This is a genomic window from Comamonas sp. UBA7528, from assembly GCF_002479375.1.
In the GTDB taxonomy this organism is placed as follows: domain Bacteria; phylum Pseudomonadota; class Gammaproteobacteria; order Burkholderiales; family Burkholderiaceae_C; genus Comamonas.
In genome coordinates, this window is sequence record NZ_DLMU01000009.1 from 230,687 (window position 1) to 345,724 (window position 115,038).

Annotated in this window: 95 protein-coding genes and 1 pseudogene; 30 read left to right on the forward strand and 66 right to left on the reverse strand. The window is 67.7% G+C overall.

From position 1 onward, the window contains the following. Positions 1–44: 44 nt before the first annotated feature. The 4 genes from B3349_RS12140 to B3349_RS12155 are packed head-to-tail and all read right to left on the reverse strand — an operon-like array spanning position 45 to position 2,859. Entirely contained in the window at positions 45–521 is a 477-nt protein-coding gene (locus tag B3349_RS12140; RefSeq protein ID WP_066532503.1) for an Lrp/AsnC family transcriptional regulator, read from the reverse strand. A gap of 4 nt (positions 522–525) precedes the next feature. Beyond that, the gene (locus B3349_RS12145; RefSeq protein WP_291588933.1) at positions 526–1,335 is read right to left on the reverse strand and encodes an amino acid ABC transporter ATP-binding protein; all 810 of its coding nucleotides are present in this window, start codon (positions 1,333–1,335) and stop codon (positions 526–528) included. 3 nt (positions 1,336–1,338) lie between these two features. Then, the gene (locus tag B3349_RS12150) at positions 1,339–2,001 is read right to left on the reverse strand and encodes an amino acid ABC transporter permease (protein WP_066532510.1); all 663 of its coding nucleotides are present in this window, start codon (positions 1,999–2,001) and stop codon (positions 1,339–1,341) included. Positions 2,002–2,025: 24 nt separating this feature from the next. Further along, the gene (locus B3349_RS12155) at positions 2,026–2,859 is read right to left on the reverse strand and encodes a transporter substrate-binding domain-containing protein (protein ID WP_291588935.1); all 834 of its coding nucleotides are present in this window, start codon (positions 2,857–2,859) and stop codon (positions 2,026–2,028) included. Between the two features lie 453 nt (positions 2,860–3,312). On the opposite strand from B3349_RS12155, the gene B3349_RS12160 reads away from it, so the two are divergent. Further along, complete coding sequence (locus tag B3349_RS12160; RefSeq protein ID WP_291588938.1) at positions 3,313–4,044, forward strand: Crp/Fnr family transcriptional regulator; 732 nt, start codon at positions 3,313–3,315, stop codon at positions 4,042–4,044. Positions 4,045–4,174: 130 nt separating this feature from the next. On the opposite strand, the gene B3349_RS12165 is transcribed toward B3349_RS12160, so the two are convergent. The 4 genes from B3349_RS12165 to B3349_RS12180 form a co-directional block, all read right to left on the reverse strand. Continuing rightward, positions 4,175–5,560 (reverse strand): HD-GYP domain-containing protein, encoded by a 1,386-nt coding sequence (locus B3349_RS12165; RefSeq protein WP_291588940.1) that lies wholly within the window; start codon positions 5,558–5,560, stop codon positions 4,175–4,177. Between the two features lie 109 nt (positions 5,561–5,669). After that, positions 5,670–6,308 carry a 3-oxoacid CoA-transferase subunit B gene (locus B3349_RS12170; protein WP_291588942.1) on the reverse strand — a complete coding sequence of 213 codons (639 nt, stop codon included), beginning with the start codon at positions 6,306–6,308 and terminating at the stop codon, positions 5,670–5,672. Positions 6,309–6,338: 30 nt separating this feature from the next. Then, complete coding sequence (locus B3349_RS12175; RefSeq protein ID WP_291588945.1) at positions 6,339–6,824, reverse strand: DUF3806 domain-containing protein; 486 nt, start codon at positions 6,822–6,824, stop codon at positions 6,339–6,341. A gap of 3 nt (positions 6,825–6,827) precedes the next feature. Continuing rightward, on the reverse strand, positions 6,828–7,526 hold the full coding sequence (locus B3349_RS12180; RefSeq protein WP_192334004.1) for a CoA transferase subunit A: 699 nt from the start codon (positions 7,524–7,526) through the stop codon (positions 6,828–6,830). Between the two features lie 74 nt (positions 7,527–7,600). Here B3349_RS12180 and B3349_RS12185 point away from each other — a divergent pair, with 74 nt between their 5' ends. Continuing rightward, positions 7,601–8,143, forward strand: coding sequence for a PAS and helix-turn-helix domain-containing protein (locus tag B3349_RS12185; protein WP_066532531.1), 543 nt, complete (start codon positions 7,601–7,603; stop codon positions 8,141–8,143). A gap of 127 nt (positions 8,144–8,270) precedes the next feature. Here B3349_RS12185 and B3349_RS12190 read toward each other — a convergent pair whose 3' ends face one another. The 6 genes from B3349_RS12190 to B3349_RS12215 form a co-directional block, all read right to left on the reverse strand. Beyond that, positions 8,271–9,995, reverse strand: a complete 1,725-nt coding sequence (locus B3349_RS12190; protein WP_291588948.1) for a methyl-accepting chemotaxis protein — start codon at positions 9,993–9,995, stop codon at positions 8,271–8,273. Positions 9,996–10,304: 309 nt separating this feature from the next. Then, entirely contained in the window at positions 10,305–10,772 is a 468-nt protein-coding gene (gene rlmH / locus B3349_RS12195; RefSeq protein ID WP_066532532.1) for a 23S rRNA (pseudouridine(1915)-N(3))-methyltransferase RlmH, read from the reverse strand. After that, on the reverse strand, positions 10,769–11,461 hold the full coding sequence (rsfS, locus tag B3349_RS12200; protein ID WP_291588949.1) for a ribosome silencing factor: 693 nt from the start codon (positions 11,459–11,461) through the stop codon (positions 10,769–10,771). The genes rlmH and rsfS overlap by 4 nt, the downstream gene beginning before the upstream one ends. Before the next feature lie 180 nt (positions 11,462–11,641). After that, positions 11,642–12,580 (reverse strand): oxygen-dependent coproporphyrinogen oxidase, encoded by a 939-nt coding sequence (gene hemF, locus B3349_RS12205; RefSeq protein WP_291588951.1) that lies wholly within the window; start codon positions 12,578–12,580, stop codon positions 11,642–11,644. 11 nt (positions 12,581–12,591) lie between these two features. Further along, complete coding sequence (gene purD, locus B3349_RS12210) at positions 12,592–13,875, reverse strand: phosphoribosylamine--glycine ligase (protein ID WP_291588953.1); 1,284 nt, start codon at positions 13,873–13,875, stop codon at positions 12,592–12,594. Then, a complete protein-coding gene (locus tag B3349_RS12215) occupies positions 13,872–14,591 on the reverse strand; it encodes a YebC/PmpR family DNA-binding transcriptional regulator (RefSeq protein WP_291588956.1) in 720 nt (239 codons plus the stop codon). The genes purD and B3349_RS12215 overlap by 4 nt, the downstream gene beginning before the upstream one ends. Before the next feature lie 87 nt (positions 14,592–14,678). Here B3349_RS12215 and B3349_RS12220 point away from each other — a divergent pair, with 87 nt between their 5' ends. The 7 genes from B3349_RS12220 to B3349_RS12250 all read left to right on the forward strand — a co-directional run bounded on the left by B3349_RS12220 (position 14,679) and on the right by B3349_RS12250 (position 23,620). Next, positions 14,679–16,214, forward strand: a complete 1,536-nt coding sequence (locus B3349_RS12220) for a helicase HerA-like C-terminal domain-containing protein (RefSeq protein ID WP_291588957.1) — start codon at positions 14,679–14,681, stop codon at positions 16,212–16,214. A gap of 210 nt (positions 16,215–16,424) precedes the next feature. Continuing rightward, on the forward strand, positions 16,425–17,399 hold the full coding sequence (locus tag B3349_RS12225; protein WP_291588958.1) for a threo-3-hydroxy-L-aspartate ammonia-lyase: 975 nt from the start codon (positions 16,425–16,427) through the stop codon (positions 17,397–17,399). 370 nt (positions 17,400–17,769) lie between these two features. Next, positions 17,770–18,402: a uracil phosphoribosyltransferase gene (upp, locus tag B3349_RS12230; protein ID WP_066532548.1), complete on the forward strand. Its 633-nt coding sequence runs from the start codon at positions 17,770–17,772 to the stop codon at positions 18,400–18,402. Between the two features lie 200 nt (positions 18,403–18,602). Beyond that, positions 18,603–19,784 carry an imelysin family protein gene (locus B3349_RS12235; RefSeq protein ID WP_291588961.1) on the forward strand — a complete coding sequence of 394 codons (1,182 nt, stop codon included), beginning with the start codon at positions 18,603–18,605 and terminating at the stop codon, positions 19,782–19,784. Between the two features lie 67 nt (positions 19,785–19,851). Next, positions 19,852–21,321 (forward strand): di-heme oxidoreductase family protein, encoded by a 1,470-nt coding sequence (locus B3349_RS12240; protein WP_291588963.1) that lies wholly within the window; start codon positions 19,852–19,854, stop codon positions 21,319–21,321. After that, positions 21,321–22,391, forward strand: a complete 1,071-nt coding sequence (locus B3349_RS12245) for an imelysin family protein (protein ID WP_291588965.1) — start codon at positions 21,321–21,323, stop codon at positions 22,389–22,391. Before B3349_RS12240 ends, B3349_RS12245 begins: the two co-directional genes overlap by 1 nt. Before the next feature lie 2 nt (positions 22,392–22,393). Then, on the forward strand, positions 22,394–23,620 hold the full coding sequence (locus tag B3349_RS12250) for a DUF1513 domain-containing protein (RefSeq protein ID WP_291588967.1): 1,227 nt from the start codon (positions 22,394–22,396) through the stop codon (positions 23,618–23,620). A 259-nt stretch (positions 23,621–23,879) separates the two neighbouring features. Here the strand turns inward: B3349_RS12250 and B3349_RS12255 are convergent, their stop codons facing one another. From B3349_RS12255 to mltG, 8 genes are all read right to left on the reverse strand, one after another. Next, complete coding sequence (locus B3349_RS12255) at positions 23,880–24,428, reverse strand: cupin domain-containing protein (RefSeq protein WP_291588969.1); 549 nt, start codon at positions 24,426–24,428, stop codon at positions 23,880–23,882. A 302-nt stretch (positions 24,429–24,730) separates the two neighbouring features. Continuing rightward, the gene (locus B3349_RS12260; RefSeq protein WP_218332098.1) at positions 24,731–25,396 is read right to left on the reverse strand and encodes a methionine ABC transporter permease; all 666 of its coding nucleotides are present in this window, start codon (positions 25,394–25,396) and stop codon (positions 24,731–24,733) included. Positions 25,397–25,400: 4 nt separating this feature from the next. Beyond that, entirely contained in the window at positions 25,401–26,459 is a 1,059-nt protein-coding gene (locus tag B3349_RS12265; RefSeq protein WP_066532563.1) for a methionine ABC transporter ATP-binding protein, read from the reverse strand. Between the two features lie 826 nt (positions 26,460–27,285). Further along, entirely contained in the window at positions 27,286–27,978 is a 693-nt protein-coding gene (locus tag B3349_RS12270; RefSeq protein WP_524535973.1) for an ankyrin repeat domain-containing protein, read from the reverse strand. Next, complete coding sequence (locus tag B3349_RS12275; protein ID WP_291588975.1) at positions 27,978–28,784, reverse strand: TatD family hydrolase; 807 nt, start codon at positions 28,782–28,784, stop codon at positions 27,978–27,980. The genes B3349_RS12270 and B3349_RS12275 overlap by 1 nt, the downstream gene beginning before the upstream one ends. Before the next feature lie 450 nt (positions 28,785–29,234). After that, a complete protein-coding gene (locus B3349_RS12280) occupies positions 29,235–30,260 on the reverse strand; it encodes a DNA polymerase III delta subunit-related protein (RefSeq protein ID WP_291588977.1) in 1,026 nt (341 codons plus the stop codon). An 8-nt stretch (positions 30,261–30,268) separates the two neighbouring features. Then, positions 30,269–30,964: a dTMP kinase gene (gene tmk, locus B3349_RS12285; RefSeq protein WP_291588979.1), complete on the reverse strand. Its 696-nt coding sequence runs from the start codon at positions 30,962–30,964 to the stop codon at positions 30,269–30,271. A gap of 60 nt (positions 30,965–31,024) precedes the next feature. Then, positions 31,025–31,972: an endolytic transglycosylase MltG gene (mltG, locus tag B3349_RS12290; RefSeq protein WP_414646891.1), complete on the reverse strand. Its 948-nt coding sequence runs from the start codon at positions 31,970–31,972 to the stop codon at positions 31,025–31,027. A 96-nt stretch (positions 31,973–32,068) separates the two neighbouring features. On the opposite strand from mltG, the gene ygfZ reads away from it, so the two are divergent. Next, positions 32,069–32,971 carry a CAF17-like 4Fe-4S cluster assembly/insertion protein YgfZ gene (gene ygfZ, locus B3349_RS12295; protein ID WP_291588984.1) on the forward strand — a complete coding sequence of 301 codons (903 nt, stop codon included), beginning with the start codon at positions 32,069–32,071 and terminating at the stop codon, positions 32,969–32,971. 200 nt (positions 32,972–33,171) lie between these two features. Beyond that, positions 33,172–33,867, forward strand: a complete 696-nt coding sequence (locus B3349_RS12300; RefSeq protein ID WP_291588986.1) for a hypothetical protein — start codon at positions 33,172–33,174, stop codon at positions 33,865–33,867. A 92-nt stretch (positions 33,868–33,959) separates the two neighbouring features. Here B3349_RS12300 and B3349_RS12305 read toward each other — a convergent pair whose 3' ends face one another. Together B3349_RS12305 and B3349_RS12310 are read right to left on the reverse strand one after the other, a co-directional pair. Then, positions 33,960–34,814: a GNAT family N-acetyltransferase gene (locus tag B3349_RS12305; protein ID WP_066532582.1), complete on the reverse strand. Its 855-nt coding sequence runs from the start codon at positions 34,812–34,814 to the stop codon at positions 33,960–33,962. Positions 34,815–34,855: 41 nt separating this feature from the next. Then, a complete protein-coding gene (locus B3349_RS12310) occupies positions 34,856–35,797 on the reverse strand; it encodes an alpha/beta hydrolase (RefSeq protein WP_291589225.1) in 942 nt (313 codons plus the stop codon). Between the two features lie 325 nt (positions 35,798–36,122). On the opposite strand from B3349_RS12310, the gene gbd reads away from it, so the two are divergent. Next, positions 36,123–37,259: a 4-hydroxybutyrate dehydrogenase gene (gene gbd / locus B3349_RS12315; protein WP_291588989.1), complete on the forward strand. Its 1,137-nt coding sequence runs from the start codon at positions 36,123–36,125 to the stop codon at positions 37,257–37,259. Positions 37,260–37,346: 87 nt separating this feature from the next. Here gbd and B3349_RS12320 read toward each other — a convergent pair whose 3' ends face one another. From B3349_RS12320 to B3349_RS12335, 4 genes are all read right to left on the reverse strand, one after another. After that, positions 37,347–39,923, reverse strand: a complete 2,577-nt coding sequence (locus B3349_RS12320) for an AI-2E family transporter (protein ID WP_414646888.1) — start codon at positions 39,921–39,923, stop codon at positions 37,347–37,349. A gap of 289 nt (positions 39,924–40,212) precedes the next feature. After that, positions 40,213–41,010 (reverse strand): HDOD domain-containing protein, encoded by a 798-nt coding sequence (locus B3349_RS12325; protein WP_291588991.1) that lies wholly within the window; start codon positions 41,008–41,010, stop codon positions 40,213–40,215. Between the two features lie 81 nt (positions 41,011–41,091). Then, on the reverse strand, positions 41,092–41,958 hold the full coding sequence (locus tag B3349_RS12330; RefSeq protein ID WP_291588993.1) for a sensor histidine kinase: 867 nt from the start codon (positions 41,956–41,958) through the stop codon (positions 41,092–41,094). A 14-nt stretch (positions 41,959–41,972) separates the two neighbouring features. Continuing rightward, positions 41,973–42,734: a response regulator transcription factor gene (locus tag B3349_RS12335; RefSeq protein ID WP_414646889.1), complete on the reverse strand. Its 762-nt coding sequence runs from the start codon at positions 42,732–42,734 to the stop codon at positions 41,973–41,975. Between the two features lie 326 nt (positions 42,735–43,060). Between B3349_RS12335 and B3349_RS12340 the strand changes: the two genes are divergently transcribed. The 4 genes from B3349_RS12340 (at position 43,061) to B3349_RS12355 (ending at position 46,940) form a co-directional block, all read left to right on the forward strand. Next, positions 43,061–43,528, forward strand: a complete 468-nt coding sequence (locus B3349_RS12340) for a hypothetical protein (protein ID WP_291588995.1) — start codon at positions 43,061–43,063, stop codon at positions 43,526–43,528. Positions 43,529–43,635: 107 nt separating this feature from the next. Continuing rightward, a complete protein-coding gene (locus B3349_RS12345; RefSeq protein ID WP_127446217.1) occupies positions 43,636–44,049 on the forward strand; it encodes a hypothetical protein in 414 nt (137 codons plus the stop codon). Between the two features lie 56 nt (positions 44,050–44,105). Beyond that, complete coding sequence (locus B3349_RS12350) at positions 44,106–45,755, forward strand: DUF4384 domain-containing protein (RefSeq protein ID WP_291588999.1); 1,650 nt, start codon at positions 44,106–44,108, stop codon at positions 45,753–45,755. 9 nt (positions 45,756–45,764) lie between these two features. After that, the gene (locus B3349_RS12355) at positions 45,765–46,940 is read left to right on the forward strand and encodes a tetratricopeptide repeat protein (RefSeq protein ID WP_291589001.1); all 1,176 of its coding nucleotides are present in this window, start codon (positions 45,765–45,767) and stop codon (positions 46,938–46,940) included. A gap of 127 nt (positions 46,941–47,067) precedes the next feature. On the opposite strand, the gene B3349_RS12360 is transcribed toward B3349_RS12355, so the two are convergent. Continuing rightward, positions 47,068–49,446 (reverse strand): Tex family protein, encoded by a 2,379-nt coding sequence (locus B3349_RS12360; RefSeq protein WP_291589003.1) that lies wholly within the window; start codon positions 49,444–49,446, stop codon positions 47,068–47,070. A 146-nt stretch (positions 49,447–49,592) separates the two neighbouring features. Here B3349_RS12360 and B3349_RS12365 point away from each other — a divergent pair, with 146 nt between their 5' ends. The 4 genes from B3349_RS12365 to B3349_RS12380 all read left to right on the forward strand — a co-directional run bounded on the left by B3349_RS12365 (position 49,593) and on the right by B3349_RS12380 (position 52,892). Beyond that, complete coding sequence (locus B3349_RS12365; protein ID WP_291589005.1) at positions 49,593–50,021, forward strand: hypothetical protein; 429 nt, start codon at positions 49,593–49,595, stop codon at positions 50,019–50,021. A gap of 38 nt (positions 50,022–50,059) precedes the next feature. After that, positions 50,060–51,142, forward strand: coding sequence for a DUF72 domain-containing protein (locus B3349_RS12370; protein ID WP_291589006.1), 1,083 nt, complete (start codon positions 50,060–50,062; stop codon positions 51,140–51,142). A gap of 235 nt (positions 51,143–51,377) precedes the next feature. Beyond that, positions 51,378–51,755 carry a hypothetical protein gene (locus B3349_RS12375; protein ID WP_291589009.1) on the forward strand — a complete coding sequence of 126 codons (378 nt, stop codon included), beginning with the start codon at positions 51,378–51,380 and terminating at the stop codon, positions 51,753–51,755. A 405-nt stretch (positions 51,756–52,160) separates the two neighbouring features. Next, positions 52,161–52,892 (forward strand): TetR/AcrR family transcriptional regulator, encoded by a 732-nt coding sequence (locus tag B3349_RS12380; RefSeq protein ID WP_291589011.1) that lies wholly within the window; start codon positions 52,161–52,163, stop codon positions 52,890–52,892. A 172-nt stretch (positions 52,893–53,064) separates the two neighbouring features. On the opposite strand, the gene B3349_RS12385 is transcribed toward B3349_RS12380, so the two are convergent. The 8 genes from B3349_RS12385 to B3349_RS12420 all read right to left on the reverse strand — a co-directional run bounded on the left by B3349_RS12385 (position 53,065) and on the right by B3349_RS12420 (position 63,771). Then, positions 53,065–54,525, reverse strand: coding sequence for an efflux transporter outer membrane subunit (locus tag B3349_RS12385; protein WP_291589013.1), 1,461 nt, complete (start codon positions 54,523–54,525; stop codon positions 53,065–53,067). Then, positions 54,522–57,689 carry an efflux RND transporter permease subunit gene (locus tag B3349_RS12390; protein WP_291589015.1) on the reverse strand — a complete coding sequence of 1,056 codons (3,168 nt, stop codon included), beginning with the start codon at positions 57,687–57,689 and terminating at the stop codon, positions 54,522–54,524. The genes B3349_RS12385 and B3349_RS12390 overlap by 4 nt, the downstream gene beginning before the upstream one ends. 18 nt (positions 57,690–57,707) lie before the next feature. Beyond that, entirely contained in the window at positions 57,708–59,015 is a 1,308-nt protein-coding gene (locus B3349_RS12395; protein ID WP_291589017.1) for an efflux RND transporter periplasmic adaptor subunit, read from the reverse strand. A gap of 202 nt (positions 59,016–59,217) precedes the next feature. After that, positions 59,218–60,138, reverse strand: a complete 921-nt coding sequence (locus tag B3349_RS12400) for an SDR family oxidoreductase (RefSeq protein ID WP_291589018.1) — start codon at positions 60,136–60,138, stop codon at positions 59,218–59,220. 94 nt (positions 60,139–60,232) lie between these two features. Continuing rightward, the gene (locus tag B3349_RS12405; protein WP_283337876.1) at positions 60,233–61,249 is read right to left on the reverse strand and encodes an NADP-dependent oxidoreductase; all 1,017 of its coding nucleotides are present in this window, start codon (positions 61,247–61,249) and stop codon (positions 60,233–60,235) included. Between the two features lie 125 nt (positions 61,250–61,374). Further along, positions 61,375–61,812, reverse strand: a complete 438-nt coding sequence (locus tag B3349_RS12410) for a PaaI family thioesterase (protein ID WP_283337877.1) — start codon at positions 61,810–61,812, stop codon at positions 61,375–61,377. Between the two features lie 117 nt (positions 61,813–61,929). Beyond that, a complete protein-coding gene (locus B3349_RS12415) occupies positions 61,930–62,721 on the reverse strand; it encodes an SDR family oxidoreductase (RefSeq protein ID WP_291589023.1) in 792 nt (263 codons plus the stop codon). A gap of 273 nt (positions 62,722–62,994) precedes the next feature. After that, positions 62,995–63,771, reverse strand: a complete 777-nt coding sequence (locus B3349_RS12420) for a methylated-DNA--[protein]-cysteine S-methyltransferase (RefSeq protein ID WP_291589025.1) — start codon at positions 63,769–63,771, stop codon at positions 62,995–62,997. A gap of 131 nt (positions 63,772–63,902) precedes the next feature. Here B3349_RS12420 and B3349_RS12425 point away from each other — a divergent pair, with 131 nt between their 5' ends. The 3 genes from B3349_RS12425 (at position 63,903) to B3349_RS12435 (ending at position 66,382) form a co-directional block, all read left to right on the forward strand. After that, the gene (locus tag B3349_RS12425; RefSeq protein ID WP_066532642.1) at positions 63,903–64,208 is read left to right on the forward strand and encodes a hypothetical protein; all 306 of its coding nucleotides are present in this window, start codon (positions 63,903–63,905) and stop codon (positions 64,206–64,208) included. Between the two features lie 118 nt (positions 64,209–64,326). Further along, complete coding sequence (locus B3349_RS12430) at positions 64,327–65,313, forward strand: class I SAM-dependent methyltransferase (protein WP_291589027.1); 987 nt, start codon at positions 64,327–64,329, stop codon at positions 65,311–65,313. Between the two features lie 49 nt (positions 65,314–65,362). Next, entirely contained in the window at positions 65,363–66,382 is a 1,020-nt protein-coding gene (locus B3349_RS12435; RefSeq protein WP_291589029.1) for an alpha/beta hydrolase, read from the forward strand. A gap of 129 nt (positions 66,383–66,511) precedes the next feature. Here B3349_RS12435 and B3349_RS12440 read toward each other — a convergent pair whose 3' ends face one another. Beyond that, positions 66,512–68,134 carry a methyl-accepting chemotaxis protein gene (locus B3349_RS12440; protein ID WP_291589030.1) on the reverse strand — a complete coding sequence of 541 codons (1,623 nt, stop codon included), beginning with the start codon at positions 68,132–68,134 and terminating at the stop codon, positions 66,512–66,514. 410 nt (positions 68,135–68,544) lie between these two features. Here B3349_RS12440 and B3349_RS12445 point away from each other — a divergent pair, with 410 nt between their 5' ends. Then, positions 68,545–69,465 carry a transporter substrate-binding domain-containing protein gene (locus tag B3349_RS12445; RefSeq protein WP_291589031.1) on the forward strand — a complete coding sequence of 307 codons (921 nt, stop codon included), beginning with the start codon at positions 68,545–68,547 and terminating at the stop codon, positions 69,463–69,465. Positions 69,466–69,592: 127 nt separating this feature from the next. On the opposite strand, the gene B3349_RS12450 is transcribed toward B3349_RS12445, so the two are convergent. From B3349_RS12450 to B3349_RS12465, 4 genes are all read right to left on the reverse strand, one after another. Next, positions 69,593–70,597 carry a Bug family tripartite tricarboxylate transporter substrate binding protein gene (locus B3349_RS12450; protein WP_291589032.1) on the reverse strand — a complete coding sequence of 335 codons (1,005 nt, stop codon included), beginning with the start codon at positions 70,595–70,597 and terminating at the stop codon, positions 69,593–69,595. A 188-nt stretch (positions 70,598–70,785) separates the two neighbouring features. Further along, entirely contained in the window at positions 70,786–73,305 is a 2,520-nt protein-coding gene (locus B3349_RS12455) for a CaiB/BaiF CoA-transferase family protein (RefSeq protein WP_291589231.1), read from the reverse strand. 94 nt (positions 73,306–73,399) lie between these two features. After that, a complete protein-coding gene (locus B3349_RS12460) occupies positions 73,400–76,717 on the reverse strand; it encodes a carboxyl transferase domain-containing protein (protein ID WP_291589033.1) in 3,318 nt (1,105 codons plus the stop codon). 59 nt (positions 76,718–76,776) lie between these two features. Next, positions 76,777–77,814 (reverse strand): tripartite tricarboxylate transporter substrate binding protein, encoded by a 1,038-nt coding sequence (locus tag B3349_RS12465; protein ID WP_291589035.1) that lies wholly within the window; start codon positions 77,812–77,814, stop codon positions 76,777–76,779. A 334-nt stretch (positions 77,815–78,148) separates the two neighbouring features. On the opposite strand from B3349_RS12465, the gene B3349_RS12470 reads away from it, so the two are divergent. From B3349_RS12470 to B3349_RS12480, 3 genes are all read left to right on the forward strand, one after another. Continuing rightward, positions 78,149–79,390 (forward strand): cyanate transporter, encoded by a 1,242-nt coding sequence (locus tag B3349_RS12470; protein ID WP_291589036.1) that lies wholly within the window; start codon positions 78,149–78,151, stop codon positions 79,388–79,390. Positions 79,391–79,477: 87 nt separating this feature from the next. Then, the gene (locus tag B3349_RS12475; protein ID WP_192334140.1) at positions 79,478–80,512 is read left to right on the forward strand and encodes a patatin-like phospholipase family protein; all 1,035 of its coding nucleotides are present in this window, start codon (positions 79,478–79,480) and stop codon (positions 80,510–80,512) included. 308 nt (positions 80,513–80,820) lie between these two features. Next, positions 80,821–82,083, forward strand: a complete 1,263-nt coding sequence (locus tag B3349_RS12480; protein ID WP_291589037.1) for an MFS transporter — start codon at positions 80,821–80,823, stop codon at positions 82,081–82,083. Positions 82,084–82,660: 577 nt separating this feature from the next. Here B3349_RS12480 and B3349_RS12485 read toward each other — a convergent pair. The 16 genes from B3349_RS12485 to B3349_RS12560 all read right to left on the reverse strand — a co-directional run bounded on the left by B3349_RS12485 (position 82,661) and on the right by B3349_RS12560 (position 102,224). Further along, on the reverse strand, positions 82,661–83,935 hold the full coding sequence (locus tag B3349_RS12485; protein ID WP_291589038.1) for a multidrug effflux MFS transporter: 1,275 nt from the start codon (positions 83,933–83,935) through the stop codon (positions 82,661–82,663). 220 nt (positions 83,936–84,155) lie between these two features. Then, positions 84,156–84,686: a MarR family winged helix-turn-helix transcriptional regulator gene (locus B3349_RS12490; protein WP_291589040.1), complete on the reverse strand. Its 531-nt coding sequence runs from the start codon at positions 84,684–84,686 to the stop codon at positions 84,156–84,158. A 75-nt stretch (positions 84,687–84,761) separates the two neighbouring features. Further along, entirely contained in the window at positions 84,762–85,181 is a 420-nt protein-coding gene (locus B3349_RS12495) for a VOC family protein (protein ID WP_291589042.1), read from the reverse strand. Beyond that, entirely contained in the window at positions 85,178–86,185 is a 1,008-nt protein-coding gene (locus B3349_RS12500; protein ID WP_291589044.1) for an isopenicillin N synthase family dioxygenase, read from the reverse strand. The genes B3349_RS12495 and B3349_RS12500 overlap by 4 nt, the downstream gene beginning before the upstream one ends. 97 nt (positions 86,186–86,282) lie before the next feature. Next, complete coding sequence (locus tag B3349_RS12505; protein ID WP_291589046.1) at positions 86,283–87,305, reverse strand: ABC transporter substrate-binding protein; 1,023 nt, start codon at positions 87,303–87,305, stop codon at positions 86,283–86,285. Positions 87,306–87,702: 397 nt separating this feature from the next. Then, positions 87,703–88,644, reverse strand: a complete 942-nt coding sequence (locus B3349_RS12510; protein ID WP_291589048.1) for a LysR family transcriptional regulator — start codon at positions 88,642–88,644, stop codon at positions 87,703–87,705. 181 nt (positions 88,645–88,825) lie between these two features. Continuing rightward, positions 88,826–89,302 (reverse strand): nucleoside deaminase, encoded by a 477-nt coding sequence (locus tag B3349_RS12515; RefSeq protein ID WP_291589050.1) that lies wholly within the window; start codon positions 89,300–89,302, stop codon positions 88,826–88,828. A 145-nt stretch (positions 89,303–89,447) separates the two neighbouring features. Continuing rightward, positions 89,448–90,032, reverse strand: coding sequence for a peroxidase-related enzyme (locus tag B3349_RS12520; RefSeq protein ID WP_291589052.1), 585 nt, complete (start codon positions 90,030–90,032; stop codon positions 89,448–89,450). Positions 90,033–90,110: 78 nt separating this feature from the next. Then, positions 90,111–91,046 carry a DUF6999 family protein gene (locus B3349_RS12525; RefSeq protein ID WP_291589053.1) on the reverse strand — a complete coding sequence of 312 codons (936 nt, stop codon included), beginning with the start codon at positions 91,044–91,046 and terminating at the stop codon, positions 90,111–90,113. A 17-nt stretch (positions 91,047–91,063) separates the two neighbouring features. Continuing rightward, on the reverse strand, positions 91,064–93,001 hold the full coding sequence (locus B3349_RS12530) for an iron-containing redox enzyme family protein (RefSeq protein WP_291589056.1): 1,938 nt from the start codon (positions 92,999–93,001) through the stop codon (positions 91,064–91,066). A 17-nt stretch (positions 93,002–93,018) separates the two neighbouring features. After that, a complete protein-coding gene (locus tag B3349_RS12535; protein WP_291589058.1) occupies positions 93,019–93,954 on the reverse strand; it encodes a fatty acid desaturase in 936 nt (311 codons plus the stop codon). Further along, the gene (locus tag B3349_RS12540; RefSeq protein WP_291589060.1) at positions 93,955–94,722 is read right to left on the reverse strand and encodes a sterol desaturase family protein; all 768 of its coding nucleotides are present in this window, start codon (positions 94,720–94,722) and stop codon (positions 93,955–93,957) included. Between the two features lie 169 nt (positions 94,723–94,891). Continuing rightward, positions 94,892–96,754 (reverse strand): acyl-CoA dehydrogenase family protein, encoded by a 1,863-nt coding sequence (locus tag B3349_RS12545; RefSeq protein WP_291589061.1) that lies wholly within the window; start codon positions 96,752–96,754, stop codon positions 94,892–94,894. Between the two features lie 359 nt (positions 96,755–97,113). Then, positions 97,114–98,289, reverse strand: coding sequence for an acetyl-CoA C-acyltransferase (locus B3349_RS12550; RefSeq protein ID WP_291589063.1), 1,176 nt, complete (start codon positions 98,287–98,289; stop codon positions 97,114–97,116). Between the two features lie 102 nt (positions 98,290–98,391). Further along, positions 98,392–100,506, reverse strand: coding sequence for a 3-hydroxyacyl-CoA dehydrogenase NAD-binding domain-containing protein (locus B3349_RS12555; RefSeq protein WP_291589065.1), 2,115 nt, complete (start codon positions 100,504–100,506; stop codon positions 98,392–98,394). Between the two features lie 212 nt (positions 100,507–100,718). Beyond that, positions 100,719–102,224, reverse strand: a complete 1,506-nt coding sequence (locus B3349_RS12560; protein ID WP_291589067.1) for an aminotransferase-like domain-containing protein — start codon at positions 102,222–102,224, stop codon at positions 100,719–100,721. Between the two features lie 109 nt (positions 102,225–102,333). On the opposite strand from B3349_RS12560, the gene B3349_RS12565 reads away from it, so the two are divergent. Beyond that, positions 102,334–102,969 (forward strand): LysE family translocator, encoded by a 636-nt coding sequence (locus B3349_RS12565; protein WP_291589069.1) that lies wholly within the window; start codon positions 102,334–102,336, stop codon positions 102,967–102,969. Between the two features lie 80 nt (positions 102,970–103,049). On the opposite strand, the gene B3349_RS12570 is transcribed toward B3349_RS12565, so the two are convergent. From B3349_RS12570 to B3349_RS12605, 8 genes are all read right to left on the reverse strand, one after another. After that, positions 103,050–104,498, reverse strand: a complete 1,449-nt coding sequence (locus B3349_RS12570) for an MATE family efflux transporter (RefSeq protein WP_291589071.1) — start codon at positions 104,496–104,498, stop codon at positions 103,050–103,052. Next, the gene (locus B3349_RS12575; protein WP_291589073.1) at positions 104,495–105,121 is read right to left on the reverse strand and encodes a MarR family winged helix-turn-helix transcriptional regulator; all 627 of its coding nucleotides are present in this window, start codon (positions 105,119–105,121) and stop codon (positions 104,495–104,497) included. Before B3349_RS12575 ends, B3349_RS12570 begins: the two co-directional genes overlap by 4 nt. A 318-nt stretch (positions 105,122–105,439) precedes the next feature. Continuing rightward, on the reverse strand, positions 105,440–106,135 hold the full coding sequence (locus B3349_RS12580) for an ABC transporter ATP-binding protein (RefSeq protein WP_291589074.1): 696 nt from the start codon (positions 106,133–106,135) through the stop codon (positions 105,440–105,442). An 11-nt stretch (positions 106,136–106,146) separates the two neighbouring features. After that, positions 106,147–106,932, reverse strand: a complete 786-nt coding sequence (locus B3349_RS12585; protein WP_291589075.1) for an ABC transporter ATP-binding protein — start codon at positions 106,930–106,932, stop codon at positions 106,147–106,149. After that, positions 106,929–108,179, reverse strand: coding sequence for a branched-chain amino acid ABC transporter permease (locus B3349_RS12590; RefSeq protein WP_291589232.1), 1,251 nt, complete (start codon positions 108,177–108,179; stop codon positions 106,929–106,931). Before B3349_RS12590 ends, B3349_RS12585 begins: the two co-directional genes overlap by 4 nt. Before the next feature lie 166 nt (positions 108,180–108,345). Continuing rightward, positions 108,346–109,299, reverse strand: coding sequence for a branched-chain amino acid ABC transporter permease (locus tag B3349_RS12595; RefSeq protein WP_291589077.1), 954 nt, complete (start codon positions 109,297–109,299; stop codon positions 108,346–108,348). 242 nt (positions 109,300–109,541) lie between these two features. Further along, the gene (locus B3349_RS12600) at positions 109,542–110,792 is read right to left on the reverse strand and encodes a branched-chain amino acid ABC transporter substrate-binding protein (protein ID WP_291589079.1); all 1,251 of its coding nucleotides are present in this window, start codon (positions 110,790–110,792) and stop codon (positions 109,542–109,544) included. Between the two features lie 297 nt (positions 110,793–111,089). Further along, the gene (locus B3349_RS12605) at positions 111,090–112,727 is read right to left on the reverse strand and encodes a 3-(methylthio)propionyl-CoA ligase (RefSeq protein WP_291589081.1); all 1,638 of its coding nucleotides are present in this window, start codon (positions 112,725–112,727) and stop codon (positions 111,090–111,092) included. A 214-nt stretch (positions 112,728–112,941) separates the two neighbouring features. On the opposite strand from B3349_RS12605, the gene B3349_RS12610 reads away from it, so the two are divergent. Together B3349_RS12610 and msrB are read left to right on the forward strand one after the other, a co-directional pair. After that, positions 112,942–114,558, forward strand: a complete 1,617-nt coding sequence (locus tag B3349_RS12610; RefSeq protein WP_291589083.1) for a protein adenylyltransferase SelO — start codon at positions 112,942–112,944, stop codon at positions 114,556–114,558. Next, positions 114,555–114,959: pseudogene (gene msrB, locus B3349_RS12615) on the forward strand (peptide-methionine (R)-S-oxide reductase MsrB); the annotation flags it as partial. The gene B3349_RS12610 and the pseudogene msrB, both read left to right, overlap by 4 nt. Positions 114,960–115,038 lie beyond the last annotated feature (79 nt).

Here is a 115,038-nt window from a genome sequence, read left to right on the forward strand (position 1 = left end):
TGCGGTGGCGGCCTGGGGCCTGCAAAGCGCTCCGGCGCCGCGCCTCACTCCATTACCACCGGCGCCTGCAGCGGCGAGGTGGTGCGCCGGTCGATCTTGCGGTTCAGCACCACCGAGGTATAGGTCTGCTGGATACCGTCGATCATGCCGATGCGGTCCAGCAGCGCGTCCAGCTTCTCGTTGCTTTCGCAGCGCAGGAACACCATGTAGTCGTACTGCCCGCTGACGGCGGAGACCTCTTCCACCTCGGTCAGGCGGTTGAGCGCCTGCATCACCGACGTCGCGGTCTTGGGCTGCACCCGGATGCCGCAGTAGGCTCGCACCGAGGCCTGCTCCATGCGCGGGCCCAGGCGCACGCCATAACCGGCGATGATGCCTTCCTGCTCCAGCCGCGCGATGCGCGCCACCACCGTGGTGCGGGCCAGGTCCATCTGGCGTGCCAGATGGGCGGTCGAAGCACGCGCATTGGTCTGCAGCAGGCGCAGCAGCTGGCGGTCGGTTTCGTCGAGTCGGTAGTCCATAGGCTCAGAGCGTAGCACCACAGGCGCTGCAATGCGGGGCGGCGTGGCTGCCCACCATCTTGCCCAGGAAAGCGCGGGTGGCCTCCTGCTGCGGGTTGTCGATGACCTGCGCCGGCGCGCCGCACTCCACCACCACGCCGTCGCGCATGAAGACCACCTGGTCCGCCACTTCGCGGGCAAAGGCGATTTCGTGCGTGACCAGCACCATGGTCATCCCCTCTTTGGCCAGCGACTGGATCACGCCCAGCACCTCGGCCACCAGCTCGGGGTCCAGCGCGGAAGTCGCCTCGTCGAACAGCATCACGCTGGGCTCCATGGCCAGCGCGCGGGCAATCGCCACGCGCTGCTTCTGGCCGCCGGACATCTTCTCGGGCAGCATGTCGCAGCGCTCGGCTAGGCCCACCTTGGCCAACAGCTTGCGGGCCGTGGCTTCGGCTTCGGCCTTGGGCTTCTTCAGCACCGTGACCGGGCCTTCCATGACGTTCTGCAGCACCGTCATGTGCGGGAACAGGTTGAAGTGCTGGAACACCATGCCGGTGCGGGCGCGAAAGCCCGCCAGCACCTTGTCACCCGGCAGGCAGTCGGCGCCACCGGTGAACTGCAGCGCCTGTCCGCCCACGCGGATCTCGCCGCCATCGGGCACGGTCAGCAGGTTGATACAGCGCAGCAAGGTGGACTTGCCCGAGCCCGAAGGCCCGATCAGCGCCACCACGCTGCCGCGCGGCACATCCAGCGAGATGTTCTTGAGCACATTCAGCGTGCCGAAGGACTTGCGCAGCCCCCGGATGCTGATCGCAATATCGGAAGTGGACATGGCTCAGCCCCCCTTGGAATGGTGTTGTTCCAGGCGCTTGGCCCACAGCGTGGCCGGCAGCAGGATCACAAAGTACGCCACGGCGATCAGGGTGTAGACCTCCAGCGGGCGGTAGGTGTCGTGCGCAATCACCTGGCCCTGGTACAGCAGATCGGGCACCGCCAGCACCGACAGCAGCGAGGTGTTCTTCAGCTGCATGATGGACTGGCTCACCAGCGGCGGCACCATGCGCTTGAAGGCCTGGGGCAGCACCACGCGGCGCATCACCTGCCCGCGCGTCATGCCGATGGCCTGGCCGGCCTCGGTCTGGCCGATGTCGGTGGCGATCACGCCCCCGCGGATGATTTCCGCATAGAAGGCACCGCCATACAGCGACAGGCACAGCGCCGCCGCCATGGTGGCCGACATCTCGATGCCGGTCAGCACCGGCAGTGCATAGTAGAACCACACCAGCTGCACCAGTACCGGCGTGCAGCGGAACACTTCCACATAGGCGCGCAGCGGCGCGCTGATCCACACATGGCGCGACAGCCGTCCCAGCCCGGCGAGCACGCCGATGGCCAGGCCCGCCGCCACACAGATCGCGGTGAACAGCAGCGTGTAGCCGATGCCGGCGATCAGCAGGCTGCGGTACTGCCACAGCGAGGCAAAGTCCCATTCGTACATTGACCTACCCTCAGCCCTGCCCGCTTAGAACTTCACCTGCTTGGGGAAGCTCTCGGGCTTCACGCCGGCCAGCTTCTCCATGTTGTGCACGATGACCTTCTGCACGTCACCGGTGGCACGGGTTTCCTTGATCCAGGCATTCACCTTGTTTTCCAGGTCCTTGTTGGCGCTCTTGCGCAGACCAATGTGCACGGTGGACGTGCTGACCGGCTCGGGCACGAACATCTTGCCCATGTCGGGGCGCTTGGCCAGCAGCGGCTGGGCCAGCAGCACCATCAGTACCTGGCAGTCGGCACGGCCGGTCTGGATGGCCATGGTGGCCGCGCCCGAGCTTTCCAGGCGGGAGATGCTGGCCTTGGGCAGGGTCTTGGTAGCGAACTGATCCTGGTTGGAGCCCACGTCCACCACGATCTTCACCTTGGGATCGTTCAGCTGTTCCCAGGTCTTCACTTCCGGGTAGCCCTTCTTGCAGACCACGGTCAGCGTGTTGTTGAACAGCACGTCGGAGAAGTCGATCATCTCGCGGCGCGCCGGCGTGGGGCCCATGCCGAACATCACGTCGATCTTGTTGGCCTGCAGGTCCATCACGGCATTGCCCCAGGTGGTTTCCACGCGCTCTACCTTGGCACCCAGCTTGGTGGCCAGGCCTTCGGCGAAGTCGGGGCCGAAGCCCTGCCATTCATTGCGCACCAGATCCTTGTGGAAGTACGGCGTCGCGCCCGAGATCACGCCGATGCGCAGCACCTTGGTGCGCTCCACGCGCTGCAGCGTGGTTTCGTCCTGGGCCATGGCGGCCTGGGTGAGCAACAGGCTGCCAGCCACTGCCAGCGAGCGGAAAAGAGTGCGGGAGACGGTCATGGGAAATGCCTTGCACGGCCAGGCCGCGCGTCAAAACAATCGTAGAGGGGGGAGAGGTGGGTGCAGCACCACCGCCAGGGCGGCACACCCCGGGCCAGGGCCCCGGATGCGCGCAGTCCCACCGGTGGGTGCCAAGCAGCACGCTGCGCAGTGTAGGTCGCGGCTTTGTCACCACAAGTATAAAAAGTGACAATCCGGCCAACAAATGTCGTCACATCGTCATTTCACTGCTTTTATTTTCCCCAAACTGCTGAAATATCCGCGCATTTCTTCAATCTGCAGGGCCGCCACACTGAAACCCGAAGACATCAAAAACCATAGCATCAGATAATTGAGCAAAGCCGGATTCAAACCGTAAGTACGTCAAAGCACTGCGGCAATTGCGTATGCAACTCCGGTCCCGACAAAAGCCCGGCGGCCTACAATGAACGCCAAAAAGCGAGACAAGGCGCCATGCAACCCAGCCATAACGAACCCATCCTGAGCGTCACCGAGCGCGAGGCCATCAACGCCGGTCGGTGGTTTTCCACACTCTCCCCATCGCTGCGCCATGACATCCTGCGTCTGGCCACCGTCAAGCGCTTCAAGGACGGCGCGCAGATCTACGCCCGCGGCGATGCCCCGCACGACTGGTTTGCCTGCGCCAAGGGCGCGGTGCGCATGAGTTCCACCAGCCTGGCGGGCCGCCAGACCACCCTCACCTACCTGGAGCCGGGTGCCTGGTTCGGAGCCATGTCCACCTTCCTGGACGAGCCCCGCACCCGCGACGCCCATGCCCACGGCGACACCACGCTGGTGTGTGTGAGCAAGGAGAGCTTTCGCACCATCCTGTCCAACCACATCGAGTTCTACGATGCACTGCTGCGCCTGCAGGCCCAGCGCATCCGCCAGATCTACGGCCTGGTGGAAGACCTCAACACCCTGCCGCTGCGCGCGCGCCTGGCCAAGCAGCTGATGCACCTGACGCGCAGCTACGGCATGCGCACCCATGACGATCCGCAGGAAATCCGCATCGGCCTGCAGCTGGTGCAGGAAGAGCTGGCCCAGCTGCTGGGCGCCTCGCGCCAGCGCGTGAACCAGGAACTCAAGCGCATGGAACGCGAAGACTGCATCCGCGTGGAACCCTCGGGCCTGGTGGTGCGCGACAGCGAGGCGCTGCAAGCCATCGTCAACGAAGGCTGCTGAAGACCGGCACGCCATCAGCCGGTGTGCGGTGCAGAGCGGCGCGGCGCCATCCTGCGCCCCACGCCCTCCCCAGCCTCCACCCCTTTCACCCACTGCACGCCGGCCTTGCACCGGCCTGTGCAGCACCGCGTCAGCCGAAGAACGCCGGCCGGCCACCCGGGCGCTTGCCAGCCAGCACGGACTGGGCCTGGTTGATCCAGTCCATCACCGCCTGGGCCACCGCATCGCCCTGCTGCGCCACCTTGGGCCAGCGCCGCAGACAGGTGTGGATGAAGGTCTCCAGCTGCCACAGCGCCTCGCGGTTGATGACGGCCTGCTCGCTCAGCATGGTGGCGTCGCGCTTCATCAGGTGCAGCACGGCCATCTGCTGCTTGGGCAGCGATCCCGCCTCGGCCAGCGCCGCCTCCAGGCCGGCCATGCGCACATCCAGAAACAGCCCCGCCCGCCCGCTGGGCAGCAGCTGCCATTTCTCGGGCAACTGGGCACTGCGGCGCTTCCAGTGGTCGATCAGCATGGTCAGCATCACCAGACTGTGGCGCACGTCGGCCGCCAGAGGCAGCATCTCGCCCTCCGCCGCCATGCGCGGCTCCCGCTCCAGCGCCGGCTGCAGCACCAGGTGCACATGCTCGATGAGGCGGGTATCGAAGCGCTCGCGGTTCAGGCGCAGCATCAGCGACAGGCGCACCGCCGGCCGGTCGCTGGCATATTTCTCAAAGAAGGCCGCCACCACTTCGGCCACCATCAGGATGCGGCCCAGCGGCGAAATCTGCTCGCCCGTGATGTTGCGCGGGTAGCCGCTGCCGTCCATGCGCTCGTGGTGCTCCAGCACCGCCAGTTCCACGGCCGCAGGATAGGCGGCGGTGGAACGCACCACCAGCATGGCGGTGATGGAATGCACGGCCAGCTGGCGCCGTTCCTCGGGGGTCAGCTTGTGCTGCGGGTTGGCCCAGCTGGGCTCCATGAACAGCATGCCCACGTCGTGCAGCAAGGCGGCGGCAGCCAGTTGGGCCAGCTGGGCGTCATCCAGGCTCTCGCGAACGCCCAGGAACACGGCCACCAGCATCATGCACAGACTGTGTTCGTACAGCTGCGGCCGCTGGCTGCGCATCACCGTCAGCTTGAAGCAGGCCTGCGCCGGCCAGGCCATGTCGGCCAGCGGCGCCAGCAGGCGCCACTGCTGGCGCGGCCCCAGGGCCTGCATCAGCAGCCGGGGCAAGGCGGCGGATTCGCACAGCGTCATCGCCTCGGCCTCCAGCGTGGGCACATCCACCCGGTCGCGGATCTCCAGCAGATCGTCAATGGGATGGCGCAGGCGTTCGTTCACCAGCTTGTCGTACAGCGCCGCGTCGATGCGCACGCCCTTGTCGGCCAGGCGCACCCCGTTGGCGGTGTAGATGGCATCGCGCAGCACCAGGTTTTGCTGCTGGCCCAGGGCCTGGATGGCACGCAGGAAATGCGCAGTGCCCTGGAGGCTGTCGACCTCCAGTGGGGGTAAAGGATGCGATGGGAGGCTCATGCGGACCAGTACAGTTCTGTACGCCCATCATACGAAAGCCTGCACACGGCAGGCTTTCACGGCGTTACGGACGCACTACGGATGCATTACGGGCGGGTGGCGCGCCGCATCACGCCAGCAGCGTCACCCCGGTCTTGGACTGGATCTCCTCCAGCGTCACGCCCGGCGCCAGCTCCACCAGCTTCAGGCCCTCGGGCGTCACGTCCATCACGCCCAGGTCGGTGATGATGCGGTCCACCACGCCCACGCCGGTCAGCGGCAGGCTGCAGCGGGGCAGGATCTTCAGGTCGGTGGTGCCGTCCTTTTTCTTGGCCACATGCTCCATCAGCACGATCACGCGCTTGACGCCGGCCACCAGGTCCATGGCGCCGCCCATGCCCTTGACCATCTTGCCGGGAATCATCCAGTTGGCCAGATCGCCCTGCTCGGAGACCTGCATGGCCCCCAGGATGGACAGATTGATCTTGCCGCCGCGGATCATGGCAAACGACTGGTCCGAGCCAAAGATGGCCGAGCCGGGGATCGTGGTCACGGTCTGCTTGCCGGCGTTGATCAGGTCGGCGTCGACCTGCTCTTCCGTCGGAAAGGGGCCGATGCCCAGCATGCCGTTCTCCGATTGCAGCCACACCTCCTTGTCGCCCGTGTGGTTGGCCACCAGGGTGGGAATGCCGATACCGAGGTTGACGTAGAAGCCGTCTTCGAGTTCCTGGGCCGCACGTGCAGCCATCTGGTCTTGGGTCCAAGGCATAAGAGCCTCCTGAATAAATCGTGATTGACGTTATTGGTAGTCGCCGGAGTCGATCATGGGCTGCAGGTGGGAAACCACACCGTCGAGCAGCTGCACCAGATCGACCGTCTGACCGTCTTCAAGCCGTTTGAGGACCATGTCGCGCGCCCCGACCTGGATGCTGGATTCGCGAAAGCGCACCACGGGGTCGACTCCCCAGTCGTCGCTCACCATGTGCCAGTCCATATCGTCCAGCTCGCAGGTCAGCGCATCCCCCAGCACCACGCCCAGCCCGCGGGCCAGCAGCAGGTTGTCCGGCTGCACCAGGCCCCGGTCCAGCAGCGCCTGCAGCTGCACCAGGCCCGAGCGGTCCATGCTCCAGTCGTTCAGCCCCAGCTCACGGGCTGCGACCTGGCACACCAGCAGGCGTTCGCGGTCCAGCTGATCCTGCTCGTGCGCTGCCAGGGCGCGAAACACCGGCACACTGGCTGCGGCCACCGCCTCGGGCGCATCGTGCGAATGCGACAGATCCCCCATGGCTCAGGCCTCGCGCACGGTGCGCTTTTCGATGCGTTTTTCCGGATGGGCGTTGTGCACGATCCGGTTCACATAGATGCCGGGCAGATGGATGTCGTCCGGGGCAATGTCGCCCACTTCCACCAGCTCCTCCACTTCCACGATGCAGACCTTGCCGCAGGTGGCCGCCGCCGGGTTGAAGTTGCGGGCCGTCAGGCGGAACTGCAGATTGCCGCTCTTATCCGCGCGCCAGGCCTTGACCAGCGACACATCGGCCACGATGGCACGCTCCATCACATAAGTGTCACCGTCGAACTCGCGCAGCTCCTTGCCTTCGGCCACTTGCGTGCCCACACCGGTCTTGGTGAAGAAGGCCGGAATGCCGGCACCGCCGGCACGCATCTTCTCGGCCAGCGTTCCCTGGGGGGTGAACTCCAGCTCCAGCTCGCCGGCCAGGTACTGGCGCTCGAACTCCTTGTTCTCGCCCACATAGCTGGCGATCATCTTCTTGATCTGGCGGGTTTCCAGCAGCTTGCCCAGGCCAAAACCGTCCACGCCGGCATTGTTGGACGCAATGGTCAGCCCTGTGACACCGCTGTCCCGCAGCGCGTCAATCAGCGCTTCGGGAATGCCGCAAAGGCCAAAGCCCCCCACGGCGAGCAGTTGCCCATCGGCCACCACACCCTGCAGCGCAGCGGCTGCGGAAGGGTAGAGCTTTTTCATGCATGTCTCCTTGTTGTGCGATGCATTACGATACTACGTACTTAGTTAGGTAGTTTTTCGTAAAGAGTTGCACCATGGAGATGGATTACAAGCTGGCGTTCGAGATGGCCCCCGTCGGGTTGGTGATCTCACGCAACCGCACCATGGTGGACTGTAACCACCAGGTCTGCGAGATGTTCGCCATCTCGCGCGAGCTGATGATCGGGCAGTCTTTCCAGATTCTCTATCCCAGCGCCGACGAATACGAACGCCTGGGCGCCCGCATGGCGCCCATCCTGAACGCCAAGGGCCACTATTCCGACAACCGCATCATGAAGCGCGCCAGCGGCGAGACCTTCTGGTGCCATGTCAGCGGCCGCGCGCTGGACCGGGACGACCCCCATGCCTCCGGCATCTGGAGCTTTGAGGACCTGTCCGCCCAGCGCCCGGTGAAAGCCGAGCTGACCGGCCGCGAACGCGAAGTCGCAGCGCGCCTGCTGGAAGGACTGACCTCCAAGGAAATCGGCAAGGCCCTGGCCATCAGCCACCGCACCGTGGAAATCTACCGCGCCCGGCTGATGCGCAAATACGGCGCCTCCACCGCCGCCGACCTGGTGCACAAGCTGGTCGCAGGCTGAGCGCTTCGGGCCTGCGTCCGCAGTGGCGCGAACGGCAGGCCTCCTGCGGTGCAGGTGCAGAGGCGGCGTCAGCCCCTCCCTGCCTGCCCCGTACCGCCCGCACGGCACAACTTCCCGAAGGGTTGCGTCAGACCTCGGCCGGCGCCGCTATGCGGGCAGGGCCGCGTGCGGGTGCACCGGCAGGTGCTGCGTCCAGCGCCGCCATGCCCACCGGCGCCAGCACGGGGGCCTGGCGCGGCGCTGCCACCCCGCCCCATGCCACGGCATCCACGGACGCTGCGGACAACTGGCTGCCACCGGGCATGGCAAAGCGGCGCACCGCACCGTCCAGCGCCAGCGCCTGTTCGCGCAGGGCCGACGAGGCGGCGGCAGACTCCTCCACCAGTGCCGCGTTCTGCTGGGTCATCTGCTCCAGCTCGGCCACGGAGGTGAACACTTCGCCGATCTGGCGGTCCTGCACCTCGCAGGCCTGGGACACTTCGGCAATCGTCGTGGCCACGCGCTCCACGCTGGAGACAATGGCCTGCATGGTCTGGCCGGCACGCTCCACCTGGGCGCTGCCGCTGTCGGCGCAGCGCACCGATTCGCCGGTCAGCTGCTTGATCTGCTTGGCCGCCTCGGCGCTGCGCTGGGCCAGCACCCGCACCTCGCCCGCCACCACGGCAAAGCCCCGGCCCTGCTCACCGGCACGTGCCGCTTCCACGGCGGCGTTCAGCGCCAGGATATTGGTCTGGAAGGCAATCGCATCGATGGTGCCGGTGATATCGCCAATGCGGCGGGCGCTGGCCGTGATTTCCGCCATGGTCTGCACCACGCTGTCCACGGCCTGCCCGCCCTGCGCGGCCACACTGGCCGCGCTGTTGGCCTGGTCGCGGGCATGGGCGCTGGCCTGGGCGCTGTGGCGCACCTCCAGGCCCAGGTTTTCCATGGCCCGTGCGGTCTGCTCCAGATGGCTGGCGGTCTGCTCGGTACGCTCGCTCAGGTTGGCATTGCCCCCGGCGATCTCGCCACTGGCCACCGACACCTGGCCGGAAGATTCCTGCACCTGCTGCACCAGAGCACGCAGCGACTGCTGCATGCGGTCCATGGACAGCATCAGCTTGCCCAGCTCGTCACGCTGGCGCACCTGCACGTCCTGGGTCAGGTCGCCCTCGGCAATGCGCTGGGCCAGCGCCTGGGCATCGGCCAGCGCCCGCGTGATGTTGCGCACGCCGAAATAGGTGGTGGGCAGCAGCACGGCCACGGCCAGCAGCAGCAGGCCGCCCAGCCAGAAGCTCATCTGCTTGGCGGCGTCTTCCACCGCCCGGCGGGTGAACTCCATGTCGGTGCGGGCGTTCTCGGCCGTGGTGGTCAGCACGGAATCCATGCCTTCGATGGTGCTGCGCTGGTTCTCGGCATAGGCGGCGGCGGCCATGCTGTCCAGCAGCGCATCCTCCACCTTGCCGAACACCTCATCCATGGCCTTGGCGTAATCGTTCAGGTAGGTGATGCCGGATTCCAGGTTCAGCGACATGTCCGACGGCGTGGTGGGCGACTTCTGCAACTCTTCCAGGCGTGCGCGCAGCGCCGTCATGCCCACGTTCCAGCGCCCCCGCAGATCCTGCACCTGGGTGGTGTTGTTGGCGCTGATGATGATGTTCTTCTCCATCAGGCGCAGCTCACCCAGGCGGTTGCGCACCTCCTCCATGTCGCTGAGCACCTGCACCTTGCTGCTGAACACCTCCTGCACCTGGCGGTGCGTGGTCTCCAGCGCCACATAACCCAGCCCGCCCACCAGCAGCAGCATGACCAGAGAAAACAGCGTGCCCATATACAGGCGCGCACGGATGGAAAGCTTGTTGAGCCATTGCATGGATTGGTTCTCCCTCGCGTGTCATGCACCAGGGCCCTGTAGGACCGCCGGCGATTTGCATCATTCAGTAACAAGCATTAAGCAACAAGCAGGCCATGTGCGACAAGTCGATGGTCTGCATATGCTTAGAGGGTACGGGAGCAAGCGCTTCGCGCTCCATGGCGCCAACCCGAGATCGCGCTAACGCCTATTTACCGGCCCGCGCATCCGCGTTAATGCACCACGGCGGTGCAAAACAAAAAGCCCTGGCTCGGCGCACCGAAACAGGGCTGGGATCGCATGGGGCGCGGCCTGGGCCGGCGGCCAGGCTTACTCGCGGTGGTAAGGGTGGCCGGCGTTGACCGACCAGGCACGGTAGAGCTGCTCGATCAGCAGCACACGCACCATGGCATGCGGCAGGGTCAGGTCCGACAGGCGGATCTTCTCGTGGGCGCCCTGCTTGAAGGCCGGGTCCAGCCCGTCCGGGCCGCCAATCACCAGGGCCACATCGTCGCCCTCCAGCTGCCAGTGCTGCAGGCGCTGGGCCAGCGCCTTGGTGGTCAGGTTGGTGCCGCGCTCGTCCAGCACCACGATGCGGGTGCCGCGCGGAATCGCGGCCTCGATGCGCTTGCGCTCGGCCGCGTACAGCGTCTCCACCGTCTTGGAACCCCGGGGCTCGGTCTTGACGGCCTTGAGCTCGACCTTCAGCTCCGGCGGAAAACGCTTGGCGTAATCGTCGTAGGCCGTCTGCGCCCAGTCGGGCACATGCTGGCCTACGGCCACGATCAGCAGCTTCATGCCTTGGCGCGGGGTGCGCGCTTGGCGGCAGGTTTGGCAGTGGTCTTGGCGGTGCGCGGCGTGCTGGGCTTGACCACCACGGTCTTGATGGGCGCAGCCGCCTTCTTGGCGGCGGGCTTCTTGGCCGCAGGCTTGGCGCCAGCAGCACCGGCAGCCGGCTTTTTGGCCGCCACGGTCTTCTTGGCGGCAGGCTTCTTCACTGCGGGCTTGGCCTCGGCAGCGGCGGCGGCCTTGGGCTTGCCGGGCTTCTTGGCGGCCACGGCCTTCTTGGCCGGTGCGTCGGCTTCCGAGCGTGCGACCGGCTTGGCCGCGCCCAGCTTCAGGCGCACGGGCTTGTCGCCCCAGATTTCTTCCAGACGGTAGTACTGGCGGATGGCCGGCTGCATGATGTGCACCACGGCCTGGCCGCAATCCACAATGATCCATTCGCCGTTGTCTTCGCCTTCCTGGCGCGGCACGGGGAAACCGGCCTTCTTGACCGATTCGCGCACGCTGGAGGCCAGGGCCTTGGTCTGGCGGTTGGAGGTACCGGCGGCCACGATCACGCGCTCGAACAGCGGCGAGAGGTGCTCGGTATTGAAGACCTGGATGTCTTGCGCCTTGACGTCTTCCAGGCCATCAACGATGGCACGCTGGAGTTTGGTCACGTCCTTCTTGGCAGCGGATTCCGATTGGGTGGTGGAGCTCATCAGGCAGTATGTGGTTGCGTTCCGGTCAATATAGCGCGGCAGCGCCGTACATGCCATGGGGTGGTTCTTGCCACGCCCACCATCCGGACTCAAAGGTTTTTTGAAGGTATTCACCAGTCCATCACGGACTGGCAGCTATCGAAATTATAGTTTTCCGGCAATAACAGCGTTGCAGGCAGATCAAATCCAGTCCCGACGGACCAAGAATTCATGCGCCAGCGCATGCTCAGGCGTGCCCGGTGCATCTTCGCGCTGGTAGCTCCAGCTGGCATGCGAGGGCATGGACAGCAGGATGGATTCGGTGCGCCCGCCCGACTGCAGGCCGAAATGCGTGCCCCGGTCCCAGACCAGGTTGAACTCCACATAACGGCCGCGGCGGTAGCGCTGAAACTCCACCTGCTGCGCGCCATGGGCCATGCCCTGGCGGCGCTCCACGATGGGCAGGTAGGCCCCCAGAAAGGCATCGCCCACTGCACGCAGCATGGCAAAGCTCTGGTCCTGGCCCAGTTCGGCAAAGTCATCAAAGAAGATGCCGCCGATGCCGCGCTGCTCGCCGCGGTGCTTCAGGTAGAAGTACTCGTCGCACCAGGTCTTGAAGCGCGGGTAGAGCTGCTCGCCAAAAGGCTGCAGCGCCGCATGGCAGGCACGGTGAAAGTGCACCGCATCCTCTTCAAAGCCATAAACAGGCGTCAGGTCCATGCCGCCGCCAAACCAGCAGGTCTTGGGCTGGCCGGCATGTCCGGCCGCAATCATGCGCACATTCATGTGCACCGTCGGCACATAGGGGTTGCGCGGGTGAAACACCAGCGACACGCCCATGGCCTCGAACGGCGCACCGGCCAGCTCCGGACGGTGCTGGGTGGCCGAAGGCGGCAGCTGCGGGCCTTTCACATGGGAAAAGCCGCAACCCGCGCGCTCGAACACGCGGCCACCTTCCAGAATCCTGGTGACACCATCGCCCTGCAGGCGTTCTTCCGGGCCCTTGTGCCAGGCATCGGCCAGAAAGCGGGCCCCGCCCTCACCCTCCACCCCTTCCAGGGCGGTGGTGATGCGGGACTGCAGGTCCTCCAGGTAGGCACGCACGTTCTCGGGCGTGGCCGCCATGCTCGCAGTCGTCATGGACCCGCCCTTCAGTTCTTGATGGCGCGGAAGCCGATGTCGCGGCGGTACTGGGCCCCATCGAACTGGATGCCACGGGCCACGTCATAGACCTTCTGCTGGGCCTGCTTGACGCTGTCGGCCAGCACCGTCACGCACAGCACCCGGCCGCCGCTGGTGCGCACCTGGCCGTCGGCGTCCAGCACCGTACCGGCGTGGAAGACCATGGCATCGTCCGCATCGGCGGGCAGGCCGCTGATGGCGTCACCCTTGCGTGGCGCTTCGGGGTAGCCGTAGGCAGCCATCACCACGCCCAGGGCGGTGCGGCGGTCCCATTCCAGTTCCACCTGGTCCAGCTTGCCGTCCACGGCCGCCAGCATGACCTCCACCAGATCGCTCTTGAGGCGCATCAGGATGGGCTGGGTCTCGGGGTCACCCATGCGGGTGTTGAACTCCAGCGTCTTGGGGTGGCCGTTGCCGTCGATCATCAGACCGGCGTACAGGAAACCGGTGAACGGCACGCCGTCCTTTTCCATGCCGCGGATGGTGGGCAGAATGATTTCGCGCATGGCACGGGCGTGCACATCGGCCGTGACCACAGGTGCGGGCGAATAGGCGCCCATGCCACCGGTGTTCGGGCCTTCATCGCCGTCCTTCAGGCGCTTGTGGTCCTGGCTGGTGGCCATGGCGACCACGTTCTTGCCGTCGCACATCACGATGAACGAGGCTTCCTCGCCGGCGAGGAACTCTTCGATCACCACGCGCGCGCCGCCATCGTTGTGCTGCACGCCGTACTTGTTGTCCACCAGCATGAAGTCCACCGCATCGTGGGCTTCCTGCAGCGACATGGCCACGACCACCCCCTTGCCGGCAGCCAGGCCGTCGGCCTTGATGACGATGGGCGCACCCAGGCGGTCCACAAAGGCGTGGGCTGCCACCGGGTCGGTGAAGGTGTCGTAATCCGCCGTGGGAATGCCATGGCGGCGCATGAAGGCCTTGGAGAAGGCCTTGGAGCTTTCCAGCTGGGCGGCGGCCTTGGTGGGGCCGAACACCTTCAGGCCGTGGGCGCGGAATTCATCCACGACACCGGCGGCCAGCGGGGCTTCGGGGCCCACCACCGTCAGTGCAATCTTGTTGTCGATGGCCCAGGTCCGCAGCTGTTCCACATCGGTGATGGGTACGTTCTCGAACTTGTTGCTCAGCGCCGTGCCGCCGTTGCCGGGGGCCACGTACACCTTGCTCGCCTTGGGCGACTGCGCCAACTTCCACGCCAGCGCGTGCTCACGGCCACCGCCGCCAATCACCAGTATTTTCATAGTTCTGCGTTGTGATAGACGTCTTGAACGTCATCCAGGTCTTCGATCATGTCCAGGAGCTTTTGCATGCGCTCGGCGTCTTCGCCAGCCAGCTCGATGGTGTTTTCTGCGCGCATGGTCACTTCGGCCACTTCGGGCTTGAATCCCGCAGCCTCCAAAGCGTTGCGCACGGCTTCAAATTCACTCGGCGCGGTCAGCACCTCGATGGCGCCGTCCTCGTCGGTAATCACGTCTTCGGCACCGGCCTCCAGCGCCGCGTCCATCACTTTGTCCTCGTCCAGGCCGGGTGCAAAGATGATCTGTCCGCAGTGCTTGAATTGGAAGGCCACCGATCCCTCGGTGCCCATGTTGCCGCCGTATTTGCTGAAAGCGTGACGCACATCCGCCACAGTACGCACCCGATTGTCGGTCATCGTGTCCACGATGATGGCCGCGCCGCCAATGCCGTAGCCTTCGTAACGGATTTCTTCGTAGGTCACACCTTCCAGATTGCCGGTGGCCTTGTCGATATTGCGCTTGATGTTGTCGGCCGGCATATTGGCGGCCTTGGCCTTGTCCACGGCCAGACGCAGGCGCGGGTTGGCCGTCAGGTCACCGCCACCCTGGCGGGCTGCCACCATGATTTCGCGGATGATGCGCGTCCAGATCTTGCCGCGTTTCTCATCCTGGCGACCCTTGCGGTGCTGGATGTTGGCCCATTTGCTATGTCCTGCCACAGGAAATCCTTTGGTCTTGATTTAATCTATCGAATCCGATTTTACTTTTGATGCCTCACCCCACGAGGAAACCCGCATATGGCAGATATGGCAGCCCCTCTCCTGATTGCCCGGCATGGTGATATCCACTGTGACATCCTCCCCGGCCTGGCCAACCGCCACGGCCTGATCACCGGCGCAACAGGCACGGGCAAGACGGTCACCCTGCAGAAAATGGCCGAAAGCTTTGCCCACGCCGGCGTGCCGGTGTTCATGGCCGACATCAAGGGCGATCTGGGCGGCATCAGCCAGACCGGCAGCATCGGCGACAAGCTGGCCGCCTCGCTGAAGGACCGCGGCATCGCCCTGCCCGCGCCCACGGCCTGCACCGCCACCCTATGGGATGTGTTCGGCCAGCAAGGCCACCCGGTGCGCGCCACGGTGTCCGACATGGGCCCGCTGCTGCTGGGCCGCATGCTGAACCTGAACGACACGCAGATGGGCGTGCTGAACCTGGTCTTCAAGATTGCCGACGACAGCGGCATGCTGCTGCTGGACCTCAAGGACCTGCGCGCCATGCTCCAGCATGTGGGCGACAACGCCAAGCAGTTCACCACCGAATACGGCAACATCAGCGCGGCCAGCGTGGGCGCCATCCAGCGCGGTCTGCTGCAGATCGAGAGCGAAGGCGGCGACCAGTTCTTCGGCGAGCCCATGCTCAACATCGAAGACCTGATGCAGACCGACGCCCGGGGCCACGGCGTGGTCAACATCCTGGCGGCCGACAAGCTGATGAACTCGCCGCGCCTGTACTCCACCTTCCTGCTGTGGATGCTGTCCGAGCTGTTCGAGCAACTGCCCGAAATCGGCGACCCCGACAAACCCAAGCTGGTCTTCTTCTTCGACGAGGCCCACCTGCTGTTCAACGACGCCCCCAAGGTGCTGCTCGAACGCATCGAGCTGGTGGTGCGCCTGGTCCGCTCCAAGGGCGTGGGCGTGTACTTTGTCACCCAGAACCCGCTGGACATCCCCGACAGCGTGCTGGCCCAGCTGGGCAACCGCGTGCAGCACGCGCTGCGCGCCTTCACCCCGCGCGACCAGAAAGCCGTCAAGGCCACGGCCACCACCATGCGCCCCAACCCGGGCCTGGACATCGAAGCCGCCATCACCGAACTGGCCGTGGGCGAGGCCCTGATCAGCTTCCTGGACGAAAAAGGCCGTCCCTCCATCACCCAGCGCGTCTATGTGGTGCCGCCCGGCAGCCAGATCGGCCCCATCACCGCCGCCCAGCGCCAGCAGCTGATGCAGCAATCGCTGGTGGCCGGCGTCTATGAAAAAGCCGTGGACCGCGAATCCGCCTATGAAGTGCTGCGCAGCCGCGCCGAATCGGCCCCCGCCGCCCCGGGCAAGCCCGGAGCGGCCGGCGCCACAGGGGCCGCCGGCACCGGCACGGCTCCGGCAGACAACGGCATGATGGGCGAGCTCAACGACCTGCTCTTCGGCACCACCGGCCCGCGCGGCGGCAAGAAGGACGGAATTGTGCAGACCGTGGTCAAGTCCACCGCCCGCACCATGGGCACCCAGCTGGGCCGCCAGATCCTGCGCGGCGTGCTGGGCGGCATCTTCGGCGGCAAGAACCGCTGAGGCTGCGTGCAGCGTGGCGGCACCACCGCCCGCGCACGCCTGTTGCATGGCGTGTGCCGCGTGCGCGCCACCACAGGCCATTCCCATTCTCGACTCCCCCTCTGCACAGCGCACCTGCGGTTTCCCTGTACGCGCCAGCCGTTGGCGAATGCGCTTTCGCAGCTATCATCTCTGTAACTGCAACATCCAGATACAGCCTGAAAGGCCGACATGAGCGTGGTCACCTTGCCCCTGCCGACGTTTGACGATGTGGCAGACGCTGCCGAGCGTCTGAAAAACGTGGCCCACACCACACCCGTGCTGCGTTGCGGCACGGCCGATCGCCAATACCGGGCGCAGTTCTTCTTCAAATGCGAGAACCTGCAGCGCTCCGGCTCCTTCAAGTTCCGCGGCGCCTTCAACACGCTGGCACGCTTCACGCCGGAGCAGCGCAAGGCCGGCGTCCTCACCTTTTCTGCGGGCAACCATGCCCAGGCCATCGCCCTGTCGGCGCGCCTGCTGGACATGCCGGCACTGATCGTGATGCCCGAAGACGCGGCCGCCAGCAAGATGGCCGCCACGCGCGAGTATGGCGCCCAGGTGGTCACCTACAACCCGCGCACCGAAGACCGCCTGGCCATCAGCCGCAAGCTGGCACTGGAGCGCGGCATGACCCTGGTGCCTCCCAGCGACCACGCCGATGTGATTGCCGGCCAAGGCACCGTGGCCAAGGAGCTGCTGGAACAGGTACCCAACCTGGACTACCTGTTTGTCTGCCTGGGCGGCGGCGGTCTGCTGGCCGGCAGCGTGCTGACCGCGCAGGCGCTGGCCCCGAACTGCCAGGTGATCGGCGTGGAGCCGGAAAACGCCAATGACGGCCAGCAATCGCTGCGCAAGGGCGAGATCGTGGAGATTCCCTACCCGACCACCATCGCCGACGGAGCCCAGGCTCCGGCGCTGGGCAAGCTGAACTTCCCCATCATCCAGCAGGGGGTGGAAGAAATCGTCACCGTCTCCGACCTGCAGCTGATGCAGACCATGCGCTTCTTTGCCGAACGCATGAAGATCGTGGTCGAGCCCACCGGCGCGCTGGCCTTTGCCGGCGCCTGCAACGGCGGCATCTCCCTGGGCGGCAAGCGCGTGGGCGTGATCGTCAGCGGCGGCAACGTGGACCTCAAGCGCTACGCCCGCTTCCTGGCGGACTGAAGCCCCGCACCAGCAACCGTACTCGTCAGCTCGCACACCCGGCGCGGCCCGCAGGGGCTGCCCACTGGCTGGCAAGCCGCAACACCCTACAAGCTCCTTCGGGAGCTTGTTTTTTTTTTGGGGGGGGGGCGTCGATGGTCCACCACGCCCCCACCGGGCAGCCGCACTGGCACGCACCTTGCGCCAGCGCAAACACCCCGGCCAGCAGCCTTGCGCGGGCCGTGGACAGAAAAACCGAGCCCGCCACCCGCCTGCAAGGCCGCAGTACACTGCCTGCCGACGGCGCGTACCGCACGCATTGCATGTACGGCGTGTACCGCGTGTACCGCGCCCACCCGATTTCACCGACACACAGACAAGAAGCCATTCCATGAGCCAAGTGCACCTCATCGACCACCCGCTGGTCCAACACAAACTGACCCTGATGCGCCGCAAGGAAGCGTCGACCAACAGCTTCCGCCGCATGCTGGGCGAGCTGTCCACGCTGATGGCCTACGAAATCACCCGCGACTTCCCGCTGCAGGACCTGGAAATCGAAACGCCGATGGAAAAGATGGTCGGCAAGGTCATCGACGGCAAGAAGCTGGCCCTGGTCTCCATCCTGCGCGCCGGCAACGGTTTCCTGGACGGCATGCTGAACGTGGTGCCCGGCGCCCGCATTGGCCACATCGGCCTGTACCGCGACCCCGAAACCCTGCAGCCCGTCGAGTACTACTTCAAGATGCCCGACAACATGGGCGAGCGCGACGTGATCGTGGTGGACCCCATGCTGGCCACCGGCAACTCCGCCGCCGCCGCCGTGCAGCAGCTCAAGGACAAGTGCGCCCCCAAGTCCATCAAGTTCATGTGCCTGCTGGCCGCCCCGGAAGGCATCAAGACCATGCAGGCCGCCCACCCCGATGTGGACATCTACACCGCCGCCGTGGACCGCCAGCTCAACGACCACGGCTACATCCTGCCCGGCCTGGGTGACGCCGGCGACCGTATCTTCGGCACCAAGTAAGTGCAGCCGTCCGGGCCTGCCGTCCGGACTTCACGCCTTCCGCTCCAGCCTCCGCTGCCTTTGGCACCGGAGGCTTTTTCGTGCCCGATGCCGACACATGCAAGGCGATACCCCAGGACTGCGTGCCGATTTTGCAAATAGGACACATTCTCAATGCCATTAGAATGTATCTTTTTCTTACGCTACTACCTATTTCTGACATGAACCACTACCTGTTCGCCGGACTGATTGCCCTGGGTGCCACCCACATTGCGCACGCCCAGGCTCCAGCAGCCCCCCAAACCCAAGTGCAACTCAACGTGAACCAGGTGGTGGCGCACTACAGCACGCTGGTGTCGGCCACGTACGAAGACAGCATCCGTTCGGCCCAGCAGATGCAAAAGGCCATCGACGCCTTCCTGGCCAAGCCCTCGGCTGCCACGCTGGCCACCGCACGCAAGGCCTGGCTGCACGCCCGTGAGTACTACGGCCAGACCGAAGCCTTCCGTTTCTACGGCGGCCCCATCGACGACGAAAACGGCCCCGAAGGCCGCATCAACGCCTGGCCCATGGACGAGTCCTATGTGGACTACGTGCAGGGCCAGCCCAAGGCCGGCCTGATCAACAACCGCAAGGAAGCCATCACCGCCGAGCGCCTGGCCGAGCTGAACGAGCACGACGGCGAGGAAAACATCTCCACCGGCTGGCATGCCATCGAATTCATGCTCTGGGGCCAGGACCTCAGCGCCACCGGCCCCGGCGACCGCCCCTACACCGACTTTGTCGACGGCAAGGCCCCCAACGCCGACCGCCGCCGCGCCTACCTGCGCACCGTCACCGCGCTGCTGATCAAGGACCTGCAGTCCGTGGCCGCCCAATGGAAGCCCGGTGTGGCCGGCAACTTCCGCGCCGACTTCGAAAAGAACAGCAGCGACGCCGTGCGCCGCATCTTCGTGGGCCTGGGCTCGCTGTCGCGCGGCGAACTGGCCGGCGAACGCCTGGAAGTGGCCATGGCCAGCCGCGACCAGGAAGACGAACACTCCTGCTTCTCCGACAACACCCACCGCGACGCCGTGACCAACGCCATGGGCATCCAGAACGTGTGGCTGGGCAGCTACAAGCGCCTGGACGGCAAGGTCCTGCAAGGCCCCGGCCTGCGCGACTGGGTGGCCCAGCACGACCGCGGCGTGGCCGAGCAGACCACGCGCCAGATCGCGCAGTCCGTGAAGGCCGCCGAATCCATCCCGGCACCATTCGACCAGGCCATCCAGGGTGCGCGCGACAGCGCCGCCCGCGCCACCATCCAGGCCACCATCGACAGCCTGGTGGCCCAGAGCAAGTCGCTGGTCGATGCCGCCCACGCCGTCGGCATTGAACAGCTGAACCTGGTCGAACCCGAATAAGAACACCCATCCACCACCGCTGCCTGGGCTGCCCGTTGGCTCCGGCAGCGGTTTTTGCATCCGCCCCATGATGTTTCGCTGTCTGTCCCTCACCGCCGCGGCCTGCGCTGCACTGCTGGCGGGCTGCTCCCTGCAGTCGCAGGATGCGCCCTCCACCGCTGCCGCCATCCCGCCGCCGGACCTGTTTGCCCCGGCACCGCCCGATGCCCTGCCCGGCGGCACCACCACCGTCTTTGCCACCGGCCGCAACGCGTTCTCGCTGCCCCTGGCCAACCTCAGCGATGAAGAGCGCACGCGCTTTGTCATCGGCAACTCCTTCTTCAAGCGCAACTGGGTGCAGGCACCGGCCTCCACCACCGCGCGCGACGGACTGGGCCCACATTTCCTGGCCCGCTCCTGCGGCGGCTGCCACGTGCAGGACGGCCGCGCCCAGCCCCCCGACTTCCACAACCCGCTGGCCCCGCAACCGTTCGCCGGCCTGCTGATGCGCCTGTCCGTGCCCGGCACCGACGCGCATGGCGGCCCCAAGCACGAACCGGTCTATGGCGACCAGTTCAACACCATGGGCATCACCGGGGTGAAGGGCGAAGGCGCAGTGCGCATCCGCTACGAACCCATCAACGGCCAGTTCGCCGACGGCACCCCCTACCAGCTGGAGCGCCCGGTCTACGAACTGCACGACCTGGCCTACGGCCCCATGGCCGCAGACACCATGGTCAGCCCACGGATTGCGCCCCAGGTCATCGGCCTGGGCCTGCTGGAAGCCATTCCCGCCTCCGAAATCCTGGCCAACGCCCAGGCCCAGGCCCTGACCGAAGGGCCCATCAAGGGCCAGCCCAACTACGTGTGGGATGCCTATGGCCAACGCATGATGCTGGGCCGCTTCGGCTGGAAGGCCAATGTGGCCAGCCTGGCGCACCAGACGGGTGGCGCGTTCCAGGGCGACATCGGCATCACCTCGCCGCACTTTCCCCAGCAGACCTGCACCCCCACCCAGACCGACTGCCTGCACGCCCCGCACGGCAAAGGCGGCGCAGGAGTGGAGATCGAAGAGCACGCCATCAACGACGTGATCTTCTACCAGAGCACGCTGGCCCCGCCGGCGCGCCGCAACACCAAGGACGCCCAGGTGCTGCAGGGTGAAAAGCTGTTCCATGCCGCCCAGTGCGCCCAGTGCCACCGCCCCAGCTACCGCACCGATGCACCGCTGTTCCCCACGCTCAGCAGCAAGGGCGTGTCCGGGCAGACCATCACGCCCTATACCGATATGCTGCTGCACGACATGGGCGAAGCCCTGGCCGATGGCCGGCCCGACTTCCGCGCCAACGGCCGCCAGTGGCGCACGCCGCCGCTGTGGGGCATCGGCCTGCTGGATGCCGTCAACAACCACCAGCGCCTGCTGCACGACGGCCGCGCCCGCGGCGTGCTCGAAGCCGTGCTCTGGCATGGTGGCGAAGCCCAGGATGCCCGCGACCGCGTGCTGCAATTCAGCGCCGAAGACCGTGCCGCCCTGGTGAAATTTGTGGAGTCCCTGTAATGCCCGCCTGCCTGACCCCTCCCTCCTGCCCACCCCGCCGCCCGCGCCTGCGCCATGCCGTGGCCGCCCTCACCGCCAGCCTGGGCTTCTGGGCGGCCGCCCCCAGCCATGCGCTGGAAGTGGACGACCTGGCCACCATCGGCCACCAGCTCTACAGCCAGTGGTACCTGCCGCAGACCACCCAGGCCCTGGGCGCCGCGCAGGCGCTGCAAGCCAGCCTGCAGGCCTACTGCGGCCAGCGCCCCGGCAAGACCGATGCCGCCCTGCTGGGCGATGCCCGCCAGCGCTTCCAGCAGGCCGCCGACGCCTGGCAGCGCGTGGCCGCCGTCAACATGGGTCCGCTGGTGGAACGCCGCACCGACCGCATGGTCAACTTCCAGCCGCTGCGCCCGGCCCGTCTGGCCGAAGCCATCCAGCAGGCCCCCAAGACCCTGGCCGACATGGAACGCATCGGCAGCCCCGGCAAAGGCTTTCCCGCGCTGGAACACCTGCTGTGGACGCAGCCCGCCCAGCCCGGCAGCGCGAGCTGCAGCTACGCCGTGATGGCCGCCGCCTCGGTCACCGATGAAATCCAGGGCCTGCAGGCCGCGTTCCGGACGACTGCGGCAGCCAAGCCCGATCTGCGCGTCACCGAAGAATTCCTGAACCAGTGGATTGGCGGCCTGGAACAGCTGCGCTGGGAACGCATGGAAAAGCCGCTGCGCAGCGCCAGCACCACCTCCGGCAAGAAAAAGCCCCAGCTGATCCGCATGGACAGCGACAGCACCATCGCCAGCTGGCGTGCCCAGTGGTCCGGCCTGCGCGATCTGGCCGTGGCCCCGCCCGGCGCGCCCGAAAGCCAGGTCAGCATCGCCGGTCTGGTGGCGGCCCACTACCGCCCCCTCACCGCGGGCCGCTTTGCCAAGGCCGTGCAGGAAGTGGACAGCGCGTTTGCCGCACTCAACAGCACCGACCTGGACAGCGTGCAAAAGCTCTCCACCGCGCTCAGCGGCCTCAAGCGCTGGGTGGAAGCGGACATCGCCTCGCTGCTGCAACTGAGCATCGGCTTTTCCGACGGCGACGGGGATTGAGCATGCCGCGCACCACCTCCACCCGGCGCCAGTGGCTGCAGGCGGTGGGCCTCACCGGCTTGGGCGGCTTGGCCGGCCTGAACGGGTTTGCACCGCTGTCCGCCTGGGCAGGCTCCGCCACAGCCACTGCCCAGTCTGGACCGGTCAGCCCGCAGCGCCTGGCCGCCGCCTGGATGCAAGGCCATGATCTGTTTGCCGGCATCGTGCAGGTGGCGCCGGATGGCACGCCCCTGCAGGTGCTGCAGTCCGAACGCATTCCCACCCGCGCCCACGGCATGACGGTGGAAGCCGACGGCGCCGTGGTCTTCACCAGCCGCCGCCCCGGTGACTGGCTGCTGCGCCTGCGCGCCGGCTCGCCGCCGCAATGGGGCTGGATCGAGCCGGACCGCGCCTTCACCGGCCACGTGATCCACAGCCGGGACGGCCGCCAGCTCTACACCACCGAAACCGACCTGGAAACCGGCCAGGGCCTTATCGGCGTGCGCGATGCCGCATCGCTGGAAAAAACCGCCGAATGGTCCACCCATGGCATGGACCCGCACCAGCTGCTGCTGGACGCCGACGGCAGCCTGGTCGTCGCCAACGGCGGCATTCCCAGCCAGATCGAGACCGGGCGGCGCAAGCTCCAGCTCACGCAGATGGACTCCTCCATCGTGCGCCTGCAGCCTGCCGCCCAGGGCACACTGGACGGCCAGTGGCGCCTGACCGACACCCGGCTGAGCCTGCGCCACCTCTGCTGGGGCCCGCAAGTGGCCTGGCAACCCGCACGCCGCTGGCTGGGCATTGCGCTGCAGGCCGAACACGACGACCCCAGCACCCGCGCCCAGGCGCCAGTGCTGGCCCTGTTCGACGGCCAGCAGCTGCAGGTCCAGCCCTTGCCCCCCGGCACGGCGCTCGCCGGCTACGGCGGCGACATCGGCTGCGACGGACAGCACTTTGCCGTCAGCTGCCCGCGTGCGGACCAGCTCACCTGGTGGCAGCCGCCGGCGCGCGCTGGCGAGCCCGTGCAATGGCACGGCAGCCGCCCGCTGCAAGGCGTCTACCCGGTGGCCAACCACAGCGTGTCCCCGCTGCTGCCTGCGCCATCCGCTGCCGGGCTGTGGACGGCCGGTGAAGCCGCCGCCACACGTCTGGCTGATACCGCCAGCACCTTGCCCGCCACCGCCCTGGGCACCACCCAGGGCCGCGTGATGGACAACCACTGGATTCCGCTGCCGGCCTTAGCCTAAAGCCCGTGCCACCTGCGGGCGCACGGCACCCGCGTGCAGCGCGCCCGCCAGCGCAGCGCCCCCAAAACAAAAGCCGGATCCCGCAGGGCATCCGGCTTTTTTCTTGTTTGCAGTCCGCGCGGGCGACTTTCTTCTTCAGACGATCACCTGGAGACGGCAAAAAACCGCCAGCGTGACAGTCCTTTCCCATCAGACACGGATGCAGCGGCTGCCGACTGGAGGCCAGCGGGAACACACAAAGTCCGCCCCCTCCCCTCCGTCAGGCGTCCACCGCCATCGGCCCGGCTTCGCGTGCGGTGTACTGCGCCACCCAGCCTGCGCTGTCGGTAAACAGACGCAGCGCCTTGATGCGGCGTTCCGCCGTCAGCGTGAAGCGGTGCTCCGCCCCGGCGGGCACACGCAGATAGTCGCCCGGCCCCACCCGCACGGTGTGCTCGCACCCCTGGGCATCAAAGAACCCAAACAGCCCGGCACCATCCACGATGTAGCGCACCTCGTCATCGGCATGGGTGTGTGGGCGGTCAAAACGCGCCAAGGCCTCCTCCAGACCCGGTGTGTCCGGGTGCAGCACCACCAGGTCCATGCTCTGGTAGCCGTGGGCAATGCACACATCGATCAGCCCGGCGCCCAGCGCCTGCACCACCGTCGCCTTGGCTCCTTCATCCAGCGCGGGCTGGGCCAGCAGGGCCGCCAGGCCCGGCTCGGGCTGCAGCGGCCGCAGCTGCCAGTCCACCCCCAGGGCGGAGACGGCGCTGCGCAGCGCAGCAGCAGCGGTCAGATCCGTGGTGGCGGTCGATGGTTCTTGCATGGGTTGCTCTCTTTTTTAAACAATGGTCCAGCATGCCGCGCCGGGGCCGCGCGGCGCTTGATGTGGCACAAGCTGTGCGGCGGTGGCCTGCTGGCGCCCTGGCGCTGGATGGCGATCGCCACCCACCAGCGCACCGGCACGGCACATGGGCGCATTGGCCGCTGCCGCCACCATATGGCAGCGTCGCAGCCGGTCGGCACCCGCCTGCCGGCACCGGCGGCCATGAAAAAAGCCGCAGCGGCACGGAGCAGCTGCGGCTTGTGTGCATGGCAGGCTCGGTCACGCGCCCGCCCTGCGCCCAATCACTTGTGGCTGATGCGGCGCACCACCCAGTCACCCAGGCTCTGGATGGCTTGCACAAAGAAGATCAGGATGATCACCACCGCCAGCATGATGTCCGGCAGGAAACGCTGGTAGCCGTAACGGATACCCAGGTCGCCCAGGCCGCCACCGCCAATGGCGCCCGCCATGGCGGAATAGCCGGTCAGCGAGACAAAGCTGATGGTCAGGCCGGCCACGATGCCGGGCATGGCTTCGGGCAGCAGCACCTTCCACACGATCTGGCTGGTCGACGCGCCCATGGACTGGGCCGCTTCCACCAGGCCGCCGTCCACTTCACGCAGCGCGGTTTCCACCAGACGGGCAATGAACGGGGCTGCAGCAATCGTCAGCGGCACCACGGCTGCCCAGGTCCCGATGGACGAGCCCGTGATGAAGCGCGTGAACGGGATGATGGCCACCAGCAAAATGATGAACGGCGTGGAACGCACGGCATTCACGATCCAGCCCACGGTGCTGTTGAGCGCCGTGTTCTGCAGCACGCCGCCCTTGTCGGTCAGGCGCAGGAACACGCCCAGCGGAATCCCGATCAGGCCACCCAGAATCCCAGAGATGCCGACCATGATCAGCGTCTCCCACAGCGAGTCGATGAACAACTCGATCATCATTTCCGAAAAGTTCTCGAACATCGCTTTACCCCTTCACCGGCGCCGCCACAGGCACCACCTGCACCACCACACCACTGCTGCGCAGGTGGCTGATGGCCGATTCAATCTTCACCGCCTCGCCGCTGGCGTACACGGCCAGCGAACCAAAGGTCTGCTCCTGGATTTCGTCGATCTGGCCATGCAGGATGGACAGATCCAGCCCCAGCGTGCGAATCAGGTGCGACAGAATGGGTTCGTACGCGCTCTCACCCGCATACGACAGGCGCAGCAACTGGCCGCTGGTGCCCGCCGTCAGGCGTGCCGACAGGGCCTGCACGCGCTGCATCACGCTGGCAGGCAGCTCCTGGGGCACGATCTCGTCGATCAGGCTCTTGGTAATGGCCTGCTGCGGCTGGGTGAACACATCAATCACCGAACCCAGCTCGGCAATCCGGCCGGCGTCGATCACCGCCACGCGGTCGGCAATCTGCTTGATCACCTGCATCTGGTGGGTAATCAGCACCACCGTCACCCCCAGCTCGCGGTTCACCTTGCGCAGCAGATCCAGAATCGAACGGGTGGTTTCCGGGTCCAGCGCGCTGGTGGCTTCATCCGACAGCAGCACCTTGGGGTTGGACGCCAGTGCGCGCGCAATGCCCACGCGCTGCTTTTGCCCGCCCGAGATTTGCGCCGGGTAACGGTCGGCCAGGTGGTCCAGGCCCACCAGCTTCAGCAGCGGATCGATGCGCTTCTGGATCTCGGCCTTGGACATGCCGGCCAGCTCCAGCGGCAACGCGGCGTTGTCATACACGGTGCGTGAAGACAGCAGATTGAAATGCTGGAACACCATGCCGATTTCACGGCGGGCTTCACGCAGCTGGGAGTCGCTCAGCTTCAGCAGATCGCGGCCACCCACGATCATCTGGCCGCTGGTGGGACGGTTGAGCAAATTGATGCAGCGCACCAGCGAGCTTTTGCCGGCGCCGCTGCGGCCGATGATGCCGAAGATCTCGCCCTGCTCGATGTGCAGGTTGATGTGTTGGAGGGCTTCGACCGGCCCCTTGGGGCCTTGGTAGGTCAGGGACAGATCCCGAATGTCGATCATGGAGTCAGCCAGGCGGCCGCAAGCACATCCGCACGCGCTTGCAGCACAGGGTTCAAGAAGGAAGTAGCGAAATGTAGCGCCCTGTTATAAGAACGCCAACTATCGAATAATCAAGTAATAAGACATAACCGTTATAAGAGCATGTCTTGTGCAACCCCCAATGATGCCCGAATTGCCAGCCTGTTACCGAAGGTGAACGCAAAACCTTGAGCAGGATGCAGTGTCGCCCCGGCGTGCACCACGGCACCACGCACAGGCACCAGTACGGGATTAGCCCATGCAGCTGCCCTCGCCTGCTCTGCTGGCGCGCTCTGCCTGAAATCCCCTGCAGGCACATCACAGGTAAAGCGAAAGAGCGGCGTGACTGAAGGAGTCCATCACCCGAAGCGGACCACGGCCAGGCCGTGCTTCACTGGGGCTGCACGCCATAGCGTTGCATGGTGCCGGCGATCTGGCCTGCTTCTGTGGTGGAGGCCGGCTTGGGGCGATGATGGGTTGCACCGCATCCACGTCCATCAGCAGCACGGCGTGCAGCGGAAAACGCGGTCCCAGCAGCGGGTACAAGGGCGCAGCCCAGCGTTCAAATCCTGCATCCTGCGGGTACAGCACGCGGCACCCGCCCTGGAGCTTGAAGCCCTTTTGGGCAAAGAAGACCCAGTCTGCGCAGCGGGGGCGGAGCGGGCGCGTCCAGAAGGTCGAGGGTCGAGGGTGAACAGCGTCGTTATCGACGACGCTGCCAGCCGCCGCCTTGCGGTGGCGTGGCCACTACGTGGTGCGCGGTCATCGGGGGCCAGCGCTGCCTGTGCAGCTTCAGGCGACTGAGCGCCTACCACTTGCCCTTGGCCGGCCGGTTGGCGCGCACCGCAGTGGACAGCAGTTTCACCATGAAATCGCGGTCGGAGCGGCGGGCAAAGTCCACCGCCGTCTGGCCTTGCTGGTTGCGCAGGCTCACATCGGCGCCCTCTTCCAACAGCAGCTTGACCATGGCCTCGCTGGAATACTGGGCCGCCAGCATCAGCGGTGTGCTGCCATTGGGCGATGCGGCGTCGATGTAGGCACTGTGCTCCAGCAGATAGCTGGCAATGGCCACGCTGTGCTCCAGCCCGGCCGATGCCGCGTAGTGCAGCGGGGCCCAGCCTTCGCGGTTGATGTCGGCGCCACGCTCGACCAGCTTCTGCACCAGTTCCAGATTGCCCTTGATGGCGGCCATCATCAGCGGGGTTTCGCCCTGGCGGTTGGCCAGGTTCAGATCGATGCCCGGGGCCAGCAGCAGGGTGTCCACCACGCGCCAGGATTCCTGGCGCATGGCCAGGGTCAGGCCGGTGCGCCCACGCTCGTCCGGGGTGTTGGGGTTGAAGCCGCGCAGCAGCCAGGTCATCACATCGCGGTACTGGTCACGCACGACGGCGGTGAAGAATTCGCTGGTTGCATCGGCCCGTGCCGGCAGCATGGGCAGCGCCACCAGCACGCCCCCCGCCAGCCGGGCTGCCATGCGCTGCAGCGCCTGGCGGCGGCGCATCATGCCACCACGCCGGCGAACAGCCGGTCAAAGTTGGCGCTGGTGATCCGCCCCACCTCTTCGGCACTGATGCCGCGCAACTGTGCCACCTGCTGCGCCACATAGGGCACATAGGACGGGTTGTTGGTCTTGCCCCGGTATGGCACGGGGGCCAGATAAGGACTGTCGGTTTCGATCAGCATGCGGTCAATGGGGATGTAGGCGGCGACATCGCGCAGATCCTGCGCGTTCTTGAACGTGAGGATGCCAGAGAACGAGATGTAATAGCCAATATCCAGCGCGGCCTTGGCGACTTCCATGGTTTCGGTGAAGCAGTGGAACACGCCGCCGGCCTGCCGGGCCGAACCATCTTCCCCCTCTTCCTTCAGGATGGCCAGGGTGTCCGCAGACGAGGCACGGGTGTGGATGACCAGCGGCTTGCGGCAGGCCTGGGCGGCGCGGATGTGGGTGCGAAAGCGCTCGCGCTGCCATTCCAGATCGGCAATCGTGCGGCCGCCCTTGCGGTCTTCCATGCCGTAGTAGTCCAGCCCGGTTTCCCCGATACCCACCACACGGGGCAGCGCCGCGCGCTCCAGCAGATCCTGCACGCTGGGCTCGGTCATGTCCTCGGTGTCCGGGTGCACGCCCACGGTGCACCACAGGTTGTCATGCCCCAGGGCCAGGGCGTGCACGTCGGGGAACTCTTCCATGGTGCAGGAAATGCACAGCGCCCGCGTGACCTGGGCCTGCTGCATGGCGGACAGAATCTCGGGCAGCTTGGCTTGCAGGTCGGGAAAGCTCAGGTGGCAGTGCGAATCGGTAAACATGGGGTTCCAACAGAAAGCAGGCCCGGGACGGCAGCCACGGGCAAAGCTCTATTTTCCCCCGAGATGGGGTGTGCCTGCAGGCGCACCGCGCTCCGCCCCTGGGCGCACCTCGCCCTTGCACGGCCCATTCTTGTGCCTGCACACAGTGCACCCACGCACAGCCCTCCACTGGGCCAAGGCACCCGGCCATGCCTTCTGGGAAGATTTTGGGGAGGTTTGGGAAGAGGAAAGCCGCTGCAGCAGCAGACACCGAAAGCGGCCTGGCCGTCTGCCTGGGCCGGCATGGATCGGCAACTGCCTGACACGCTCCCGGGACGTCCCCAAGGCGGTGAACCTCGGGGCCTGGCCGTGATTCCCCGTGTGTCCGGCAGGCGGGCGGCCACAGGCATAGCCCAGCCCTCGGCCCCCGGCCCGCTCAGCGCCCTGGACCCCGGTAGGCCGCTACCAAACTCAGTTCCGCGCCTGCAGCACGCTGCGTGCCTGCGCCACCAGCGCTTCCAGCATCAGGCCGGCATTGAAGGGGTGCTCGGCAGTGCGCGCCTCCTGCGCCAGCGACTTGGCCCAGCGTGCCAGCACCATCTGCGACGGGGGCTTGGGCAGGTCCTGCGGCTGGAAGTAGCGCGGCTGTGCACCGCTGGCCACGCTCATCAGGTCGTGGCACAGCTTCTGCAGGCTTTCCACCACCACGGGCGGCGGCATATCGGCCAGGGCCGTCACATCCCCTGCGGCCACGGCCTTCGGCAGGCGGGCCCAGGCCGCCACATCGCGCCCGCTGCGCGACAGGGCCAGCGCATCTTCCGGCCGCCCGCCGGCGGCACGCAGCCAGGCACGGGCCGCGTCTTCGGCCAGGCCCTGCTGCTGCAGCCAGGTCAGCATCTCGGCCTCCTGCGGCCAGCGCATGGTGTGCGACAGGCAGCGGCTGCGGATGGTGGGCAGCAACTGGTGCACCGCCTCGGTGGCCAGCACAAAGCGCACATCCCCGGGCGGCTCCTCCAGCGTCTTCAGCAGCGCATTGGCGGTGATGGCATTCATCCGCTCCGCCGGGTAGACCAGCACGGCCTTGCCCTTGCCGCGCGCGCTGGTGCGCTGGCAAAACTCCACCGCATCGCGCATGGCATCCACACGGATGTCCTTGCTGGGCTTGCGCTTCTTGTCGTCGATCTCGGCCTGGGCCTTCTCCGGCAGCGGCCAGCCCAGGGCCAGCATGGCGGTCTCGGGCATCAGCACGCACAGGTCGGCGTGGGTGTGCACATCGATGGCGTGGCAGCTGCCGCAGTGGCCGCAGGCGCCCTGCTCTCCAGGCTGGTCGCACAGCCATGCGCGCACCATGGACATGCCCAGCGGGAACTGCCCCAGGCCGGAAGGCCCTTGCAGCAGCCAGGCGTGACCGCGCTGGGCCAGCAGCTCGTTGCGCTGGCTGGCCAGCCAGGGGGCCAGCTGCATGCCGTCCTGCACCACCGGTGTCTCTGCGCTCATGCCAACACTCATGCCAACACTCCCGGCTGCAGCCAGCCCCGGGCCTGCAGCACGCCGGCCACCTGCTGCCACACAGCCTCACGGCTGGTGTTGGCGTCAATGCGGGCAAAGCGCTGCGGCGCCGCGTCCGCGCGGCGGGCGTAGCCACCGGCCACGGCGGCAAAAAACGCGCCGGGCTGGGCCTCGAACTTGTCCGGCACACGGGCCGTGGCCAGGCGCTCGGCGGCCACGGCCGCCGGCAGATCGAACCAGATGGTCAGATCCGGCTGGCGGATGGCCGCCTGCGGATGCAACGCCCCCCGGCCTTCCAGCGCCGGCACGGCCTGCACCAGTTGTTCCAGCTGGGAGAGCTGGTCCCAGTCAAAGCCGCGCCCTGCACCCTGGTAGGCAAAGGTGGCGTCGGTGAAACGGTCGCTGATCACCACGTCCCCTCGGGCCAGCGCCGGCTCGATCACCTGCACCAGGTGGTCGCGGCGGGCGGCAAACGCCACCAGGGCCTCGGTCAGCGGGTCCATGGCATCGTGCAGCAGCAGGGCACGCAGCTTTTCGGCCAGCGGCGTGCCGCCGGGCTCGCGCGTGAGCGTGACATTGCAGCCACTGTCGCGGAAAGCCTGGGCCGTGCGCTCGATGTGGCTGGACTTGCCAGCACCATCAATGCCTTCAAAGGTGAGAAAAATGCCCTGCGGGAGCTGGGACGCTGTCATGCAAATAGCCAATCTGTGGGTGGCAGACCGCACGGGCCTGCCACCGGTTCATCGAAAAATTCAGTTTCCACCACGCTGGTAGCGGTTGACGGCGCGGTTGTGCTCATCCAGCGTGGCGCTGAAGTGGCTGCTGCCGTCGCCGCGCGCCACAAAGTACAGGGCCTTGGTGGCAGCGGGCTGCACCGCCGCCATCAGCGCGGCCTTGCCAGGCATGGCAATCGGCGTGGGCGGCAGGCCGGGGCGGGTGTAGGTGTTCCACGGCGTGTCGGTGCGCAGGTCGTTGCGGCGCAGATTGCCGTCAAACTTCTCGCCCATGCCGTAGATCACGGTGGGGTCGGTCTGCAGCAGCATGCCCACGCGCAGGCGGTTCACGAACACGCCCGCAATCTGGCCCCGGTCGGCCGCAGTGCCGGTTTCCTTTTCCACAATGCTGGCCAGGATCAGCGCCTCATCAGGCGACTTCAGCGGCAGGTCGGCCGTGCGCAGCGCCCAGACCTGGTCCAGGCGGCGGTCCATGGCATGGGCGGCACGCTTGAGCACGGCCAGCCCGCTGCTGCCCTTGGCATAGGTATAGGTATCAGGGAAGAAACGCCCTTCGGCGGCCACGCCGGGCTTGCCCAGGGCGGTCATGATGTCGGCCTCGCTCAGGGCGACGGTGTCCTGCTTCAGGAATTCATCCTTGGCCATGGCGGCACGCATCTGGCGGAAGGTCCAGCCTTCGACAAAGGTGATGGCGCGCAGGCTTTCCTCGCCCCGTGCCAGCTTCTGCAGCAGCTCGTACGGCGTGGTGCCCGCCGGGATTTCGTAGTTTCCCGCCTTGATCTTGCGGTCCTGGCCGGACAGGCGGAACCACGCGTACAGCAGGCGGGCATCGGTCTGGATACCGCTTTTGACCACCTCGCGGGCCACGCCACGCGGCGTGGTGCCGGGCTCGATCTCCAGCTCCGTGGTCTGCCCGTTCATGGGAAGAGGCTGGCCCAACCACCACGCAGCCACACCGGCGGCCATGACAGCCAGCAAAATCAGACACAGCAGCCCTTGGAGCAATCGACGCACAAGCCCTCACCGTCAAAAAGTAGGTAGACCGGGCATCATAATTCACCCATGACCGCTCCTTTGCAAGGCATTGCCACCCTCACCCACCTGGGCGTCATTCGCGCACAAGGTGCCGACGCCGCCAGCTTTCTGCACGGCCAGCTGACCCAGGACTTCGCCCTGCTGGACACCCAGCACGCCCGCCTGGCCGCCTACTGCTCGGCCAAGGGCCGCATGCTGGCCAGCTTCATCGGCTTCAAGACCGGGCCGGAAGAAATCCTGCTGCTGTGCAGCCAGGACCTGCTGCCCGCCATGCTCAAGCGCCTGTCCATGTTTGTGCTGCGCGCCAAGTGCAAGCTCAGCGACGCCACGGCCGACTTTGCCCTGTACGGCCTGGCCGGCGACAGCGCAACCCAGGCTACGGGCAACGCCGCACCCTGGACGCTGCGCAGCGTGGATGCGGCCCATGTGGTGCAGCTGTATCCCGCTGGCGACACCCCGCGCGTGCTGTGGATCGCCCCGGCCGGCAGCACCCTGCCCGCAGGCCCGGCCCTGGACAGCGCGGCCTGGCTGTGGAGCGAAGTGGCCAGCGGCATCGCCACCTTGAGCCTGCCGGTGCAGGAGCAATTCGTGCCGCAGATGCTGAACTACGAATCCGTGGGCGGCGTGAACTTCAAGAAAGGCTGCTACCCCGGCCAGGAAGTGGTGGCCCGCAGCCAGTTCCGCGGCACGCTCAAGCGCCGCGCCTACATCGCACACGCCGAACAGCCGCTGACCGTGGGCGCCGAAGTGTTTGCCGCCAGCGATGCCGAGCAGCCCGTGGGCATGGTGGTGCAGTCCGCCGCAGCCCCTGCGGGAGGATTCGATGCCATTGTCTCGCTGCAGATCGCCTCGACCGACGAAGCCCTGAACGCCGGCGGCGTGGCCCTGGCGCTGCAGCCCCTGCCCTACGAGCTGCTGGCAGACATCTAAGCCAAGCCCCGGCGCAGGCACCCTGCACACTGCCGGGCAGTACGCACTGCCACCCAGGCCACCGTCCGATCCGGCCACAGCTGCCGGGCGGCCATGGGGCCACCGATTCTGGCTGACACGCTTTGACAAGCGCCGCCTCCATGCGCACCCTGGCTGCCAGGGCAGACTGAAGCTGCCCCGCCTGCAGCCAAGGAGCGCGCATGCACCCCACCACGCACATCCCGCCCGCCACGCCGGTCACGCCCATTGCCCACACCGCCTGTGCGTTGCTGGCCCTGCGCACCTTCGGCCTGTACACCGACAGCCCCTTCCCCCAGCACGACTACCTGCTCGACCCCGTCTCGCTGGGTCTGGCCGGTCTGGTGGTGGCCCTGCTCACGCTGCGCTGGTGGCTGCAGGGGCCGCAGGCCATAGCGTTGTCGTCTGCACCTGCGTCTGCACCGACATCTGCGGCGCCTGCGTCTGGGTCTTCCGCCACGTTGGCAGACACCGCGGCGCCAGCGCCCAGCCTGGACGCCCCGCTGGCCCAGCTGAAAACGGCCATGTTCGCCGGCTTCTGGTACCTGGGCTACCTGTTCCCGCGCCGCAAGATCGCCGCCATCCTGCAGGAAAACCACCCCGGCAAGGCCAGCACATTCGACACGCACTTCGGCCTGTACCAGGGGATTGTGCAGATCCGCCACTTTCTGCTGGCCCACGGACTGGCCCTGCTGATGGCCGCCTATGCGCTGGGCGAAGGCGAAGCATTCACCGGAGGTGCCGTGGTGCAGGCGGTAGGCCCCGGCTGGATGCTGCTGTGCTGGAGCGTGTGCATCTACAGCAGCTGCTGGCTGTTGCTGGGCGCCGGCATGGCGCTGCGCCGCCTGGTGCTGCGTTCACGGCCTCCGGCAGGCTGATTGCCGTCCCTGCAGCGCCCCGCAGGCTCCCCAACCTCCGGTGTCCCAGTCACCCACGTGCCTGGGCATCGCTGGGCCTGCCGGTGTCCGGCTTACAGCACCCGGCGCATGGTGATGTGGTCGATGCCGGCTTCGGCGTAAACCTCGCCTTCGGGCACAAATCCGGCGCGGGCGTAGAAGTTCTGGGCATGGCACTGGGCGTGCAGCACCACCTCGCGGTCGCCCCGGGTACGGGCGGCCTCGACCAGACGGTCCAGCACCTGGCGGCCCACGCGGCTGCCGCGCAGCTCACGGGCCACCGCCATGCGACCGATGCGGCCCACGCCGGGGGCATCACTGACCAGGCGGCCAGTGCCCACCGCCTGGTTCAGGCGGTTGAACGCCACCACATGGCGGCAGATGGGGTCGAACTCGTCCATCTCGATCTCGGGCGGCACGCCCTGCTCGCGCACAAAAACGTCTACCCGCAGGCGCTCAGCGGAACGGCCCAGGTCGTTCCAGCTGCCCGACTCCAGGCGCACCATCTCTTCACCGGCTTCAAACGCAGTGAGCAGATCGCGCAGCGCCTGGTGCACGGGCTGGGGCGTGCGTCCGGCGTCGGCAAACACGTACACCAGATGCAAGGTGTTCAGCAACTGGCGGCCCCGGAAGATGCCGCATTCAAACTGCAGCGAGGTGTTGCCTTGCTTGACGCAGCGTATGCCCACGTCCAGCACATCGCCCATCACGGCCGCAGCGTGGTAGGTGACTTCGGCCTTCTTCACATACAGCTCGCCGCCCAACAGGGCCCAGCTGGCCTCATAAGGCATGGCGACCTGGCGCCAGTATTCGGTGACGGCCACGTCGGCATACATCATGTAATGCGCATTGAAGACGATTCTTTGCGCGTCCACTTCGGACCAGCGCACCACCAGACGGTGCTTGCAGCGGAAATCTTCGAGTTGCATGGCGATTCTCACAAAAAGGAAAGGGGGGAAAGTGCTGACTCTCAGTGTGCGCCCAAAGCCGCTTTCAGTGCTTTGGCCGCATCGGCCTGCGCCTGGCGCGCTTCGGGGATGGCGCGGCCCATCTTGATGAACTCGTGCGTCACGCCACGGTAGATCTCCAGATCGACCGCCACACCGGCCATGCGCAGCTTGTCGGCATAGGCCACGCCCTCGTCCACCAGCGGGTCCAGCTCGGCCAGGCAGATGAAGGCCGGAGCCACACCGTCCACATCCGGGGCCAGCAGCGGGGCAAAGCGCCAGTCGGCGCGGTCGGCGTCGTCGCGCACATAGTTGCTGAAGAACCAGGCAATGCCTTCCTTTTCCAGCAGCAGGCCGTGGGCAAACGTCTCATGCGAATCCGTGTCCTGGTGGGCGGTGGTGCCGGGGTAGATCAGCAGCTGCAGCGCCAGCGGCAGGCCCGCATCGCGCGCCAGGATGGCACAGCTGGCGGCCAGCGTGCCGCCGGCACTGTCGCCGCCCACCGCCATGCGGGTGGTGTCCAGCCCCAGCGCCGTGCCTTCGGCGGCCAGCCATTGCAGCGCATCCCAGGCATCGTTGCTGGCGGTGGGGAACTGCCATTCCGGCGCCAGGCGGTAGTCCAGCGACACCACGGCGCAGCCCGCCTGGTGGGCCAGGCTGCGGCACAGCTGATCGTGGGTGTCGATGCTGCCCACGGTAAAGCCCCCGCCGTGCAGATACATCAGCACCGGCAGCGGCGGGCCCTCGCCTTCACCCTGTGCCTGCACCTCGGGCGCATACAGGCGGGCCGGCAGCAAGGCGCCATCGCGGGCGGGAATCTGCAGCTCTTGCACCCGCGGCAGCGCGATCTTGGCGATTTCCAGCACGCCGGCACCGGCCTCATAGGCCGCGCGGGCCTGCTGGGGCGTGAGCTGGTGCATATGCGGGCGGTTGGCGCGCGCCATGCGGCGCAGCACATCGCGCATCGCAGGGGTCAGGGGGTACTGGGGCAGGAAGTCGGTGGCGTCGTTCACGGCGGACAAGGCAGTCAAGCGAGGGCAGCGCCACCCATGCTTGCAGCGGCACTGCCTCCCTGAAGAAGGGGAAAGCTGTGCATCATGCAGCAAAAACACCGCCCTGGCGGGCAGACGGGCGTTGCCGCGGCGGGGGCTCCCCCTCTAACGCTCCTGCACTGTCGCGCAGTGGACGGTCTGCCCACCCGCCTGCGGGTTACAGCGCTTGGCAGCGCCCCTGCCCCGCCCTACATTGAAACGTTTTCCATCCCCGGTTTGCTTTGGAGCGATTCCCCACATGGCTTTCATCAACTACGTCACCCAGATCCAGTTCGACTTTGGCGCCGTGAAGCTGCTGCGCCAGGAATGCGAGCGCGTGGGCATCAGCAAGCCGCTGATCGTGACCGATCCCGGCGTCAAGGCGGCGGGCATCCTGCAAAAGGCCGTGGATGCGCTGGGCGACCTGCCCCACGCCGTGTTTGACCAGACCCCCAGCAACCCCACCGAAGCCGCGGTGCGCGCTGCCGTCGCCCTCTACCAGGCCCAGGGCTGCGACGGACTGATTGCCGTCGGGGGCGGCAGCGCCATCGACTGCGCCAAGGGCGTGGCCATTGCCGCCACGCACGCAGGGCCGCTGTCCCACTACGCCACCATCGAAGGCGGCTCGCCCCGCATCACCGAACAGGTCGCCCCGCTGATTGCCGTGCCCACCACCAGCGGCACCGGCAGCGAAGTGGCGCGCGGCGCCATCATCATCGTGGACGACCACCGCAAGCTGGGCTTCCACAGCTGGCACCTGGTGCCCAAGACCGCCATCTGCGACCCGGAGCTGACCTATGGCCTGCCCCCGCTGCTGACCGCCGCCACCGGCATGGACGCCATTGCCCACTGCATGGAAACCTTCATGTCCGCCGCGTTCAACCCGCCGGCCGACGGCATTGCGCTGGACGGACTGACCCGGGGCTGGGCCCATATCGAGGCCGCCACCCGCAACGGCCAGGACGCCGAGGCGCGCCGCCAGCTGATGAGTGCCAGCATGCAGGGCGCCATGGCCTTCCAGAAAGGGCTGGGCTGCGTGCACAGTCTCAGCCACAGCCTGGGCGGCGTGAACCCGCGCCTGCACCACGGCACGCTCAACGCCATGTTCCTGCCGGCCGTGGTGCGTTTCAACGCCGCCGCCGACAGCGTGCAGCGCGAAGACCGCCTGAACCGCATGGCCCACGCCATGGGCCTGCGCAGCGGCAGCGACATTCCCGAAGCCATCCGCGACATGAACGCCCGCCTGGGCCTGCCCGCCGGCTTGGCCGCCCTGGGCGTGGAGACCGGCTGGTATGCCCAGGTGATTGCCGGTGCGCTGAAAGACCACTGCCACGGCACCAACCCGCGCATCGCCTCGGCCCAGGATTACGAGGACATGCTGGCCACCTCGATGTAAACGGCCGGCACAGGGCCGGCCGGGACCAGATGGTCCTGCGCTGGCCATCACACTGGCAGCCCCAGCGCTGCCAGGTCCGCCTGCCCCCTAGCTCGTCTCTCCTGTCTCACCCGCCGCACGCGGCCCGCCATCGGCCGGCGGCGATGGCGGCGGTGCCAAGGGCGACGTGCCCCCCGCACCGGGGGGTGCCGCGGCGGCGTCGGCCTGCACCACCGCCATCACCTCCTGCGCCATCATGCCCAGCAGCGTCAGTTCTTCCGCGCTGATGCCCCGCAGCGCATCGTGCAGGATGCACAGGCTGCCCAGCACCCGGCCCTTGCCATCCACCAGCGGCACACCGGCGTAAAAGCGCACCTGGGCCGCAGCCAGCACCGGGTTGTCGGCAAAGCGGGGGTCGCGGGCCACATCGTTCACCACCACGGGCGCATGGTCGTGCACCACATAGGAGCAGATGGCCTGGTCGCGCGGCAGACCGGCCTGCTCGGGCGGCGTGCCGTCGGCCACCAGCAGCCCGCCCGGGGTGTGCACCCAGTCCCTGTCCACCAGGGAGACCTGGGCGTACTTCACGCCAAAGGCATGGGCGGCTTTCTGCGCCGCGTCGTGGAACAGGCGCACCGGCGGGTGCTGCAGCAGGCCGCTGGCGTGCAGCGCCTGCAGGCGCTCCGCCTCGTCGTCCGGCATTGCCGCAGGCACATGGCCGCCGGGTGCCGCGCCGTCGGCAGCTTCCAGCTGCTGCAGGCGCAGCACCAGCTCCTGCACGCTGGTGACCACGGCCTGCACCCCCAGGCGCTGGGCCGTGCCCTCGCCCAGCAGGTGGCTGGGGGCATTCCACAGCGCCAGCACCACCTGGATCCGGGGCGTCTGCTGGTGCAGGCGGCGTAACCGCCGCAGGATGAAACGCACCTGGGCCTGGGGCTGCGGGTGCAGCACGGACAGCACCAGCCAGCGCACGTCCTGCCAGCCGGCGGTTTCGGCCTGCTCGATCGCGCTGCTCAGCGGCTGTCCTGCATGGCTGGCGGCGTAGCCATGCAGCGCCAGGCTGTGGGCGGCCATCTGGGCGGCCAGGGCATCCATGTCCCAGCGTGCTCCCACACAGTGCACCCGGCCGCTGCGCGTGGCGGCGGGCGGCGGGAAGGCTTCGTACAGCTCCTCCAGCAGCTCGTCCAGGCCGGAAGACAGGCGCAGCCGGTGCTCGGCCGTGGCGACATCGGCATAGTGGTTGCTGACCAGGCGCAGCGTGGAAATGCCGCCGCTGTCGTAGAAGCCCTGCACCGCCGTGGCGCGGTCGGCGGCCCGGGTGGCCGGGCTGTGCTGGCTGGATTGGGGCCGCTCCGGCATGGCCGCCTCGATGGTGTGGACGGCCAGGTCCACGGCCTCTTCCACATCGTCGGCCAGCAGGCGCTGGTACAGGCGGTGGGGCAGATCCAGCACCGGCTCGCTGCCCAGCAGCACTTCCATGAACTGCAGCGACGGGATGTAGCGCCCCAGCACCAGCAGGCAGACCGTGAGCGGTGTGGACAGAATCAGCCCGATGGGCCCCCACAGCGCCGTCCAGAACGTGGCGGCCAGAATGATGGACAGCGTGGACAGGCCGGTGCTGCTGCCATAGAGCCAGGGCTCGATGACGTTGTTGCTCAGGAGCTCCAGCAGCAGGATCAGGCCCAGCGTCCACAGCAGCATCTCCCAGCCCGGGGCCACGGCAAAGGCCAGCGCCAGCGGGAAGATGGCCGAGATCATGGGCCCCACGTAGGGCACAAAGCGCATCACCGTGGCCAGCACCCCCCACAGCACCGCCCCGGGCACGCCGATGAACCACAGGCCCACGGCCATGGGAAAGCCGTAGGTGACGTTGACGATGAACTGCATGCGCAGGTAGCTGCCGATGCGCTCGGATGCCTCGTCCAGCGCATCCGTGGCCACATGCAGATTGCCCCCCATCAGCCGCAGCAATCGGTCGCGCAGGCCATCGCGGTCCAGCAGGATCAGAATCACAAACAGCAGCACGATGCCGGCCGTGGCAATCGGGGCGCTGATCTTGGCCAGCCAGCCCAGCACCTGCTCCCAGGAGCGGCCGTCCGGGCGCTGGATCTCCACCTTCTGCACCCGCTCCGGCGGGCCGGCGGCCACGGCGATCTCCTTTTCCACCGTGTCATAGGTCTTGATTGCTCCGTCCCACATGCTGGGGCCTTTGACCAGGTTGCGCAGATTGCGCAGCTTCTTGCGGATGGTGCTCTGGTAGGTGGGCAGGTCGGCGCTGAGCTCGCTGACCTGGTTGGTCAGGTAGGCGCCCATGCCCCCCAGGCCGCCCAGCGCAATCGCCACCACCAGCAAGGTGGCCGCCATGCGCGGCAGGCCCCAGCGTTTGATGCGGCTGACCGCCGGGTCCAGCAGAAAACCCAGCAGCACGGCCAGGGCCAGCGGAATCAGAATGTCCCGCCCGAAGTACAGGGCCGCAATCACCAGCGCGGCAATCAGCAGGCCCACCAGCAGGCGCAGCGCCGGCAACATGGCCGCCACGGCCCCCAACGCATGGGCCGTGCCGTGCGGCAGGGTCTCCTCGTTGCGCCAGCGCGCAGCACGCGCCGCAGACGGGTCGCGCGCCATGCGGTGCAGCCCCGGGGGGACATCGGCGGCAGAAGATGGCGGGGCAACGTGCTCGGGCATGGGAGATTCGGCAGACAAGGACGGTGAGACTGGAATTGCACTGCGACCGGCGGGCCGCTGCTGTCAGCCGGTTGCCCGACTGTGGTCCGTCCATTTCAAGGCTTTTTGGCCGTTGACACAATCCACAGCGACACCAGCAGCTATCACTTTAGGGGTTTGCCACACACAGGGCGCCGATTGCCATACCGGCATGGCTCCGGGGCTGCCTGTCGCCCGCTGGCGGGCTGGCCGTGCGCAGGCCTCTCCAGCAGGGACGCAGGGGCGGAGCTGCGGGGCTACAGCGTGCCGCTCAAAAACCGGAATGCATCCAGCGGGAGGTGTCCTGCTGCATCACCACATCCATGTCCAGCCCCATGGCCACACCCACCTCGGAGGGAAAGGACAGTGCGGTGCTGCGCTCGTCCCATTGGGCGGCCTGGGTGCGGATACGCCACACCGCCAGGTGCAGCACGCCGGCCATGGGCTCGAACTGGTCAAAGGCCAGCGGATTTTCCATGCACTGCAAGCTGTCCACCAGCTCGCGCGGCAGACGCCACTGCTTGAGCAGCGCCGCCGTGGTGTGCGTGGCGCAGTGCCCCCAGTGCCGCTCCTCCATGCGGGCGCGGCGCGGGTCCCAGATGTCCATGGCCTCGTCCAGCGGCGCGGTCGCCACCGACTGGGTGTGGTGCAGCATCAGTTGCCCCATGCCGTGCAGCAGCCCGGCGGCGTAGGCGGCGCTGCCGTCCATGTGGGCCATGCCCGCCAGGGAGCGCGCCAGCTTGGCCGTCATCAGGCTGTACCGCCAGAACGGCTCCAGCGCCATGCCCGGCACCACCCGCACCGCCATGCCTTTCTGTGCACCATTGACCAGCATGCGCAGATGCGACACCCCCAGCAAGGCCAGCGCCTGGGGGATGCCGCGCACCATGCCTGCCATCTGGTGCACCGGCGAATTGGCCAGCGCCAGCAGCTTGGCGGCCAGCACCGGGTCGCAGCCAAACAGCTGGTTGACGCGGCGCAGATTGGGCATGTCGCTGAGCAACTCGCTCAGCAGCAAGGCCACAACCCGCGGCTGGCAGGGCAAGGCAAGGTCTTCGGTGGTCTGCATGCAGAAAGTGAAGGGAAAGTGCGGACTGCCGCAAGCATAGCCGCACTCTTTACATTTCTACACAAACTCATTGACCACAGATCAAGAAATGGCGTCGGCGGGCACCACCACCCGCACGCAGGTGCCCTGGCCGGGGCGGGTATCCAGATTGAACTGCGCCCCCATGCGCTGGGCACGGGCCCGCATGCCGTCCATCCCCCAGCCGCGCTGCGATTGCTGCGGGCCTCCACGCTGCACGGGCGTGCCTTCCATGCCGCAGCCGTCGTCCGCCACCTCCAGGGTCCAGGAACCGGCGGGCACAGCCTGCAGCTCCACGCGCAGGCAGGTCCCCTTGGAATGCTGCAAGGCATTGCTCACGGCCTCTTGCGCCAGCAGCGCCAGCTGCAGCCCTTTTTCCGCACGCGGGCTGGTGTCCGCCTCGTCCATCGGCATGTTCCACTGCATGACCATGCCACGTTCGCTCAGCAGCGGCTGCAGACGCCAGCGCATGGAGGCCAGGCGTTCGATCAGCGAGGCGTCCGCGTCGTCCAGTGCTTCCATCTCCACGCGCAGCGCAAACATGGCGTGTTCCACGGCGCGCCGCACCTGCGCCAGATTCGGCTGCGGGGTCTCCAGCAGCGCCAGGGCCCCGGACAGGTGGCTGCCTGCACCATCGTGCAGGTCCTGGGCAATGCGTTCGCGCTCGGCCCGCACTTCGGGCGAAACCCGCAGGCTGCTGCGGCGGCGCCAGCGCAGCACCTTGGGCCACATCAGCCCGAACCAGGTGGCGGTGAGCAGGTGCAACACCACGATCACGGCCCAGTTCTGCCATTCGTACAGGGCATCCGGCGATGCCGCCCCCAGGTGCCAGTACAGGATGGCGGCAATCTCCAGCAGCCACAGGGCCGTGCCCGCCCCCAGCATCCAGGCGGGGTGGCGCTGTGACCTGCGCTGGTGACGCCGCGGCATTCCGGCTTCGGCCGCTACAGCAGCCCCTGCGTCAAGGCCGCACGCACCGCCTGCGCCCGGCTGCGCACCTGTAGCTTGCGGTAGATGTTGCGCACATGGGTGTTGACGGTCAGCAGCGCAATTTCCAGCCTTTGCGAGATTTCCTGGCTGGTATAGCCATTGGCCACGTGGCGCAGGATGTCGCGCTCGCGCTCGGAGAGTTTTTCCGGCACACAGGCCTTGGCGTCGCGCTCCCCGCAGTTGCTGCGCAACCGCTGCAACAGCCGTCGAGCCAGGTGCGGCGTGATGGACGCGCCGCCATTGGCCACCTGCAGCACCGCCTGCACATAGCTGCCAAACCAGGAGTGCTTGACCAGATAGCCGGCCGCGCCCTGCTCGATCGCGCGCAGCAGCTGCGTATCCCCTTCCATCACCGAGATGATGACCGTCTCCGCCGCAGGGCGCAGCGCACGCTGCAGGCCCATCAGGTCAAAGCCGGTGCCGTCTTCCAGGTTCAGATCGGCCAGCAGCACATCGAAAACCTCCGCCCGCATGAGGCGCCGGGCTTCCTTGACGCTGGAGGCCTGCCCGACCAGCAACACGCGCGGATCCCCCATCAGCTCCCGCCCCACCACGCTGCGGATGTGCGCGTCGTCGTCCACCAGCAGGACACGCACCGGTCTTTCACTCTGGCCCACCATGAAATCGGGCCACAACGACCTGTCCACAGCACCGGCACTGCCCGCCGAAAGCAGTGCAGCGTCGCAAACATACGGAGCTTCTTGTTCGGTGTGCATCACGGTGCGCCCTCCATCACTGTCTTTCAATGCTTACATGTCGTCACTACCTAATTTTTTACCGCGTTTCCCGCTTCCCGCCTGTCAGCAGATGCCTCGACCCCATTGCCACCGCACTCGGAAAGCACGCGTTTTCCCGGAGGTGTGCAGACGTAGTACCCACTTACCAAATTTACGGGATTGGTTGTCAAAGCACGCAAACGGACACTTTCAACCAGGCCAGCAAGTGTTGCCAACCACGCGGACCAGCACCCACAGGCCGACCCGCAGAGATGGGCTCTGCGAGTCAACGGATGGACGTCACGAAATCTTCTAGGAGCGCAACCATGAAAAAAGTAATCGCAGTCGTTTCTCTGAGCCTGCTCGCCGCCTCTGCCTTCGCTGGCAAGCCCGGTTACCCCGGCGGCCACGACGATGACAAGGACACCGGTCCCGCCATCTACCTGGACGGCAAGACCGTGCAAGTGACGTCGCTGAGCTGGAGCGCTGTCAGCAACAAGGCCTCATCCGGTGGCGATGCCCGCCAGAACATCTCGTCCAACACCGGCAACGTGAACGTGGGTGCCGCGCTGACGCAGATGACGTTCGGCAAGCTGTCCTACATCGGCAACAAGGCTGAATCGGGCGGCGATGCACGCCAGAACCTGGCCACCAACGTGGGCAAGGTCGACATCGCCAAGCAGCTGACCCAGGTGGTGGCGCTGAAGGGCTCGGCCGTGATGAACCACGCTTCCAGCGGCTCGTCGGCGGTGCAGAACATCTCCACCAACAACGGCTGCCAGACCTGCCAGTAAGGCCAGGCCCTGCCGCAACCCCGGTTGCGGCAGACGGCTGTCAGTGCGTGGAGCCACCACCCGGCTGACTCCACGCCCTTCCCCCTCATCGCCTCCCGGAGGTTCCCATGCCTGCTTCCCCTCTTTTGCGCAGCCTCGTGATGGCCAGCTGCCTTGGCGTGACCGGACTCACGATGGCAGCGCCTGGCGAAGACACCATCCAGTTGCAGAACCCGGTGGAACATCTGCAGCTGCCCACGGGCAGCACCACCAAGCCCCAGGGTCTGGGCAGCGATGCGGACGGCGTGCCCATGCACCTGCGCGCCAAGATCGCACGCTACGAAGCCCAGACCTTCAACGACCAGACCAGCGGCATCTACACCGATGGCGATGTGAACCGCATCGTCGGTGCACAGGCCAACCGCAAGACCTGCATCCAGGATGTGGGCAGCAACACCAATGCCACAGGCGCCACCCGCACGGGTAACGGACAGCAGCAGATCGTGGTGTTGCGTGGTGATTTGGTGAACATTTGCCGCTGAAGCAAAGAAGCGCCCGGGCACCAGGGCGGCCACTAGGAAAACATCGAGAGGGAATCATGCGCACCACCTTCGCACCCAGGAACCTGTGTCGTCCTCGCCTGCTCGCCGTCACCAGCCTGCTCAGCGCAGCAGGCCTGCTGACAGGCTGTGCGCCCATGAATCCGGCCAAGGATGCGGGCTACCACGCGCAGGCCAACGAAATCAACCGGCCGGTCGTGCGCCCCACGCGGTCGATCTCCAGTTTCTCCGATTCGCTGATGTGCATGGACCACCTGTTCCGCGAAACAGGCATGAGCACCGTGCTGATCACCAGCAAGTCCATCCCCGACTACTCCGGCAAGATTGCCGTAGCCACCAAGGAAATGATCGTCACGGCGCTGTCGCAGATGTCGCGCGTCAGCAATGCCTTCCGCTTTGTGGACTATGAAGTCAATATCGCGCAGCAGGATACGGTGCAGAACCTGACCACCCTGCTGCTGAACAACAACCAGATCCGCCTGCAGCGCCCCGCGCTCTACGTGTCCGGTGCCGTGGCCTTTGTGGACCAGCAGGTCATCGCCAACAACGTCGATATGGGCACCTCGGCCTCCCGCCTGGAAACCGGCTACAGCCAGAGCCGCCGTTCCTCGGTCATCGGCATGGAACTGCACCTGGGCGATTTCCGCAGCCGCACCATCATTCCCGGCCTGGACTCGGCCAATGAAATCGTCATCGGCAGCGGCGGTCAGGGCCTGGACCTGTCGGGCCGCATCGGCAACTACGGCGTGCAGTTCAATGTGGGCCGTGACTACACCCAGGGCTCGGGCCCGGCCATCCGCACCCTGGTGGAGCTGGCCATGATCGAGCTGCTGGGCAAATGGGCGCGTGTCCCCTACTGGCAATGCCTGACGCTGGAGCAGACCCACCCGGAATTCATGCGCCAGATGCGCGAATGGTATGAAGATGCCAGCCCGGCCACACGGGGCCAGCTGGTGCGCCGCTCCCTGCTGCGCCGCGGCTATCTTCTCACGGAAAACCCGGACGACGCCACCATGCACACGGCACTGGCACGCTTTCAGACCGATGAACGCATGGTCGTCACCGGCGTGGTGGACTTCCCCACCTATGAGCGCAGCCTGCGCAATTTCGTCACCCTGTCACCCGATGGCCACCTGCAGCGCATCGGCTGGGAAACGGCAGCAACCAACACCGCCACGGCCGCCGCCACCACCACCGACAAGCAAGGCCAGCCGCCCGAAGTGGACCTGCAGGTGGAAAACATCATGCTGGGCCGCTCCGGGTTCGAGCAGGGCGAACAGATCTTCCTGTCCGCCACCGTCTCCCGCTCCTCCTATCTGTCCTGCTACATGCGCAATGCGCGCAACGAAGTCATCCGCATCCTGCCCAATGCCACCAACAAGTCCGGCTGGGTGCCAGGCAACCAGGCGGTGCGCATTCCGGACTGGATGAGTCCCACCCCCGGTTTTGTGATGGATGCCGGCCTGCCGGGCCAGGAAACCGTGGGCTGCTTTGCCAGCGACAAAAACGTCAGCACGCAATTGCCGGCATCGCTGCAGAAACCGGCCTTCCAGCCGCTGCCCGGCATCACCAGCATGGAGCAGATTGCCGCACAGATGCGTGAGGCAGCCGGAACCGGCTCCACCATCGGCCTGGCCCAGCTGCAATGGGAGGTCACGCCCAAGCGCCCCACCGCCCCCGGCAACTGAAAGACCGCCATGCGCCTTGCACCCACCGCCCATGGACAGCCCGTCGGTGGCAGGGTCTGGACCCCTTCCAGGCTCTGCGCACTGCTGGGGCTCACCCTGCTGTGCAGCCACGGATTCGCACAGCCGCGCCAAAGCCCCAGCCCCACCATCACCTTCCAGGAAGCGCAGACGCCGCCCCGCATCGATGCGGACCAGCTGCGCGGCCGCCGCCCCGCCGTGCAGCTGGAGGCCGACCAGCTCGGCAAATCCACCGCCATCCAGCAGCTGCAGGCACAGGCCACGGCACCGCTGCCCAAGGGCGAGCGCACCGAGGCCAGCATCCGCGCCCAGCGCGAAGCGGCCTGGCAATGGGGGCTGCTGCAGCTGCATGGGCTGCACACGCCCCTGCAACCGGTGCAGGCCCAGCAAAGCTTTGAGCGTGCCCAGGCACTGGGCCACCCCCTGGCAGCCGCCGGCCTGGCCTGGTGCGCCATCGACGGTTGCGGCCAGCGCCCCGAGCCCGAGGCCGCACGGCAATGGATCCAGGCACTGCGCAAGACCGCCCCGGGCCGCGCCGCCTATCTGGAATGGCTGCTGCTCGACGATGTGGCGCCACTGGATGAGGCCGTGCCGTCCACCGCCCGGCGTGAAGGCATCAACACGGCCGGGCGCAAACAGCAGCTGTTGCGCCAGGCGGCGGAGGCCGGCGATCCCAATGCCCGGGTGGAACTGGGCATGGAACTGGCCGCCCAGGGCAAGACCAATGAAGCCATGGAACAGTTCCGCAGCGCCGCCAAAAGCTCGCAAGCGGCCAAACACAATCTGAACGTGCTCAGCGACCAGAAAGGCACCTTCAAGTCACGCCCGTCCGGCAATGCCGGCCAGGCTGGTGGCGCCTGGCAGACCTTCAAGCAGGCCCGGGTCTACCACCGCGGCGAAGGCGTGCCCGCCAACTACACCGAAGCAATCCGGCTGTACAAGCGCGCCTCCGACATGGGCAGCGAGCCGGCCAAGCGCATGCTGGCCCTGATCTATTCCCGCCCCACGCCCGCCGGCGGTATCGATATCGGGTGGATGCAGCAGCTCGCCTACATGGATGTCACCCAGGATGGCGCCATCCCGCTGACGGCACCGACCGCCCCCACCAGCCTGACCCGCGACCCTACCCCGCTGTGGGATTACATCGCCCCCAGGTGGCGCAACTGAACACGCTGCGCGCACCCCGGCAGCCGCGGACTGTCAGACCATGAAAAAAGCGGCCCACTGGGCCGCTTTTTCCGGGTAGCGCCACACGGCCTTGCGGCCACGTGGTCGCTTTCGGCCTGCGCTGGGCTTATTTCTTCAGGCCCTGCAGCTTGGCAAAAGCCGATGCCATGGCGTTCTGCTGCTCCGGCTGGTTGCCGCGCTGGGGCTGGGCATAGCCGCCCCGGTTGCCACCCTGGCTGTTGCCACGGCCGGCACTTTCAAAGCGGTTGTCGCGGGGGCCGTCGCGGCGTGCCGGTGCGGCGTCCAGCTTCATGCTCAGGCTGATGCGCTTGCGGGCCACGTCCACTTCCAGCACCTTGACCTTGACGATCTGGCCGGTCTTGACGACCTCGCGCGCATCCTCCACGAACTTGTGGCTCATCTGACTCACGTGGACCAGGCCGTCCTGGTGCACGCCCAGGTCCACAAAGGCGCCGAACTGGGCCACGTTGCTTACCGTGCCTTCCAGCGTCATGCCTTCCTTCAGGTCCTTGATGTCCTCCACCCCGTCGTTGAAGCGCGCCACCACAAAGTCGGGGCGCGGATCGCGGCCGGGCTTTTCCAGCTCACCCAGAATGTCCTTGATGGTCACGGCACCGAACTTCTCGCTGGCGAACTGCTCGGGCCGGAGGGCCTTGAGCACCTCGGCGCGGCCCATGATCTGGTCCACCGGCTTGCCTGTGGCCACAATGATCTGCTCCACCACGGCATAGGTCTCGGGGTGCACGCCGGTGATGTCCAGCGGGTTGTCGCCACCGCGGATGCGCAGGAAACCGGCCGCCTGCTCGAAGGTCTTGGCGCCCAGGCCGGCCACCTCCATCAGCTGCTTGCGGTTCTGGAACGAGCCATTGGCATCGCGCCAGCGCACCACCGACTTGGCGACCGCGCCCGACAGGCCCGATACGCGGCTGAGCAACGGGGCCGACGCGGTGTTCAGGTCCACGCCCACGGAGTTCACGCAGTCTTCCACCACGGCGTCCAGCTGGCGGGCCAGCTCGCTCTGGTTCACATCGTGCTGGTACTGGCCCACACCGATGCTCTTGGGGTCGATCTTCACCAGCTCGGCCAGCGGATCCTGCAGGCGGCGCGCAATCGAGGCCGCGCCGCGCAGGCTCACGTCCACATCGGGCATCTCCAGCGCCGCAAACTCGCTGGCCGAATACACCGAGGCACCGGCTTCGCTGACCACCACCTTCTCGATGGCCTTGTCGGCCTTGGCGGCGATCTTGATCAGATCGGCCGCCAGCTTGTCGGTTTCCCGGCTGGCCGTGCCGTTGCCAATGGCAATCAGGTTCACGCCATGCTTTTCCACCAGGCGCGCCAGCACCGCCAGCGAACCGTCCCAGTCACGGCGCGGCTCGTGCGGGTAGATGGTGGTGGTGTCCACCAGCTTGCCGGTGCTGTCGACCACGGCCACCTTGACGCCGGTGCGGATGCCCGGGTCCAGGCCGATCACGGTGCGCTGGCCCGCCGGGGCGGCCAGCAGCAGATCGCGCAGGTTGTCGCCAAACACCTTGATGGCCACTTTTTCCGCGTCTTCGCGCAGGCGGCTGAACAGGTCGCGCTCGGTCGACAGGCTCAGCTTGACGCGCCAGGTCCAGGCCACGCACTTGCGCAGCAGATCATCGGACGCGCGCTTGGCATGGCTCCAGCCCAGGTGCAGGGCAATCCGGCCTTCGGCCAGGCTGGGTTGGCCGGGTTCCGGCTCCACCGGCTGCACCAGCTTGGCTTCCAGCACTTCCAGGGCCCGGCCCCGGAACACGGCCAGCGCACGGTGCGAGGGCACGCGGCCAATGGGCTCGTCGTAGTCGAAATAGTCGCGGAACTTGGCAACCTCCGGGTCGTCCTCGTTCTTGCTCTCCACCTTCTTGGAGCGCAGCAGACCTTCCGCCCACAGCCATTCGCGCAGCTTCTGCACCAGGGTCGGGTCTTCGGCCCAGCGTTCGGACAGGATGTCGCGCACCCCATCCAGCACCGCGAAGGTGGTCGAGAAATCGGGACCGGGCTTGCCATCGTCCAGCGTGGTCGCGGGCTGGCAGAAGGCCTCGGCCTCCTTGTGCGGGTCCAGCGTGGGATCGGCAAACAGCTTGTCGGCCAGCGGCTCGATGCCGAACTCCCTGGCAATCTGGCCCTTGGTGCGGCGCTTTTGCTTGAAAGGCAGGTAAATGTCTTCCAGCTCCTGCTTGGTCGGCGCCTGGGCAATGGCCAGACGCAGCACATCGGTCAGCTTGCCCTGCTCATCGATGGCCTTGAGCACGGTCTCGCGGCGGTCTTCCAGCTCGCGCAGATAGGTCAGGCGCTCGTCCAGTGTGCGCAGCTGGGTATCGTCCAGGCCGCCCGTGACCTCCTTGCGGTAACGCGCCACGAACGGAACCGTGGCGCCGCCGTCGAGCAGTTCCACCGCCGCGCTCACCTGCTGCGGCTTGACATTCAGTTCCTGGGCAATCTGGCCAATGATCTTTTGCATGCAATCGGGCGCCCCATGGCGCTGTAATTGGGAAACAAACGAGTGTGCCACAAGCATCCGGGCCCACCGCCGTCCCCGCGCCGCCCAGGCTGTGACCGAATGCAAATACGGATCGACGGCCCGCCGCGCCTTTCTAGAATGCAGCCATGCCCGCCCCCCGGCCGCCCTTCCAGACTCTGCAGCTGTTCCCCCTGCGCGTACCCTGCCCGCCCGGGGCCTGCATCTGCGGGCATGCGGCGCTGCTGGAATCGGGCCAGGGCGACCACCGCATCCTGCTGCTGACGCGGGAAGAGGAAGCCAAGCTGGCCGAGCGGCTGGAACAGGCCCGGACCCTGGCCGAGCTGCGCCAGCTGCAGCAGCGCATGGCCGACCAGCTGGGCCTGCAGCTGCACATCGCCCCCGGCCGCCAGGGCACGCAAGGCCTGCGCGGGCTGGAGATCGAGCTGGTCCCCATGCCCGGCCTGTGCCGCAAAACCCGCAAGGCCCTGCCCGAAGCCGTGCGCCGCTGCATGGAGCAGCGCCCCGAGATTGCCCATGCCCTGCTGGATGAGGGCAGCCTGTTTGCGGGCTTGTGAATCCCGCTACAGTCCACAGGCCATTTCTGCAAGACGGCATGCAAGACGATTTGTTTGGGGCCCCGCCCGCACCACCGCCCCTCCCAGCGGCAGCCCCCTCCCCCGCTGCCTCCACGCCCGCTGCGCCTGCGGCGCCCCGCAAGGCCGCGCGCGGCGTGCTGCCCGCGCCGGACGGTGAAGCCTGGCGCGCCCTGGCGGCACAACTACCTGCGGGCCTGCGCATGGGCGTGTCCACCTGGTCCTACCCTGGCTGGGACGGCCTGGTGTGGGACGGCGTGTACGACGCCAGCACCCTGTCCAAAAAAGGCCTCACCGCCTATGGCCAGCACCCGCTGCTGCGCACCGTCAGCGTGGACCGCAGCTTCTGGCGGCCACTGACCACCGAGCAGTACGCGCAGATGGCCGTGCAGGTGCCGGCGGACTTCCGCTTTCTGGTCAAGTGCCCGAATGTGGTGACCGATGCCCAGGTGCGCAGCGAGGACGGCAAGGGCCAGTCGCCCAACCCGGTGTTTCTGGCGCCGGAGCTGGCCGTGCAGCAGTTCGTCCAGCCCGCGCTGGACGGCCTGGCAGGCAAGCTGGGCGTGCTGGTGTTTCAGCTCAGCCCCCTGCCCTGGGACTGGCTGCGCCGCAGCGGCGCGCTGCTGGAGCGGCTGGCGCAGATGCTGGCCGCAGTGCGCCTGGCCCTGGCGGCCCACCCGCAGGTGATTGTGGCCGTGGAGGTGCGCGACCCCGAGCTGCTGACCCCGGAGCTGGCCCGGGTGCTGAAGGCCCACGGCTGCACCTACTGCCTGGGCCTGCACGGCAAGATGCCGCCCATCGAAGCCCAGCTGCCCCTGCTGCGCGCGCTGTGGCCCGGCCCCCTGGTCTGCCGCTGGAGCCTGAACCGCTGCTTTGGCGCCTACGGCTACCCGGACGCCCAGAAAAAGCACGACCCCTTCAACGAAATCCGCTCCGAAGACCTGCACACCCGCAGCGTGCTGGCCGCGACGATTGCCGGCATCACCGGTGCGGGCCAGCCCGCGTTCGTCACCATCAGCAACGACGCCGAAGGCTGCGCACCGCGCTCCATTGCGCTGCTGGCCCAGGCGCTGGTGGCGGCGCAGCCACAGCCGTCTCAGTAGCAACCGCGCCACAGGCAGCGCCAGTAACAGCACCCACGCCTGCTCCGTCACCTGTGCCGTGCAAATGGCGAGGAAGCTGCGGCTGGCCAGCCACGCCGCCGGAGTCGAAATCGGCGCTGTGATGCAGACCCGTCTCCCTCGGTGGGCCGCTTTTTTTGCAACAGGCTCGCCCTGCGGTAGAGCCTGAAGGCAATTGGCAATAGGATGTCTCTTCACTCACCAGCGGATTGCCCACATGGAACACCACGTCAAAACCTTGAAGGGACTTTTGGGTCATCTCCAGAAAGCACTTGCCGTCAACCTGGATGGCTCCAGCGCATTCAGATACAGCGACGCAGTCATTACGGCCGACCCTGGAACCAACCACGATTACGCATCGTTCCTTCTCAAGTTCAGTTACCCGAACCTCCCGCTGATTTCGGTCACTCTTCACTTTGAAAAACCGGAGTGCATCGAAGGCCAGTTCACCGTCAGACTCCCTGAATTGCGCATTTCATTTGGCAACTACTCGTTCGGGGCTTTTTCGGGTGCGGAGTCTGGGCTCATTCTGGCCAATGCCAATCAATTGCTGTGCGTCGTGGACGAAGCGGCCAAAGACTACTGCCGCAGCTAAACGCTGCGATAGATCGTAGATAGCAAGCAAGCCCGCACCATGCGGGCTTTTCTTTGGCAGCCCCTGCCCTTTCCCCTCCCGCACAGGCGCGCACGCAAGGGGGGCGCCATGGCCCAACGCCTCTTGGAGGCGCCGGCATGGCATAAATCTGATGGGGACGACCGGTGGTGTGAAAGGGAATGGACGGCCCCCTCGGATGCGAGGAGAGGCTGCAGGCCGGCGGGCGTTGGCGCTGGCCCTGCCAGTTTTTTTCCGGACCGTCTTCGACATGGGACAAGACTTGGGCGATTTTATTAAAAGCAAGACGTAAGGTTGCATTTTGACACTTATGCCATCATGCGCGACCAAGAACATTTGCCTCTTTACCCCCGCATGCCTAAACCGGGCATAAGCCCCCACTCTCCGATGACCGCGCGCCCCCCTGTCGCCGCACAGCCCCGCACCTGTGCCTCCTCCTCCGGCGATGCCGCCGCCCCCCGCCGCCGCACCCCGCGCGGCCCCAGCCCCCAAAAAACCGAAGCCACACGCCTGTCCATCATCGATGCGGCGTTTGCCGAATTTCTGGAACATGGCTACGCCCGGGGCACTACCGCGTCGGTGGCCCGCCGCGCCGGCCTGTCCAAGGTTACGCTGTTCCGTTATTTCGACACCAAGGAGGCGCTGTTCGAAGCCGTGATGCAGCGGCACATCGCCTCGGCCACGCTGGCGCTGCAGTCCAGTCCCATGCAGGAAAACGAAAGCGTGGGCGCCTTTTTGCTGCGCGCCGTGGCCCCGGCCATGGACGTGATCGACAGCAGCGGCCGCTCCGCCACCGCACGCCTGGTGATCGCCGAAGGGCTGGAATTCCCCCAGCTGGCGCAGATGTACCGCCGTACCGCCCACGATCCACTGGTGGCCCGCATCCGCGATCTGGCCGAGCTGGCCCAGTCGCGTGGCGAATTGAAGGAGCCGGCGCTGCAGGACCACCCCGAACTGCTGCTGGGTCCGCTGTGGCACGCCATGATGAACAACACCGTGCTGCACCCGCAGATGCCGCTGGACGCCGGCCTGCTGTTCCGCCTGCAGGTGGGCCTGCTGTTCGACTGCACCCCGAAGCGCAGCACGTCCGGCCGCCGCAAACCGGCTGCCGGCGGCTGAAGCCCTGCCCCGCTAGCGCCGCGTATCCGGTCTGCCCAGCAGCCACGTCGGCCGCCCGGCTGTGTAGCGGTGCGACTGAAAGCTGCCTCCAACAAAAACAGCGCCCGCAGGCGCTGTCACGTGTGTCAAAAGCCCCCTCTGGCCGGGATCCGGCCCGGGGTGGCGCTGCGCGTCAGGACGCGGCTGCACCAGTGGGCGCAGCACCCGGTTGTTCGCCGCCCAGCACCTTCCACAAGGTCACGCGGTTGAGCTGCTCCGACAAGCGCAGCCCGATCAGCGTCTGCTGCGCGGTGTACAGGCTGCGCTGCGCATCCAGCACCGTCAGGTAGTTGTCCACGCCCGCCTTGAAGCGCGCATCCGACAGATCGAACGCCTTTTGCGTATTGGCCACCATGCTGGTCTGGGCATCCAGGCGGTTGCCCCACTGGGCCCGGTCGGCCAGCACATCAGCCGTTTCCTTGAAGGCCGTCTGCACGGCCTTCTCGTACTGGCTGACGGCAATGCGCTGGTTGCTTTCGGCCACCTCGATATTGGCGCGGTTGCGCCCGCCGTCGAAGATCGGCAGCTTCACCAGCGGCACAAAGCTCCAGGTGCGGTTGCCACTGCCGAACAGCGCATCCAGCTCGCGGCTGCCCGTGCCCACGCTGGCCGTCAGGCTGATGCTGGGGAACAGCGCCGCACGCGCCGCACCGATGTTGGCGTTCATGGCGCGCAGATTGTGTTCCGCCGCCTGGATGTCCGGGCGCTGCAGCAGCACGCTGGACGGCAGCGGCGCGGGCACCGGCAGCAAGGCCGCGCTGTCCGCACCACCGGCCAGCGTCCGGGCCGTGGGCAGCAGGTTCTGCGGCACCGGACCGCCCACCAGCAGCTGCAGCGCATTGCGGTCGCGCTCCACCTGGGCGGTGTAGCTGGCCACATCACCCCGTGCGGTGTCCACCGTGGTCTGGTTCTGCGCCAGCACCAGGCCCGAGGTCGAGCCGATCTGGTGCATGCGCTGGGTCAGCGCAAAGGCTTTCTCGCGGCTGGCCAGCGTGTCCTGCGCCAGCTGCAGACGGGCCTGGTCGGCCGCCAGGGTCAGCCAGGCCGTGGCCACATCGGCCACCAGGCCCAGCTGCACATTGCGCTGGTTGTCCTGGCTCTGCAGGAACTGCTGCAGCGCCGCGTCGTTCAGGTTGCGGATGCGGCCCCACAGGTCCACCTCGTAGCTGGCAAAACCCAGCTGGGCGGTGTACTGCGTGGTCGTGGTGCTCGCGCCGGTGCTGCTCAGGTCGGCCGCCGTGCGTGCCCGGTTGCCCTGGGCCTGGGCGGTCACGCTGGGCAGCAGATCGGCCCGGGTGATGCCGTACTGGGCACGCGCTTTCTCGATGTTTTCGATCGCCACGCGCAGGTCGCGGTTGTGTGTCAGCGCCAGCGCCACCACATCCCGCAAGGGCGCCGATTGCAGCCACTGCAGGGCCTGGGCCTGCTGCAGCGCCGCCTCGCTGGCCACCACCGGGGCGGCCGTGGCCGTCACGGTGTCGGGCACGGCGCCCTGCGGCGTCTGGTAGCGCGGCGCCAGATTGCAGCCGGCCAGCAGCGCGGTCAGGGCCGTGGCGGCCGCCACGGTCGAAGTTGTCGTCATCAGGCGCTTCATGCTGCGCTCTCCTCGTTCACGGCCGGCGTGTCGTCTTGCCGCGAGCGGCTCTTGAACCAGCTGCGGACCAGCAGGAAGAACACCGGCACCAGGAAGATGCCCAGCACCGTGGACGCCACCATGCCGCCCAGCACTGCCGTGCCGATGGCATTGCGGCCGCCCGCACCGGCCCCGGTGCCGATGGCCAGCGGGATCACACCGAAACCGAAGGCCAGCGAAGTCATCAGAATGGGGCGCAGGCGCAGGCGCACGGCTTCCACCGTGGCATCGAACAGCTTCTTGCCCTGTTCCTGCAGCTGCACCGCAAACTCCACGATCAGGATGGCGTTCTTCGCCGCCAGGCCCACCGTGGTCAGCAGGCCCACCTGGAAGTACACGTCATTGGTCAGACCGCGCGTATAGGTCGCCGCCAGCGCGCCGATCACGCCCAGCGGCACGGCCAGCATCACTGACAGCGGCACCGTCCAGCTTTCATACAGCGCAGCCAGGCACAGGAACACGAACAGGATGGAGATCGCATACAGCATGGGCGCCTGCGCACCGGACTGGCGCTCCTGCAAGGAAGCACCGGTCCACTCGTAGGTGATGCCGGCAGGCAGCTTCTGCAAAATGGCTTCCACCGTTTCCATGGCCGTGCCCGAGCTGATGCCGTGCGATGCACGCCCTTCGAACTCGTAGGCAGGGCTGCCGTTGTAGCGCAGCAGCTGGGGCGAGCCATAGGCCCAGTAGCTGCTGGAAAAGGCCCCGAACGGCACCATCTCACCGTTTTTGTTGCGCACGGTCCACTTGGCAATGTCCTGCGGCAGCATGCGGTGCGGCGCGTCGCCCATGATGTAGACCCGCTTGACGCGGCCGTTGTTCAGGAAGTCGTTCACATAGGTGCCGCCCATGGCGCTGGACAGCACGCTGTTGACATCGCTGTACGACAGGCCCAGTGCAGCGGCCTTGCGGTCGTCCACATCCACACGCAGTTCGGTGGCATCTTCCAGGTTGGTGGTGCGCACGGCCGTCAGCAGCGGGCTGGCGCGCATCTCGCTGAGCACCTGGTCACGCGCTGCCAGCAAGGCTGCGTGGCCCACCGCGTTCACGTCCTTGAGCATGAAGTTGTAACCCGAGCTGGAGCCCAGCCCCCGCACGGCCGGCGGCAGGATGACCTGCACGCGGGCATCGCGGATGCGGGACAGGTCCTGGGTGGCCTGGTTGGCAAAGGCGGCCGCAGACTGCGACGGCAAGGGACGCGCGCTCCAGGGCTTGAGGCGGATGAAGCCGCGGGCCGAGCTCTGGTCGCCGTTGAGCCCCGAGACCTGGTTGAAGCTGATCACATCGGGCTGGTCGGCCAGGTACATGCGCACCTCGTCCAGCACCTCCTGCAGGCGGGCATCGGACGCCCCGGCGGGCAGGTTCACGTTCACGTAGACAAAGCCCTGGTCTTCGTCGGGCAGGAACGAGGTGGGCAGCTTGGCCATCAGCAGCCACACGCCCAGCAGCACCGCCAGGAAGATCAGCATCATGCGCTTGGCGCGCCCCAGGCTGAAGGCCACCGTGCGCTGGTAGCGGTTGGCGGTGGCATCGAAATGGTGGTTGAACCAGCGGAAGAACCGGTCGTTGATGCCCAGCAGACCTGGGCGGATGGCGCGTTCATGGCCATCGCCATGGGCGCGGTCCGGCGCCTTGAGCAAGGTGGCGCACAGCGCCGGCGTCAGGGTCAGCGCCACGAACACCGACAGGCCCATGGCCGCCACGATGGTGATCGAGAACTGGCGGTAGATCACGCCGGTGGAGCCGCCAAAGAAGGCCATAGGCACAAACACGGCCGACAGCGTCACCCCGATGCCCACCAACGCCGAGGTGATTTCCTTCATGGACAGGCGCGTGGCTTCCTTCGGTGAAAGCCCGGTCTCGTGCATGACCCGCTCCACGTTCTCCACCACCACAATCGCATCGTCCACCAGCAGGCCAATGGCTAGCACCATGGCGAACATGGTCAGGGTGTTGATGGAGTAGCCCGCAATCGACAGCACGCCAAAAGTGCCCAGCAGCACCACCGGCACGGCAATCGCAGGGATCAGCGTGGCGCGGAAGTTCTGCAGGAAGATGAACATCACGATCACCACCAGCACCATGGCCTCGCCCAGTGCGTGCATCACTTCGTTGATCGAGGCGCGCACGAACGGCGTGGAGTCCGAGCTGACGAAGTACTCGATCCGGTTCGGGAAGAAGGGCTTGAGCTCGGCCAGCTTGGCCGCCACCGCATCCGACACCGCCATGGCGTTGGCACCGTCGGCCAGGATGATACCCATGCCAGCGCCGGGCATGCCGTTGAGCTTGGTCTGGATGGACAGGTTGTCGGCACCCAGCTCCACGCGTGCCACATCCTTCATCGTCACCACCGAGCCGTCGGTGGATGACTTCAGCACAATCGCCTCGAACTCCTGCACCGTCTTGAGCTTGGTGCGCGCCGTGATGGTGGCATTGAGCTGCTGGTTCTGCACCGCCGGCAGGGCACCCAACTGGCCGGCCGAGACCTGGGCGTTCTGGGCGTTCAGCGCCGCGGCCAGATCCGAAGGCATCAGCGCATACTTTTCCAGCTTGGCCGGGTCCATCCAGATGCGCAGCGCATAGCTGGTGCCGAACACACTGATATCGCCCACACCCTCGATGCGGCCGATGATGTCCACCAGGTTGCTGTTGATGTAGTCGCCGATGTCCACGGCCGTGACGGCCTCGTCGGGCGAGTAGAAGCTGTAGGTCACCAGAAAATCCTGGCCCCCCTTGTTGATGAACACCCCGCGGGTCTTCACCGCATCCGGCAGGCGGTTGATCGCCCCCTGGATCTTGTTCTGCACCTGCACCTGGGCCACGTCCACATCCGTGCCGGGCGCAAAGGTCAGGGTGATGCGGGCCTGTCCCGACGCATTGCTCGTCGAGCTCATGTAGAGCATGTTGTCGATGCCCTTGATCTGCTGCTCGATGATCTGCGTGACCGAGTTTTCCACGGTCTCGGCCGAGGCACCGGTGTACTGCGCGCCGATGGTCACGCGCGGCGGTGCGATGTCGGGGTACTGCTCCAGCGGCAGGGTCTTGATCGACAAGGCCCCTCCCAGCATGATGATGATGGCGATGACCCATGCAAAGATGGGCCGGTTGATGAAGAACTGAGCCATGTGCGCTGCCTCGCCGTCTTACTTGGCGGCAGGCTGGGCCGCGGGTGCGTCCGCCGCAGCCTGCACCGGAGGCTCGCCGCGCGTGCTCTTGCGGGCCGCCTTGGCCTGCATGTCCACTTCCACGGGCTTGACCTTGTCACCGGGCTTGGTGCGCTGGAACCCGTCCACCACCACGCGATCGCCGGCCTTCAGGCCGCTTTGCAGCAACCACTGGCTGCCGACGGCGCGGTCCAGTTCCACATCGCGCTTTTCCAGCACATCGCCTTCCTTGGCCACCAGCACGCTGGGGCGACCGGTCAGGTCGCGCGTCACCGCCTGCTGGGGCACCAGCAGCGCATCCGGCGCCAGCGCCGTGGGCAGCAGGGCCTGCACATACATGCCCGGCATCAGCAGGCCTTCGGGATTGGGGACCACGGCGCGCAGGGTCAGCGTGCCCGTGGTGTCGTTGACGATCACGCCGGCAAACGCCAGTTTGCCCTGGTGCGGGTAGTCGCTGCCGTCGTCCAGCTTGATGCGCACGGCGATCTTGTCGCCCTCCACCTTGGCAAAGCGGCCGGCCTCCAGCTCCCGCTTGAGCTGCACCACGTCCGCACTGGACTGGGTGAAGTCCACATACATCGGGTCCATCTGCACGATGGTCGTCAGCGCCGTGGTCTGGTTGGCCGTCACCAGCGCACCCGGCGTCACGGCGGACAGCGCAATGCGTCCGCCGATGGGCGCCTCGATGCGGCTGTATTTCAGGTTGATGCGCGCCGTCTCCAGGCTGGCCTTGGCCACGGCCACGTCGGACTGTGCCTGGAGCGCAGCGGCCTGGCTTTCCTCATAGGCCTGCTGGCTGATGGCGTCGATCTTCACCAGCTCCGCACTGCGGCGCGCAGTGGCGGCCAGCGTGCGCTGGCTGGCTTCGGCCTTGGCCACGGCCGCCGCGGCACTGCGCTCGGTGGCCTGCAGCGAAGCCGCGTCGATCTGGTACAGCGGCTGGCCTTGCTTGACCACCGCCCCTTCGGTGAACAGGCGCTTCTGGATGATGCCCGAGACCTGGGGGCGCACTTCCGCGGTCAGAAAGGCCCGCGTGCGGCCCGGCAGGCTGGCGTCCAGCTGCTGGCTTTGCGGCTTCAGCGTCACCACCCCCACCTGCACCGCCTGCTTGGCCGCCGGCGCCGCCGGCTCGCCGCCTTTGGAACAGGCCGCCAGCAACAGCGCCGCGCCCACTGCACACCACCACCCTCCAGACGCTGCACGTTGCGGACCGTGTGAATTGGAACGGGACACACGGGAGGCAGGCGCCTGCGCCGGGCGCAGGCGTGCAGTGTTGGCAGTCTTCATGGGGGAGAGGTCGATCATCAGAAAGGGGCCATTCTGGCCCCCTTATGTTTACGTTTCGTAAAGCCTACAAATGTAGGGCAATTCCTGCATGCGCGGCGGCGAAAGCTGCCGCACGCCCATGCAATCGTTGGGAGCAGTCCGTCGCCAGCAAGTTCCCTGCCATGGCGCAGACCGCATTGCTGCCACCAGCCTGTGCGCTGGCTTACGCCGCCGCAGCCGCCCCGCGCAGTGCCTCGCGCAGCTGCTGCCCGACTTCGGGGCGGCCCGCAAACGCATCGGTCGGGTTGCGCAGCTGCAGGATGTCCTCCATCCGCGCCTGCACATTGCCCAGGGCATGGGGGTGGCTGAAGATGTAGAACTGGTCCTCGGCCATGGCCGCAAACACCTTCTCAGCAATGTGCGTGGCCGTGACCTTGCCCGATCCGACGGCTTTTTGCGACATGGCGCGCGCCACCTTCTGGCTGCCCGTCAGCACGGCATTGCTCATGTCGGCGGGGCGGTTGCGTTCGCTGTCAGCGATGCCGGTGGGCACGAAATACGGGCACAGCAGACTGCAGTGCACCTGGTCGGTCACCAGGCGCAGGTCCTGGTACAGGGTCTCGGTCAGCGCCACCACGGCATGCTTGCTGACGTTGTAGACCGCCATGTTCGGCGGCGCCAGCATGCCCGCCATGCTGGCGGTGTTGACGATGTGGCCGCGCCAGTCCGGGTCCTGGCGCGCCGCCTCCAGCATCATGGGCGTGAACAGGCGCACCCCGTGGATCACGCCCCACAGGTTGACGCCCAGAATCCACTGCCAGTCGGCCTCGGTCTGCTCCCACACCAGACCGCCGCCGCCCACACCCGCGTTGTTGAACACGAAATGCGGCGCACCAAAACGCTCCTTGACCTCCTGCGCCAGCGCCGCCATGGCCTCGCCGCTGGACACGTCCACGCGCCGCGCCAGCACGTCGGCCGCCCCCAGCGCCCTGGCCTCGGCCGCCGCGCGCTCCAGCGCATCGGCCTGCACATCCACCAGCACCAGCTGCATGCCGGCGCGCGCGCCGATGCGCACGCATTCCAGCCCGAAGCCGGAACCGGCACCGGTCAGCACCGCCGTCTTGCCTTGCAGGTCTTTCAGCATCTTGTCTGTCTCCTTGTTATGGCTGCCACACGGGCGCCGTGCGCCCGGAAAAAAGGCGCCTGCCGTTGCCGGGGGCGCCTGGGGAAGGTCTGGTTCAGACCAGTTTGACCAGCTGTTTGCCGAAGTTCTTGCCCTTGAGCATGCCCAGGAACGCTTCGGGCGCTGCCGCCAGGCCCTGCGCCACCGACTCGCGTGGGCGCAGCTTGCCGATCTGCACCAAATCCGACAGCTCGGCCAGGGCCTTGGGCCACATGCCCATGTGCTCGCTGACGATGAAGCCCTGCACCTTCAGGCGGTTGATCAGAATCAGCGCCGGATTGGCCATGGGCAGGGGCTGGCCGTCGTAGCCGGCGATCATCCCGCACAGGGCAATGCGGCCGAAGGCGTTCATGCGCAGCAGCACGGCGTCCAGGATGTAGCCGCCCACGTTTTCAAAGTAGCCGTCGATACCGTCCGGGCAGGCCGCCTTCAGCGCACCGGCCATGGACTTCACATCCGGGTGGGCGCGGTAGTCGATGCAGTGGTCAAAGCCCAGCTCCTTGACGGCGTAGGCGCATTTCTCCGGTCCACCGGCAATGCCCACCACGCGGCACTTTCGCGCCCGGGCCAGGGCCGCGAACGCGCTGCCCACGGCACCGGTGGCCGCGCTGACCACCAGGGTCTCGCCCTCCTTGGGCGCAATGATCTGGTCCAGGCCATACCAGGCCGTCACCCCGGGCATGCCCACGGCACCCAGGTAGTACGACAGCGGCACATGGGCCGTGTCCACCTTGCGCAGCATGCCCGGCGCATCGCCGTCCACCACGCTGTAGGTCTGCCAGCCACCCATGCCGACCACGCTGTCGCCGGGCTGAAAGCGCGGGTGGCGGCTTTCCTCCACCACGCCCACGGTGCCGCCCTGCATCACCTGCCCCAGGGGCTGGGGGGCCGCATAGCTCTTGGAGTCGTTCATGCGCCCGCGCATGTACGGGTCCAGGCTCAGGTAATGGTGGCGCACCAGCACCTGGCCTGGGGCCAGGGCGGGGGTGTCGGCTTCCGTCAGGCGGAAGTTGTCGACCGTGGCTTCGCCCTGGGGGCGGTTGTCCAGCAGGATCTGTGGGTTACGGGGCATGTCATCTCCTTCGGTTGTGTTCGCTGCGTACGCGCCCATGCGGGTGCGCCGCAGCCTTTCTTACCTTGCAAAATCAACACCCCGCCGCCGCGCCGCCCCAGGGCGGTCGCCGCGCGCGCTGGGGCTCAGTCCGTGGCGATCACGGTGTCCTTTGTATCCTTGCTGCCCGGGCGCACGGTCCGCGGCATGTATTTGAACGTACCGGTGGCATGGCTGCACAGGCGGCCTTCACCGTCGTAGACCTTGCCTTCGCAATAGGCCATGGTCTTGGTGCGGTGCAGCACCAGCCCCTTGGACACCAGCAGGCCGCGCGCCGGCTGCATGAAACTGGTCTTCATCTCGATGGTGACGCAGCCAAAGTCGTCGCTCTCCAGGCTGCGCGCCGCCACGGCCATGGTCACGTCCAGCAGGGTCATGCTGGCGCCGCCATGGGTCACGCCAAAGGTGTTCAGGTGGTCGGACTGGGCTTCGTAGCGCAGCTCGGACTCGCCGTTTTCCATCTTGTGCAGGGTGAAACCCAGATGTTCGACGAAGGGAATGGGGATGGCGCCAAAGCTCAACACAGGGAGAGTCTCCAAAAATTCGGGGGAAGTCCCCGAGCATAGCGGCGCTGGCCGCCCGCACGGAGCACATTGCTGTCACCTACGCGCTTGGACGACAGTCCCATTCCACACCGACCGTCAGCCGCCCACCAGCGCGCTGACGCCGCCGTCCACCGCCATCCACTGGCCGGTGATGTGCTTGCCCGCCGCGCTGGCATACAGCAAGGTGATGCCTTTCAGATCCTCATCGTCGCCCAGGCGCTGCAGCGGCGCATGGCTGCTCATCTGCTCCTCGCCCAGGGTGTCGATCAGCACCTCCGCCATCTTGGTACGGAAGAACCCCGGGCAGATGGCGTTCACCGTGATGCCGTAGCGCCCCCACTCCCCGGCCAGCGCACGGGTGAAATTCAGCACCGCGCCCTTGGAGGTGTTGTAGGCAATGGTCTTCATCGCCACCGGGTTGCCGCCCAGCGCCGCGATGGACGCCAGATTGATGATGCGGCCGCTGCGGCGCGGGATCATGCTGCGCTTGGCAATCTGCTGGCTCAGCAGGAAATAGCCGCGCACATTCAGGTTCATCACCTTGTCCCAGGCACTCAGCGGGTGGTCTTCGGCCGGCGCGCCCCAGCTGGCACCGGCGTTGTTGACCAGGATGTCCACCTCACCCAGGCGCTGCAAGGCCTCGGTCGCCAGGCGCTCGATGTCGTCCTCACGGGCGCAGTCGGCCGCAATCCAGCTGGCATCGATGCCCTGGGCCTGCAGCGTGGCCGCGGCCTCTTCCAGGTCCGCCGCCTTGCGCGAGCTCAGCACAATCCGGGCTCCCGCCTCGCCCAGCGCCTGGGCCATCTGCAGCCCCAGGCCGCGCGAGCCCCCGGTCACCAGGGCGGTCTTGCCCTTCAAGTCGAACAATTGCTGCACGGTATGTGCCATGGTCTGTCTCCTCTTTATGACCCCCATACGCTCTGGCAGTGCCAGGCGGCGGGTGGTGGTTGTTTGCCAGGCATTGTGCAAGTGCGCTGCCAGCCCCCCTGTCACCTGTGCGCAAGCTGACAGAGGTCAGTTGCCAAGAAAAGAAGTGCTGCAGAAAACTTGAAGACGAACGGGAAAGCGGCCGCCAAGAGCCGCCAAGGGCCGCTCAAAGTCGCCAAACGTCGCAAAGCGTCCCGAAAGGGGATCGCGAGAGACCCGCAGAAGGCCGTGCCGCTACTCGAACAGCGAGCGCGTGCCGCCCCAGGCCGCGCCCTCCAGCTCCAGCATGCGCAGCTTGGTCAGCGCCCCCTGCCCGCCGGAAAACCCGCCGGGCTCCCGCCCTGCGGCCAGCACCCGGTGGCAGGGCACCACGGGCGCAAACGGATTGGCCCCCAGCGCCTGCCCCACGGCCCGGGCCAGGCCGGGCCCGCCCAGATCGGCCGCCAAGTCGCCATAGGTCCGCGTCTGTCCCGGCGCAATGGCCCGTGCCAGCGCATACACATTGCGCGCAAACTCGGGCACGCCCTGCCAGTCCAGCGCAATCTCCAGCAACTGGGGCAGTACCTGGCCATCGGCGGCGGTGGCGGGGGCCTCTGCGCGGTAATCGGCACGCAGATCGCCCAGCACCTGGGCGTCGTCGGCACCAGGCCAGGGATGTGCCCCCTCCTCACCCGCACCGTCCTCCGCTTCGCCCGCAGCGGCGCGCCAGCCGGCCATCAGCTGCTGCACCCCGGCCACGGCCTGCACCGCGCACTCTGGCATCTGGGCGGCGCTGTGCGCCTGCAACCAATCCGCCTGCGGCGGCACATCGGCACCGGTCAGGCGCTGGGCCAGCTCCTGCAGCATGCGCGCCCGCGTGGACTGGCCGTCCGCTTCGGGCAGCTGCAGCGCCAGCACGGCCTGGGGCTGCCAGGCCACAGCACACACGCCGATGCGGGTGGCAAACAGCGCATGGCCGTAGCCGAACGATGCATCGGCCAGATCAACACGGAAAGCAGCAGCAGCGGACATCCAAGGCACCTCCCACACGGAAGCCACCATTGTGCGCCGCTGCGATGCGGCATAAAAAACACAGACCACTGTACACACGCACAGTGTTTAACTGTATATTTACACAGTCATCAACTCTTTGAATCTGCAGCATGGACACCGCAGAAGCCTTTTTCACCGTCTCCCTGTGCGACTTCGATGGTCTGCCGGAGGCCGCTCGCGCCAAAGCCGAAGAACGCTACGCCAAGGTACTGACCCGCCAGCTGGGCGGCTCGGACCAGGTCTGTGAAACCCTGCACTGGGTGCAGCAGCTGGAAGAAGACCCGCCCGAGGAAATCACCGAAGAGGTCAAGACCGGCTTTGCCCGCTGGATGAAAGCCGTGCGCGCCGCCACCGAGGCCGGCATGCAGGGCCTGGGCGAAGGCGAAGGCTGCTACTTCGAGGTACGCGGGGCCTGAGCGCCGGGCAGCGTCCGCCGCATGGGGCAGTGGATGGCGGAGCGCTATTTCCGCCTTCGCCACGCTGCTGCCCTGGGCTGCATACACTGGCGGACCTTTCCGTGCTCCTGTTTTGTGTATGCAGCCCTTGCTCGACGCCATCGCCCAGATGGCCTATCCCACCGACGCCCAGCGCCTTTTTCACGGCCGTGGCGGCCGCCATCCGGGCTGTGAACAGCTGTCGCTGGACGCATTTCCGCCCGCCCTGGTGCTGACCAGCTTTGCACCGCTGGCCGACGAGGCCCTGGCCGCCGTGGGCGCTGCGCTGGCGCAGCGCTGGCAGCAGATTGCCCCCGCCGGCCAGCCGCTGACCTGGGTCTTCCAGACCCGGGAAGCCGGCGGCAAGGTCGAAACCCGCACCATGGCCGGCGCCCTGCCCGAGCCCCATGTGGTGACCGAAAACGGTGCCCAGTACCTGCTGCACATCGGGCGCGGCCAGAACCACGGCCTGTTCCTGGACATGGCCGCCGGCCGCGACTGGGTGCGCCAGCAGGTGCTCGCCCACCCCCGCCCCGCACGCATGAAAGTGCTCAACCTGTTTGCCTACACCTGTGCGTTCTCGGTGGTGGCCAAGCTGGCCGGTGCCGGCCAGGTGCTGAACATGGACATGAGCAAGGGCGCGCTGGCCACAGGCCAGCACAACCACCAGCTCAACGGCGTCAAGGCCGGCGCCAGCTTTGCCGCGCACGACATCTTCAGCAGCTGGGGCAAGATCAACCGCAGCGGGCCGTATGACCTGATCATCGTGGACCCGCCCAGCTACCAGAAGGGCAGCTTCATCGCGACCAAGGACTACGCCCGCCTGATGCGCCGCCTGCCCGACCTGCTGGCCCCGGACGGCCAGGTGCTGCTGTGCCTGAATGCGCCCGAGCTGGGCACCGCCTTTCTGCGCGAGCAGATGACCGAGATCGCCCCCGAGCTGCAATTCACGCAGCGCATTCCCAACCCGCCGGTGTTTGCCGATGTGGACGAGGAACGCAGCCTGAAGGTGCTGGTCTACCGTGCGCCCGGCCTGCCGGGCGCGGACCCTGTGGCTTCGGCGGCCCCGGCCGGCGCTGCGGCCTAAGTCCGCAGGTCCCCTGTCCCACCCCGCACGCCATCCCCCGCCGAGTGCCATGACCGCTTCCCCCTCTTCCGATCTTTCCGACCTTTCCGCGCTCGACCCGGCCCTGGCCCGCACCTTGCAGCGCTTTGCCCGGCTGGACGCCGACACGCCCACGCCGCAGCTGGACTACGCGGGGCGCCGCCGGCTGCTGAGCACCCTGCAGGCCCAGCTGCTGCGCAGCCCGCTGCCCAGCGTGGTCCGGACCGACCATTTTGTACCCGCGCCAGGCCGGGAAATCACCGTGCGCAGCTACCAGAAAAACGGTGCCCCCAGCCCGCAGACCCTGGTCTGGCTGCACGGCGGCGGCTGGATGGTGGGCGACCTGAACACCCACGACGACCTGTGCGAACACCTGGCGCAGTTCACCGGCCACACCGTGCTCAGCGTGCACTACCGCCGCACGCCGGAAAACCCTTTCCCCGCGCCGCTGGACGATGTGAGCACCGTGCTGCAGTGGCTGCACCGCATGCAGGGCGTGCTGCCCTTTGCCCGGGACAGCGTGCTGCTGGGCGGCGACAGTGCCGGCGCCCACCTGGCCCTGGCCTGTGCGCTACGCCATGCGGCTGCACCGCAGCCTGCAGATACCGGCTTGCCGGCCCAGCTGCAGGGCCTGCTGCTGTTCTACCCGCCGATTGCTCCGGAGCAGGACCACCCGAGCATGCAGGCCTTCAGCGAAGGCTTTGGTCTGACGCGCAGCGCCATGGCGCACTACTGGCAGGAACTGGGCGGCACCGAAGGCGCGGATGCACTCTGCCGCCTGCCCGCCAGCTGCACCGACACCCTGCTCCGGCTGCCGCCCACGGTGGTCTGCACCGCCAGCCACGACATCCTGCGCGATGAAGGCGAGGCCTTTGCCCGCCAGCTGCAGGCAGCCGGCGTGCCCACCCGGCTGCTGCGCGCGCCCGGCATGGTGCACGGCTTTGCCCGCATGCTGACCGCCAGCCCCCAGGCCCGCCAGCAGGTGGAACAGGCCTGCCATGCCCTGGCGGCGCTGCTGCATGGCGCCACGGCCAACAGCGCAGCAGGCTGACGCCGCAGGCACAGACCGGGGCACCGCCCCCGGCCCAGCCCACCAACAACAACGCCCCGTTCACAGGGGCGTTGTTGTTGGTGGTCCTGCCCCATCACTGCCCCATCACGGGCGGGGTCACCTGGGGGCCTAGCGCTCCCGACGTGCGGTGTGCGCCAGGGCGTGCGCCGATGCACGCGGCACACGCGTTGCCGGCACGGCGGCCTGCGTCAGCACGCCTTCGTCGCTGTGCAGCTGGAACACGGCCACGGCCTGCACCAGTTGCTGGGCCTGGTTACGCAGGCTGTCGGCAGCCGCCGCGCTTTCTTCCACCAGGGCCGCGTTCTGCTGGGTGACCTGGTCCATCTGGGTCACGGCATCGCCCACCTGGGCCACGCCGCTGGCCTGTTCCTGGCTGGCGGCGCTGATTTCGTTGACGATATCGGTCACCCTTTGGATGGCGGCCACCACCTCCCCCATGGTGGTGCCGGCGCGGTCCACCTGCTCGCTGCCTTGCTGCACGCTGTCCACGCTGGCCGTGATCAGGGTCTTGATCTCCTTGGCAGCCGTAGCCGAGCGCTGCGCCAGCGAACGCACCTCGCTGGCCACCACGGCAAAGCCGCGCCCCTGCTCACCGGCCCGCGCGGCTTCCACGGCGGCATTCAGCGCCAGGATATTGGTCTGGAAGGCGATGGAGTCGATCACGCCAATGATGTCGGCAATGCGCTGGCTGGCACCCTGGATGTCGCGCATGGTGGCCACCACCTGGCCCACCACCTCGCCACCCTGGGCAGCCACCTGGGAGGCATTCGCTGCCAGTTCGCTGGCCTGGCGCGCATGGGCAGCGTTCTGCTGCACCGAGGACGTCAGTTCCTCCATGGACGCTGCGGTTTCCTCCAGCGCACTGGCCTGCTGCTCGGTACGTGCCGACAGATCGTGGTTGCCATGGGAAATCTGGGTGCTTGCCGAGGCCACGCTGTGCGCGTTCTGGCGCACGCCATGCACCACCTGGGACAGTGCGGTCTGCATGCCATACAAGGCATTGAGCAGCAGGGCAATCTCGTCCCGCCCGCCACTGGGCTGCGCGGCGGTCAGGTTGCCGCCGGCCACGGCCCGCGCCACCTGCACGGCGGCATCCAGCGGGCGCACCACCGCGCGGCTGAACAGCAGGGCCGTGCCAATGCCCAGCACGCAAACCGTCAGCATCACCACCAGGCTGATCCAGATGGCGCGCGTGGCGTCCGTGCCGGCCTGCGCGGCCACGGCGGCGGCGCTGCGCTGGATCAGCGCACCGGCCTCATCCAGCAGCCGGGTCGGTTCCCGGTCAATGCCCTGCACCGCCTGGTCCCCCGCCACCGCATCCATGCCGGCAGCCTGGAAGGCCTGGTAGCCGCCGCGGTAGGCCTGGCCCATGCGCTGGTGGGCCTGGGCAAAACCCTCCACGCGGCTGCGGCTGTCGCCGGCCGGCAGGCCCGCCAGCAGCGCGCGTGCGGCCTCCTGCACCACGGCCTCCTGCTTTTCAAAGGCGCTCCAGTACCGCGCGCGCTGCGCCGGGTCCTTGCCGCGCAGCAGCACGTTCTTCCACTCCTGGGTCTGGAGCTTGAAGCTGTCGAGCATGTGGTTGACGGCACGCTCCTGGTCGGCATGCACGGCCACCGTGGTCTGGTAGGTGGACAGTGCCTGGCGCAACTGGGCAATGCCAAACAGCGCGGCGCCCAGCAGCACCAGCATGGCGGCGGCAAATGCCAGGGGGAGCTTGGTGGCCAGCTTCATCGCGCGACCTCCAGACAATGCGCAGCGTGACTGCCGCCGGGGTTGCTGAACGTGTCCATCACTCACCTCTTCTCTTGGGTCCGCGGTGCCGGCCACGCGCAGTCCCATCGGAAGGATGGGTTGCGCGGGCCATGCTGTTTTTCAAATAGGGGTCGGTTGGAGTACACGCCGCTGCACCGCCCTGTCTTCATAGGCAGGCGCACATCAGTAGCCGCACACTCCCCGGCCGGCGGCAAGGCTAAGGCCTCGCGCAAACCCTTGGCTTTCGCCTGTCTTTCGCCGGCCTTTCGGATCACTCCGGCCGCCCCGTCTCGCCGCAGCGTCTGCGCGTTAAGCCCGATGGTCGGCGCCGCAGGCACATGAAATGCTTGTGCCCTTGTCGACATTCACTGCACGAGGAGCACTGTTTCATGCGTCACATGTTTTCTGCCATGGCCACCGCCTGCCTGCTGGCCCTGGGCGGCAACGCCTTGGCCCAGGAGGCCGAAGCCTCCCCCACCTTCGACAAGATCAAGAGCTCCGGCAAAGTGGTGCTGGGCGTGCGCGAAAGCTCGGCCCCCATGGCCTATGCCCTGGGCTCCATGCAGAAGTACGTGGGCTACCACGTGGAGCTGTGCGAGAAGGTGCTGGACAAGATCGCCCCCAAGGCCCAGCGCGAATACATGGCGCTGACCGCGCAGAACACCCTGCCCCTGGTGCAGAACGGCACGGTGGACATCGGCTGCGGCCCTACCACCAACAACCTGGCGCGGCAAAAGCAGGTGGCGTTTGCCGTGACCACCTATGTCAGCGAGGTGCGCGCCGCCGTGCGCGCCGACTCACCGGTCAAATCCTTCAAGGAGCTGGACAACCAGACCCTGGCCGCCTCCGCCGGCACCACGGCTGTCCAGCTGCTGCGCAAATACAGCCGCGACCACAGCACCAAGTTCGACGTGCAGCTGGGCAAGGACCATTTCGAGAGCTTTCTGATGCTGGAGTCCGGCCGCGCCCAGGCCTTTGTGCTGGACGCCAACCTGCTGGCCGGCGTGATCGCCAACTCCAAGAACCCCACGGGCTACAAGATTGTCGGCGAGGTGCTGGGTGCCGAACCCATTGCGCTGCTGTTCCGCCACGGCGACGCCCCGTTCAAGAAGGCCGTGGACGGCGCCATCGGCGAGCTGATGCAGAACGGCGAAATGGCCAGGCTCTATGACAAATGGTTCATGCAGCCCATCCCGCCCAAGAACGCGGCCCTGAACCTGCCGCTGAGCCCCATGCTCAAGGGCCTGTTCCAGCAGCCCAACGACAAGCCCCTGGAAGCCTACCAGGACAAGGACGGCAGCGGCGCCTGAGCGGGCACCTGCGCACCGCCAGACAGCGTGACACCACGCCCTGGTGTGCGCACGGCCTGCCCCGGCATGAAAAAAAGGTCCGCCAATGGCGGACCCAAACTTTCCCCGGTACCCCTGCGAGCGGAGTTCAGTCCAGTGACAGGCCTTCACGCTGGATGGCGCCACCCCATTCCTGCACTTCCTTGCTGATGCGCTGGCTGAACTTGCCAGGCTCCAGCATCACCACCTCGCCCAGCGACGCCAGGGCCGCCGTGGCACGCGCATCCTGGGCCAGGCTCTTGGAGGCGTCGTACAGCTTCTGCACTATGGGCTGCGGCAGATTGGCCGGCCCCAGCATGCCCAGCCAGAAGATCACGTTGAAGTTGTCATAGCCGGCTTCGGCCATGGTGGGCACATTGGGCAGCTGCTTCATGCGCTGCGGTGCCGTCACCGCCAGGGCCTTGAGCTTGCCGGCCTGGATCTGCGGCAGCGCCGCCCAGGTCTCGAACATGGTGTCCAGCTCGCCGCTCATCACCGCCATCTGCGCCTGGGCCGATCCCTTGTACGGCACATGGGTCATGCGCGCGCTGGTGCGGTTGCCCCAGGAGGTGAAGCTCAGGTGGGCGATATTGCCCGGGCCGGCCGAGCCGTAGCTGATGCGGTCCGGGTTGCGCTGGGCATAACCGATCATGTCCTTGGGGTTCTGGATGTTGTTCTTCTGCGTCCAGGCCGGATTGGCAATCAGGATGAAGGGCGCATCCACCGCCACCGTGATGGGCGTGAAATCCTTGGCCTTGTACGGGCTCTTCTTGTAGAGCTGGGGGTTGATGGTGATGCTGCTGGAATTGGTGAACAGCAGGGTGTAGCCGTCCGCCGGCGCGCGCGCCACCTCGCCCACGCCCAGCGAGCCGTTGGCGCCGGGCTTGTTTTCCACCACCACGGGCTGACCCAGGGTCTTGCTCAGGTGGTCGGACATGATGCGGGCCACCGTGTCGGTGATGGAGCCTGCAGGAAAGCCCACCACCATGCGGATGGGCTTGGTGGGCCAGTCGCTCTGGGCCTGCGCGGCGGTCAGCGGCAGTCCCAGGGCCAGGGCGGCAGCGGCAACGGCGCCCAGCTGCAGGCTGCGGCGGCGGGTGGAAATGGTTGGCATGGCGTTGTCTCCTTCTCTATAGGTATGTGCTTGCTGCCCTGGCACGACCGATGCAACCAGTGCAAGTGATGCATCTGGTGCGTCTGTCGTGCCCGGGCAGCCCTGGGACCAGGGCCTTGGACCGCCCTGGCTCCCCGATGCGTTGCACCGCCCCGGCCGGTGCGGCCGGCAGGGTGCAGCGCCCCGTTTCAACCGCAAACTGCGGGCTTGGCCGGGCGGGCCTGCCCGCTCTGGGCAGTGTGTGCAGCGGCCTTGCCCGGTGCCTTGGCCCGGGCTTCGGTGCCGATCACCCCGCTGGCCTCCAGCGCCCGCAGCTGCTCCGGTGTCAGCTGCAGCAGCCGCTGCAGCACGGCGTGCGTGTGCTCGCCCAGCGTGGGGGCCACGCGCGGCATGGGCATGGGCCGGCCGTCCTGGCGGAAGATGGTGGTGCTGGAGATGTAGCTGCCCACATAGGGCCGCTCCACCGTGCGCCAGAATGCCCGCTCCTGCAGGTGCGGGTCCTGCAGCAGCTGGCCCAGCGTGCGCACCGCGCCGGCGGGCACGCCAGCCGGCTGCAGCGCCTGCATGGCGGCATCGTCGCTGCGGCCCAGCGTCCATTGCGTGATGCCGGCATCCAGCTCCGCCTGGCGGGCGCGCCGGCCCGCGGCATGGGCCAGCACCGCATCGGCGGCCCAGTCGGCCCGCCCCAGCAGCCGGCACAGGGCCTGCCACTGCGCATCGTCCGCCACGCTGAGCACCAGCCAGGCATCATCCCCGGCGCAGCGGTAGCAGCCATGGGGCGCGTGCACCGCGTGGCGGTTGCCCTGGCGCTCCGGCACGCTGCCGGTCAGCGACTGTTCGATCAGGAAGGGCGCGGTCAGCGGCAGCATGCCTTCGACCTGCGACATATTGATGTGCCGCCCCTGGCCTGTCGCCTGCTGCACCAGCAGGCCCAGCAGCAGCGCCGCCGAGGCGTTGAAGCCGCCCATGGGGTCGCCATAGGCATAGGACGTCATGGCCGGCGGGCCGTCGCTATGGCCGGTGTACAGCGGCAGGCCGCTGGCCTGCTCCAGCGTGCCGCCATAGGCGCGGGTATTGCTCCAGGCATTGTCCAGGCCAAAGGCCGGCATGGACAGCATCACCACGCGCGGGTTCACCTGGCGCAGCGCCGCATAGTCCAGGCCCAGCTTGGGCAGCACCTCGGCCGAGTAGTTCTCCACCACCGCATCGGCGCCGCGCACCAGTTCCTTGAGCAGGCGCTTGCCTTCGGCCTGGGTCAGGTCCAGGGTGATGCCGAACTTGCCCCGGTTCATCAGGTTGAAGTTCGACTTCTTCTCGTACAGCCGGTCGCGGTAGAACTCCTCGGTGTAGTTGGTGCCGCGCCACCAGTCCGGGTAGCTGGCGCTTTCCACCTTGATGACTTCGGCCCCCAGGTCGGCCAGCATGCGCGAGGCAAACGGTCCGGCCCAGCCCATGGTCAGGTCCACCACGCGGATGCCGGCCAGCGGCAACTGGCCTGCCGCCGCCTGCGCCCGCTGCGGCACCGGGCGCTGCAGGCCCGCGGTCCGGTAGTGGGCACTGTCTGCGCCCAGCAGCGGCGCCCGGCCGCCCAGCAGCGGCCCGGCCGCATCCAGCCGCTGCGGCAGCACCGGCGCCTCGAACTGCGCCGCCCCCAGCTGCACCGGCACAAAGGCCTTGCGCTCGCGGTGCACCGCCTGCTCCAGCAGCTGCGCCATGGTGGGCACAATCACCGCCGGGTGCTTGTTCGCGGTCAGCAGCGCAAACCATTCCTGCGTGCTGCGCGACGGGAACACGTCTTTCAGCAGCGCATCGATCAGGTCGGCATGCGCCATGCGGTCCGGCCCGCTGAAAAAGCGCGGATCGCTGCCCAGCTCCGGCCGGCCGATGGCATCGCACAGACCGGCCCACTGCGCCAGCGTGTTGGTGAAGATGCCGATCCAGCCATCGCTGGTCTGCAAAATGCTGGCCGGGTGGGTGGTGCAGAAGCGGTTCACCCCCAGGCGCGGCGCATGGGTCTTGTCCTGCACCAGGCCGGCTTCCATCTCCACCACACTGAACGCGGCCTCCTGCACGCTCAGCACATAGCGGCGGCTGCCCTGGGCACGGCCCATCCAGGCGGCCACGGCCACCGTGAACGCGCCCAGCCCGGCCACAATGCCGGTGTGCACATCGTGGGGCATGTGGGGAGCCCCCTCCACCGGACCGCTGCCGTGCACCGCGCCGGCCAGCGCGCGGCAGGTGGCATCGGTGGCCACAAAGTCCTTGTACGGGCCGCTGTCGCCAAACCAGGTGAAGTCCACCCCCATCGGCGGCGGCGTGGCGGCACCGGCCGCCTGGCCCCAGGTCCACAGCGGCTGCTGCAGCGCCGCCAGGCCCTGCGCCAGCGCGCGGGCATCCAGCACCAGATCGCAGCTGCGCGCCAGCGTGCCCAGCCAGGCCCGGTCGGCCGGCTGCGCCGCATCGGCCGCCACACTGCGCTTGTTCGTATTCAGCCAGGCAAACAGCGCGCTTTCGGGCGCCATGCCGTCCTGCGGCGCCACCAGCGGCGGCATCTGGCGCCAGGCATCGCCCTGGGGCGGCTCCACCTTGATCACCTCGGCGCCGAAATCGGCAAACAGCTTGCCGGCATAGGCCACGGCCGCGCCGCCGCCCACTTCGAGCACGCGCAGCCCTTTGAGGGCCAGCTGCGCCATGTCGGGTTCTTGCATCACGTTCTTGTCTCCTTGCGAAAGGTGGCTGCACCTTCCATCCCCGGGCGGGCCGCTACCGCTGCGACGGCGGCCGCCGGCCCGGGGGTTGGCCTTACCAGGTGTCCACAAAGCGGCCGCGCGGCTTGGCCGCGTGCATGGCGGCGGCGTGGATGCCGGACACCAGCCACTTGCGCGTCTCGGCCGGGTCGATGACCGCGTCGATCTCCACATTGCCGGCCACATTCATGGCGTGGCCGCGGGCGTACATCTGGGCCACCAGCTGGTCGTACAGCGCCTTGCGCTCGGGACCGTCGGGCACCGCCTGCAGCTCTTTCTTGAAGCCCAGCTGGATGGCGCCTTCCAGGCCCATGGGGCCGTATTCGCCGGTGGGCCAGGCCACGGTGAAGTGGCTGGCATGCCAGCCGCCACCGGCCATGGCCATGGCGCCCAGGCCATAGCATTTGCGCAAGGTCACCGCCAGGATGGGCATGCGCAGCTTGGCCGCCGCCACGAACATGCGCGAGACATGGCGCACCTGGGCCTTGGCCTCGATGTCCGGGCCGACCATGAAGCCGGGTGAGTCGATCAGCGAGATGATGGGCAGGCCGTGGGCATCGCACAGCTGCATGAAGCGCGCCGCCTTGTCGCCGGCATCGGCGTCGATGGCTCCGCCCAGGTGGCGCGGGTTGTTGGCCATGATGCCCACCGGCTTGCCTTCGATGCGTGCCAGCGCGGTGTGGATGCCCACGCCAAAGCCTTCGCGCAGCATCAGCACGCTGCCCACGTCGGCCACGCCATGGATGGCGGCACGCGTGTCGTAGGCGCGCAGGCGGTTTTCCGGCACCACGGCGCGCAGCGCCAGCGGGTTGGGCGCCGTCCATTCGCGCGCCCGGCCCTGGAAGAAGGACAGGTACTGCTTGGCCACGGCCACGCCTTCGGCCTCGTTGTCCACCAGCACGTCGATCACGCCGTTGGCGTACTGCACCGGGGCAGGCCCCACTTCCTCGGGCTTGAAGATGCCCAGGCCGCCGCCTTCGATCATGGCCGGACCTGCCAGGCCGATGTTGGACGACTTGTCGGCAATGATCACGTCGCAGCAGCCCACAAAGGCGGCATTGCCCGCAAAGCAGCGACCTGAGACGATGCCCACCACAGGCACCTCACCGCTGAGCTGCGCAAACGCGGCAAAGGACGAAGTCTGGAAGCCCGAGATCGAGGGATAGTCCACATCGCCGGGGCGCCCGCCCCCGCCTTCACCGAACAGCACGAATGGCAGCTTGTCGCGCAGCGCCACTTCCACGATGCGGTCGGTCTTGACGTGGTTGCGCTTGCCCTGGGTGCCGGCCAGCACCGTGGCGTCATAGGCCATCACGGCGGCACGGGCACGTTCGGCATCGATCAGCGCGCCGTTGACATTGCCCACGCCAGTGATCAGGCCGTCGGCCGGGGTGTTCGCCACCAGGTCTTCCACGCTGCGGCGCTTGGTCTGCGCGGCCATCGCCAGACCGCCGTACTCCACAAAGCTGCCGTCATCGTCCAACAGATCGGCCACGTTCTCGCGGGCCGTGCGCTGGCCGCGCGAGCGGCGGCGGGCCACGGCCTCGGGGCGGTTGGCGTCCCACAGAAAAGCCTGGCGGTCGATCAGGCGCTGCAGGTCCGGGCGCACGCCATGCGGGTCCTGCGCCTGCACCTGGGCGGCGGCATCCTCGGCCACGCCGCCCTGGGGCTGCAGCACCGCCAGGATGCGGCCCTGGGGCACGATCTCGCCCACCGTACCGCGCACCTCCAGCACCAGGCCGGCCTGTTCGGCGGCCACCACGTGCTGCATCTTCATGGACTCGATCACGGCCACGGTCTGACCTGCCTGCACCGCGCTGCCCGCTTCCACCAGCAACTCGATCAGCACGCCGTGGGTGATGGCGCGCACGGCCGACCAGCTGTCATTCTCCAGCGCCTCGTCTTCCACGGCTGCAGCCGGGGCGGCCGCGCTGGCAGCCGCCGGGCGCGGACGGGCCTTGGCACGGTCTTCGGCCTCGATGGCCTGCATGCGGGCCAGCAGGCTGTCCAGGTGCTCGGCCCAGTAGCGGGTGTGGATGTTCTGGCGCGCGAAATCCTCGCTGCCCACCACGGCCCGCAGCAGCGGCAGATTGGTCTGCACACCGTCGATGTGGAACTCGGCCAGCGCCCGCTCCAGGCGGCGGGCGGCATCGGCAAAGCTGGGGCTGTGGCTGGTGACGATCAGCTTGGCCAGCAAGGTGTCGTAATGCGGCGACGGCGTGTAGCCGCCGTAGCCGTGGGTGTCCACGCGCACGCCCAGGCCGCTGGGGGCGTCGAACTGCTGCAGGCAGCCCTGGGAGGGGTGGGACATGCCCTTGGCATCGGTGCTCTCACCGTTGATGCGGGCCTGGATGGCAAAGCCCTGCACGGCGGGCGGGCGCTGCGGGTCCAGCCCCAGCTCCTGCAGGCTGCGGCCCTGGGCAATGCCCAGCTGGGTCGCCACCAGGTCCACACCGGTCACCTGCTCGGTCACCGTGTGCTCCACCTGCAGGCGAGGGTTGGCCTCGATGAACACCGCCGCCACCTGGTGGCCCTGGGTGTCCTCTTCCACCAGAAACTCGAACGTGCCCAGGCTGCGGTAGCCCACGCGCCGGGCCATGGTCAGCGCCGCCTGGGTCACCTGTTCGCGCAGCGCGGGCAGCAGCACCGGGCTGGGGGCAATTTCCACCAGCTTCTGAAAGCGGCGCTGCAAGGTGCAGTCACGCTCGCCCAGGGCAATGGCCTGCTGGCCGTCACCCACGATCTGCACCTCGATATGGCGGGCGCGCACCACCAGGCGCTCGCCGTAGACCGCTTCCATGCCGAAGGCGGAGCGGGCCTCGGCCTTGCAGCGCGTATAGGCCTCGGCCAGCTCGGCGCGTTCCGTCACCACGCGCATGCCACGGCCGCCACCGCCGCCCACGGCCTTGATGACAATGCCGTTGCCGCCCTGGGCGTCGAAGAACGTGGTGATCTCCTCCAGCGTGGCATCGCCGCGCGTGGACGGCATGATGGGCACGCCGCAGGCCACGGCCAGGGCAATGGCCTGGGCCTTGTCGCCGAACTGCGCCAGCTGCTGCGGCGCGGGGCCGACAAAGGTCACCCCCGCATCGGCGCAGGCCTGGGCAAAGTCCGCGCGCTCGCTCAGAAAGCCGTAGCCCGGGTGGATGGCGTCGGCCCCGGTGGACTGCGCCGCACCAATGATGGCCTGCACATCCAGATAGGCCGCCGGGCCGCTGGCCTGCAGCGCCACGGCCTCGTCGGCCAGGTGCACATGGCTGCTGTTGGCATCGTCCTGTGCATACACGGCCACCGAACGCATGCCCAGATCCGCGACCGCGCGGATCACCCGCACCGCAATTTCGCCCCGGTTGGCGATCAATACCTTTTTCAAAATGTCTTCCTAACTTCGCTGACTACACTGACTGGAGATACCGAGGAATGCCGCCCAGGTCACAGGCGGATGTTGTTCTTGACCACAATGTCCTTGGTGACCTTGGCTTCCTCGGTCACGGACTGGGTGAATTGCGCGCCGCTCAGCCAGCCGGGATTGCCGCCCTGGGCCTTGAGCTTGGCAATGAAATCGGGGTTGTTCAGGCAGGCCTGCAGCACCTGTTCGGCGTATTGCTTGGTCGTGGCCGGAACCTTCTTGGAGACGGCCACACCGCTCCAGGCGTCCATGTTGAAGCCGGGCACGCTGGCCTCGATCTGGCGCACGTCCTTGAAGTCATCCGGCTTGGCGCTGCCGGCAATGCCGATGGCGCGCACCTTGCCGCCGCGCACATGGGGCGACGCGGCCGCGGCCGACTCCAGCACAAAGTCGATCTCGCCCGACATCAGGCCCATGATGCAGGGGCCGCTGCCCTTGTAGGGGGTGTGCACGGCCTGCATGCCGGACAGGCTCTTGAGCCATTCGACACCGATGTGCTGGGGCGTGCCGATGCCGGCCGAGCCGTAGTTCAGCGAGCCGGGGTTCTTCTTGTGCGCCGCCATGATGTCGTCGAACGACTTGAAGGGCGAGTCCGCCCGCACGATCAGCACCAGCGGGCTGGCACTCGCCCGTGCCATCAGCGCCAGCTCCTGCATGGGCTCGAAGCTCATCTTCATCAGCAGCGGATTGGTGATGACCTGGCTTTGCGTCACGAACAGCCAGTTGCCGGGATCGGCCTGGCCGCGCACCACGTTGTCGGTGGCAATGTTGCCGCCGGCGCCGGGGCGGTTTTCCACGATCACCGTCAGGCCGGTGTATTCGCCCACGTAGACGGCCAGGGTGCGGGCGGTCAGGTCCGTGCCGCCCCCGGGGGGATAGCCCACGATCAGCTTGATCGTCTTGCCTGCCAGCTCCGGCGGCGCCGTGACCGCGCCCTTGGTTTGCGCCATCAGCGGCACCCACGCCATGCACAGGCCACCTACCACTGCTCTGCGCTTGAGATCTACACCCTTGCTCATCACCGTCTCCATAGCCGTCTCGTTGAAGAGACGCCATGACATCACGCGCAGAAATGCAGCAGATCAGGGCAAACCCCGCGCTGCCGTCACACAGGCAGCAGCCTTGTCACGCAAGCGTCATACACCCCGTAGCCTAGGTGACAGGCCTGCGTTCGGCAGTCTTTACGGATGGGGGACAGCGGCGTATAGGGCGGTGGTGCAGACACCCTGCACAGGGCGCCCGGCCGGCGATGGTGGCGGCACGCTGCACGGCGTGCCAGGGTGCAGGACAATATGCCCCGCCAAGCCTTCATCGGGCTTACAGCTTCTACGCACTTTCCACATTCCCGCCCCTGCCCTGCACGGCGCCCCGCGCCTGCCCGGCCCTGCCTGCTCCATGACCGATTCCTCCCCTCCCACCGCTGCGCGCCTGCCCACCTGGCTCTGGCTGCTGGCGGTGGTGCTGATCACGCTGAACCTGCGTCCCTTTCTGACCGCACCCGGCCCGCTGGGCCACGCCATCCAGGCGGCCACCGGCATGGGGCTGCGCATGTTCTCCTGGCTGACCCTGCTGCCCATGGTGCTGATGGGCGTGGGCACCTGGCTGGCCCCCACCGCACTGCGGCGCCTGGGCCTGCGCCCGGCCATTGTCTGGGCCCTGCTGGCCATCGGCCTGGGCTGCGCACTGCGGCTGGCCGGTGCCCATGCCTGGGTGCTGGTGGCCACAGCCGGTCTGTGCGGCGCCGGTGTGGCCCTGGTCCAGGGCATTCTGCCGGGGCTGATCAAGCGCCAGTCCCCCCACCGCATGGCGGTGATGATGGGCCTGTATTCCGCCGCACTGATGGGGGGCGGCGCACTCAGCGCCCAGCTCTCGCCCTGGGCCATGCAGTGGGGCCTGGGCTGGCAGGCCGCGCTGGCCATGTGGGCCGTGCCCGTGCTGGTCACCCTGCCCCTGGCCTGGTGGGTGCTGGGGCGCCTGCCGGCACTGCCAACGCCGGCCCGGCCGGCGGCCACCAGCCCAGCCACTGCCCCAGCCAGTGACACCGGCTGGCTGGTGCGCCGGCCGCGCACCTGGCTGCTGCTGCTGAGCTTCGGCCTGATGAATGGCGGCTACGCCAGCACCGTGGCCTGGCTGGCCCCGTTCTACCAGACCCATGGCTGGTCCGGCACCGAAAGCGGCAGCCTGCTGGCCCTGCTGTCGGTGGCCCAGGCGCTGGCGGCCCTGGCCGTGCCCGCGCTGGCCGCGCGCAGCACCGACCGCCGCCTCTGGATCATGGCCATGCTGGCACTGCAGGTGCTGGGCTTCTCCGGCCTGGCCTGCTGGCCCGATGCGGCGCCCACCCTGAACGCCCTGGTGCTGGGCGTGGGCCTGGGCGGCTGCTTTGCCCTGTTCATGGTGGTGGCGCTGGACCACCTGCCCTCCCCCACCCAGGCCGGCGCGCTGAACGCGCTGATGCAGGGCGGCGGCTTCATTCTGGCCGCGCTGGCCCCCTGGATAGTGGCCCAGCTGCACCAGTCCAGCGGCAGCTGGACCCCGGGCTGGTTGTACCAGGCCGGCGTGGCCGCCCTGGTCGGCCTGCTATCGGCCCGCTTCAACCCCCGCCACTACGCGCAGCGGCTGCGGGCCCCGGCAACCTGATCCCCGGCGGGGTCGGCGGGGCGCGCTCACCGGCCGCCCGGCACCGGGGTCTATACTTTGCCGCCCATGACTGCACGTTTTCCCGGTATGCGTTTGAATGCATCTTTGCGCCTGGTGGCCTGCGTGGGCGCACTCGGCCTGGCCGCCTGCACCAGCAACCCGCCCCAACCCAGCACCCCGGCCCCTGCACCGCTAGCCTCTGCCCCGGCGGCGCCGCCGGTGCGCATCGGCATTGCCCTGGGCGGCGGAGCGGCCAAGGGCTTTGCGCACATCGGCGTCATCAAGATGCTGGAAGCCAATGGCTTCACCCCCGTGGTGGTCAGCGGCACCAGTGCCGGCAGCGTGGTGGGCGCCCTGTACGCCAGCGGCATGAACGCGTTCGAGCTGCAGGAAAAGGCCGTCGCCCTGGACGAAACCAAGATCCGCGATCTGCAGCTGTCCTCCGGCGGCCTGGTGCTGGGCCAGAAGCTCGAGGACTACGTCAACGAACAGGTGGCGCGCAAGCCGCTGGACCAGCTGGCCAAGCCGTTTGTGGCCGTCTCCACGCGCCTGGAAGACGGTGAGCGCACCGTGTTTGCCCGTGGCAACACCGGCCAGGCGGTGCGTGCATCCAGCAGCATCCCGGGCGTGTTCCAGCCCGTCAGCATCGGCAAGTACCACTATGTGGACGGCGGCATCGTCAGCCCGGTGCCGGTGGACGCCGCACGCCAGCTGGGCGCGGACATCGTGGTGGCCGTGGACATCTCCAACAAGGCCCGCGGCAAGAGCCCCGACAACATGCTGGGCGCGCTGAACCAGTCCATCGCCATCATGGGCCAGAAGCTGGGCCAGGCCGAGCTCTCGCGCGCCGACATCGTCATCCGCCCCAAGGTGCTGGACATCGGCGCTGCCGATTTCAGCCAGCGCGCCAACGCCATTGTGGAAGGCGAAAAAGCCGCACTGGCCGTGATGCCGCAGCTGCGCGAACGCGTGGCCAAGCTCCAGGCCGAACGCACCAAGGCCACCCAGCTGGCCCAGCAGAAAGCGGCCGAAGCCCAGCACCTGAACTGCCTGGAACAGCGCTCGCAGATGCAGAAGCTGGCCGGCATGGCGGGGCTGGACAACTCCTGCCCGCGCCCCTGAACCATCGGCCCTGTCAGAGGCTCCGGCCTGCCCTGCGGCAGGCCGGACCTCCCCTGCCGGGGGACACCCGGCGCCCGCTTTCCTCTGTCTGAACCGCCGCCCGCGTGAAGCCCCTGCGTCGGTGTGCTGTGCCGCACCGCCGCGTGACTCCCGGCCCCAGGGACCGCACCCGGTCGCGCCCCCCAGTCACGCCCCCGCTGCGCCTTGCAGCCTGGGCGACAGCGCGCCGCCGGCGGGCGGCGTACCATGCCGGTCTGCCCCCACCGCGCAAGCCCCCTGCGCGCGGGGCTTACGACCTCTGCTGCGCCATGACCACCTCCGCTCCCCCACCCCGCTGGTACTTTGGCTGGAACATCGTGGCAGCCGCCACCGTGCTGACCCTGCTCACCGTGGGCATGCGCCTGGGCATAGGGCCGCTGTTCCTGCCCATGGCGCAGGACCTGGGATTCAGCCGCAGCCTGCTGGCCTCCATCGTGGCCGTGGGCATGCTGTGCTATGGCCTGGCCATGCCGCTGGCCGGCTGGCTGGTCGCGCGCCACGGCACCCGTTTCGTCCTGCTGCTGGGCACCGCCATCCTGGTCGCCGCCACGCTGTGGTCCGTGAACACCCGCAGCCCCAGCGGCCTGCTGCTGAGCTTCGGCGTGCTGATGTCCATCGGCGCCGGCTTCACCAGCCCGGTGGCGCTGACGCCCGTCATCAGCCGCTGGTTCAACCGCCGCCGGGGCATGGCGCTGTTCTTCCTGTCCACCGGCTCCATGGCCGGCATCGCCTTCATGACGCCCGCCCTGGGCACGGCGCTGCAGCACTTCAGCTGGCAGACCACCCTACTGGGCTTTGCCGTCCTGTTCACCGCCATCACCGTGCCCATGGCGCTGTACATCGTCCGGGACGATGCCCCGGCCGACGGGGACGCCCCCCTGCAGCCGGCCGCCGCCCGCCATGCACCCGCCAGTGCCCTGGCCAGCGCCATGTCCGGCCTGAGCCTGGGCCAGGCCATGCGCACGGCCACGTTCCTGAAGATCACCCTGGGCCTGTTCGCCTGCGGCTTCAGCATGAACCTGCTGGGCACGCATGGCATGCCCATGCTGATGGACCATGGCTTTGACGCCACCACCAGTTCACTGGGCATCGGGCTGATCGGACTGGTTGCCATTCCCAGCACCATGGTGCTGGGCCGGCTGGCCGACCGGGTGGAGCGCAAAAAGCTGCTGGCGGTGATCTATCTGGTGCGAGGCCTGGGCTTTTTTGCGCTGCTGCTGGCGGGCAACCTGCTGGAGCTGTTCGGCACCTCCGTCATCGGCGGCTTTGTCTGGGCCGGCAGCATTGCGCTGTCCTCGGCCATCCTGGCCGATGTGTACGGGGTGCAGAAAGTGGGCGTGCTCTATGGCTGGGCCTACCTGGGCCACCAGCTAGGCGCCATGGTCAGCTCCTGGCTGGGCGGCTGGGGGTATGAACACTTCGGCACCCACTGGCTGGCCTTCGGCCTGTCCGGCGTGCTATTGCTGCTGGCCGCCGCCGTGGCCCTGGTGCTGCCGGCGCGCCGCACAGCGCTGCCTGCGGCTGCCGCCTGACGCGACCGCCGCCCGGGCCCGCGCTGCCCGCTGTCGCCGTTCCGCTGCTCAGCTTCCCGTCGCGGCGAGGATGCTCCACCACAGGACCAGAGTGAACAGCGCAAAGAAGACGGGGTCGAAGCGACCAGACTCCGTCATGGGGTAGTAGCTCATGGCACCTCCTGCTGCAGACCCAGGGGGCGGCACGCCGGCAGACCACCGCGCGGCCCTCTGACGGACCACCCGGTGCGGGTTCTGGCACACCACCCCTCTCTGCAAGACAAAGTGTAACCACGCACCCGCATTCCGACAGACGGATGCAAGTAAGCATCGTTCGCGTTTGTATGTCGGCGTCAGGCCCCTGCGCCAGACTGGATGCCAGTGCCTTGCCAACCGGCCCCGGGGCAGCCGTCCTCCCGCAATAGACGTACACGGCCGCTGCGCCGCTCCGTTTCCCGCAGCGCGCGGGCAGCGGACATGGCCTGCCAGGCGCCCTGCCCGGAGCATTTTGGCCCTGCTCCGGGCCTGTGCGCTGCAGTGTTTTGTCACACTCCCGCCACCTTGCCCGGGCAAGGGCGGGGGCAAGTGCGTTCCGCCCTCAGCGCGGTGGCAGCCCGGCTTGCACCGCCACCGGCTGGGAGGCGGCAAAGTGGTAGCTGGCCAGGGCCAGCCCGATGATGCAGATCTGCGTGACCGCGCAGGCCACAACCGGATTGTCGCCATAGCCCACCAGCTTGGTGCCCAGCGCGCCCATGGCCATCTGCCCGAAACCGTACAGGCCGGCGGCCGAGCCAGTCAGCCACGGCACGGCCGACAGCCCGCGCGACAGCGCGGCCGGGCTGGACATGCCGGCGCCCAGGGTCATCACCAGCGTCAGGGCCACCAGGATGGGGCCGTTGAGCCAGCCCGCCAGCTGCACCCCCAGCAAGGCCAGCGCCATGCTCAGGCCAATGCCGCCGCCCACATACAGAAAACGCTCGGCCGGGTAGCGCCCCGCCAGCCGCCGGGTCACCAGGGTGCCCAGGCTGGCGCCCACGATGGTGGCGGCCGCAAACCAGCCCACCATGGCAATCGGGTAGCCCAGCTGCTCATGCACGATGTAGGGCGCTGTCGCCAGATAGGGGTACAGCGCGGTGGTGGAACACGCGCCCCCCAGCATGAAGCCGGCAAAGCGCGGCGTGCACAGCAGGGTGCGGTAGTCCCCGGCAATGCCCGCTATGGCCAGCGGCCGGCGCTGGCGGTTGGTTTCCGGCAGCATGCGCCAAGTGCACAGCACCATGGCCACGCCCATGCCCACCAGAAACAGGTAGATGGCGCGCCAGCCAAAATGCTCGGCCAGGTAGGAGCCCACGATCGGCGCCAGCCCCGGCCCCACCAGGGTCAGCAGATTCAGCAGGGCCAGGTCCTTGGTCACCCGCTCGGGCGGTGCGATGTCGCGCACAATGGCCCGGCCCAGCGTGATCCCGGCCGCGCCCCCCAGGGCCTGCACCAGCCGCGCAGCAAGCAGCCACTCCAGCGTGGGCGCGCACAGCGCCACCACGCTGGCCGACAGGTACAGCCCCAGGCCCACCAGCAAGGCCGGGCGGCGGCCCCAGGTGTCCGACACCGGGCCGTACACCAGCTGGCCCAGCGCCAGCCCGATCACATACAAGGTGATGGTCTGCTGCATGCTGGCCGCAGGGGCATGCAGGGCACTGCCCGCCACCGGCAGCGCCGGCACAAAGATGTGCATGGCCATGGTGCCGCTGAGCGTGACCAGCACCAGCAGCCACAGCGGCGCCGTCAGCACCGGCAGCGCGCCAGCGGGGCTGGACGCTGCCGGTGCTGCAGGGGACTCAGATGCAGTGGGTGCAACAGGTACAACCGGGCTCAAAGCCGGTGATACAGGCGGCGATGGCGGCGTTGCGCCCTCCTGGGCCGGCAGCGCCTCGGCAGCGCTGTGCGATGGAACAGGCAAGGAGTAAAGGTCAGCCGCCTCGGGCGCTGCCGTATCCAGTGGGGAGTGGTGAACGTCCCGGGAATTCATAGCTTCTCAGCAGCAGCTTGCGCCCTGCTTTCCATGCCATGCCGGCCACCGCAGTGGCTGCACGGCGTCATAGGGTGTCAAAACGGCGGGAGATTTTTTCCAGGGCGCTGCGCAGCACTACCAGTTCTTCGGGCGTCACATCCACCAGGATGCTGCGCTCGATCTCCAGGCTGCGGGTCAGGATGCGGGCCACCGTCTTGCGCCCGCGCGGTGTCAGCGCAATGCATTTGGTGCGGCGGTCGTTGGGATCGCTGTCCCAGTCCACCAGGCCCATGCCGCGCAACTGGTCCAGCACGCGGACCAGGGACGAGGTTTCCAGCAGCAGTGCCTGCGCCAGCTCTTTCTGCCGCAGCGGGCCGTCGGCTGCGTGCAGCGCCAGCAGCGGTGCGCGGGTGGCATCGGTCAGGCCCAGGTCCTTGACGCTCTGGTCCACCTGGCGGCGCCACTGGCGGTACACCCCGCCGATCAGCCGCCCCAGCCGGGCGCGCGCCTGCGGCGGTTCGGGCACATCGGGGCCCTCGTCCAGCCAGGAAGGGGTGGACGCGGCCGCCGGCGCGGTGATGACGGCATCCACCATGGCATGCGAATTAGTTTGCATGCCAATATTTTGCAAGAAAACAGTCTGCGCCTGCAGGCCAGCGCACGACACCCTGCCCGCAGCAGGGCGATGCGTTCAGCCGCCGGCCGCGGCCGGTGCGGCTGCCACGGCGGCACTCACGCGGAACACGCGCTGCTCCGGGTCGTGCAGCACGGCCTGCCATTCCTGGTAGTAGGTCGCATACGGCGCCTTGATGATGCCGCCGCCCAGGGCCTGCACCTGCGCGGCCGCGGCATCCACCGCCTGCGGGCTGTCCAGCATGAAGGTGGCATAGGCGGTGACCGGTGCGGGCGCCGCTTCGGCCGGCATGCGATCACCAAGCGACAGCAGGGCATAGGCAGCCTCGCTGTTGAAGCCCAGCTCCGCCTCCCCCGCATCCAGTGCGCGGTAGATGGGCGAGCGGCGCTGCGCCAGCTCCGGCAGGCCCAGCAAGGCGGCATAGAACTGCATCTGCCCTTCGGTGTCGCGGCAGAACTGGTTGACGAAGACCCTCATGCCGCCACCTCCGCACCCGTGTCCGCTCCCATATCCGCAGGCGTTTTCGCTTTCAGCTGGTAGGTCCGGCGGTACATCTCGCTCAGGTGCTCCCCCGCTGTGCACGGCGCAAAACGCGGCGCCTCGCCCGGCGCCACCGTGCCAGGCACCGCTTCGATGCGGGCCATGAAGTCCGGCTCGTAGAAGAACGGAATGGAAAAGCGCGGCTGTCCGCCGGATTGCGTGTTGCGCACCCGGTGCGGGTTGGAGTGGTAGAGCCCGTTGGTCCAGCGTGGAATCATGTCCCCCAGGTTCACCACAAAGCAGTCCGCCACCGGGGTGGCCGGCACCCAGCTGCCGTCGGGCATGCACACCTCCAGCCCGCCGTGCATGTCCTGGGCCAGGATGGTCAGCGCGCCCCAGTCGGTGTGCGCGCCGGCGCCAAAGGTCTGGGCGTCGGCATCGGCCGGGTGCGCGGGGTAGCGCAGCATGCGCAGCGACAGCATCGGGCTGGCACTGGTCGCATCGAAGTAGTCCTCCGGCAGTGCCAGCGACAGCGCCAGCAGCTGCATCAGCCGGCGTGACAGCGCCAGCAGGGCCTGGATATAGGCCTCGCACTGCGCCGGGGCCTGCGGCAGCTCCGGCGGCCACTGGTTGCCGCCATAGGTCTGGTAGCCGGCCTGCACATAGGGGTGGTCGTCCGGGTAGGCCATGCCGCAGTAAAAGCTTTCCTTCACATCCGGGCGGGCCGACAGGTCCAGCGTCTGCGCACCCAGCTGCTCGTAGCCGCGCTGCGTGGGCGAATGGTGGATGGACAGGCGCTGCCGCGTCGCCTCCGGCACCACTTCAAACAGCTGGCGCGCCAGCGCAAACTGCTGCTGCACCATCTCCGCGGCAATGCCGTGGTGGCGCACATAGAAAAAGCCCGAGCCCATGGCCGCCTGGCGCAGCTGCGCCGCCACCTCCGCACTGCGGGGCGCACCGGGATGCAGTGCATCCGTCAGATCCAGAATTGGAATACCCATCACACAACCCGTATCAAAGAAAAAACACCAGCAGAAAACGCCAGCGGGCGCATGCCACACATGCCGTGCATGCCGCCCCGCCGACCAACCCATCCGCTTACGCCGGCAGGCGGCGTGCCGCTGCCGGCGGCAGAAAGGCATCGGTCCAGATCTGCGCCGTGGTCAGCGAAGACTGCAGATTGAAGGCCTCCAGGGTTTCGCTCAGCGTGGCCTGCAGGCGCTCGGGCGTGGCCGCGCCCCAGCCATGGGCCGCCGTGCCCGCCGACTTCATGCTGCCGTCGATGATCAGGCGCAGCCGCTCCAGCTCGATGGCCTCGTTCACCAGAGGCTCGCGCGCCTTCACGGCGGCCGCGCCGGCACGGGGGTCGGCAATGGCATCCAGCCAGCCCCGGGTGGACGCTGCCACAAAGGCCTTCATGGCCCCGGCATTGGCCATGGAACGCGTGCTGGCCACCAGGCCGTTGCCGTACGACTGGATGCCGAAGTCCGCATAGCGGTAGACATCCAGCGTGGCCAGATCCACACCGCGCGCCTTCAGGTTCAGCAGGCCGGTGAAGTAGAAATAGGCGGCCGCATCAAAGTCCCCCTTGGCAAAGCGCGTGTCCCCCACGCCCGGCTCCAGGTTCTCCCAGCGCACACCGCTGGCGTCAAAGCCCTGGGCCTTGGCAAAGGCAGGAAACAGCTTGCGCGAGGCATTGAAGGGCTGGCCCAGAATGGTCTTGCCGGCCAGGTCGGACGCCTTACGCACCGGGCCGCCCTTGCGGGCGATCACGGCATTCGGGTTCTGGTCGTACTGGATGGCCACCGCCTGCAGGCCGGCGCCAGGGTTGCGCACCATGAACTCGATCATCGATGCCAGGTCGGCCGACGCCGCATCGTAGGCACCGCTGGCCACCAGGCTGATGGCGCCGGTGGAGCCGTTGCCGGTGTCGATCACCACATCCAGACCGGCATCGCGGTAGTAGCCGCGCTGCTGGGCCAGCAGAAAACCGGCGCCCGAGGCTTCCACCTTCCAGCCCAGGTTGAACTTGAAGCGGGTGGGGCTGGCCGCGCGGGCCAGGCCCAGGGCACCCAGTGCGGAACAGCCCAAGCTGGCTTGCAACAGTGAACGGCGTTTCATGGCAATACTCTCCGAGGTGGGGAAAAACAATCGCAACATCCGGTCCTGAGCGAGATCAAAACACCGGTCTGGGATTCACTGTAGGGCGCCCCACCCGCTTTCAGAAAGCACAGAATTTGCAGCGAGCCGCTCTCAAAAAGCGCACAGCACAAGCCTGATGCACGCCCCACCCCGCCCTGGTGCAGCGGCGCACCAGCACAGGGCATCACCCTCCCCTGGCAGGCCGTTTTTCGTGCCTTTTCCCGCCATGTGCCAAGGCGTTGCGTGACCCCTGCTTGATCACTGCTTGACCATTGCGGGGCCTTTGTGGGGCCTTTGTGGGGTCGTTGTGGGGTCGTTGTGGGGTCGTTGTGCAGCCCCTTGCGCCCTCCCCCCACCGCCTGGGCGGCAGCCGCCGCTAGCGCAGGTGCACGCCCTGCGCGGACTCCACGGCCTGGGCCCGCGCCACGGCCTCGGTCAGCAGCCGCACAAAGGCGTCCAGCGCCGGCGCCAGGGCACGCCCGGCCCGCACATACACCCCCAGCTCGCTGACCAGCGCCCCCGGGGTGCGCAGCGGCACAAACACCAGCTGGCCGGCGGCCAGCTCCCGCTCCAGCCCCAGCCGGGTCTGAAAGGCCACGCCCACCCCGTCGCGCGCCAGGGTGCGCATCAGGTCGATAGAGGCCGACTCCAGCGGCACATGCAGCTGCCCGGCCAGCCTGTCCAGCCAGGGCTGCAGCAGCCAGCGCACCGACAGCTCGGCCCCCGGCAGCAGCAAGGGATAGGCCGCGCAGTCGGACAGGCTCACGGCGGGCCGCCCGGCCAGCGGGTGCGCCGGCGTCACCACCGCCCCCAGGTCGAACCGGCCCATGGCCAGCTGGGTCAGCTCCGCATGGCGCGGCAGGGCAAAGCCCACGGCCACATCGGCCTCGCCCATGGCCACGGCGGCGGCCATGCTGGCCGACCCGCTGGAGCGGGTGGTCACCCGCACGCCCGGGTAGTGCTGCGCCATCTGGGCCAGCACCTGGGGCAGAAAGTCTGCGTTCAGCCCCTCCACCGCCTGCAGGCTGACCTCGCCCCGGCGGATGCCACGCAGTGCATCCAGCTCGCTGTCCACGCGGTGGGCGTCCTGCAGCACCACGATCACATGGCGCGCCACCACTTCGCCCGCCGCCGTCAGCTGCAGGCCGGCAGGCAGACGCTCGAACAGCGGCGCGCCGATCTGGTCTTCCAGCTCCAGCAGCTGGCGGTTCACCGCCGACGAGGCCACGTGCAGGCGCCGCGCCGCCTCGCGGATGGAGCCGGCCTTGCGGATGGCATCGAAGTACAGCAGTGCGCGGGCGTGCAGTCGCAGGGTCATGGGGGCAATGGCCGCACCGCCCGGAAAGGACTCCAGGGGTGGATGCCAGAGGTAACAAGGGCCTTGCTGCCGATGCAAGATCGGCGCCAGCCCGGGCCGCCGCCCACAGGCAACCCACCACCCTGGCCGATGCGCCCCACCCTCCTGCATACGAGGAGGCGCGAGGCTCAGGGCGGCACGATCAGGCCTGCGCCTTGGCCTGCAGCACCTGCACGGCGGCATCGCGCTGCAGGCCGCCCTGCACAGCGACCGCCGGCGCCGCCGGGCCCAGCACCTGCGCCGCCGTGGCGGGCAGCACCGGGCCGCCCAGGGCCTGGGCAATGTCCTGGGTGGTGGCGGCATAGACCACGCGGCGCACGCCGGCCCAGAACAACGCGCCGCTGCACATGGCACAGGGCTCGCCACTGGCGTACACCGTGCCGCCCTGCAGCACCTGCGGGCCCAGGGCTTTTTGCACCTCCTGCACCAGCACGGTCTCGGCATGGCCCATGCAGTCCTGGGCACTGACCTGGTTATTGCGTGCCACCCACAGCACCCGGCCTTGCGCATCGGTCAGGGTGGCGCCAAACGGCATGTCACCGGCCTCCAGGGCCTGGCGCGAGGCATCGATGGCCAGCGCCATGGCATGGTGGTCGGCGGCGGAAAAATCGGTGGTCATAGAACAAACACTCCACATCACAAGCCGTGGAAGCTACCACCTTTGTGGCCGTCCCGGCACCGATACCGGGCCCACAAAAGGGCAACAGAATGGCAACAAAAGGCCAAGACCGGGCCGCGGCATCGCCGGTGCAGCGCGGGTGGTGCTAGCGCCCCAGGCTGAAGAACTCGTCGTTGGGCCGCATGCTGGTGACATTCGCCATGCGGTTGGACAGGCCAAAGAAGCTGGCAATGGCGGCAATGTCCCAGATGTCGTCCTGAGTGAAGCCATGCGTCTGCAGCAGGGCAAAGTCATCGTCGCCCACACCGTGGGCGGCCTGCGAGACCTTCATGCCAAAGTCCAGCATGGCTTTCTGGCGCGCGCTGAGGTCGGCCTTGCGGTAGTTGATGGCCACCTGGTCGGCAATCAGCGGGTTCTTGGCGCGGATGCGCAAAATGGCCCCATGCGCCACCACGCAGTACTGACACTGGTTGGCATTGCTGGTGGCCACCACAATCATCTCGCGCTCGGCCTTGGTCAGGTTGCCGGGCTTGTCCATCAGCGCATCGTGGTAGGCAAAGAAGGCGCGGAACTCATCCGGCCGGTGCGCCAGCACCAGAAACACATTCGGAATGAAGCCGGATTTTTCCTGCACCGCCAGGATGCGCTGGCGGATGTCGTCCGGCAGGTCACCCAGCTGGGGCACCGGAAAGCGGCTGATGGCAGGGGCGGAAGCGGTCGGGGTGGTCACGGGGCAGGTCTCCTGGTTCTGGGCGCCCAGGGTAGCCGGCCCCGCCGGCGCAGACCAGCCCAGAACTACCCTGCCGTGTCAGGGCACCGGGCCGGAAACCGTCTCCACCACGCGCTGCATGCGGGCGATTTCGCGCGCCGGCACGGGCTGCTCGCCCGACGCCATGCGCATCAGCAGGCAGTGCAGCATCTCGGTGGACAGGCCGTGCAGCACCAGGCGGTGGCCGGCACGCAGCGTGGACAGCGGCACCAGCGGGTGCTTGTTGTTCAGCATCACCAGGTGCTCGGGCGTGGCCAGGATCTTGGCGCAATAGATGGCCAGGGTCTCGTCCAGCTGCAGGGAATTGCTGGCCCGCCAGAAGTCGTGGTCGGTCAGCAGCAGCTGGTAGACCGGGGTGTAGACCTCGATGGCGCTTTGCAGGTCCAGCTTGTTGAACGGGCCGCGCGGCATGTCCTCCAGACGCAGTGTGGGCTCGGTCACCATCGCGAAATCCGGTTCGGCCACCGGCCCCAGCTCCCTGCCTTCGGCGCGCAGCGCCTGGTTCAGGCGGATGACGAAGTTGAACAGGTTCAGGTCGTGCTGGAGGAACAGCTCGTCCTTGATGTCATCGATGCAGGCCGGCTCGATGGGCGTGGTCTGGACCGGCGTGGGCGCATTGGCCGCCACAAAGGCCAGGATGTGGGAGCCCAGGTGGAAGTGCCGCATGATCAGCCAGTTGGCCTCGGGCGAGACAAAGGTGTTCATGCTGAACGCCAGCACCTTGTGCAGCAGCCTGGAATGCGCCCAGCGCTTGGGCAGCGCCACCTTCAGGATCTGGATGGCGATGATGCTCAGCCGCGCCAGCGGGCGCAGAAACGGCAGCAGGTACTGGCGCGAGCTGCTGCTGCAGTCCCGCAGCCATGCGGCCTTCACCGCGTCGGGCAGCGGCGTGCTCTGGTCCAGATACAGCGCCAGCCAGGGGTCGGGGTCGCGTTCATCCCAGGGCTGGTCCAGAAAATCCTTGTGCTTGTCCATATCGGGCTCCTGCTCTTTCACCGTGCCTGCGGCAGCACGTGCTGGAACTGCATCAGGTACAGCTGCGCCGTGTGCTGCGCCGTCTGCACGATGGCCTGGGCCGCCGTGCCGTCCGCATCCAGTTCCAGCGCCATCTGCACCGCCATCAGCCAGCGCTCCAGGTGGTGCTCATCGTTCGCGCCGTGGTATTCCAGAAAGCGGAAGGCATCGGGCGGCAGCGGCAGCGCCTGGCGCAGCAACGGCAGCAGGCTGGGCACGATGCGCTGGCCCGTGCCTTCGATGATGTAGATCGCGCCCAGCAGGCCGATGGGGTTGGGCGTGGCCGCAAGGCCGTGCAGGTAGGCATTCAGCGCCTCGCCGCCCGGGTTGCGCCGCAGCTGGCCGATGTCGGTGGCCGTGCCGCCGGCCTTCAGGTAGTCGCTGTGCAGCACCTTGAAGTCGTGCTGCTCGTCGTCGGCATGCAGATCGATCAGCCCGGCCAGGGCCGCGTACTCGCCGGTCAGCGAGGCCGCCCCTTCGCGCATCCACAGGCTGCCTTCACGCACCTGGGGAATCCAGTGCCCCATCCAGCGCACATAGTCCGCCGTGTCCAGCTGGCGCGTGCGCATGCGCTGCAGCAGCGGCGTGCGCCAGACGCGGGAGCGGTAGTCCTGCCAGATGCTGGCCAGCTCGGTCAGCAGCGGCGCCAGCGGCTGGGGCGCCGTGGCCGGATCGTGCGGCGCGGCAATGGTGGCCACATCGGGCAGCGCACCGTGGTCGGCCGGCTCTACGGCGGCCGCCCTGCGCGGGGTGGCGGCCTGCGGCGCGGCCTGCACCGGCGTGTCCGCCTCCACCTCCCACAGCATGAAGCCGGCCGTGAAGCGCCCGGATTCGGGAATGAAGCACAGCACCGTGTCCCCGGCCTTCAGGCGCGCACCCTGCTGCTGCAGAAACTCCGACAGCATGATGAAGATAGACGCCGCCCCCGTGTTGCCGCGCCAGGCCAGATTGCTCCACCAGCGCTCGCGCGGAATGCCCAGCTGCGCCTTCTCCAGCAGCTCGTCCACCACGGGGATGAAACGCTCGGACGAGTAATGGCACAGAAAATGGTCGATCCCACGCTCGGGCACCCAGCCCTGGTGGGCCAGATCGGCGTATTCGTGGATGCAGACATCGAACAGGTGGGGCAGCAGGCGGATGTCCTGGCGCAGCGCCAGCGCGCCTGCGGCCTCAGCATCGCCCCAGGCGGGAAAGTCCAGGTGGCTGGTGCTGCGGTCCGGCGTCAACCCCAGCTGCATGCAGACCGGGTAGTCGCCGGCAAAGCTGCGCTGGTGGGTCCAGCGCAGCTTCAGGCGCAGGCCCGGGGTGTGGGGCAGCGCCTGCGGCCCGCCCAGCAGCACGGCGCCCGCGCCGTCCGACAGCATCCAGCGCAGGAAGTGGGCGTCGAAATCGGTGTCATAGCCCTGGGCCGCAAAGCGCGACCGCTTGAACAGGCGCGACGGCATCTCGCTGGCCACGGCCAGCGCCAGCGGGTGGGCGCCCCCTTCCACCGCCTGGGCCGCGGCCTGCAGCGCGCCCACGCTGGCGGCGCACACGCCGTGCACGGACAGGGTCTCCATCGGCGGCGCGGCCATCTCGCCCTGGATCATGTTGGCAAAGCCCGGCATCAGCGCGTCGCCCCCGGACGATCCGCTGGACAGAAAGCCCACCTCGCCCAGCTTGCGGCCCGCCTGGGCCAGCGTGGCCTCGATGGCGGCCTGCGCCATCTGCGCGTTGCTGAACACGGTCTGCCCTTGCCCGTCGATGGCGTAGTACCGGGTCTGGATGCCGTTCTCCCCCAGGATGCGGCGCTTGAGGCGGTCGGAAATCCGGTTCAGCGGCGCCACATAGGCGTCCATCCCGGCGTTGTCCACCGGGGCGCCGGGCAGGAACATGCCGGCAGATTGCAGGTAGACATTGGAATAGGCAACAGGCATGGAAAGTTCAGTGCGGGTTATCGAATGGATTCGGGCGGCATCAGCGGCTGCGTGCGCGCACGGCGTGCAAACAGGCCCAGCACGAACACCCGGCCCATATAGGGCAGCAACCCGCCCTCGTTCAGCGCCGGGTGCACGCGGTGGCGGTACAGCCGCGCATGCAGCCCCGTCAGCGCCGACCAATGGGCCTGTGGGTGTTCGTGGTGAGCCGTGTGCAGCCCGATATTGAACAGCAAGGGGTTCACCAGCCCCTCGAAATTGCGCGCGTAGTTCAGGGCGATACCGTCGGTCTTGCGCTGCGCCCTGGAAAGCGGCCGGCCGTCGGCATGGGCGTGCTGCAGGTAGTTGGTGGCCAGCAGCCAGTGCAGGCCGTGCAGCTGCGGCACGATGACGAACAGCAAGGCCTTGCGCCAGTCCAGCAGCAGCAGGAATGTCCAGCTGCCCAGCCACAGCAGGTACTGGCCCATGCAGTAGCGAAACGCCCCGGGCCAGTGCCGGCGCAGGTTCGCCAGCCAGCGGATGAACAACGGGTACAGCACGCACACCGCCTGCAGCGGGTGGACCAGATAGCCCCACAGGTGGTTGGTGTCACCGCCGAATTCCGGCCGGTAGGTGCGCGCCACATCGCGCGGACCATGGCGGAACCGGTGGTGGTTGCCCACATGGGCGGGCCAGAACACAAACGTGGGATGGCCTTGCAGCAGGGTCAGCCAGTAGTCCGTCAGCCGGTTGGCCCGGCGCCCGCGCCACATGCGCAGGTGCGTGTGGTTGTGGTGGATGACGCCCACGCCCAGCGTCAGAAACAGCGTGATGGCATACAGCCACCAGACAAAGCCCTGCGTCCACTGCCAGGCCACCAGGGCCGGCAGCGCCAGCAGATAGGCCACGGACTGCCAGTCGCGCCGGTGGCGCAGGCGCGGCAGGCGGTGGGCCGGGGTTGCCGCTGGCGGCATTCAGCGCCGGCCCTCGGAGGCCTTCGGGGATCCGGCAGACTTGGGGGCCGGTGCCTGCAGCTCGGTGCGCATCAGCTGGTCCATGAAGGCCAGCGCAAAACCGTAGTTGCCGCGCGAGCGGGCATGGTGCAGGTGGTGGCGGCGGCTGGCCGCCAGCGGGTGGGTGTCGGACACCCGCGGGAAGAAATCGTAATTGGAATGCCCGATCACGTTCAGCACCAGGCTGAGCACCGGCACCGCCGCCAGCGACCAGAAATAGAAGTCGTGCACCAGCATGGGCAGCAGGATGATGTTGCCCAGCATCAGCGCCTCCAGCGGGTGGAAGCTGTAGGTGGACCAGGGCGTGGTCACATAGGAGCGGTGGTGGTCACCGTGGAACCGCACCAGGGCCTTGGCGTGCAGCAGCCGGTGGTTCAGCCAGAAGTGCACATCGTTCCAGACCATCAGCACCACGATCTCGGCCGCCACCCGGGCGGCGCTGGCCGTGGGCGCCAGCTGGGCCCAGCCCAGCTGCAACAGGCCCCAGGGCACGACCATGCCGGTGCCGAAGATCAGCACCGACAGCGCCGACTGGCGCCATTCGCGCTGCAGCTGGTCGGGCTGCAGGGCCCGCGTGTCCAGCACCTTGCCCACCTGGCGGCGCGCCAGCAGCCGGGTCAGGGCCGTCATGCCCCAGCCGCCCAGCATGTACAGCGCACCAAAGAAGGCCAGGCCCACGGCCATGACCTGCCAGGCCGTGAGCTGGGTGAACCACAGACCGGCGTTCATGCACCCTCCCCGCTGCCGTGGCAGCTGGTGGTTTCAGATGTATCCAGGCGTTTGTCCCTCGGCAGCATGCGGCGCATGATAACGGAGGGACTGCGCCGGCCCGCCAGGCGAACAGAGTGTTACGACCTGCATCGCGCGCCACACCGCTGTTCTTCCGGTGGGGCGTCCCTCAGAACGCGTCTTCGGGCAACTCGGCGCAGGTCATGTCACGCTGGCGCACCACCTGCAGCCAGGCGCCGATCCGGGGCAGCTCGTAGTGGAAGAAATAGCGGGCCGCGCCCATCTGCCCCGCATGGGCGGGGGCAGACAGCGCCGCATCCCGCGCCAGCACGGCCAGGGCCACGTCCAGCCACATCCAGGCCAGCACGGTGTGGCCGAAGGCCTGCATATAGGGCACGGCGTTGGCCAGCGCCTCCTGCGGGTTGGCCGTGGCCCAGGCAGCCTTGGTGGCCGCGCCCACGTCCTGCAGGGCCTGGGCCAGCTGGTTGGCGTAAGCGGCCAGCTGCGGCACCTGCAGCGCACGCTCGATGGTGGCGTTGATGGTGGCGGCCAGCAGCTGCAGGCCGGCGCCGTCCTGCATGCGCACCTTGCGGCCCAGCAGGTCCGCTGCCTGGATGCCGTGCGTGCCCTCGTGGATCATGTTCAGGCGGTTGTCGCGCCAGTACTGCTCCACCGGGAAGTCGCGGGTGTAGCCATAGCCGCCGTGGATCTGGATGGCCAGGCTGTTGGCCTCCAGGCAGAACTCGCTCGGCCAGCTCTTACAGATCGGCGTCAGCACTTCCAGCAGCAGTTTGGCACGGGCTGCGGCCTCGGGCGTGCCGGTGCGGCCGTCATCCACCAGGCGGGCGCAGTACAGGTTCAGCGCCAGCGCGCCTTCGCCGTAGGCCTTCTGGGCCAGCAGCATGCGCTTGACGTCGGTGTGTTCGATGATGCGCACCTGCGGCCGGGTGGCGTCCTTGCCGGCCTCGCCCACCGGGCGCCCCTGCGGGCGGTTGCGGGCATAGTCCAGGCTGGCGTAGTAGCCCGCCAGGCCCAGCATGGTGGCCGCCATGCCGATGCCGATGCGCGCCTCGTTCATCATGTGGAACATGCACTTCAGGCCTTCGTGCGGCTGGCCCACCAGGTAGCCGATGGCGCCCGCGCCCTGCCCGTCCAGCCCGCCGCCGCCGTCCCCGCGCACCGGGTACTTGCCTTCGCCAAAGTTCAGCAGCGTGTTGGTGGTGCCGCGCCAGCCCAGCTTGTGGTTCAGTCCGGCCAGGGCCACATCGTTGCGCTCGCCGGTCAGCTGCCCCTGGGCGTCCACCAGCTTCTTGGGCACGATGAACAGCGAGATGCCCTTCACCCCGGGAATCAGCTTGCCGTCCGGCCCCGGGATCTTGGCCAGCACCAGGTGGACGATGTTCTCGGTCAGCTCGTGGTCGCCGGCGCTGATCCACATCTTGTTGCCCTTGAGGCGGTAGCGCGCGCCCAGCGGATCGCTCTCGAAACCGGCTCCATCGGGCAACGCGCGGGTGCTGATGTCGCTCAGGCTGGAGCCGGCCTGCGGCTCCGACAGGGCCATGGTGCCGGCCCAGTTGCCCTCCAGCTCATTGACGGCGAAGACCTGCTTTTGCAACGGCGTGCCGTGCACCAGCAGCAGGTTGGCATTGGCGCTGGTCAGCAGGTTGGAGCCCATGCTGACGGACGCGCAGGCAAAAAAGCTGTTGGCCGCCGCCTCCACCAGATAGGGCAGCTGCATGCCGCCCCATTCGGCATCCTTGCCGGCCGCCAGCATGCCGGCCTCGGCATAGGCGCGGCGTGCGTCGTAGGTGCACTGGGGCAGGATCACCTTCTCGCCGTCGAAGCGCGGCTCTTCGGTATCCACCGTGCGGTTGAAGGGCGCGTACTTCTCGCGCGCAATGCGCTCGCAGGTGTCCAGCACCGCGTCAAAGGTTTCGCGGCTGTGGTCGGCGTAGCGGGTGCGGGCCGTCAGGCCCTCGCCCTGCAGCCAGTCGTAGACAAGGAATTCAAGCGTGGATCGCAGCTGAGACATGTTGTGAAGACCAAAGAGGCCGCTTGCGCCTGGGCTTACGCGCCCGCCATGCCGTGGCAACAGCCATGGCCCTGGCCATCGGCGCACTGGACGCAAGCAGCGGTGATGGAAGTTAAGGGGGATACAGCGCCCGCCCCACGGGGACGGCACAGGGTTCACAGTAGCGGCAGCGGCGCGGTCTGCATGTCACCTGCGCGGCGCCAGACCGCCTGCCAGTCACCCAGGGGTCAGCGGGATTTCCCGCAGCGGGCACACCGGCCCCGGGCCGCCTTGCACGCCCCGGGGGGCCGCAGTCCGTGGCGTGCTGCCACGGGCTGCGGGAAAGCCGCAGCGGCCGCGCCGGCCGCAGCGGCCCGTGCTTACAGCACTTCGAAGATGCCGGCCGCGCCCATGCCGCCGCCGATGCACATGGTCACGCACACCCGCTTGGCGCCACGGCGCTTGCCTTCGATCAGCGCGTGACCGGTCAGGCGCTGGCCCGACAGACCGTAGGGGTGGCCCACGGCGATGGCGCCGCCGTTGACGTTCAGGCGGTCGGCGGGGATGCCCAGCTTGTCGCGGCAGTAGATCACCTGCACGGCAAACGCCTCGTTCAGCTCCCACAGATCGATGTCGTCCATCTTCAGGCCCAGTTTCTTGAGCACCTTGGGAATGGCGAACACCGGGCCGATGCCCATTTCATCGGGCTCGCAGCCGGCCACGGCAAAGCCCAGGAAGCGGCCCAGGGGCTGCAGGCCCTTGCGGGACGCGTAGTCTTCGCTGGTCAGCACGCAGGCGCCGGCACCGTCGGAGAACTGGCTGGCATTGCCGGCCGTGATCAGGCCGCCGGGCAGCGCGCTGCGCAGGCCGCTGATGCCTTCCTTGGTCGTGCCTTCGCGGATACCTTCGTCCTTGCTCACCGTCACCTGCTTGGTGATCAGGCCCAGGGTCTTGTCGGCCACGCCCATCACGGTGGTGATGGGGGCGATTTCGGCGTCGAACAGGCCGGCAGCCAGGGCTGCCGTGGCCTTTTGCTGGCTGGCGGCACCGTACTCGTCCATGGCATCGCGGCTGATCTGGTAGCGCTGGGCCACCTGCTCGGCCGTCTGCAGCATGTTCCAGTAGATCTCGGGCTTGAGCTTGAGCAGCGCCGGATCCTGGCTCATGTGGCGGTTGGCTTCCAGCTGCACGCAGGAGATGGACTCCAGGCCGCCGGCCACCAGCACGTCGTTTTCGCCGGCAATGATGCGCTGGGCGGCCAGGGCAATGGACTGCAGGCCCGAGGAGCAGAAGCGGTTGATGGTCAGGCCGGAGGTGGTGACCGGCAGGCCGGCACGCATGGCGATCAGGCGCGCGACGTTGCCGCCGGTCGTGCCTTCGGGCAGGGAGCTGCCCATGATCACATCTTCCACCTCGGCACCGTCGATGCCGGCGCGCTGCACGGCGTGCTGCACGGCATGGCCGCCCATCGTGGGGCCATAGGTCATGTTCAAAGCGCCCTTCCAGCTTTTGCACAGCGGGGTACGGGCGGTGGAGACAATCACTGCAGAAGTCATGGATTCATCCTTTTCAGCGGGGGCTGCTGCCAGGCAGGCCGCAGCGCAGGTGCGGCGGCAGGTGGCAAGGCAGCCCGGTCATTCGGTGGGTGGTGGCAGTCTTCAGGAGAAGGACTTGCCTTCGGCGGCCAGGCGGGCCAGCAGCGGCGCGGGCTGCCAGAACTTGCCGTCATCCAGCGGGTTCTGGGCAAAGCGCTCCATGGCACGGGCCACATTGCCCAGGCCGATCTCGTTGGCATAGTGCATGGGGCCACCGCGGTAGATGGGGAAGCCATAGCCGGTCAGGTAGACCATGTCGATGTCGCCCGACTTGCCGGCAATGCCGTCTTCCAGGATGTGGGCGCCTTCGTTGACCAGGGCGAAAACCAGGCGCTGCACGATTTCCTCGTCGGAAATCTTGCGCGGCGTGATGCCCAGTTCATTGCGGTGGTCCTCGATCAGCTTCTCCACCAGGGCCGAGGGGATGGCATCGCGCTTGCCGGCCTGGTAGTCGTACCAGCCCGCGCCGGTCTTCTGGCCGAAGCGGCCCAGCTCGCACAGCTTGTCGGCGGTGCGGCTGTACTTCATGTCGGCGCGCTCGGTGGCGCGGCGCTTGCGGATGGCCCAGCCGATGTCGTTGCCGGCCAGATCGCCCATGCGGAACGGGCCCATGGCAAAGCCGAACTTCTCGACCGCCTTGTCCACCTGCTGGGGCGTGGCGCCTTCGTCCAGCAGGAAGCCGGCCTGGCGGCTGTACTGCTCGATCATGCGGTTGCCGATGAAGCCATCGCACACCCCGGAAACCACCGCCGTCTTCTTGATCTTCTTGGCCAGCTTCATCACCGTGGCCAGCACATCCTTGGCCGTGGCCTTGCCGCGCACCACTTCCAGCAACTTCATCACATTGGCGGGGCTGAAGAAGTGCATGCCCACCACGTCCTGCGGACGCTGGGTGAAGCTGGCGATCTTGTCCACGTCCAGCGTGGAAGTGTTGGACGCCAGGATGGCGCCGGGCTTGGCAATGGCATCCAGCTGGGTGAACACCGCCTCCTTGACGCCCAGCTCCTCGAACACCGCCTCGATGATCAGGTCGCAGTCCTTCAGGTCGTCATAGGCCAGCGTGGTGCTCAGCAAGGCCATGCGCTGGGCGTACTTGTCTTCCTTGAGCTTGCCCTTCTTGACCTGGGCTTCGTAGTTCTTCTTGATCGTGGCCACGCCACGGTCCAGCGCTTCCTGCTTGGTTTCCAGAATGGTCACCGGAATGCCGGCATTCAGGAAGTTCATGCTGATGCCGCCGCCCATGGTGCCGGCGCCGATCACGCCCACCTTCTGCACGTTGCGCACCGGCGTGTCGGAAGGCACATCGGCAATCTTGGAGGCCGCGCGCTCGGCCATGAACAGGTGGCGCAGCGCACGGGACTCGGGGGTCCACATCAGGTTCACGAACAGCTCGCGCTCGAACAGCAGGCCGTCGGCAATCTTGCGCTTGGTGGCCGCTTCCACCGCGTCCACGCACTTGAGCGGCGCGGGGTAGTTCTTGGACATGCCGCCCACCATGTTGCGGGCAAAGCCGAAATAGGCATCGCCCAGCGGGTGCTTGCAGGGCAGATTGCGCACCAGCGGCAGCGGCTCGCTGCCGGCGGCATGGCGCTCACCCACTTCCTGGGCCAGGGCCAGGGCTTCGGCCGCCAGGCTCTCGGCCGAAGCGGACAGCTTGTCGAACAGCTTCTGGCCGGGGGCCATGGCCAGCATCTCGCTCTTGACGGTTTCACCGCTGACGATCATGTTCAGCGCCGCTTCCACCCCCAGGGCGCGGGGCAGGCGCTGCGTGCCGCCGGCACCGGGCAGCAGGCCCAGCTTGACCTCGGGCAGCGCAATGCTGGTGCCGGGGGCGACGATGCGGTAGTGACAACCCAGGGCCAGCTCCAGGCCACCGCCCATGCAGACGGTGTGGATGGCGGCCACCACGGGCTTGGCGGACTGCTCCACGGCGGCGATCACGCTGTGCAGATTGGGCTCCTGCATCGAGCTTTCCTTGCCGAACTCCTTGATGTCCGCACCGCCGGAGAAGGCCGCGCCCGCACCGGTGATGATGATGGCCTGCACCGCGGCATCGCTCTGGGCCTGCTTGAGGCCCTCCACCACCGCCTGGCGGGTGGCCAGACCCAACCCGTTGACGGGCGGGTTGTTGAGCGTGATCACGGCCACTGCACCGTGGACCTTGTATTCAGCCGTCATGCCTGTGTCTCCTGTTTTGGAATGAAATAAAACGGTCGTTCGTTTTCCATTCTAGGAAGATGCAGGCGACAAAACCATGGCGGTCTGCCCCAGGTTTGACGCACATGGGACAGCAGGCCGCACCCGGCTTGACGCGGGTCATGCTGCCATGCAGCACGCACGCGCTGTCACGGCGGCCAACCCCGTGCAAACCCTGATTCCGGCGGGACGGATCAGCGGCGGTGTTCCTGCGCCACCAGCCGCGCCATCAGTTCCCAGGCGGGCGCATGCTGGGCCAGCGGCACCGACAGGCGCAGCATGCTGCCGGGCACCTGGCGGGGCGAAAACAGCACGCCCGGCGCCATCAGCAGCCCCTGCTCGGCCGCGCGGCGGGCCAGCAGCTCGGAATCCATGCCGCAGTCGGCCCAGACGAACATGCCCGCCTGCGGCTCCTGCGGCACCTGCCAGCCCAGCGCCTCCACCCGGCGCAGGCACTGCGCACGGGCCTTGTCCACCCGGGTGCGCAGGCGCTCCACATGGCGGCGGTACTGCCCTTCGCTAAGGATGCGGTGCACCACCATCTCGCCCAGCTGCGGGGAAGTCAGCCCCGCCAGCAGCTTCAGGTCCACCAGCTGCTGCAGCCGGTCGGCATGGGCCGCGATATAGCCCACGCGCAGGCAGCCCGCCAGCGTCTTGGCATAGCCGCCCACCAGCAGCACCCGCTGCAGCCGGTCCAGCGCAGCCAGGCGCACGGGCTGGCCGGGGTGGAAGTCGGCATAGGTGTCATCCTCCACCAGCTGGAAGTCATGTTCCTCAGCCACCTTCAGCAGCGCATGGGCCACGCCGGCGGACAGCGTCTGCCCCGTGGGGTTGTGCACCGCCGTGTTCAGGATGAACAGGCGCGGCTTGTGCTGCGCCGCCAGCGCCTGCAGCGCCGCAATGTCCGGTCCGCCCGGGCCGCGCGGCACCCCCACCACCTGGGCGCCCACGGCCTGCAGGCGGCCGAAGATGTGGAACCAGGCCGGGTCCTCGACCAGCACCACATCGCCGGGCCGCACCATCAGGCGCACGATCAGGTCCAGCCCCTGGGTCACGCCGGCCACCATCACCAGGTTGTGTTCCGGGTGTACCGGCACGTCCTGGGCCTGCAGATAGGCCGCAATCTGCTGGCGCAGCGGCCCGTACCCTTGCGGCAGGCCATAGCCCGACAGGCTGATGCCGGCCGACCGCCCCACACTGCGGATGGCCGCGGTCAGCATCTCCGGCTCCAGCCACTGCGGCGGCAGCAGGCCGACGCTGCCCGACGCCTCGGGCACCGCCCCCTGCTGGAACATGTTGCGCAGCAGGTACGGGGTGTCGATGGGCTGGTCGGCGACCACGCGCATGGCCGCCTCCAGCGGCTGCTCCGGCGCGCCCACATTGCGCAGCGCGCTCACAAAGAAGCCAGCGCCGCGCCGGGAATGGACCAGGCCCAGCGCCGCCAGCCGGTCATAGGCCTGGACCACGGTGTCGCGGCTCACACCGCTGTCCTGCGCCAGCTGGCGCACCGAAGGCAGGCGCATGCCGGCCCGCAGGCCGTGGCTGCGCACCAGGCCCTCGACATGGGTCACCAGCTGCTCCACCAGCGGCACACCGCTGCCGCGCAGCGGCTGCCAGTGCCAGGCACTGCCGGCGTGGCGGCGCGGCGGCAGGTCCGTGTCGGCGGGGAGGCTGGAATCGGGTGCAGGCAGAAGTGTCATGGCAAAAGCAGCAGGCCAGTCTGTGAAGTGAACCGCCAAAGTGTACTGCTACTGTACCGCCAGCAGACCGGACAATGTCCCCAGGCCCTTGCCTGACTGCGGACACACCATGGACACCCTGACCCCGACGCTGACCCTGACCACCCTGCTGCCGCTGGCGATGTTCGCCATCGTCAACTCCATCACACCCGGCCCCAACAATGTGATGCTCACCGCATCCGGCGCCACCTTCGGCTACCGCCGCACCCTGCCCCACATGCTGGGCATCAGCACGGGCGGCGCCCTGATGCTGCTGCTGGTGGGAGCCGGCCTGGGCACGGCCTTCAGCACCTGGCCGCAGCTCTACGTGCTGCTGCAGATCGTCGGCGGCATCTACCTGCTGTGGCTGGCCTGGAAGATCAGCCGCGCGGGCGGCGTGCAGGAAGGCCAGACCCACGGCAAGCCGTTCTCGTTCTGGCAGGCGGCCGCCTTCCAGTGGGTCAATCCCAAGGCCTGGATCATGACCGTGGGCATCGTCGCGGCCTACACCCCGCGCGAGAGCTTTGTCGCCAACCTGCTGCTGGCCACCCTGGTGCTGGCGATGGTGAACTTCCCCTGCATCAGCGTCTGGACCCTGTTCGGCAGCGCCGTGGGCCGGGCACTGCGCACGCCGCAGGCGCTGCGCTGGTTCAACCGCAGCATGGCCTTTTTGCTGCTGCTGTCCCTCTACCCCATTGCCCGGGAACTGCTCGGCCACGGAGCCTGAGCCTGAGCGGGAGCGGGAGCGGGAGCGGGAGCGGGAGCGGCACCGGGGGCGCCGTGCCCCCTCTTCTCAGTTCCTGCGCCTCAGTCCCAGCGCGTGCGCCACACGGCCCAGGCCGTGCCCAGGCCATAGACCACCATGCCGGCCGTGACCACCAGGAACAGCGACTGCGCCGTCACGCCGCTCTGGTGGCTCAGCCACAGACCCAGCCCGGCCACCACCACCAGCCGTGCCGTACCCGCCAGCACCGGTCCCCAGATGCGGCCCGAACCCAGCGCCGCAAAATACAGCGCCAGCCCCATGCCGAAGAAGGCAAAGCCCGGCCCGGCCATGCGCAGGTACAGGTCGGCATGGTGCAGCACCTGGGCATCGGTGGTGAAGATGCGCGACCACAGCTGCGGCCACAGCACCACCAGGGCGCCAATGCCGGTCAGCGCCACCGCCGCCACCCAGCCCGCCGCCCAGGCCACGCGCCGTGCGCGCTGCACCTGGCCCGCCCCCATGGCCATGCCCACCATGGGCACCGAGGCCACGCCCACGCCAAAGGCAATCGGGATCAGCAAAAACTCCAGCCGCTGGCCGATGCCGTAGCCGGCCAGCGCCTGCGGCCCCAGCCGCGCCACCAGGCCGGTCATGATCAGCGCGGTCAGCACCGACTGCACCGGCGACAGGCAGGCCAGCGCCCCCACCCGCAGAATGTCCCTGAACATCGGCCAGGACAGCTGCACGCCGCGCCAGGGGATGCGCACCCGGCTCTGCCCCCACTGCAGATAGGCCAGCAGCACCAGCACCCCGCAGGCCATCGCCACGATATTGCCCACGGCCACCCCGGTCATGCCCCAGCGTGGAAACGGCCCCAGGCCCAGGCCCAGGGCACCGCCCACGGCAATCTGCAGCACCGCCACGGCAAACACCACCGAGGACGGCACGCGCATATTGCCGGTGCCGCGCACCACCGAAGCCAGCGTGTTGCACAGCCACACCAGCATGGCACCGCTGAACAGCACCTGGCCGTAGCCGCTGGCGGTGTGCAGCACCTCGCCCTGCCCGCCCAGCCAGCCAAAGAACACCGGGCCGCACAGCACGAACAGCAGCGCATAGGCCAGGCCCACGCCCGCGCCGATGGCAATCGCATGCAGCGCCAGCGTGCCCGCCTTGTCGCGGTCGCCCGCCCCCAGCGCCCGGCTGATGGCCGAGGACACGCCCCCGCCCATGGCGCCGTTGCTCATCATCTGCGTGAGCATGGCAAACGGGAACACCAGGGCCATGGCCGCCAGCGGCACCGTGCCCAGCTGGCCCACGTAATAAGTTTCGGCCACCCCCACCAGCACCGACATCACCAGCGCCAGCACATTCGGCACCGACAGCCGCAGCAAGGTGGGCAGGATGCGCCCGGTGAGCAGCGGCAAGCCGGCCGCCATTGCGGCAATGGCAGGCTGCGCGGCGGGGCCTGCCGCAGCATTCACAGGCGTTGTCGCTGTCGTGGTCGTTGCCGCCCCCGGCATAGCGGTACGGGCCACCGGCGGGTTCATGGTGCCTCCTGCGCTGCGTCAGCGGCGGCCAGCGTACCGGCCACGGGCGTACCGGCTGCGGGCATACCGGCTGCGGGCGTACCGGCCACGGGCGCTGCGGCCTGCAGCTGCCCCAGCATATGGTCCACCACCTGCTCCAGCTGGGCAATGGTGTCTTCGCCGCACAGTGCCCGCACCTGCTGCTGGGCCTGGCGCCAGTACTGTGCGCCAAGGCGGTGGGCCTGTTCGCCGGCCTCGGTCACCCGCACGCAGCGGCTGCGGGCATCGGCACCGGCCACCACTTCGATCAGCCCCTGCGCCTGCAGCGTCTGCAGATTGCGGGTCAGCGTGGTGCGGTCGGTGTGCAGCAGCTCCGCCAGGCGGGACACGGTCAGCGGGCCGTCCTTGGCACGGCGCGCCTGCCCCAGCAGATTGAACTGGGTGCCGCGCAGGCCGCTGGGGGCCAGCATGTCGTCGTAGAACTGCGAAATCTTGCGCGACAGGCTGCGGGCCATGAAGCTGGTGCAGCGCGCACGGGGCGCAGGGGTGGCCGCAGGGGCTGTAGAGGCCGAGGTGGCGGACGATGGGGCTGGCGATGGGGCTGGCGATGGGGCTGGCGGTGAGGCTGGCGATGGGGACGTCATGGGGTTCTCCGGTGGCCGCCGCCACCGGCCGGGCCGATCCATGCGTGCAGCTACACTCTTTCAATCAGTGTAGATGCACGTATTGCGGCACGCTGTCCGGTGCGGGACGCCCCGGACAGCCGCAGAAAAGGCCACCGCGCGCAGCGGCGCGGCCCATGCGTGGCTTGCGCGTGCCCACCTGGGGCGTCGCCTGCGCCCCAGCACCAGCCGCCCAGGCGGAAATGGGCACCCCGCAGCCCCCTCCCGGGTCAGCGACCGTGGCCGCCGCGCAGGCCGTGCAGCGCAGGCCGTGCAGCGCCGGCCCCGCAGACCACAACCTCAGACCTCCAGCCACTCCTTGCGCACGCGCTCGTTGCGCAGCAGGTCGGCCGGCGTGCCGTCGTAGACGATGGCGCCGTGTCCCATCACCAGTGCCCGGTCGGAGATCTTCATGGCGATGGTCAGCTTCTGCTCGATCAGCAGCACTGACACGCCGCGCTCGCGCAGCCGGCCCAGGTATTCACCCACCAGCTCCACGATCTTGGGGGCCAGGCCCTCGGTGGGCTCGTCGATGATGATCAGGTCCGGGTCGCCCATCAGCGTGCGGCACAGGGTGAGCATCTGCTGCTCGCCGCCCGACATCACGCCGGCCTCGGTGTGCTGGCGCTCCTTCAGGCGCGGGAACATGGCGTACATGTCGTCAAAGCTCCAGCGGCTGCCTTTGCCCTTGCCTTTCTGGCCCAGCAGCAGGTTCTGGTGCACCGTCAGATTGGGAAACACATCGCGGCTTTCCGGCACATAGCCCAGGCCCAGGTGGGCAATCTCGAAGGTCTTGCGCCCGGTGAGCGCCTGCTCCTTCCAGCGGATGTCGCCTTCCCAGTCCACCAGACCCATGATGGCCTTGGCCGTGGTGCTGCGGCCCGATCCGTTGCGCCCCAGCAGGGCCACGATCTCGCCCGGCGCCACGTGCAGGCTCACGCCGTGCAGCACATGGCTTTTGCCGTAGTAGGCGTGCAGTTGGTCAATCTTCAGCATCCTGCCCCCTCTCAATGCACGCCGGCCTGGGCATCGGCCACGCTGGAGCCCAGATAGGCTTCCTGCACCCGCGGATCGGCCCGCACCCGCTCGGGCGTGTCGAAGGCAATCACCTCGCCATAGACCACCACGGCGATCTTGTCCGCCAGACCGAACACCACGCCCATGTCGTGCTCCACCGTCAGCAGGGTGCGGCCCTCGGTCACCTCCCGGATCAGCTGGATGAAGCGGCCGGTCTCGCTGTTGCTCATACCGGCCGTGGGCTCGTCCAGCAGGATCACGCTGGCCCCGCCGGCAATCGTGATGCCGATCTCCAGCGCCCGCTGCTCGGCATAGGTCAGGTTCACGGCCAGGGTGTCGCGCCGGCGCTCCAGCCGGATCTGGGCCAGCAGCTGCTCGGCGCGCGCGTTCACATCGTCCATGCGCGACAGAAAGCGCAGAAAGCTGTAGCGGTAGCCCATGCTCCACAGCACGCTGCAGCGCAGGTTCTCGAACACGCTGAGCTTGGGGAAGATGTTGGTGATCTGGAAGCTGCGCGACAGCCCGGCGCGGTTGATCTCGAACGGCTGCTTGCCGTCGATGCGCTGGCCGTGCAGGTAGATCTCGCCGCTGCTGGGCGCAAAGCGCCCGCTGACCAGGTTGAACAAGGTGCTCTTGCCGGCACCGTTCGGCCCGATCACCGCCACGCGCTCGCCCGGGCGCACCGCCAGGTTGGCGCCGCAGATGATCTCGGCCTTGCCGAAGCTCTTGCGCACATTGCGCAGCTCCAGCGCGTATGGGGATGCCTGCTCGCTCATACGCCCTCTCCCCGCTGGATGCGGTGTTCAATCTCTTCCTGGATCTGCCCCCAGTCCTGCACAAACTGGCGGCGCACCAGCTCGAACAGCGCCAGCCCGGTCAGCAGCACCGCCCCCGCCCCCAGCCAGCTGGAGGCGCTGCGCACATCCAGCGCCATGCCCAGAAAGCGCAGCGTATTGCCCAGAGCAGCATTGAGCTGCAGGTGGTAGATCATCTCGATCATCGCCGCCGCGCCCAGCAGGGCCGCCAGCGCCGTGCCGCCCAGCGCCAGGTAGGCGGCGATGATGCGCCCCAGCTTGCCGTACTTGGCCAGGCGCAGGTTCATCATGATCAGGCTGGCAATGCCGCCCGGGGCATACATCACCATGAACAGGAAGATCAGGCCCAGGTACAGCATCCAGGCCTTGGTCAGCTCGGACAGCAGCACCATGGCCAGCACCATCAGCACCGCGCCGATGATGGGGCCGAAGAAGAAAGTGGCGCCACCCAGGAAGGTGAACAGCAGGTAGGAGCCCGAGCGCAGCACGCTGACGCTGTCGGCCGCGGTCACGATCTCGAAGTTGATCGCCGCCAGCCCGCCGCCCACACCGGCAAAGAAGCCGGCAATGACAAAGCCCATATAGCGCACGCGCTGGGTGTTGAAGCCCACAAAGGCCACGCGCTCCGGGTTGTCGCGCACGGCGTTGAGCATGCGGCCCAGCGGCGTGCCGGTGAAGGCGAACATCGCGGCCGTGCAGACAAAGCAGTAGGCCGCAATCAGGTAGTACACCTCGATGGCCGGGCCGAAGGTGATGCCCAGCAGCGGCTGGCCGTACACCCGGTCGGTGGTGATGCCGCCCTCCCCGCCGAAGAAGCCGGGAAACATCAGCGCCATGGCCGCCACCAGCTCGCCCACCCCCAGGGTGATCATGGCAAAGGTGGTGCCGGACTTCTTGGTGGTCACCCAGCCCAGCAGCGCGGCAAAGAACATGCCGGCCAGGCCGCCCACCACCGGAATCAGCACCAGCGGCACCGGCAGGCTGCCGCTGCTGGCCAGGTTCATGGCGTGGATGGCGATGAACGATCCCAGCCCGGTGTAGACCGCATGGCCGAAGCTCAGCATGCCGCCCTGCCCCAGCAGGATGTTGTAGGACAGGCAGATGATGATGGCATAGCCCATCTGGCTGAGCATGGTCAGCGCCAGGCTGCTGGTGAACACATGCGGGGCCACGATCAGCAGCAGCGCAAACACCGTCCACACCACCATGCGGCCGATGTTCAGCGGGCGAAAGCGGTACACCGCGCCACGGCCCGGTGCGGCCGCCGTCGCAGGGACCGGCGCCTGTGCCGGTGCAGATGTTGGGACGGGTGTCCTGTCCGCCACAGGCACGACTTCGTTCACAGCAGGGGAAGAGATGGGGGCAGACATGGCTTCAATCCTCCCGCGTACCGAGCAGGCCCTTGGGGCGGAAGATCAGCATCAGCACCAGGAACAGATACGGCAGTATCGGTGCCACCTGCGCCACCGTCAGGCTGAGCACCGGCCAGCCAAAGGTCTCGGGTGTCGCCTTCAGGCCCGCATGGGCCAGCAGATCGGCCCAGGAAAAATCGATGGCCACGGCAAAGGTCTGCACGATGCCGATCAGCAGCGAGGCCAGGAACGCCCCGGCCAGCGACCCCAGGCCGCCGACCACCACCACCACAAAGATGATCGAGCCCACCGACATGGCCATGGCCGGCTCGGTGATGTAGGTGTTGCCACCGATCACGCCCGCCAGCCCGGCCAGCGCGCAGCCGCCGCCAAACACCAGCATGAACACGCGCGGCACGTTGTGACCCAGGGCCTCCACCATGTGCGGCTGCTTCAGCGCCGCCTGGATCACCAGCCCGATGCGGGTGCGCGTCAGCAGCAGCCACACAGCCACCAGCATGCACACCGCCACCAGCATCACGAACGAGCGCGACTTGGGGAACTGCGTGCCATACAGCGTGAACAGCGGCCCCTGCAGCTGCGGCGGCAGGCCGTAGGGCACGGTGCCGCGCCCCCAGACCAGCTGCACCACCTCCAGAATCAGATACGACAGGCCGAAGGTGATCAGCAGCTCCGGCACATGGCCGAACTGGTGCACCCGGCGCAGGCACAGCCGCTCGAACAGCGCGCCCAAAGCGCCCACCAGCAGCGGCGCAATGAACAGGGCCGGCCAGAAGCCGATCGCGCCCGAGAGGGTGTACGCAAAGTACGCACCCAGCATGTAGAAGCTGGTGTGCGCGAAGTTGAGCACCCCCATCATGCTGAAGATCAGCGTCAGGCCCGAACTGAGCATGAACAGCAGCAGGCCGTAGCTCACGCCGTTCAGCAGGGAGATGGTGAAGAATTCCAGACTCATGGACGATCGGCCCGCGCACGCTTGACACTGACCGGCCCCACAGGCCGGTCTCCCACGCAGCACTGCAGCGCCTGGCGGCGCGCAGCCCTGCCCCTCTCACACTGCCCACACTGTCCGCCCAGCCTGCCCGGCCTGCGCCTTGCAGGGGGCGGCCGGAGCGCTGCACCCGGGCGCCCTCCGTACGCCGTCCGGTCAGGCCGGGCCCCAGCGCACGGGGCGCAGTGAGGGCTGTGCAGCCCCACTCAGCTGGGCCGCTTCATCTGGCAGGACGTGGGCGTGCTGGCCACATAGGGTTCGAAATATTTCACCGGCACGAAGGTGTAACCGGTGTTTTCCGAGTCTATCGGGTATTTGCCCCCCGCTTTTTCCCAGCGGCTGATGTACAGCCCCTGCTGCAGCTGGTGGTCGGTCTTGCGCATCTCCACCTCGCCGTTGAAGCTCTTGAACTTCATGCCCTCCATCACGGCGGCCACCTTCACCGGGTCGGTGCTCTTGGCCCGGGCCATGGCCTCGCTGAGCATGGCAAAGCCGTGGTAGACGGAGGCGGTGTACATATCGTCATTGAACTTGGCCTTGAAGTCCTTGACGATCTTGTTGATCGGGCCTTCGGCGTTCAGGTGGCTGTAGCCCACCATGTAGACCTTGCCGGCCGCCGCCGGCCCCATGGCTGTGGGTGCACCGGTGGCAATGGCGTAGTAGGTGTAGAACTTGACGTTGTTCAGGCCGGCATCGTTGGCCGCCTTGACCAGCAGCGCCAGGTCCGAGCCCCAGTTGCCGGTGATCACGCTGTCGGCACCCGACTGCTTGATCTTGGCGATATAGGGCGAGAAGTCGCGCACCTGGGCCAGCGGCGCCATGTCGTCGCCGACGATTTCCACGTCAGGGCGCTTGCGCTTGAGCATCTCCTTGGCGTACTTGCTGACCTGGTGGCCGTGGGCGTAGTTCTGGTTGATCAGGTAGACCTTCTTCACCTCGGGAAGGTCTTTCATGTAGGTGGTCAGTGCCTCCATCTTCATGGAGGTGTCGGCATCCAGGCGGAAATGCCAGTAGCTGCACTTGCTGTTGGTCAGGTCCGGGTCCACGGCCGCATAGTTCAGGTAGACCACTTCCTTGCCCTTGTTGCGGGCGTTGTGCTTGTCCAGCGCATCCATGATGGCCAGCGCCGGGCCGGAGCCGTTGCCCTGCACCACATAGCGCACGCCCTGGTCCATGGCCGAGCGCAGCGCGCTGGTGGTTTCCTGCGGGCTGAGCTTGTTGTCAATCGGAATGATCTCGAACTTCACCCCGGCCGGGTTGTTCTTGCTGAATTCCTCGGCCAGGAACTGCCAGCTCTTCATCTGGTTGGTGCCCAGCGCCGCCATCAGACCGGACAGCGGGTCCAGCCAGGCGATCTTCACCGTCTCGCCCTTCTGGGCGTGGGCGGGCAGACTCAGACTGGCCACAGCGGCGGCCAGGGTCAGGGTGGCAAACGTGGTCTTCAGCGCGAACTGCATGCAGGACTCCTGTGAGGGCTACGTGGATCGGCAATGTGTGTCAGCCGATGGCTTGCGCAAGCGTAGCCGGGCCGCACGGTCGTTCGCCCTGGGACTTGTACGGCAGGGATTGCCCCGGGGGCCGCAGGCCCGGGCCGGCACGCAGCAAAACGCCCGGCGCGCATGCACCCCGGGTCTGCGGGGGCGTCCCCGAAACCCATGGTCCATGCGCACCAGGCGCTCTGTTGGATGCAGCTGCATCCGCGCCGCCGGTCTGCCCCGGACGGTGCGTGGCCAGTGCGCAGCCAGTGCGGCGGCTTACAGGCCCGGCAGCTTGTAGCCCGCCAGCTGCTCGCGCAGCTTGGTCTTGAGCATCTTGCCGGTCGCTCCCAGCGGAATGGCGTCCACGAACACCACATCGTCCGGAATCTGCCACTTGGCCGTCTTGCCGTCGAAGAAGGCCAGCAGCTCCTCGCGCGAGACCTCGGCACCGACCTTGCGGGCCACCGCCACAATAGGACGCTCGTCCCATTTTGGATGGGGCATGCCGATGCAGGCCGCCATGGCCACGGCCGGGTGGCCCATGGCAATGTTCTCGATGTCGATGGAGCTGATCCATTCACCGCCAGACTTGATCACATCCTTGGTGCGGTCGGTGATCTGCATATAGCCGTCGGGGTCGATGGTGGCCACATCGCCGGTGGGGAACCAGCCGCGCCCTTCCTCGTCCTTGAGCAGGGGGCTGGCGCCCTTGTAGTAGGTGTCCAGAATCCACGGCCCCCGCACCAGCAGGTCGCCGCAGGCCTTGCCGTCCCAGGGCTGGTCCTTGCCCTCGCTGTCCACAATGCGCATGTCCACGCCGTAGATGGGCCGGCCCTGCTTCTGCAGAATCTTGCGCTGCTGCTCCTTGGGCAGCGCCAGGTGCTTGTTCTTGAGCGTGCCCAGCGTGCCCAGCGGGCTCATCTCGGTCATGCCCCAGGCGTGCAGCACGCGCACGCCATAGGTGTCCTCGAAGGTGTCGATCATGGCCGGCGGGCAGGCCGATCCGCCGATCACCGTGCGGTTGAGGTGGCTGAACTTCAGGCCGCCCTGCTGCATATGGGTCAGCAGCATCTGCCACACCGTGGGCACGCCGGCGGCAAAGGTCACGCCCTCGGCCTCGATCAGCTCGTACAGCGACTTGCCATCCAGCGCCGGGCCGGGGAAGACCACCTTGGCGCCGGTCAGCGCCGCCGAATACGGCAGGCCCCAGGCATTGACGTGGAACATGGGCACCACGGGCAGCACGGCATCGCGCGCCGACAGGCTCATCACATCGGGCAGCGCCGCGCCGTAGGCGTGCAGCACGCTGGAGCGGTGGCTGTACAGCACCGCCTTGGGGTTGCCGGTGGTGCCGCTGGTGTAGCACATGCTGGAGGCGGTGTTCTCGTCCAGCTGGGGCCAGCGGTAGTGCTTGGACTGGCCGGCAATCCAGGCCTCGTAGCTGACCAGACCGGGAATGCCGGTGTCGGCCGGCAGCTTGTCGGCATCGCACAGCGCCACCCACTGGCGCACCGTGGGGCACTTGGCGTGCACCGCCTGGATCAGCGGCAGGAAGGTGGTGTCAAAGCACAGCACCTGGTCTTCGGCGTGGTTGACGATCCAGGCAATCTGCTCGGGGTGCAGGCGCGGGTTGATGGTGTGCAGCACCCGGCCCGAGCCGCTGACGCCGTAGTACATCTCCATGTGGCGGTAGCCGTTCCAGGCCAGCGAGGCCACGCGGTCGCCGTGGGCCAGCTTCAGGCCGTCCAGCGCATTGGCCAGCTGCTTGGCGCGGGCCGTCAGGTCGCGGTAGGTGTAGCGGTGGATGTCGCCTTCCACGCGGCGCGAGACGATTTCGGCATCGCCGTGGAAGCGGTTGGCAAATTCAATCAGCGACGAAATCAGCAGCTGCTGATCCTGCATCAAACCTTGCATACGGGGTCTACTCCTTGGATCCGGTCGGTGCCGGTGGTTTTGTTCTGGGCTCGCTGCACATGGTAGCCCAGGGCCGTTTGGGCGACTTTCCGTGCTTTCCAGCATGCCAGCCTGACACCTGGGTGACGCACGGCGCCGCGCGGCTGTGCACCAGCGCGCGCGCCGCTTGTCCCGCCGGCTGCAAGGGCAAGCGCCTGGGCCAACAATAAGCCGCATGCATGCACCAGCTTCCGCCCCTTCCGGCGCACCCGCCACCTCCGCTGCAGCCACGGCCTGGCAACCCACCTGGAACCCCCACGGCTTTGCCATCCTGGGCCCGGCTTTTCTGACCCGGCTCGACCCCACGCCCCTGCCCACACCCCAGCTGCTGGCCCACAGCCCCGACCTGGCCGCCGAGCTGGGCATCCCGGCCGGCTGGTGGCACACCGAACAGGCCGCCCAGGTGCTGACCGGCAACCGCCTGCTGCCCGGCAGCCAGCCCTATGCCACCGTCTACAGCGGCCACCAGTTCGGCGTATGGGCCGGCCAGCTGGGCGACGGCCGCGCCATCGTGCTGGGGGAGGTGCAGGGGGAAGTGCAGGGTCACGCACTGAACGAAACCGCCGCAAGCACCGACACAGGCGTAGCAGGCGCTGCCGCCCCCGCCATTCCGGGCTGGGAACTGCAACTCAAGGGCGCGGGCCGCACGCCGTATTCGCGCCGGGGCGACGGGCGGGCCGTGCTCCGCTCGTCCATCCGCGAATTTCTGTGCAGCGAAGCCATGCACGCCCTGGGCATCCCCACCACGCGCGCGCTCAGCCTGACCGGCAGCCCGGCCTCCATCTACCGTGAAGAGGTGGAGACCGCCGCCGTGGTCTGCCGCGTCGCGCCCAGCTTCATCCGCTTCGGCCACTTCGAACACTTTGCCGCACGCGGCCAGGAAGCCGAGCTGCGCCAGCTGGCCGATTACGTGATCGACCGCTACTACCCCGCCTGCCGCACCGCGCCCGGCAACCCCTACGCCGCCCTGCTGCGCACCGTGGCCGAGCGCACGGCCGAGATGCTGGCCCACTGGCAGGCCGTGGGCTTTTGCCACGGCGTGATGAACACCGACAACATGTCCATCCTGGGCCTGACGATCGACTACGGCCCGTTCCAGTTTCTGGACGGGTTCGACCCCGACCACATCTGCAACCACAGCGACACCCAGGGCCGCTACGCCTTCCGCCAGCAGCCGCAGGTGGCGTACTGGAACCTGTTCTGCCTGGGCCAGGCCCTTCACCCGCTGATCGGGGAAGAAGACACCACCGTCGCCGCCATCGAGGCCTACCGCCCGCACTTCTCCGCCGCCTTTGCCGCGCTGATGCGCCGCAAGCTGGGCCTGCCGCCCCTGGCGCAGACCGGCACCGCCGCCGCCACGCCCGAAGAGGCCGACCCCGCTACGCCCGTGGTGGGCCAGCTGCTGCAGCTACTGGCCGCGGAAAAAGTAGACTACCCCATCTTCTGGCGCCGCTTGTCCGACGCGGCCGCAACCGGGCAGTACGATGCGGTGCAGGATCTGTTTGTGGACGGCGCGGCCTGGCAGCGCTGGCTGCCCTCCTACCAGGCACTGCTCGCGGCTTCCGGCGGCGCGCCGGATGCCGCGGCCATGCAGCGGGCCAACCCCCGTTTTGTGCTGCGCAACCACCTGGGCGAAACCGCCATCCGCGCCGCCCAGGCCGGTGACACCGGCGTGCTGCAACAATTGCAGGCCGTGCTGGCCGCACCGTACGACGCCCACCCGACGCACAATGACTGGGCCGGCTTCCCGCCCGACTGGGCTTCCTCCATCTCCATCAGTTGCTCCTCATGACCTATCCCATCCAGAAGACCAGCGCCGAGTGGCAGGCCCTGCTGCAGTCCAAGAACGCCGAACCGGTGGCCTTCGAAGTCACCCGCCACGCCGCCACCGAACGCGCCTTTACCGGCAAATACGAGCAGTACTGGGCCGATGGCAGCTACCACTGCGTCTGCTGCGGCGCCAAGCTGTTCGACTCCGACACCAAGTTCGACGCCGGCTGCGGCTGGCCCAGCTTCTGGAAGGCCGTGCCCGGCGCCATCACCGAGATCGTGGACCGCAGCCACGGCATGGTGCGCACCGAAACCGTCTGCAGCCGCTGCGGCGCCCACCTGGGCCATGTGTTTGAAGACGGCCCGCTGCCCACCGGCCTGCGCTACTGCATGAACTCCGCCTCGCTGGACTTCCTGGGCGACGCCCCGCCGCCCAGCCCCACCGGCGTGGTCGACAACGGCAGCCAGGCGCCGGGCGAGGTGGCCGCCCCCACCTCGCCCG

Excerpts from the sequence above, each read along its gene's own strand:
- B3349_RS12140 (WP_066532503.1), bottom strand. The coding sequence starts at position 521 with ATGGACTACCGACTCGACGAAACCGACCGCCAGCTGCTGCGCCTGCTG.
- B3349_RS12145 (WP_291588933.1), bottom strand. The coding sequence starts at position 1,335 with ATGTCCACTTCCGATATTGCGATCAGCATCCGGGGGCTGCGCAAGTCC.
- B3349_RS12150 (WP_066532510.1), bottom strand. The coding sequence starts at position 2,001 with ATGTACGAATGGGACTTTGCCTCGCTGTGGCAGTACCGCAGCCTGCTG.
- B3349_RS12155 (WP_291588935.1), bottom strand. The coding sequence starts at position 2,859 with ATGACCGTCTCCCGCACTCTTTTCCGCTCGCTGGCAGTGGCTGGCAGC.
- B3349_RS12160 (WP_291588938.1), top strand. The coding sequence starts at position 3,313 with ATGCAACCCAGCCATAACGAACCCATCCTGAGCGTCACCGAGCGCGAG.
- B3349_RS12165 (WP_291588940.1), bottom strand. The coding sequence starts at position 5,560 with ATGAGCCTCCCATCGCATCCTTTACCCCCACTGGAGGTCGACAGCCTC.
- B3349_RS12170 (WP_291588942.1), bottom strand. The coding sequence starts at position 6,308 with ATGCCTTGGACCCAAGACCAGATGGCTGCACGTGCGGCCCAGGAACTC.
- B3349_RS12175 (WP_291588945.1), bottom strand. The coding sequence starts at position 6,824 with ATGGGGGATCTGTCGCATTCGCACGATGCGCCCGAGGCGGTGGCCGCA.
- B3349_RS12180 (WP_192334004.1), bottom strand. The coding sequence starts at position 7,526 with ATGAAAAAGCTCTACCCTTCCGCAGCCGCTGCGCTGCAGGGTGTGGTG.
- B3349_RS12185 (WP_066532531.1), top strand. The coding sequence starts at position 7,601 with ATGGAGATGGATTACAAGCTGGCGTTCGAGATGGCCCCCGTCGGGTTG.
- B3349_RS12190 (WP_291588948.1), bottom strand. The coding sequence starts at position 9,995 with ATGCAATGGCTCAACAAGCTTTCCATCCGTGCGCGCCTGTATATGGGC.
- rlmH (WP_066532532.1), bottom strand. The coding sequence starts at position 10,772 with ATGAAGCTGCTGATCGTGGCCGTAGGCCAGCATGTGCCCGACTGGGCG.
- rsfS (WP_291588949.1), bottom strand. The coding sequence starts at position 11,461 with ATGAGCTCCACCACCCAATCGGAATCCGCTGCCAAGAAGGACGTGACC.
- hemF (WP_291588951.1), bottom strand. The coding sequence starts at position 12,580 with ATGACGACTGCGAGCATGGCGGCCACGCCCGAGAACGTGCGTGCCTAC.
- purD (WP_291588953.1), bottom strand. The coding sequence starts at position 13,875 with ATGAAAATACTGGTGATTGGCGGCGGTGGCCGTGAGCACGCGCTGGCG.
- B3349_RS12220 (WP_291588957.1), top strand. The coding sequence starts at position 14,679 with ATGGCAGCCCCTCTCCTGATTGCCCGGCATGGTGATATCCACTGTGAC.
- B3349_RS12225 (WP_291588958.1), top strand. The coding sequence starts at position 16,425 with ATGAGCGTGGTCACCTTGCCCCTGCCGACGTTTGACGATGTGGCAGAC.
- upp (WP_066532548.1), top strand. The coding sequence starts at position 17,770 with ATGAGCCAAGTGCACCTCATCGACCACCCGCTGGTCCAACACAAACTG.
- B3349_RS12235 (WP_291588961.1), top strand. The coding sequence starts at position 18,603 with ATGAACCACTACCTGTTCGCCGGACTGATTGCCCTGGGTGCCACCCAC.
- B3349_RS12240 (WP_291588963.1), top strand. The coding sequence starts at position 19,852 with ATGATGTTTCGCTGTCTGTCCCTCACCGCCGCGGCCTGCGCTGCACTG.
- B3349_RS12245 (WP_291588965.1), top strand. The coding sequence starts at position 21,321 with ATGCCCGCCTGCCTGACCCCTCCCTCCTGCCCACCCCGCCGCCCGCGC.
- B3349_RS12250 (WP_291588967.1), top strand. The coding sequence starts at position 22,394 with ATGCCGCGCACCACCTCCACCCGGCGCCAGTGGCTGCAGGCGGTGGGC.
- B3349_RS12255 (WP_291588969.1), bottom strand. The coding sequence starts at position 24,428 with ATGCAAGAACCATCGACCGCCACCACGGATCTGACCGCTGCTGCTGCG.
- B3349_RS12260 (WP_218332098.1), bottom strand. The coding sequence starts at position 25,396 with ATGTTCGAGAACTTTTCGGAAATGATGATCGAGTTGTTCATCGACTCG.
- B3349_RS12265 (WP_066532563.1), bottom strand. The coding sequence starts at position 26,459 with ATGATCGACATTCGGGATCTGTCCCTGACCTACCAAGGCCCCAAGGGG.
- B3349_RS12270 (WP_524535973.1), bottom strand. The coding sequence starts at position 27,978 with ATGCGCCGCCGCCAGGCGCTGCAGCGCATGGCAGCCCGGCTGGCGGGG.
- B3349_RS12275 (WP_291588975.1), bottom strand. The coding sequence starts at position 28,784 with ATGTTTACCGATTCGCACTGCCACCTGAGCTTTCCCGACCTGCAAGCC.
- B3349_RS12280 (WP_291588977.1), bottom strand. The coding sequence starts at position 30,260 with ATGAGCGCAGAGACACCGGTGGTGCAGGACGGCATGCAGCTGGCCCCC.
- tmk (WP_291588979.1), bottom strand. The coding sequence starts at position 30,964 with ATGACAGCGTCCCAGCTCCCGCAGGGCATTTTTCTCACCTTTGAAGGC.
- mltG (WP_414646891.1), bottom strand. The coding sequence starts at position 31,972 with ATGGCCGCCGGTGTGGCTGCGTGGTGGTTGGGCCAGCCTCTTCCCATG.
- ygfZ (WP_291588984.1), top strand. The coding sequence starts at position 32,069 with ATGACCGCTCCTTTGCAAGGCATTGCCACCCTCACCCACCTGGGCGTC.
- B3349_RS12300 (WP_291588986.1), top strand. The coding sequence starts at position 33,172 with ATGCACCCCACCACGCACATCCCGCCCGCCACGCCGGTCACGCCCATT.
- B3349_RS12305 (WP_066532582.1), bottom strand. The coding sequence starts at position 34,814 with ATGCAACTCGAAGATTTCCGCTGCAAGCACCGTCTGGTGGTGCGCTGG.
- B3349_RS12310 (WP_291589225.1), bottom strand. The coding sequence starts at position 35,797 with ATGCGCGATGTGCTGCGCCGCATGGCGCGCGCCAACCGCCCGCATATG.
- gbd (WP_291588989.1), top strand. The coding sequence starts at position 36,123 with ATGGCTTTCATCAACTACGTCACCCAGATCCAGTTCGACTTTGGCGCC.
- B3349_RS12320 (WP_414646888.1), bottom strand. The coding sequence starts at position 39,923 with ATGCCCGAGCACGTTGCCCCGCCATCTTCTGCCGCCGATGTCCCCCCG.
- B3349_RS12325 (WP_291588991.1), bottom strand. The coding sequence starts at position 41,010 with ATGCAGACCACCGAAGACCTTGCCTTGCCCTGCCAGCCGCGGGTTGTG.
- B3349_RS12330 (WP_291588993.1), bottom strand. The coding sequence starts at position 41,958 with ATGCCGCGGCGTCACCAGCGCAGGTCACAGCGCCACCCCGCCTGGATG.
- B3349_RS12335 (WP_414646889.1), bottom strand. The coding sequence starts at position 42,734 with ATGCACACCGAACAAGAAGCTCCGTATGTTTGCGACGCTGCACTGCTT.
- B3349_RS12340 (WP_291588995.1), top strand. The coding sequence starts at position 43,061 with ATGAAAAAAGTAATCGCAGTCGTTTCTCTGAGCCTGCTCGCCGCCTCT.
- B3349_RS12345 (WP_127446217.1), top strand. The coding sequence starts at position 43,636 with ATGCCTGCTTCCCCTCTTTTGCGCAGCCTCGTGATGGCCAGCTGCCTT.
- B3349_RS12350 (WP_291588999.1), top strand. The coding sequence starts at position 44,106 with ATGCGCACCACCTTCGCACCCAGGAACCTGTGTCGTCCTCGCCTGCTC.
- B3349_RS12355 (WP_291589001.1), top strand. The coding sequence starts at position 45,765 with ATGCGCCTTGCACCCACCGCCCATGGACAGCCCGTCGGTGGCAGGGTC.
- B3349_RS12360 (WP_291589003.1), bottom strand. The coding sequence starts at position 49,446 with ATGCAAAAGATCATTGGCCAGATTGCCCAGGAACTGAATGTCAAGCCG.
- B3349_RS12365 (WP_291589005.1), top strand. The coding sequence starts at position 49,593 with ATGCCCGCCCCCCGGCCGCCCTTCCAGACTCTGCAGCTGTTCCCCCTG.
- B3349_RS12370 (WP_291589006.1), top strand. The coding sequence starts at position 50,060 with ATGCAAGACGATTTGTTTGGGGCCCCGCCCGCACCACCGCCCCTCCCA.
- B3349_RS12375 (WP_291589009.1), top strand. The coding sequence starts at position 51,378 with ATGGAACACCACGTCAAAACCTTGAAGGGACTTTTGGGTCATCTCCAG.
- B3349_RS12380 (WP_291589011.1), top strand. The coding sequence starts at position 52,161 with ATGACCGCGCGCCCCCCTGTCGCCGCACAGCCCCGCACCTGTGCCTCC.
- B3349_RS12385 (WP_291589013.1), bottom strand. The coding sequence starts at position 54,525 with ATGAAGCGCCTGATGACGACAACTTCGACCGTGGCGGCCGCCACGGCC.
- B3349_RS12390 (WP_291589015.1), bottom strand. The coding sequence starts at position 57,689 with ATGGCTCAGTTCTTCATCAACCGGCCCATCTTTGCATGGGTCATCGCC.
- B3349_RS12395 (WP_291589017.1), bottom strand. The coding sequence starts at position 59,015 with ATGAAGACTGCCAACACTGCACGCCTGCGCCCGGCGCAGGCGCCTGCC.
- B3349_RS12400 (WP_291589018.1), bottom strand. The coding sequence starts at position 60,138 with ATGCTGAAAGACCTGCAAGGCAAGACGGCGGTGCTGACCGGTGCCGGT.
- B3349_RS12405 (WP_283337876.1), bottom strand. The coding sequence starts at position 61,249 with ATGCCCCGTAACCCACAGATCCTGCTGGACAACCGCCCCCAGGGCGAA.
- B3349_RS12415 (WP_291589023.1), bottom strand. The coding sequence starts at position 62,721 with ATGGCACATACCGTGCAGCAATTGTTCGACTTGAAGGGCAAGACCGCC.
- B3349_RS12420 (WP_291589025.1), bottom strand. The coding sequence starts at position 63,771 with ATGTCCGCTGCTGCTGCTTTCCGTGTTGATCTGGCCGATGCATCGTTC.
- B3349_RS12425 (WP_066532642.1), top strand. The coding sequence starts at position 63,903 with ATGGACACCGCAGAAGCCTTTTTCACCGTCTCCCTGTGCGACTTCGAT.
- B3349_RS12430 (WP_291589027.1), top strand. The coding sequence starts at position 64,327 with ATGCAGCCCTTGCTCGACGCCATCGCCCAGATGGCCTATCCCACCGAC.
- B3349_RS12435 (WP_291589029.1), top strand. The coding sequence starts at position 65,363 with ATGACCGCTTCCCCCTCTTCCGATCTTTCCGACCTTTCCGCGCTCGAC.
- B3349_RS12440 (WP_291589030.1), bottom strand. The coding sequence starts at position 68,134 with ATGAAGCTGGCCACCAAGCTCCCCCTGGCATTTGCCGCCGCCATGCTG.
- B3349_RS12445 (WP_291589031.1), top strand. The coding sequence starts at position 68,545 with ATGCGTCACATGTTTTCTGCCATGGCCACCGCCTGCCTGCTGGCCCTG.
- B3349_RS12450 (WP_291589032.1), bottom strand. The coding sequence starts at position 70,597 with ATGCCAACCATTTCCACCCGCCGCCGCAGCCTGCAGCTGGGCGCCGTT.
- B3349_RS12455 (WP_291589231.1), bottom strand. The coding sequence starts at position 73,305 with ATGCAAGAACCCGACATGGCGCAGCTGGCCCTCAAAGGGCTGCGCGTG.
- B3349_RS12465 (WP_291589035.1), bottom strand. The coding sequence starts at position 77,814 with ATGTCATGGCGTCTCTTCAACGAGACGGCTATGGAGACGGTGATGAGC.
- B3349_RS12470 (WP_291589036.1), top strand. The coding sequence starts at position 78,149 with ATGACCGATTCCTCCCCTCCCACCGCTGCGCGCCTGCCCACCTGGCTC.
- B3349_RS12475 (WP_192334140.1), top strand. The coding sequence starts at position 79,478 with ATGCGTTTGAATGCATCTTTGCGCCTGGTGGCCTGCGTGGGCGCACTC.
- B3349_RS12480 (WP_291589037.1), top strand. The coding sequence starts at position 80,821 with ATGACCACCTCCGCTCCCCCACCCCGCTGGTACTTTGGCTGGAACATC.
- B3349_RS12490 (WP_291589040.1), bottom strand. The coding sequence starts at position 84,686 with ATGCAAACTAATTCGCATGCCATGGTGGATGCCGTCATCACCGCGCCG.
- B3349_RS12495 (WP_291589042.1), bottom strand. The coding sequence starts at position 85,181 with ATGAGGGTCTTCGTCAACCAGTTCTGCCGCGACACCGAAGGGCAGATG.
- B3349_RS12500 (WP_291589044.1), bottom strand. The coding sequence starts at position 86,185 with ATGGGTATTCCAATTCTGGATCTGACGGATGCACTGCATCCCGGTGCG.
- B3349_RS12505 (WP_291589046.1), bottom strand. The coding sequence starts at position 87,305 with ATGAAACGCCGTTCACTGTTGCAAGCCAGCTTGGGCTGTTCCGCACTG.
- B3349_RS12510 (WP_291589048.1), bottom strand. The coding sequence starts at position 88,644 with ATGACCCTGCGACTGCACGCCCGCGCACTGCTGTACTTCGATGCCATC.
- B3349_RS12515 (WP_291589050.1), bottom strand. The coding sequence starts at position 89,302 with ATGACCACCGATTTTTCCGCCGCCGACCACCATGCCATGGCGCTGGCC.
- B3349_RS12525 (WP_291589053.1), bottom strand. The coding sequence starts at position 91,046 with ATGGACAAGCACAAGGATTTTCTGGACCAGCCCTGGGATGAACGCGAC.
- B3349_RS12530 (WP_291589056.1), bottom strand. The coding sequence starts at position 93,001 with ATGCCTGTTGCCTATTCCAATGTCTACCTGCAATCTGCCGGCATGTTC.
- B3349_RS12535 (WP_291589058.1), bottom strand. The coding sequence starts at position 93,954 with ATGCCGCCAGCGGCAACCCCGGCCCACCGCCTGCCGCGCCTGCGCCAC.
- B3349_RS12540 (WP_291589060.1), bottom strand. The coding sequence starts at position 94,722 with ATGAACGCCGGTCTGTGGTTCACCCAGCTCACGGCCTGGCAGGTCATG.
- B3349_RS12545 (WP_291589061.1), bottom strand. The coding sequence starts at position 96,754 with ATGTCTCAGCTGCGATCCACGCTTGAATTCCTTGTCTACGACTGGCTG.
- B3349_RS12550 (WP_291589063.1), bottom strand. The coding sequence starts at position 98,289 with ATGACTTCTGCAGTGATTGTCTCCACCGCCCGTACCCCGCTGTGCAAA.
- B3349_RS12555 (WP_291589065.1), bottom strand. The coding sequence starts at position 100,506 with ATGACGGCTGAATACAAGGTCCACGGTGCAGTGGCCGTGATCACGCTC.
- B3349_RS12560 (WP_291589067.1), bottom strand. The coding sequence starts at position 102,224 with ATGACACTTCTGCCTGCACCCGATTCCAGCCTCCCCGCCGACACGGAC.
- B3349_RS12565 (WP_291589069.1), top strand. The coding sequence starts at position 102,334 with ATGGACACCCTGACCCCGACGCTGACCCTGACCACCCTGCTGCCGCTG.
- B3349_RS12570 (WP_291589071.1), bottom strand. The coding sequence starts at position 104,498 with ATGAACCCGCCGGTGGCCCGTACCGCTATGCCGGGGGCGGCAACGACC.
- B3349_RS12575 (WP_291589073.1), bottom strand. The coding sequence starts at position 105,121 with ATGACGTCCCCATCGCCAGCCTCACCGCCAGCCCCATCGCCAGCCCCA.
- B3349_RS12580 (WP_291589074.1), bottom strand. The coding sequence starts at position 106,135 with ATGCTGAAGATTGACCAACTGCACGCCTACTACGGCAAAAGCCATGTG.
- B3349_RS12585 (WP_291589075.1), bottom strand. The coding sequence starts at position 106,932 with ATGAGCGAGCAGGCATCCCCATACGCGCTGGAGCTGCGCAATGTGCGC.
- B3349_RS12590 (WP_291589232.1), bottom strand. The coding sequence starts at position 108,179 with ATGGTGGTGTGGACGGTGTTTGCGCTGCTGCTGATCGTGGCCCCGCAT.
- B3349_RS12595 (WP_291589077.1), bottom strand. The coding sequence starts at position 109,299 with ATGAGTCTGGAATTCTTCACCATCTCCCTGCTGAACGGCGTGAGCTAC.
- B3349_RS12600 (WP_291589079.1), bottom strand. The coding sequence starts at position 110,792 with ATGCAGTTCGCGCTGAAGACCACGTTTGCCACCCTGACCCTGGCCGCC.
- B3349_RS12605 (WP_291589081.1), bottom strand. The coding sequence starts at position 112,727 with ATGCAAGGTTTGATGCAGGATCAGCAGCTGCTGATTTCGTCGCTGATT.
- B3349_RS12610 (WP_291589083.1), top strand. The coding sequence starts at position 112,942 with ATGCATGCACCAGCTTCCGCCCCTTCCGGCGCACCCGCCACCTCCGCT.